The sequence below is a fragment of the Streptomyces sp. NPDC096105 genome, assembly GCF_044763335.1.
Classification (GTDB): Bacteria; Actinomycetota; Actinomycetes; order Streptomycetales; family Streptomycetaceae; genus Streptomyces.
The window spans coordinates 56,135-167,615 of record NZ_JBIWGC010000005.1 but is presented as its reverse complement, the minus strand read 5'-3'; the positions used below and the strand labels follow the sequence as shown (position 1 = coordinate 167,615).

The 111,481-nt window shown below is 72.7% G+C and carries 105 protein-coding genes, 1 tRNA gene and 3 pseudogenes (2 of these 109 cut by a window edge); 42 read left to right on the top strand and 67 right to left on the bottom strand.

The genetic code is table 11. The features are described from left to right. Both ACIQ8B_RS10795 and ACIQ8B_RS10790 read right to left on the bottom strand, forming a co-directional pair. Positions 1–522: the 5' portion of an aldehyde dehydrogenase family protein gene (locus tag ACIQ8B_RS10795; protein ID WP_403546474.1), read on the bottom strand. The gene continues 855 nt to the left of window position 1, outside the view; 522 of the gene's 1,377 nt are visible here — the first part of the coding sequence; it begins with the start codon at positions 520–522; its stop codon lies beyond the left edge, outside the window. Positions 523–530: 8 nt separating this feature from the next. Further along, positions 531–1,901 (bottom strand): glutamine synthetase family protein, encoded by a 1,371-nt coding sequence (locus ACIQ8B_RS10790; protein WP_403546473.1) that lies wholly within the window; start codon positions 1,899–1,901, stop codon positions 531–533. An 85-nt stretch (positions 1,902–1,986) separates the two neighbouring features. Between ACIQ8B_RS10790 and ACIQ8B_RS10785 the strand changes: the two genes are divergently transcribed. From ACIQ8B_RS10785 to ACIQ8B_RS10775, 3 genes are all read left to right on the top strand, one after another. Continuing rightward, the gene (locus tag ACIQ8B_RS10785) at positions 1,987–2,721 is read left to right on the top strand and encodes a FadR/GntR family transcriptional regulator (protein ID WP_290004448.1); all 735 of its coding nucleotides are present in this window, start codon (positions 1,987–1,989) and stop codon (positions 2,719–2,721) included. An 82-nt stretch (positions 2,722–2,803) separates the two neighbouring features. Continuing rightward, the gene (eat, locus tag ACIQ8B_RS10780) at positions 2,804–4,321 is read left to right on the top strand and encodes an ethanolamine permease (protein ID WP_403546574.1); all 1,518 of its coding nucleotides are present in this window, start codon (positions 2,804–2,806) and stop codon (positions 4,319–4,321) included. A gap of 15 nt (positions 4,322–4,336) precedes the next feature. Next, positions 4,337–5,023 (top strand): gamma-glutamyl-gamma-aminobutyrate hydrolase family protein, encoded by a 687-nt coding sequence (locus ACIQ8B_RS10775; protein WP_403546472.1) that lies wholly within the window; start codon positions 4,337–4,339, stop codon positions 5,021–5,023. 38 nt (positions 5,024–5,061) lie between these two features. Here the strand turns inward: ACIQ8B_RS10775 and ACIQ8B_RS10770 are convergent, their stop codons facing one another. The 5 genes from ACIQ8B_RS10770 to ACIQ8B_RS10750 all read right to left on the bottom strand — a co-directional run bounded on the left by ACIQ8B_RS10770 (position 5,062) and on the right by ACIQ8B_RS10750 (position 11,562). Further along, positions 5,062–5,997, bottom strand: a complete 936-nt coding sequence (locus tag ACIQ8B_RS10770; protein ID WP_106415023.1) for a LysR substrate-binding domain-containing protein — start codon at positions 5,995–5,997, stop codon at positions 5,062–5,064. Positions 5,998–6,167: 170 nt separating this feature from the next. After that, positions 6,168–6,896: a helical backbone metal receptor gene (locus ACIQ8B_RS10765; RefSeq protein ID WP_403546471.1), complete on the bottom strand. Its 729-nt coding sequence runs from the start codon at positions 6,894–6,896 to the stop codon at positions 6,168–6,170. Further along, positions 6,893–7,465, bottom strand: a complete 573-nt coding sequence (locus ACIQ8B_RS10760) for a helix-turn-helix domain-containing protein (protein ID WP_290004453.1) — start codon at positions 7,463–7,465, stop codon at positions 6,893–6,895. Before ACIQ8B_RS10760 ends, ACIQ8B_RS10765 begins: the two co-directional genes overlap by 4 nt. Positions 7,466–7,862: 397 nt before the next feature. Continuing rightward, a complete protein-coding gene (locus ACIQ8B_RS10755) occupies positions 7,863–10,484 on the bottom strand; it encodes an ABC transporter permease/substrate binding protein (protein ID WP_403546470.1) in 2,622 nt (873 codons plus the stop codon). Beyond that, entirely contained in the window at positions 10,477–11,562 is a 1,086-nt protein-coding gene (locus tag ACIQ8B_RS10750; RefSeq protein WP_403546469.1) for a glycine betaine/L-proline ABC transporter ATP-binding protein, read from the bottom strand. Before ACIQ8B_RS10750 ends, ACIQ8B_RS10755 begins: the two co-directional genes overlap by 8 nt. A 225-nt stretch (positions 11,563–11,787) precedes the next feature. Here ACIQ8B_RS10750 and ACIQ8B_RS10745 point away from each other — a divergent pair, with 225 nt between their 5' ends. The 3 genes from ACIQ8B_RS10745 to ACIQ8B_RS10735 all read left to right on the top strand — a co-directional run bounded on the left by ACIQ8B_RS10745 (position 11,788) and on the right by ACIQ8B_RS10735 (position 14,667). Beyond that, entirely contained in the window at positions 11,788–12,717 is a 930-nt protein-coding gene (locus tag ACIQ8B_RS10745) for a 5'-3' exonuclease (protein ID WP_241911463.1), read from the top strand. 42 nt (positions 12,718–12,759) lie between these two features. Next, complete coding sequence (locus ACIQ8B_RS10740; protein WP_403546468.1) at positions 12,760–13,605, top strand: siderophore-interacting protein; 846 nt, start codon at positions 12,760–12,762, stop codon at positions 13,603–13,605. Positions 13,606–13,716: 111 nt separating this feature from the next. After that, a complete protein-coding gene (locus tag ACIQ8B_RS10735) occupies positions 13,717–14,667 on the top strand; it encodes a pseudouridine synthase (RefSeq protein ID WP_290004456.1) in 951 nt (316 codons plus the stop codon). Here ACIQ8B_RS10735 and ACIQ8B_RS10730 read toward each other — a convergent pair. From ACIQ8B_RS10730 to ACIQ8B_RS10650, 17 genes are all read right to left on the bottom strand, one after another. After that, complete coding sequence (locus tag ACIQ8B_RS10730) at positions 14,661–16,262, bottom strand: cytochrome P450 (protein WP_403546467.1); 1,602 nt, start codon at positions 16,260–16,262, stop codon at positions 14,661–14,663. The two genes, ACIQ8B_RS10735 and ACIQ8B_RS10730, sit on opposite strands and share 7 nt — an antisense overlap. A gap of 53 nt (positions 16,263–16,315) precedes the next feature. After that, positions 16,316–16,936 (bottom strand): ATP/GTP-binding protein, encoded by a 621-nt coding sequence (locus ACIQ8B_RS10725; RefSeq protein ID WP_106415015.1) that lies wholly within the window; start codon positions 16,934–16,936, stop codon positions 16,316–16,318. Then, positions 16,917–17,312: a DUF742 domain-containing protein gene (locus tag ACIQ8B_RS10720; protein ID WP_106415014.1), complete on the bottom strand. Its 396-nt coding sequence runs from the start codon at positions 17,310–17,312 to the stop codon at positions 16,917–16,919. The genes ACIQ8B_RS10725 and ACIQ8B_RS10720 overlap by 20 nt, the downstream gene beginning before the upstream one ends. Continuing rightward, entirely contained in the window at positions 17,309–17,716 is a 408-nt protein-coding gene (locus tag ACIQ8B_RS10715; protein WP_290004458.1) for a roadblock/LC7 domain-containing protein, read from the bottom strand. Before ACIQ8B_RS10715 ends, ACIQ8B_RS10720 begins: the two co-directional genes overlap by 4 nt. Beyond that, complete coding sequence (locus tag ACIQ8B_RS10710; RefSeq protein WP_403546466.1) at positions 17,713–19,323, bottom strand: ATP-binding protein; 1,611 nt, start codon at positions 19,321–19,323, stop codon at positions 17,713–17,715. Before ACIQ8B_RS10710 ends, ACIQ8B_RS10715 begins: the two co-directional genes overlap by 4 nt. A gap of 409 nt (positions 19,324–19,732) precedes the next feature. Beyond that, a complete protein-coding gene (locus tag ACIQ8B_RS10705) occupies positions 19,733–22,591 on the bottom strand; it encodes a DEAD/DEAH box helicase (RefSeq protein WP_403546465.1) in 2,859 nt (952 codons plus the stop codon). Between the two features lie 46 nt (positions 22,592–22,637). After that, a complete protein-coding gene (locus ACIQ8B_RS10700; RefSeq protein WP_403546464.1) occupies positions 22,638–23,528 on the bottom strand; it encodes a diacylglycerol kinase in 891 nt (296 codons plus the stop codon). Between the two features lie 31 nt (positions 23,529–23,559). Beyond that, a complete protein-coding gene (gene tatC, locus ACIQ8B_RS10695; RefSeq protein ID WP_403546463.1) occupies positions 23,560–24,429 on the bottom strand; it encodes a twin-arginine translocase subunit TatC in 870 nt (289 codons plus the stop codon). Positions 24,430–24,521: 92 nt separating this feature from the next. Then, on the bottom strand, positions 24,522–24,803 hold the full coding sequence (gene tatA, locus ACIQ8B_RS10690; RefSeq protein WP_403546462.1) for a Sec-independent protein translocase subunit TatA: 282 nt from the start codon (positions 24,801–24,803) through the stop codon (positions 24,522–24,524). Positions 24,804–25,056: 253 nt separating this feature from the next. Further along, the gene (locus tag ACIQ8B_RS10685; protein WP_048460021.1) at positions 25,057–25,251 is read right to left on the bottom strand and encodes a hypothetical protein; all 195 of its coding nucleotides are present in this window, start codon (positions 25,249–25,251) and stop codon (positions 25,057–25,059) included. Positions 25,252–25,261: 10 nt separating this feature from the next. Then, complete coding sequence (locus ACIQ8B_RS10680) at positions 25,262–25,522, bottom strand: hypothetical protein (protein WP_033274974.1); 261 nt, start codon at positions 25,520–25,522, stop codon at positions 25,262–25,264. Positions 25,523–25,586: 64 nt separating this feature from the next. Continuing rightward, on the bottom strand, positions 25,587–26,582 hold the full coding sequence (locus tag ACIQ8B_RS10675) for a helix-turn-helix transcriptional regulator (RefSeq protein WP_403546461.1): 996 nt from the start codon (positions 26,580–26,582) through the stop codon (positions 25,587–25,589). Between the two features lie 18 nt (positions 26,583–26,600). Continuing rightward, positions 26,601–27,554 (bottom strand): YafY family protein, encoded by a 954-nt coding sequence (locus ACIQ8B_RS10670; RefSeq protein WP_106415006.1) that lies wholly within the window; start codon positions 27,552–27,554, stop codon positions 26,601–26,603. Positions 27,555–27,677: 123 nt separating this feature from the next. Beyond that, positions 27,678–28,049: an FKBP-type peptidyl-prolyl cis-trans isomerase gene (locus ACIQ8B_RS10665; protein WP_006132299.1), complete on the bottom strand. Its 372-nt coding sequence runs from the start codon at positions 28,047–28,049 to the stop codon at positions 27,678–27,680. A gap of 63 nt (positions 28,050–28,112) precedes the next feature. Next, positions 28,113–29,114, bottom strand: coding sequence for an FKBP-type peptidyl-prolyl cis-trans isomerase (locus ACIQ8B_RS10660; protein ID WP_403546460.1), 1,002 nt, complete (start codon positions 29,112–29,114; stop codon positions 28,113–28,115). A gap of 139 nt (positions 29,115–29,253) precedes the next feature. Then, on the bottom strand, positions 29,254–30,615 hold the full coding sequence (pafA, locus tag ACIQ8B_RS10655) for a Pup--protein ligase (RefSeq protein ID WP_106415004.1): 1,362 nt from the start codon (positions 30,613–30,615) through the stop codon (positions 29,254–29,256). A 9-nt stretch (positions 30,616–30,624) separates the two neighbouring features. Beyond that, complete coding sequence (locus ACIQ8B_RS10650; protein ID WP_290004464.1) at positions 30,625–31,884, bottom strand: MFS transporter; 1,260 nt, start codon at positions 31,882–31,884, stop codon at positions 30,625–30,627. An 88-nt stretch (positions 31,885–31,972) separates the two neighbouring features. On the opposite strand from ACIQ8B_RS10650, the gene ACIQ8B_RS10645 reads away from it, so the two are divergent. After that, on the top strand, positions 31,973–32,974 hold the full coding sequence (locus tag ACIQ8B_RS10645; protein WP_403546459.1) for a LacI family DNA-binding transcriptional regulator: 1,002 nt from the start codon (positions 31,973–31,975) through the stop codon (positions 32,972–32,974). 151 nt (positions 32,975–33,125) lie between these two features. Here the strand turns inward: ACIQ8B_RS10645 and prcA are convergent, their stop codons facing one another. The 6 genes and pseudogenes from prcA to arc all read right to left on the bottom strand — a co-directional run bounded on the left by prcA (position 33,126) and on the right by arc (position 38,987). Further along, positions 33,126–33,860, bottom strand: coding sequence for a proteasome subunit alpha (gene prcA, locus ACIQ8B_RS10640; RefSeq protein WP_106415001.1), 735 nt, complete (start codon positions 33,858–33,860; stop codon positions 33,126–33,128). Between the two features lie 71 nt (positions 33,861–33,931). Then, positions 33,932–34,777, bottom strand: coding sequence for a proteasome subunit beta (gene prcB, locus ACIQ8B_RS10635; protein WP_106415000.1), 846 nt, complete (start codon positions 34,775–34,777; stop codon positions 33,932–33,934). Then, a pseudogene (locus ACIQ8B_RS10630) lies at positions 34,729–34,908 on the bottom strand (endonuclease domain-containing protein); the annotation flags it as partial. The gene prcB and the pseudogene ACIQ8B_RS10630, both read right to left, overlap by 49 nt. Before the next feature lie 152 nt (positions 34,909–35,060). Beyond that, positions 35,061–35,279 carry a ubiquitin-like protein Pup gene (locus tag ACIQ8B_RS10625; protein WP_006132292.1) on the bottom strand — a complete coding sequence of 73 codons (219 nt, stop codon included), beginning with the start codon at positions 35,277–35,279 and terminating at the stop codon, positions 35,061–35,063. 197 nt (positions 35,280–35,476) lie between these two features. After that, positions 35,477–36,988 (bottom strand): depupylase/deamidase Dop, encoded by a 1,512-nt coding sequence (dop, locus tag ACIQ8B_RS10620; RefSeq protein ID WP_403546458.1) that lies wholly within the window; start codon positions 36,986–36,988, stop codon positions 35,477–35,479. Positions 36,989–37,220: 232 nt separating this feature from the next. Continuing rightward, positions 37,221–38,987 (bottom strand): proteasome ATPase, encoded by a 1,767-nt coding sequence (arc, locus tag ACIQ8B_RS10615; RefSeq protein ID WP_403546457.1) that lies wholly within the window; start codon positions 38,985–38,987, stop codon positions 37,221–37,223. Positions 38,988–39,238: 251 nt separating this feature from the next. Between arc and ACIQ8B_RS10610 the strand changes: the two genes are divergently transcribed. Further along, complete coding sequence (locus ACIQ8B_RS10610; protein WP_093765789.1) at positions 39,239–39,538, top strand: ferredoxin; 300 nt, start codon at positions 39,239–39,241, stop codon at positions 39,536–39,538. Between the two features lie 80 nt (positions 39,539–39,618). On the opposite strand, the gene ACIQ8B_RS10605 is transcribed toward ACIQ8B_RS10610, so the two are convergent. The 3 genes from ACIQ8B_RS10605 to ACIQ8B_RS10595 all read right to left on the bottom strand — a co-directional run bounded on the left by ACIQ8B_RS10605 (position 39,619) and on the right by ACIQ8B_RS10595 (position 42,877). Continuing rightward, positions 39,619–40,197, bottom strand: coding sequence for a hypothetical protein (locus ACIQ8B_RS10605; protein WP_106414996.1), 579 nt, complete (start codon positions 40,195–40,197; stop codon positions 39,619–39,621). Positions 40,198–40,416: 219 nt separating this feature from the next. Further along, a complete protein-coding gene (locus tag ACIQ8B_RS10600) occupies positions 40,417–41,319 on the bottom strand; it encodes a tRNA (adenine-N1)-methyltransferase (protein ID WP_290004469.1) in 903 nt (300 codons plus the stop codon). A gap of 61 nt (positions 41,320–41,380) precedes the next feature. Continuing rightward, positions 41,381–42,877 carry a site-2 protease family protein gene (locus ACIQ8B_RS10595; protein WP_403546456.1) on the bottom strand — a complete coding sequence of 499 codons (1,497 nt, stop codon included), beginning with the start codon at positions 42,875–42,877 and terminating at the stop codon, positions 41,381–41,383. A gap of 243 nt (positions 42,878–43,120) precedes the next feature. On the opposite strand from ACIQ8B_RS10595, the gene ACIQ8B_RS10590 reads away from it, so the two are divergent. Both ACIQ8B_RS10590 and ACIQ8B_RS10585 read left to right on the top strand, forming a co-directional pair. Beyond that, positions 43,121–44,065: a RecB family exonuclease gene (locus tag ACIQ8B_RS10590; protein WP_403546455.1), complete on the top strand. Its 945-nt coding sequence runs from the start codon at positions 43,121–43,123 to the stop codon at positions 44,063–44,065. Positions 44,066–44,079: 14 nt separating this feature from the next. Then, complete coding sequence (locus tag ACIQ8B_RS10585) at positions 44,080–44,751, top strand: response regulator transcription factor (protein ID WP_024885186.1); 672 nt, start codon at positions 44,080–44,082, stop codon at positions 44,749–44,751. An 81-nt stretch (positions 44,752–44,832) separates the two neighbouring features. Here ACIQ8B_RS10585 and ACIQ8B_RS10580 read toward each other — a convergent pair whose 3' ends face one another. From ACIQ8B_RS10580 to metH, 3 genes are all read right to left on the bottom strand, one after another. Continuing rightward, on the bottom strand, positions 44,833–46,440 hold the full coding sequence (locus ACIQ8B_RS10580; RefSeq protein WP_290008373.1) for an ABC transporter substrate-binding protein: 1,608 nt from the start codon (positions 46,438–46,440) through the stop codon (positions 44,833–44,835). A 446-nt stretch (positions 46,441–46,886) separates the two neighbouring features. Next, entirely contained in the window at positions 46,887–47,588 is a 702-nt protein-coding gene (locus ACIQ8B_RS10575; protein WP_403546454.1) for an HAD family hydrolase, read from the bottom strand. 129 nt (positions 47,589–47,717) lie between these two features. Next, entirely contained in the window at positions 47,718–51,230 is a 3,513-nt protein-coding gene (gene metH / locus ACIQ8B_RS10570) for a methionine synthase (RefSeq protein ID WP_403546453.1), read from the bottom strand. Between the two features lie 299 nt (positions 51,231–51,529). Between metH and ACIQ8B_RS10565 the strand changes: the two genes are divergently transcribed. The 5 genes from ACIQ8B_RS10565 (at position 51,530) to ACIQ8B_RS10545 (ending at position 57,888) form a co-directional block, all read left to right on the top strand. Beyond that, positions 51,530–52,294: an IclR family transcriptional regulator gene (locus tag ACIQ8B_RS10565; RefSeq protein ID WP_106414990.1), complete on the top strand. Its 765-nt coding sequence runs from the start codon at positions 51,530–51,532 to the stop codon at positions 52,292–52,294. Between the two features lie 340 nt (positions 52,295–52,634). Then, positions 52,635–53,429: an MIP/aquaporin family protein gene (locus ACIQ8B_RS10560; RefSeq protein ID WP_290008366.1), complete on the top strand. Its 795-nt coding sequence runs from the start codon at positions 52,635–52,637 to the stop codon at positions 53,427–53,429. An 83-nt stretch (positions 53,430–53,512) separates the two neighbouring features. Further along, positions 53,513–55,051, top strand: coding sequence for a glycerol kinase GlpK (gene glpK / locus ACIQ8B_RS10555; RefSeq protein WP_106414988.1), 1,539 nt, complete (start codon positions 53,513–53,515; stop codon positions 55,049–55,051). A gap of 7 nt (positions 55,052–55,058) precedes the next feature. Continuing rightward, positions 55,059–56,675: a glycerol-3-phosphate dehydrogenase/oxidase gene (locus ACIQ8B_RS10550; RefSeq protein WP_106414987.1), complete on the top strand. Its 1,617-nt coding sequence runs from the start codon at positions 55,059–55,061 to the stop codon at positions 56,673–56,675. A 220-nt stretch (positions 56,676–56,895) separates the two neighbouring features. Beyond that, the gene (locus ACIQ8B_RS10545) at positions 56,896–57,888 is read left to right on the top strand and encodes a PAC2 family protein (protein ID WP_106414986.1); all 993 of its coding nucleotides are present in this window, start codon (positions 56,896–56,898) and stop codon (positions 57,886–57,888) included. Positions 57,889–57,955: 67 nt separating this feature from the next. Here the strand turns inward: ACIQ8B_RS10545 and mshC are convergent, their stop codons facing one another. The 4 genes from mshC to ACIQ8B_RS10525 all read right to left on the bottom strand — a co-directional run bounded on the left by mshC (position 57,956) and on the right by ACIQ8B_RS10525 (position 61,460). Continuing rightward, entirely contained in the window at positions 57,956–59,185 is a 1,230-nt protein-coding gene (gene mshC, locus ACIQ8B_RS10540; protein ID WP_403546452.1) for a cysteine--1-D-myo-inosityl 2-amino-2-deoxy-alpha-D-glucopyranoside ligase, read from the bottom strand. A gap of 113 nt (positions 59,186–59,298) precedes the next feature. Beyond that, positions 59,299–60,132, bottom strand: a complete 834-nt coding sequence (locus tag ACIQ8B_RS10535; RefSeq protein WP_403546451.1) for an SCO1664 family protein — start codon at positions 60,130–60,132, stop codon at positions 59,299–59,301. Continuing rightward, entirely contained in the window at positions 60,096–60,686 is a 591-nt protein-coding gene (locus ACIQ8B_RS10530; protein ID WP_106414983.1) for a DUF3090 domain-containing protein, read from the bottom strand. Before ACIQ8B_RS10530 ends, ACIQ8B_RS10535 begins: the two co-directional genes overlap by 37 nt. A gap of 87 nt (positions 60,687–60,773) precedes the next feature. Then, complete coding sequence (locus tag ACIQ8B_RS10525) at positions 60,774–61,460, bottom strand: histidine phosphatase family protein (RefSeq protein WP_106414982.1); 687 nt, start codon at positions 61,458–61,460, stop codon at positions 60,774–60,776. Between the two features lie 107 nt (positions 61,461–61,567). On the opposite strand from ACIQ8B_RS10525, the gene ACIQ8B_RS10520 reads away from it, so the two are divergent. Next, positions 61,568–62,563: a magnesium and cobalt transport protein CorA gene (locus ACIQ8B_RS10520; RefSeq protein ID WP_290008358.1), complete on the top strand. Its 996-nt coding sequence runs from the start codon at positions 61,568–61,570 to the stop codon at positions 62,561–62,563. A 12-nt stretch (positions 62,564–62,575) separates the two neighbouring features. On the opposite strand, the gene ACIQ8B_RS10515 is transcribed toward ACIQ8B_RS10520, so the two are convergent. Together ACIQ8B_RS10515 and ACIQ8B_RS10510 are read right to left on the bottom strand one after the other, a co-directional pair. Beyond that, complete coding sequence (locus ACIQ8B_RS10515) at positions 62,576–63,364, bottom strand: ferritin-like domain-containing protein (protein ID WP_403546450.1); 789 nt, start codon at positions 63,362–63,364, stop codon at positions 62,576–62,578. Positions 63,365–63,681: 317 nt separating this feature from the next. Then, positions 63,682–64,737, bottom strand: a complete 1,056-nt coding sequence (locus ACIQ8B_RS10510) for an LLM class F420-dependent oxidoreductase (protein ID WP_290008355.1) — start codon at positions 64,735–64,737, stop codon at positions 63,682–63,684. A gap of 186 nt (positions 64,738–64,923) precedes the next feature. On the opposite strand from ACIQ8B_RS10510, the gene ACIQ8B_RS10505 reads away from it, so the two are divergent. Together ACIQ8B_RS10505 and ACIQ8B_RS10500 are read left to right on the top strand one after the other, a co-directional pair. Continuing rightward, positions 64,924–65,910: an aldo/keto reductase gene (locus ACIQ8B_RS10505; RefSeq protein WP_366251840.1), complete on the top strand. Its 987-nt coding sequence runs from the start codon at positions 64,924–64,926 to the stop codon at positions 65,908–65,910. Next, positions 65,907–67,952, top strand: a complete 2,046-nt coding sequence (locus ACIQ8B_RS10500; protein WP_403546449.1) for a helix-hairpin-helix domain-containing protein — start codon at positions 65,907–65,909, stop codon at positions 67,950–67,952. The genes ACIQ8B_RS10505 and ACIQ8B_RS10500 overlap by 4 nt, the downstream gene beginning before the upstream one ends. Positions 67,953–68,157: 205 nt before the next feature. Here the strand turns inward: ACIQ8B_RS10500 and ACIQ8B_RS10495 are convergent, their stop codons facing one another. Further along, on the bottom strand, positions 68,158–68,838 hold the full coding sequence (locus ACIQ8B_RS10495; protein ID WP_403546448.1) for a hypothetical protein: 681 nt from the start codon (positions 68,836–68,838) through the stop codon (positions 68,158–68,160). Positions 68,839–68,885: 47 nt separating this feature from the next. Between ACIQ8B_RS10495 and ACIQ8B_RS10490 the strand changes: the two genes are divergently transcribed. Then, on the top strand, positions 68,886–69,074 hold the full coding sequence (locus ACIQ8B_RS10490) for a DUF5703 family protein (protein WP_004933366.1): 189 nt from the start codon (positions 68,886–68,888) through the stop codon (positions 69,072–69,074). A gap of 77 nt (positions 69,075–69,151) precedes the next feature. On the opposite strand, the gene ACIQ8B_RS10485 is transcribed toward ACIQ8B_RS10490, so the two are convergent. From ACIQ8B_RS10485 to ACIQ8B_RS10475, 3 genes are all read right to left on the bottom strand, one after another. Then, positions 69,152–69,886: a chaplin family protein gene (locus tag ACIQ8B_RS10485; protein ID WP_403546447.1), complete on the bottom strand. Its 735-nt coding sequence runs from the start codon at positions 69,884–69,886 to the stop codon at positions 69,152–69,154. Between the two features lie 164 nt (positions 69,887–70,050). After that, complete coding sequence (gene chpH / locus ACIQ8B_RS10480; RefSeq protein WP_106414974.1) at positions 70,051–70,284, bottom strand: chaplin ChpH; 234 nt, start codon at positions 70,282–70,284, stop codon at positions 70,051–70,053. A gap of 132 nt (positions 70,285–70,416) precedes the next feature. Next, positions 70,417–71,742 (bottom strand): M20/M25/M40 family metallo-hydrolase, encoded by a 1,326-nt coding sequence (locus tag ACIQ8B_RS10475; RefSeq protein WP_403546446.1) that lies wholly within the window; start codon positions 71,740–71,742, stop codon positions 70,417–70,419. A 202-nt stretch (positions 71,743–71,944) separates the two neighbouring features. Between ACIQ8B_RS10475 and ACIQ8B_RS10470 the strand changes: the two genes are divergently transcribed. Both ACIQ8B_RS10470 and ACIQ8B_RS10465 read left to right on the top strand, forming a co-directional pair. Further along, a tRNA-Leu gene (locus ACIQ8B_RS10470) sits at positions 71,945–72,029 on the top strand. A 64-nt stretch (positions 72,030–72,093) separates the two neighbouring features. Next, positions 72,094–72,504 carry a YchJ family protein gene (locus ACIQ8B_RS10465; protein ID WP_403546445.1) on the top strand — a complete coding sequence of 137 codons (411 nt, stop codon included), beginning with the start codon at positions 72,094–72,096 and terminating at the stop codon, positions 72,502–72,504. A 19-nt stretch (positions 72,505–72,523) separates the two neighbouring features. On the opposite strand, the gene ACIQ8B_RS10460 is transcribed toward ACIQ8B_RS10465, so the two are convergent. Further along, positions 72,524–72,925 carry a RidA family protein gene (locus ACIQ8B_RS10460; protein ID WP_403546444.1) on the bottom strand — a complete coding sequence of 134 codons (402 nt, stop codon included), beginning with the start codon at positions 72,923–72,925 and terminating at the stop codon, positions 72,524–72,526. A 103-nt stretch (positions 72,926–73,028) separates the two neighbouring features. Here ACIQ8B_RS10460 and ACIQ8B_RS10455 point away from each other — a divergent pair, with 103 nt between their 5' ends. Continuing rightward, a complete protein-coding gene (locus tag ACIQ8B_RS10455; protein WP_403546443.1) occupies positions 73,029–73,412 on the top strand; it encodes a winged helix-turn-helix transcriptional regulator in 384 nt (127 codons plus the stop codon). A gap of 19 nt (positions 73,413–73,431) precedes the next feature. On the opposite strand, the gene ACIQ8B_RS10450 is transcribed toward ACIQ8B_RS10455, so the two are convergent. Then, a complete protein-coding gene (locus ACIQ8B_RS10450; protein WP_403546442.1) occupies positions 73,432–74,133 on the bottom strand; it encodes a FadR/GntR family transcriptional regulator in 702 nt (233 codons plus the stop codon). Positions 74,134–74,277: 144 nt separating this feature from the next. Here ACIQ8B_RS10450 and ACIQ8B_RS10445 point away from each other — a divergent pair, with 144 nt between their 5' ends. Together ACIQ8B_RS10445 and ACIQ8B_RS10440 are read left to right on the top strand one after the other, a co-directional pair. After that, positions 74,278–74,796: a gluconokinase gene (locus tag ACIQ8B_RS10445; protein WP_403546441.1), complete on the top strand. Its 519-nt coding sequence runs from the start codon at positions 74,278–74,280 to the stop codon at positions 74,794–74,796. A 67-nt stretch (positions 74,797–74,863) separates the two neighbouring features. Then, on the top strand, positions 74,864–76,261 hold the full coding sequence (locus tag ACIQ8B_RS10440; protein WP_290008332.1) for a GntP family permease: 1,398 nt from the start codon (positions 74,864–74,866) through the stop codon (positions 76,259–76,261). A gap of 77 nt (positions 76,262–76,338) precedes the next feature. Here the strand turns inward: ACIQ8B_RS10440 and ACIQ8B_RS10435 are convergent, their stop codons facing one another. Both ACIQ8B_RS10435 and ACIQ8B_RS10430 read right to left on the bottom strand, forming a co-directional pair. Continuing rightward, a complete protein-coding gene (locus ACIQ8B_RS10435; protein WP_403546440.1) occupies positions 76,339–77,880 on the bottom strand; it encodes an APC family permease in 1,542 nt (513 codons plus the stop codon). Positions 77,881–77,931: 51 nt separating this feature from the next. Then, entirely contained in the window at positions 77,932–78,882 is a 951-nt protein-coding gene (locus ACIQ8B_RS10430; RefSeq protein ID WP_290008330.1) for a hypothetical protein, read from the bottom strand. Positions 78,883–79,148: 266 nt separating this feature from the next. Here ACIQ8B_RS10430 and ACIQ8B_RS10425 point away from each other — a divergent pair, with 266 nt between their 5' ends. Genes ACIQ8B_RS10425 through ACIQ8B_RS10415 form a run of 3 tightly spaced genes read left to right on the top strand, consistent with a single transcriptional unit; the run spans position 79,149 to position 80,432 of the window. Then, positions 79,149–79,694 carry an NUDIX domain-containing protein gene (locus ACIQ8B_RS10425; protein WP_290008327.1) on the top strand — a complete coding sequence of 182 codons (546 nt, stop codon included), beginning with the start codon at positions 79,149–79,151 and terminating at the stop codon, positions 79,692–79,694. A gap of 10 nt (positions 79,695–79,704) precedes the next feature. Beyond that, complete coding sequence (locus ACIQ8B_RS10420) at positions 79,705–80,097, top strand: YidH family protein (protein WP_106416490.1); 393 nt, start codon at positions 79,705–79,707, stop codon at positions 80,095–80,097. Between the two features lie 44 nt (positions 80,098–80,141). Then, positions 80,142–80,432, top strand: coding sequence for a DUF202 domain-containing protein (locus ACIQ8B_RS10415; protein ID WP_403546439.1), 291 nt, complete (start codon positions 80,142–80,144; stop codon positions 80,430–80,432). A 49-nt stretch (positions 80,433–80,481) separates the two neighbouring features. On the opposite strand, the gene ACIQ8B_RS10410 is transcribed toward ACIQ8B_RS10415, so the two are convergent. After that, positions 80,482–81,420, bottom strand: a complete 939-nt coding sequence (locus tag ACIQ8B_RS10410; protein ID WP_403546438.1) for an NADP-dependent oxidoreductase — start codon at positions 81,418–81,420, stop codon at positions 80,482–80,484. Between the two features lie 195 nt (positions 81,421–81,615). On the opposite strand from ACIQ8B_RS10410, the gene ACIQ8B_RS10405 reads away from it, so the two are divergent. Both ACIQ8B_RS10405 and ACIQ8B_RS10400 read left to right on the top strand, forming a co-directional pair. Next, complete coding sequence (locus ACIQ8B_RS10405) at positions 81,616–82,638, top strand: phosphotransferase family protein (protein WP_403546437.1); 1,023 nt, start codon at positions 81,616–81,618, stop codon at positions 82,636–82,638. Between the two features lie 6 nt (positions 82,639–82,644). Beyond that, entirely contained in the window at positions 82,645–83,859 is a 1,215-nt protein-coding gene (locus tag ACIQ8B_RS10400; protein ID WP_403546436.1) for an acyl-CoA dehydrogenase family protein, read from the top strand. 43 nt (positions 83,860–83,902) lie between these two features. Here ACIQ8B_RS10400 and ACIQ8B_RS10395 read toward each other — a convergent pair whose 3' ends face one another. Then, complete coding sequence (locus ACIQ8B_RS10395; protein ID WP_106414960.1) at positions 83,903–84,496, bottom strand: TetR/AcrR family transcriptional regulator; 594 nt, start codon at positions 84,494–84,496, stop codon at positions 83,903–83,905. Between the two features lie 200 nt (positions 84,497–84,696). Continuing rightward, entirely contained in the window at positions 84,697–85,470 is a 774-nt protein-coding gene (locus ACIQ8B_RS10390) for an SDR family oxidoreductase (RefSeq protein ID WP_290008312.1), read from the bottom strand. Positions 85,471–85,639: 169 nt separating this feature from the next. Here ACIQ8B_RS10390 and ACIQ8B_RS10385 point away from each other — a divergent pair, with 169 nt between their 5' ends. The 3 genes and pseudogenes from ACIQ8B_RS10385 to ACIQ8B_RS10375 form a co-directional block, all read left to right on the top strand. Beyond that, positions 85,640–86,893: an exo-beta-N-acetylmuramidase NamZ domain-containing protein gene (locus ACIQ8B_RS10385; RefSeq protein ID WP_403546435.1), complete on the top strand. Its 1,254-nt coding sequence runs from the start codon at positions 85,640–85,642 to the stop codon at positions 86,891–86,893. A gap of 460 nt (positions 86,894–87,353) precedes the next feature. Further along, positions 87,354–87,956, top strand: a complete 603-nt coding sequence (locus ACIQ8B_RS10380; protein ID WP_403546434.1) for a hypothetical protein — start codon at positions 87,354–87,356, stop codon at positions 87,954–87,956. 203 nt (positions 87,957–88,159) lie between these two features. Then, positions 88,160–88,682, top strand: a pseudogene (locus tag ACIQ8B_RS10375) (RNA ligase (ATP)); the annotation flags it as partial. 43 nt (positions 88,683–88,725) lie between these two features. Here ACIQ8B_RS10375 and soxR read toward each other — a convergent pair. Further along, positions 88,726–89,202 carry a redox-sensitive transcriptional activator SoxR gene (soxR, locus tag ACIQ8B_RS10370; protein ID WP_290008305.1) on the bottom strand — a complete coding sequence of 159 codons (477 nt, stop codon included), beginning with the start codon at positions 89,200–89,202 and terminating at the stop codon, positions 88,726–88,728. A 131-nt stretch (positions 89,203–89,333) separates the two neighbouring features. On the opposite strand from soxR, the gene ACIQ8B_RS10365 reads away from it, so the two are divergent. Next, positions 89,334–89,795, top strand: a complete 462-nt coding sequence (locus ACIQ8B_RS10365; protein WP_290008303.1) for a MaoC family dehydratase — start codon at positions 89,334–89,336, stop codon at positions 89,793–89,795. On the opposite strand, the gene ACIQ8B_RS10360 is transcribed toward ACIQ8B_RS10365, so the two are convergent. The 3 genes from ACIQ8B_RS10360 to ACIQ8B_RS10350 all read right to left on the bottom strand — a co-directional run bounded on the left by ACIQ8B_RS10360 (position 89,786) and on the right by ACIQ8B_RS10350 (position 92,175). Beyond that, entirely contained in the window at positions 89,786–90,430 is a 645-nt protein-coding gene (locus ACIQ8B_RS10360) for a TetR/AcrR family transcriptional regulator (protein ID WP_106414954.1), read from the bottom strand. The genes ACIQ8B_RS10365 and ACIQ8B_RS10360 overlap by 10 nt on opposite strands. A gap of 226 nt (positions 90,431–90,656) precedes the next feature. After that, complete coding sequence (locus ACIQ8B_RS10355; RefSeq protein ID WP_106416489.1) at positions 90,657–90,944, bottom strand: YiaA/YiaB family inner membrane protein; 288 nt, start codon at positions 90,942–90,944, stop codon at positions 90,657–90,659. A gap of 79 nt (positions 90,945–91,023) precedes the next feature. Further along, complete coding sequence (locus ACIQ8B_RS10350) at positions 91,024–92,175, bottom strand: acyl-CoA dehydrogenase family protein (protein WP_403546433.1); 1,152 nt, start codon at positions 92,173–92,175, stop codon at positions 91,024–91,026. Between the two features lie 87 nt (positions 92,176–92,262). On the opposite strand from ACIQ8B_RS10350, the gene ACIQ8B_RS10345 reads away from it, so the two are divergent. Together ACIQ8B_RS10345 and ACIQ8B_RS10340 are read left to right on the top strand one after the other, a co-directional pair. After that, positions 92,263–92,904: a TetR/AcrR family transcriptional regulator gene (locus ACIQ8B_RS10345; protein ID WP_106414952.1), complete on the top strand. Its 642-nt coding sequence runs from the start codon at positions 92,263–92,265 to the stop codon at positions 92,902–92,904. 58 nt (positions 92,905–92,962) lie between these two features. Then, a complete protein-coding gene (locus ACIQ8B_RS10340) occupies positions 92,963–93,673 on the top strand; it encodes an ArsR/SmtB family transcription factor (protein ID WP_403546432.1) in 711 nt (236 codons plus the stop codon). A 433-nt stretch (positions 93,674–94,106) separates the two neighbouring features. Here the strand turns inward: ACIQ8B_RS10340 and ACIQ8B_RS10335 are convergent, their stop codons facing one another. The 7 genes from ACIQ8B_RS10335 to ACIQ8B_RS10305 form a co-directional block, all read right to left on the bottom strand. Then, entirely contained in the window at positions 94,107–95,192 is a 1,086-nt protein-coding gene (locus ACIQ8B_RS10335) for a Zn-dependent alcohol dehydrogenase (protein ID WP_403546431.1), read from the bottom strand. Positions 95,193–95,208: 16 nt separating this feature from the next. After that, on the bottom strand, positions 95,209–96,597 hold the full coding sequence (locus ACIQ8B_RS10330; protein WP_403546430.1) for an aldehyde dehydrogenase family protein: 1,389 nt from the start codon (positions 96,595–96,597) through the stop codon (positions 95,209–95,211). A gap of 91 nt (positions 96,598–96,688) precedes the next feature. Beyond that, positions 96,689–98,062 (bottom strand): ABC transporter ATP-binding protein, encoded by a 1,374-nt coding sequence (locus tag ACIQ8B_RS10325; protein ID WP_403546429.1) that lies wholly within the window; start codon positions 98,060–98,062, stop codon positions 96,689–96,691. 422 nt (positions 98,063–98,484) lie between these two features. Beyond that, the gene (locus ACIQ8B_RS10320; RefSeq protein ID WP_403546428.1) at positions 98,485–98,688 is read right to left on the bottom strand and encodes a hypothetical protein; all 204 of its coding nucleotides are present in this window, start codon (positions 98,686–98,688) and stop codon (positions 98,485–98,487) included. 320 nt (positions 98,689–99,008) lie between these two features. Further along, on the bottom strand, positions 99,009–101,273 hold the full coding sequence (locus tag ACIQ8B_RS10315) for a molybdopterin oxidoreductase family protein (protein ID WP_403546427.1): 2,265 nt from the start codon (positions 101,271–101,273) through the stop codon (positions 99,009–99,011). Positions 101,274–101,363: 90 nt separating this feature from the next. Beyond that, positions 101,364–101,981 carry a TetR family transcriptional regulator gene (locus ACIQ8B_RS10310; RefSeq protein WP_403546426.1) on the bottom strand — a complete coding sequence of 206 codons (618 nt, stop codon included), beginning with the start codon at positions 101,979–101,981 and terminating at the stop codon, positions 101,364–101,366. Continuing rightward, on the bottom strand, positions 101,978–102,553 hold the full coding sequence (locus tag ACIQ8B_RS10305; protein WP_403546425.1) for a hypothetical protein: 576 nt from the start codon (positions 102,551–102,553) through the stop codon (positions 101,978–101,980). Before ACIQ8B_RS10305 ends, ACIQ8B_RS10310 begins: the two co-directional genes overlap by 4 nt. A gap of 181 nt (positions 102,554–102,734) precedes the next feature. On the opposite strand from ACIQ8B_RS10305, the gene hmgA reads away from it, so the two are divergent. From hmgA to ACIQ8B_RS10290, 3 genes are read left to right on the top strand one after another with little or no spacing between them, the layout of a single operon-like run. Further along, positions 102,735–104,087 carry a homogentisate 1,2-dioxygenase gene (gene hmgA / locus ACIQ8B_RS10300; RefSeq protein ID WP_290008276.1) on the top strand — a complete coding sequence of 451 codons (1,353 nt, stop codon included), beginning with the start codon at positions 102,735–102,737 and terminating at the stop codon, positions 104,085–104,087. A gap of 27 nt (positions 104,088–104,114) precedes the next feature. Next, positions 104,115–104,864 (top strand): GntR family transcriptional regulator, encoded by a 750-nt coding sequence (locus ACIQ8B_RS10295; RefSeq protein ID WP_106414943.1) that lies wholly within the window; start codon positions 104,115–104,117, stop codon positions 104,862–104,864. Positions 104,865–104,889: 25 nt separating this feature from the next. Then, positions 104,890–106,059, top strand: coding sequence for a type ISP restriction/modification enzyme (locus tag ACIQ8B_RS10290; protein WP_403546424.1), 1,170 nt, complete (start codon positions 104,890–104,892; stop codon positions 106,057–106,059). Between the two features lie 541 nt (positions 106,060–106,600). On the opposite strand, the gene ACIQ8B_RS10285 is transcribed toward ACIQ8B_RS10290, so the two are convergent. Together ACIQ8B_RS10285 and ACIQ8B_RS10280 are read right to left on the bottom strand one after the other, a co-directional pair. Beyond that, the gene (locus tag ACIQ8B_RS10285) at positions 106,601–106,870 is read right to left on the bottom strand and encodes a hypothetical protein (RefSeq protein ID WP_106416487.1); all 270 of its coding nucleotides are present in this window, start codon (positions 106,868–106,870) and stop codon (positions 106,601–106,603) included. Positions 106,871–107,437: 567 nt separating this feature from the next. After that, positions 107,438–108,244, bottom strand: a complete 807-nt coding sequence (locus tag ACIQ8B_RS10280; RefSeq protein ID WP_403546423.1) for an SGNH/GDSL hydrolase family protein — start codon at positions 108,242–108,244, stop codon at positions 107,438–107,440. Positions 108,245–108,480: 236 nt separating this feature from the next. Between ACIQ8B_RS10280 and ACIQ8B_RS10275 the strand changes: the two genes are divergently transcribed. Then, positions 108,481–109,575, top strand: coding sequence for a DUF5925 domain-containing protein (locus tag ACIQ8B_RS10275; protein WP_403546573.1), 1,095 nt, complete (start codon positions 108,481–108,483; stop codon positions 109,573–109,575). Positions 109,576–109,642: 67 nt separating this feature from the next. Next, positions 109,643–109,813 (top strand): annotated as a pseudogene (locus tag ACIQ8B_RS10270) (DUF72 domain-containing protein); the annotation flags it as partial. A gap of 144 nt (positions 109,814–109,957) precedes the next feature. On the opposite strand, the gene ACIQ8B_RS10265 reads toward ACIQ8B_RS10270, so the two are convergent. Continuing rightward, the gene (locus ACIQ8B_RS10265; protein ID WP_290008266.1) at positions 109,958–110,326 is read right to left on the bottom strand and encodes a GntR family transcriptional regulator; all 369 of its coding nucleotides are present in this window, start codon (positions 110,324–110,326) and stop codon (positions 109,958–109,960) included. Positions 110,327–110,451: 125 nt separating this feature from the next. Here ACIQ8B_RS10265 and ACIQ8B_RS10260 point away from each other — a divergent pair, with 125 nt between their 5' ends. Together ACIQ8B_RS10260 and ACIQ8B_RS10255 are read left to right on the top strand one after the other, a co-directional pair. Continuing rightward, complete coding sequence (locus ACIQ8B_RS10260; RefSeq protein WP_290008263.1) at positions 110,452–111,384, top strand: GNAT family N-acetyltransferase; 933 nt, start codon at positions 110,452–110,454, stop codon at positions 111,382–111,384. Then, positions 111,365–111,481: the 5' portion of a DUF402 domain-containing protein gene (locus ACIQ8B_RS10255; RefSeq protein ID WP_106414938.1), read on the top strand. It continues 384 nt past the right edge of the window; only the first 117 of its 501 coding nucleotides appear in the window; the start codon lies at positions 111,365–111,367; its stop codon lies off the right edge, out of view. The genes ACIQ8B_RS10260 and ACIQ8B_RS10255 overlap by 20 nt, the downstream gene beginning before the upstream one ends.

Genomic DNA, 111,481 nt, shown 5'->3' with positions numbered 1-111,481 from the left:
GGCGAGTCCGGCGAGGCGCAGGGCGGTGAGGGGGGTGGTCTCGGCGGGTTTGAGGAGGACCGCGTTGCCGGCGGCGAGGGCGGGCGCGGCGCCCCAGGCCGCGATGGGCATGGGGAAGTTCCAGGGGGCGATGACGCCGACGACGCCGAGGGGCTCGAGGAAGGTGACGTCGACGCCGCCCGGGACCGGGATCTGCCGGCCGGTGAGGCGTTCCACTCCGCCGGCCGCGTAGTCGAGCAGGTCGCGGACGTTGCCCGCCTCCCAGCGGGCGTTGCCGAGGGTGTGGCCGGCCTCGCGGACCTCCAGCCGGGCGAGTTCCTCGACGTGGTCGTCGACGACGGCGGCGAACCGGCGCAGCAGGCGGGCGCGTTCGCCGGGCGCGAGGGCGGCCCAGGCGGTCTGCGCACGAGTGGCGCGGGTGACGGCGGCGTCCACGTCGGCGGGGCTCGCGGCCGGGACGGCGGCGATGAACTCCTCGGTGGCGGGGTTGTGCACCTGGAGCTCGGCGGGCTGGTCGGACACGCGGGGCCTCACATGCGTTCGAAGGAGCGGCGCAGCTCCCAGTCGGTGACCGCGGCGTCGAAGGCGTCGATCTCGACGCGCGCCATGGTGCGGTAGTGGGCGACGACCTCCTCCCCGAAGGCCGCCTCGGCGATCTCGCTGCGCTCCCACAGCTCGGCGGCCTCACGCAGGGTGGTGGGGACGTGCTCGAAACCGGCGGTGTAGGCGTTGCCCGTGCAGGGCTCGGGCAGGTCCAGACGGTGCTCGATGCCGTACAGGCCTGCGGCGACCATGCCGGCCACGGCGAGGTAGGGGTTGACGTCGCCGCCGGGCAGCCGGTTCTCGAAGCGCAGGGAGCGGCCGTGGCCGACCACGCGGAGCGCGCAGGTGCGGTTGTCGTGGCCCCAGGCGACGGCGGTCGGGGCGAAGGAGCCGGGCTGGAACCGCTTGTAGCTGTTGATGTGCGGGGCGTAGAGCAGGGAGAACTCGCGGAGCGCGGCGAGCTGTCCGGCGAGGAAGTGCCGCATCACCTCGGACATGCTGTCCGGGTCCTCCGGGGAGTCCGGCATGGCGCTCCCCCCGCCGAGGCCGGCGAGCGAGAGGTGGATGTGGCAGGAGTTGCCCTCGCGTGCGTCGTACTTGGCCATGAAGGTGATCGAGACGCCCTCCTGGGCGGCGATCTCCTTGGCGCCGGTCTTGTAGACCGCGTGCTGGTCGCAGGTGACCAGGGCCTCGTCGTAGCGGAAGACGATCTCGTGCTGGCCGGGGCTGCACTCGCCCTTGGCGGACTCGACGGTGAGGCCGGCGCCTGCCATCTCGTTGCGGATGCGGCGCAGCAGGGGCTCGACGCGTCCGGTGCCGAGCACGGAGTAGTCGACGTTGTACTGGTTGGCCGGGGTGAGGCCGCGGTAGCCGGCGTCCCAGGCCTGCTCGTAGGTGTCCTTGAAGACGATGAACTCCAGCTCCGTGCCGGCCTGGGCGGTGTAGCCGAGGGCGGCGAGCCGGTCGAGCTGCCGGCGCAGTACCTGCCGGGGCGCGGCGGCCACCGGGGAACCGTCGGCCCAGGCCAGGTCGGCGACGACCATGGCGGTGCCCTCGTTCCAGGGGACGCGGCGCAGGGTGTCCAGGTCGGGGTACATGGCGAAGTCGCCGTAGCCGGTCTCCCAGGAGGACATCGCGTAGCCGTCGACGGTGTTCATGTCGGCGTCGACGGCGAGCAGGTAGGTGCAGCCCTCGGTGCCGTGGTGGAGGACCTCGTCGAGGAAGAAGCGGGCGGCGAACCGCTTGCCCTGGAGACGCCCTTGCATGTCGGGGAAGGCCAGGACGACAGTGTCGATCTCGCCGCCCGCGACGAGGGCGTGCAGTTCCTCGACGGGAAGCGGGGGTGTGCGGTCTGCCACGGGAGGGCCTCCTCGGGCTTCTTCGGTCAGCCGGGAGCCATAAGGTATTGCCGGGAACCATTGCTTGGGAAGGGGGCGCGACCAGATGCCGGAGGATGCGGTCGGCGCGGGCGGGGACCGGCTGGCGCCGGTGCTGCGGCAGGTCCGTGCGGGCAACGGCTTCGAGGAGGCGCTGGAGCAGATCCTCCAGGTGGTGCGGCTGGGCCTGGTGGCGGGCGGGGAGCGGCTGCCGGCCGAGCGGGAGCTGGCGGGGCGGCTGGGGATCAGCCGGGTGACGCTGCGCGAGGTGCTGAAGGTGCTCCAGGACCAGGGCCTGGTGGAGTCGCGGCGCGGCCGGTACGGCGGAACGTTCGTGCTGCCCCGCCCGACGGACGCCGGTGAGGAGGAGCTGCGGCGGCGGATCGCCGAGGTGGACATCGAGGACGTGCTGCGCTTCCGGGAGGTGCTGGAGGTGGGCGCGGCGGAACTGTGCGCGGCGCACGGGCCGGCCGGGGGGCGGGCGGGGCGGCTGCGGGAGGCGCTGGCGCGCACGCAGGAGGCGCCGCTGGGCGACTACCGGCGGGCGGACACGCTGTTCCACCTCACCCTGGCGGAGCTGTCCGGCTCGCCGACGTTGACCGCGCAGTACGCGGCGGTGCGGGCGACGGTGAACGACCTGCTGGACTGCATCCCGCTGCTGGTGCGCAACCTGGAGCACTCGCAGCGGCAGCACGCGGCGCTGGTCGAGGCGGTGCTGGAGGGGGACGCGGACGGGGCGCGCGAGGTGATGCGGGAGCACTGCGCGGGGACGGCGGCGCTGTTGCGGGGGTTCCTCGCCTGACGGCGTGGCGCGCGGATCCGGGCAGGGTTTGCCGCGGCTTGACGCACGGGGGTTGCGCTCGCGTCGGGTGCGCCGCGAAGGTATGGGCCCACAAAGGTCCGGATCCGTTCCTTTACCGCCTTCCGCGCCACACCGCCTCCTGGGGAGCCGTGCCGTGAGCCTTCCGTCCGCATCCCGTGAACCCGCCGGTGAGCCCGACGACTACCTGGAGCGCCGGAAGCTGCGCCGGGGCAGCGCCGGCTGGCTGCTGCTGACCGGCCTCGGCGTCGCCTACGTGGTGTCCGGCGACTACTCCGGCTGGAACTTCGGCCTGGCCGAGGGCGGCTTCGGCGGCCTGGCGATCGCCGTGGTCCTGATGGGCGCCATGTACACCTGCATGGTGTTCGCGCTCGCCGAGCTCTCGTCGATCCTGCCCACGGCGGGCGGCGGCTACGGCTTCGCCCGCCGGGCGCTCGGCCCGTGGGGCGGCTTCCTCACCGGCACCGCCATCCTCATCGAGTACGTCCTCGCGCCGGCCGCGATCTCCGTCTTCATCGGCGACTACGTCGAGTCGCTCGGCCTGTTCGGCCTGGAGTCGGGCTGGCCGGTGTACCTGGTCTGCTTCCTCGTCCTCACCGGCATCCACCTGTGGGGCGTGGGCGAGGCGCTGCGGTTCAGCTTCGTCGTCACCGGCATCGCGGTGGCCGCGCTGGTGGTGTTCGCGCTGGCGGCGCTGCCGGAGTTCGACGCGTCCTCGCTGGACGACATCCCGGTGGACTCGTCGGCGTTCGGCGCGAGTTCCTGGCTGCCGATGGGGCTGCTCGGGATCTGGGCGGCGTTCCCGTTCGGCATGTGGTTCTTCCTCGGCGTCGAGGGCGTGCCGCTGGCGGCCGAGGAGACCCGGGAGCCGGCCCGTACGCTGCCGCGCGCGATCCGCTGGTCGATGGGCGTCCTGGTGGTGCTGGCCCTGATGACCTTCCTCACGGCGGCCGGGGCGCGCGGCTCGTCCGCGATCCAGGACGCGGGCAACCCGCTGGTGGAGGCGCTCCAGCCGGACGGCGAGGCGACGGTGCTGAGCAGGATCGTGAACTACGCGGGACTCGCGGGTCTGATCGCGTCGTTCTTCTCCCTCGTCTACGCCGGTTCGCGGCAGCTGTTCGCGCTGTCCCGGGCGGGCTACCTGCCGCGGTTCCTGTCGCTGACCAGCAGCAGGCGCGCACCCTACCTCGGGCTGCTCGTGCCCGGGGCGATCGGGTTCGCGCTGGCCGCGAGCACGGGCGACGGGGCGCGGATGCTGAACATCGCCGTGTTCGGTGCGACGATCTCCTACGCGCTGATGTCGCTGTCGCACATCGTGCTGCGGCGCCGGGAGCCGGAGCTGCCGCGGCCGTACCGGACTCCGGGCGGGGTGCTGACCTCGTCGGTGGCGCTGGTGCTGGCCTGCGCGGCGCTGGTGGCGACGTTCCTGGTGGACGTGACGGCGGCGTTCATCGCGCTGGCGGTGTACGTCGTGGCGCTGGCCTACTTCGGGCTGTACAGCCGCAGGCGCCTGGTGGCGAAGGCGCCGGAGGAGGAGTTCGCGGCGCTGGCGGCGGCCGAGGCGGAGCTGGCGCGGGACTGAGGAGGAGGTGCCCGGGTGCCGGGCAGGCCGCTGATCGGCATCAGTACGTACGCGGAGTCGGGCGTGCGGTGGGGTGTGTGGCAGCTGGACGCCGCGCTGCTGCCGGCCGGCTATCCGCGGCTGGTGCAGCGGGCGGGCGGACTGGCGGCGATGCTCCCGCCGGACGCGCCGGAGCACGCGGCGGCCGCCGTGGCCCGGCTGGACGGCCTGGTCGTCGCGGGCGGTCCGGACGTGGAGCCCGTCCACTACGGCGCCGAGCCCGGCCCGCGCACCGGGCCGCCCGCCCGGGAACGGGACGCCTGGGAGCTGGCGCTGATCCGGGCCGCCCTGGAGCGGGGCGTGCCGCTGCTCGGCATCTGCCGCGGCATGCAACTGCTGAACGTCGCCCTGGGCGGCACCCTCGTCCAGCACATCGACGGCCACGCGGAGGTGCCGGGCGTCTTCGGCCGCCACCCGGTCAAGCCGGTCCCGGGCACGCGGTACGCCGACGCCGTCCCCGAGGAGACGGCGGTCCCGGCCTACCACCACCAGGCGGTCGACCGCCTCGGCACCGGCCTGATCCCGTCCGCGTACGCGGAGGACGGCACGGTGGAGGCCGTCGAACGGTTCGAGGGGCACTGGGTGATGGGGGTGCAGTGGCATCCGGAGATGGGTGAGGACGAGCGCGTCGTCCGTGCGCTGATCACGGCGGCGGCGGTCTGACAGCGGGGCGCCGTCCGCCCCTCGCCCCGTCCCGGCCGTCAGCCGCGGGTGAGGGAGAGGAGGTCGCGGGCCGGGCCCGTGGGGCGGTGGCCCGTCGGCCAGACCGCGCGCAGGTCGCGGGCCAGGGCGACCGCCTGGACCGGGATGCGTACCAGGCGCCGCATCCCCAGCTCCTCCCCCACCGCCAGCTCACTCAGCACCGCGGGGCCCGCGCCGCCGACCGCCGCCGCCTTCACCGCCGTCGTCGAGGACAGCTCGATCAGCGGGCGCGCCAGCCCGCCCAGCGCCGCGTCCAGCACCTGCCGGGTGCCGGAGCCCTCCTCGCGCAGCACCAGCGGGGTGGCCGCCAGTTCCTCCGCCGCGAGCGGGCGCCTGCGGCGGGCCCAGGGGTGCGAGGGGGCCGTGACCACGACCAGCCGGTCGTGGGCGATCACCGCGGAGTCCAGTCCGGCCGGCACCGTCAGCCCCTCCACGAACCCGAGGTCCGCCTCCCCCGCCAGCAGCCGCTCCGCGACCGCCGTCGAATTGCCGGCGAGCAGCGACACCGCCGTGTCCGGCCGCTGCGCGCGCAGGGCGACCAGCCACCCGGGCAGCAGGTACTCGGCGATCGTCATGCTCGCGGCGACCCGCAGCCGTGAGTCCCTGCGGTCCCGCAGCGCCTGCGCACCCGCGTCGAACGCCTCCGCCGCCTCGACGATCCGGCGGGCCCAGTCGGTGACCAGGGCGCCCGCGGCGGTGAGGCGGGACCCGCGCGGTGAGCGGTCGACGAGGGCGACGCCGAGCTGCCGTTCCATCGACCGGATCCGGCTGCTCGCGGCGGGCTGGGTGATCCCCAGCTCGCGCGCCGCCCGGCCCAGACTCCCCACCCGCGCCACGGCGAGCAGCAGCTCGAGCGCGCCGAGGTCGGGCACCCGGTGCGCCAGCGAACCGGCGCCCGCGGACCGTTCACCGCCGCGATCGTCCGTTCTGCTCATAAGCCCAGCTTATGCAACGACCGCCGCACGCCCGGACGAGCGCCCGCACGGGCCGGCCGGCCCGGCCGCCGGCCACGGACCCGGGCGACCGCCGTCCCCGCCGGCCCGGCGGATCCAGGGACACCCCGTCGGACGGCGACGGACCCGGCCCCGGGCACCGCGCCCGCGGATCAGGCGCACACCGCCCGCAACGCGCGGCCCAGCACCTCCGGGGCCTCCGTCAGGGACGGGCCGTACCAGGTCAGGTGGCGGCCGCTGAGGAGGGCGCAGGGGAGGCCGGGGAAGGCTTCCGGGCCGTCGTCCGCCGTGAAGCGGTACGGCTCGTCGGGGAGGACGACCAGGTCCGGGCGGGCCGCCCGCAGGTCGTCGAGCGGGACGCGCGGGTACCTCTCCGCATGGTCCGCGTACAGCGTGCGCACGCCGAGGCGGGCCAGCAGGTCGCCCGCGAAGGTGTCGCGGCCGAGGACCATCCACGGGCGGCGCCAGACGGGCACGATCGCCGTGCGGTGACCGTCGGACACCGGCGGCGCCTCCCACGCGGCCTCCGCCTCGTCCAGCCAGCCGGGACGGCTCCGCACCCCGCACGCGGACAGGACGCCGTCCAGCTCGGTGAAGGCCTGCGGCAGGGTCCGTACGCGCGTGACCAGCACGTCGAGGCCCGCCGCGCGCAGGGCGTCCAGGTCGGGCGGCCGGTTCTCCTCCTCGTTGGCGATCACGAGGTCGGGGGCGAGGGCGGTGATGCGGTCCACCGCCGGGTTCTTGGTGCCGCCGACGCGGACGACGTCGAGCCCGGCGGGGTGGGTGCACCAGTCGGTGGCCGCGACGAGCGCGCCCGGCGCGGACACGGCCACGGCCTCCGTCAGCGACGGGACGAGGGAGACGACCCGTACGGGACTCATCGGCGCGGCTTGGTGTCCCGCAGCGCCTCGATGTGCTCGGCGACGGCGACCACCAGCAGCCGGGTCTCCGGCACCGTGGCCCGCCAGCGGTGCCGGACGCCGCCGGTGAGGTACAGGGTGTCGCCACGCCCGAGCCGGTAGGCGCGCCCCTCCGCCTCGATCTCCACGGCGCCTTCCGCGACGTACATCAACTGATCGTTGCGGAACTGCAGTTCACGTCCGGCGTCGTGGTCGCCGGTGAACTCGGAGGCGTGCATCTGGTGGTGGCCGCGGACCAGGGACCGCACCCGTGGCTCGGTCCACGGCCCGGCGCCCTCCGCGCGGACGACGTCCACGCTGCACGCCGGGTCGGCGGCGGCGAGCAGTTCCACCGCGGTCGTGCGCAGCGCGTCGGCGAGCTTCTCCAGGGAGGTCTGGCTGGGACGCGCGCGCTCGTTCTCGATCTGGCTGAGGAACGGGACCGACAGACCGCTGCGCTCGGCCACGACGGCGAGGGTGAGATCCAGCGCGCGGCGTCGCCGCCGCACGGCCGCGCCCACCCGCAGGGGCTGTTCCTTGTGGTCGCCCATCGCTCCGGCTCCCTCCTTCGCCGCTCGTCCCGCACCCGACCGCCGGGGTTCCGGCGCTCTTCCCTTGCCGAGTTGTGTGCACCCTACGCATGTTCGGCGAACCGTTTCAGGCGCCTGTCACGTCGCCGTCACGTGCGGCCGGTGCGGACCTCACAGTTCGCGCCAGCCGCCCGCCGGGCCCCTCGGCACACCTCGGATGCGAAAAGGCGTGTTCCCGCCATTGTTCACCGTCTCCGCCGGAAGGTCACGGGGAGGCCCGGGAAGCGGATCGCGCTCTGTGGTTGTCCGGATTCCTGCGGTGGCGGCGGGGCGGCTCCGCACGGCGCGAGGGGCGGGCCCGGACGCCCCCGAGGGACGCTCCGGGACCCGCCCCTCGGGGACGCGGCCGGTACGGCGGCTACTGCGGCGTCATCCGCTCCACCATGTCCGGGTGCTCCTCGAGCCAGGCGGCGACGGCCTCCTCCTCGTTCCCCTGGCCGCGGTTCTTGATCTCCGCCTCCAGGGAGCCGAGCTCGTCCTCACTCATGTGGAAACCCTTGATCCACTCGGTGAGCCGGGGGTACTGCTCGGGGAACTTCTTGCTGGCGATGGTGTGGATGGTGTTGGTCTCGCCCCAGGCGCGCTTCGGGTCCGCGAGCTTGGTCAGCTCGTAGTCGTTGTACGCCCAGTGCGGCGACCAGAGCGTGACCGCGACCGGCTGCTTCTTGGCGTAGGCGCGCTTGAGCTCGGCCAGCATCGCCGGCGAGGAGCCGTCGACGACCTCGTACTCGTCCTCCAGGCCGTAGGCGGGCAGCACCTTGTTCTTCAGGATGTCCATCTGGCCGGTGCCCGGCTCGATGCCGACGATCCGCCCGCCGAACAGGTCGGACTTGCCCTTCAGGTCGGCCAGGGACGTGACGTCCTTGACGTAGGAGGGCACGGAGATCTCCAGGGAGACCGGTTCGTACCAGGTGCCGAGGTCGGTCAGTCTGTCCTTGTTCGGCTCGTAGAAGTTCTTCTGCGAGTGCGGCAGCCACGCGTCGAAGTTGAGGTCGATGTCCCCGGACGCGAGGCCGGTGTAGACCGGGCCGACGTCCATCTGCTTGAGGTTCAGCTTGTAGCCGCGCCGCTCCAGGACGTTCTTCCACAGGTAGGTGACGGCGATGTCCTCCTCCCACGGGAACCACGCCACGTCCAGGGTGCGCTTCGCCTCGGCGGGAGTCTCGCCGCCCGCGCCGGAGCCCACCGGGGCCAGCTTGTCGACGACGCCCGGGTTGTCCTTCAGCCAGGCGCGCACGGCGTCCTGCTGGCGGCCCTTGCCGGCCTTGTTGATCTCGGCCTCCAGGCTGGTGAGTTCCTCCTCGCTCATCGAGAAGTCCTTCAGCCACTGCCCGACGACCGGGTTCTCGGCGGCGAATCCCTTGCGGGACACCAGGTGCACGGCGTCGCCCTCGCCCCAGGAGCCCTTGGGGTCCTCCAGCTTCTTCAGGTCGTAGTCGCTGTACGCCCAGTGCGGCGACCAGAGCGTGACGACGACCGGTTCCTTCTTGCTGTAGGCGCGCTTGAGCTCGGCCAGCATCGCCGGGGTGGAGCTGTCGACGACCTCGTACTCCTTGTCGAGGCCGTAGTCGCCGAGCACCTTGCTCTTCAGCAGGCCCATCATGCCGGCGCTGGACTCGATGCCGGTGATCTTCCCGCCGAAGGCGGCGGCCCTGCCCTTCAGGTCCTCCAGGGAGTCGATGTCCTCCATGTACGCGGGGACGGTCAGCTCCAGGGTCGTCTCCTCGTACCAGGTGCCGAGGTCCTCGAGCCGGTCGCCGTACTTCTTCCAGTACTCCGCGTGCGTGGTGGGCAGCCAGGCGTCGGTCTGGAAGTCGACGTCGCCCTGCGCCAGCGCGGTGTAGAGGGGCCCGGCGTCCAGCTGCTCGGCCTCGACCTCGAAGCCGCGCCGCTCGAGGATCTCCTTCCACAGGTACGTGGAGGCCACCCCCTCGTCCCACGGGATGTAGCCGATGCTGATCCTCTTGCCGTCGCCGACGTTCTTGTCGTCCGCCGCGGTGCCGCCGGACCCGGCGGTGCCGCCGAACAGGCCCATGCCGCCGGCCACCAGGGCCAGGACGACGATGCCGATCACGGCGACCTGCGGCCGGGGCCGGTAGGACCAGATCTTCAGCCCCTGCGCGGCGCGCGCCTTGGCGGCCGCGCGGCGGCCCAGCGGGGACACCTGGGTGCCCAGGGCGCTGGTCATGCGGTCCAGGTAGATCGCGAGGATGACGATGGCCAGGCCGGACTCGGCGCCGAGGCCGATGTTCAGCTGGCCGATGGCCTCGATGACGGCGCCGCCGAGTCCGCCGGTGCCGACCATGCCGGCGATCGCCGCCATGGACAGACCGAGCATGATCACCTGGTTGACGCCCGCCATCACCGTGGGGAGCGCGAGCGGGAGCTGGACGCGCAGCAGGGTGTTGCGGGGCGTGGTGCCGAACGCCTCGGCCGCCTCGACGAGTTCCTTGTCGACCTGCCGGATGCCCAGCTCGGTCATGCGGACGCCGGGGGCGAGCGCGAAGATCAGGGTGGCGACGATGCCCGGGGCGGAGCCGGTCCCGAAGAACAGGATCGCCGGGATGAGGTAGATCATCGCCGGGAGCGTCTGCATGAAGTCGAGGACCGGCCGGACGAGGGCGCTGACCCGGTCGGAGCGGGCCGCCCAGATGCCCACCGGCACCGAGATCGCCAGGGCGATCACGGTGGCGACGATCACCAGCGCCAGCGTCACCATCGAGTCCTCCCACAACTCCATGGAGTCGAGGAAGGCGAAACCGACGAAGGTGAGGACACCGGCGAGGGTGCCGCGCAACCAGAAGGCGATGACCGCGAAGATGCCGCAGAGGAGCAGCGGCTCGGGGGCCTGGAGGACGGCGTTGACACCGTCGTAGGCGCCGGTGAAGACGGCCTTGAAGAAGTCGAACAGCCAGGTCAGGTTGGCGAGCAGCCAGTCGACCGAGCTGTTGACCCAGTCGCCGAGCGGAATCCTAGGCACGGGCCATCACCTTCCCGCCCTTGTCCCTGGGGCTGTCGCAGACCCCGGGGTCCGCCTCCTCGTCGCCGAGGAAGCCGAGCAGGCGCTGCCGGGGCACGACGCCGACGAGGACGCCGTCGTCGACCACGGCCACCGGGTGCGGGACGCGCGCGCTGATGGCGCACAGGTCGGTGAACGCCGTCCCGGGCGTGGCGGTCTCGCAGTCGCAGTCGGCCTCGTCGCCGCGCACCTCGGGATCCATCACGGACTGGGCGGTGAGCACGCGCGAGCGGTCGACGTCCTGGGTGAAGGAGGCCACGTAGTCGTTGGCCGGCCGGATCAGGATGTCCTGCGCGGTGCCGATCTGCACGATGCGGCCGTCCCGCATGACGGCGATGCGGTCACCGAGACGCATGGCCTCGTTGAGGTCATGGGTGATGAAGACGATGGTCTTCTTCAGCTTCTTCTGCAGCTCGATCAGCTGGTCCTGCATGTCGCGGCGGATCAGCGGGTCGAGGGCGCTGAAGGACTCGTCCATCAGCAGCAGGTCGGCGTCGGTGGCGAGCGCGCGGGCGAGGCCGACGCGCTGCTGCATGCCGCCGGACAGCTCGTCGGGCCACGAGTCCTCCCAGCCGGCCAGGCCGCACAGGGCGAGCGCCTCGTCGGCGCGGCGTTCGCGCTCGGCGCGGGGCACGCCCTGCACTTCAAGACCGTAGGCAGCGTTGTCACGGACGCTGCGGTGCGGGAAGAGCGCGAAGTGCTGGAAGACCATGCTGATCTTCCGGGACCTGACGTCCCGCAGCTCGCGGTCGGACAGGGCGGTGAGGTCCTGCCCGTCGAAGCGGACGTGTCCGGCGGTCGGTTCCAGCAGACCGTTCAGCATCCGCAGCAGGGTGGACTTGCCGGAGCCCGAGAGGCCCATGACGACGAAGATCTCGCCCGGCTCCACGGAGAAGGACGCGTCGATGACGGCGGCGGTGACGCCGTCGGCCCGCAGTCCCTCGCGGTCCGCCGTGTTGGTGCGCAGTCGTTCGACTGCCTGGTCCGGTCGTCTGCCGAACACCTTGAACAGGTGCTCGGCCTCAAGCCTTGATGACACACGTACCTCTCGTCTCGGCGACAGATGCCGGAGCGATGCGCGGCGGGCCGGGGCCCGCGACCGGTTGAAAGCGCAACCGGCATCGTTCCGCGGCCGCGCCTCCCCTGTTTCGAACGGCGCAAACTTTTCGTGTGCCGCCTCACAGATGTGGCGCATCACGCAACAGGTTGTGCGAAGACGTACGCGCGTGCCGTCAGGACGGTGCTGTCGGCGGGGTGGGGCATGATGCGGGGCGTGACCGGACTGATGCTTCTCGACACCGCCTCCCTCTACTTCCGCGCCTACTTCGGCGTCCCGGAGTCCGTCAAGGCGCCGGACGGCACGCCGGTGAACGCCGTGCGCGGGCTGCTGGACTTCATCGACCGCCTGGTCAGGGACCACCGGCCGGAGCACCTGGTGGCCTGTATGGACGCCGACTGGCGTCCGCAGTGGCGGGTGGACCTGATCCCGTCCTACAAGGCGCACCGGGTGGCCGAGGAGCGGGCGTCTGGGCCGGACGCGGAGGAGGTTCCGGACACGCTGTCGCCGCAGGTGCCGGTGATCGAGGAGGTGCTCGACGCGCTGGGCATCGCACGGGTGGGCGTCGCCGGGTACGAGGCGGACGACGTGATCGGCACCTTCACGGCGCGGGCGGACGGCCCGGTCGACATCGTCACCGGCGACCGCGACCTGTACCAGCTGGTGGACGACGCGCGCGGGGTGCGGGTGCTGTACCCCGTCAAGGGCGTCGGAACGCTGCACGTCACCGACGAGGCCGCGCTGCGCGGGAAGTATGGGGTGGACGGCAAGGGGTACGCGGATCTGGCGCTGCTGCGCGGCGACCCGAGCGACGGTCTGCCGGGCGTGCCCGGCATCGGGGAGAAGACGGCGGCCAAGCTGCTGGACCAGTTCACCGACCTGGCCGGGATCCTGGCGGCCGTGGACGACCCGCGGTCGAAGCTCACACCGGCGCAGCGCAGACGTCTGGACGAGGCGCGGCCGTACCTCGCGGTGGCGCCGAAGGTCGTCCGGGTCGCGGACGACGTCCCGCTCCCGGACGTCGACACGGCCCTGCCGCGCGCTCCGCGCGACCCGGCCGCCGTCGAGTCCCTGGCGGCGCGCTGGGGCCTGGGCGGGTCGGTCACCCGCCTGCTGGGAACCCTCGCGGAGCGGTAGGTGCTAACTTAGGTATACCTAACTGCGACAGGGAGGCCTCTCATGGCAGAGCGACCGGCACGCGCGCCGCGCACCCCGCACACCGGCGTGGTCGTCCGCACGGAGCGGCTGACCCCGCACATGCAGCGCGTGGTGCTGGGCGGTGAGGGCCTCGCGGCCGTCTCGGCGGACACCTGCACCGACCATTACGTCAAGCTGCTGTTCGCGGCACCGGGCGTGGTCTACCCCGAGCCCTTCGACCTGGAGCGGATCCGCGCCGAGTTCCCGCGCGACCAGTGGCCGGTGACCCGGACGTACACGATCCGCCACTGGGACGCCGAGCACCGGGAGCTGACCCTCGACTTCGTGATCCACGGCGACGAGGGTCTGGCCGGTCCGTGGGCGACGAACGCGCGGCCCGGCGACGTCGTCCGGTTCCTCGGTCCCGGCGGCGCCTACGCCCCCGACCCCGCCGCCGACTGGCACCTGCTGGCCGGCGACGAGAGCGCGCTTCCGGCCATCGCCCGCGCCCTGGAGTCGCTGCCGCAGGGCGCCCGTGCGTTCGCGTTCCTCGAGATCGCGGGCCCGGAGGAGGAGCAGAAGATCGACTCCGACGTGGAGATCCGCTGGCTGCACCGCGGGGACCGCAGGGTCGGCGAGGCACTGGTGGAGGCCGTGCGCGGGCTGGACTGGCCCGGGGGCCGGGTGCACGCCTTCGTCCACGGCGAGGCGCATTTCGTGAAGGAACTGCGCCGTCTGCTGCGGGTGGAGCGCGGCATCCCGCGCGAGGACCTGTCCGTCTCCGGCTACTGGCGCCAGGGCCACAACGAGGACGGCTGGCAGGCCTCGAAGAAGGAGTGGAACGCCCGCATCGAGGCGGAGCAGGAAGGCGCCCACGCGTCGGCCTGACCGTCCGCCCCCTCAGCGGCAGCCCACCAGGGGCGCGGAGGACCGCGCGTTCGGCCTCCACCGCCCCGCACCGGCAGGTGAACCGCACCCCACCCCGTACGCTTGCCCCACGTGAGACGCAGACGCCCCGCCCCGCCCCCTCCCCTGCCGCAGCGCGACGGAGTGGACCCGGTACGGGTGCGTCTGCCGGCCGGCGGACCGGGAGCGACCGTCCGGGAGCACCTGGTGCTGCGTCTGGCCGCGAACCCCGCGCAGATCGACGCCCTGTTCACCGCGGGCGGGATCGTCGGCGCCGACGGCCGTCCCGTCCCGCCCGACACCCCCTACGCCCCGGGCCTGTGCGTGTGGTTCCACCGCGAGATGCCCGCCGAGACCCCGGTGCCCTTCCCCCTGCGCGTGGTGCACCAGGACGAGCACCTCGTGGTCGTCGACAAGCCGCACTTCCTGGCCACCACCCCACGCGGCGGCCACGTCCGGCAGACCGCGCTCGCCCGGCTCCGCCACGAGCTGGGCCTGCCGCGGCTGACCGCGGCGCACCGCCTCGACCGGCTCACCGCCGGGCTGGTGCTCTTCACCGTGCGGCCCGAGGAGCGCGGCGCCTACCAGACGCTGTTCCGCGACCGGCGGGTGCACAAGGAGTACGAGGCCGTCGCCCCCTACGACCCGGCCCTGGGCCTCCCCCGCACCGTGCGCAGCCGGATCGTGAAGGAGCGCGGGACGCTGACCGCGAGGGAGGTCGAGGGCGAGCCGAACGCGGTGACCCGGGTGGAACTGCTCGCGCACCGGGCGGACGGCCTGGGCCGGTACCGGCTGGTGCCCGGTACCGGCCAGACCCATCAGCTCCGGGTCCACATGAACGCCCTCCGGGTGCCGATCCTCGGCGACCCCCTCTACCCCGAGGTGACCGCCCCCGTCCCGGCCGGCGACTTCCGGCGGCCGCTGCAACTGCTGGCGCGGGAACTGGCGTTCACCGATCCGGTGACGGGGGCGGAACGCCGGTTCACCAGCGGCCGGGTGCTCGGGGCGTGGGCCTCGTACGAGGAGTGGGCGGCGGGTCAGTAGCCGCGCCACCACCGCAGGAAGCGCTGCCAGGCGCCCTTCGGCGGCTCCGGCTGCGTGAGCGGCGGGGGCGGCACGGACCGCGGCGGCGCGGGCGCCCCGGCCGGCGCCGCACCCGAGGCCGGCACCGGAACCGGACCGGCGGCCGGAGCCCCGCCGGCGCCCGCACCCCCGCCCGCGTCCCCGCTCCCCACGGCAACCGCGGCCGGAACAGTCCCAGCCGTCGGCGCCGCCTGCCGCGGAACCCCCCCGATCTGCCAGTCGTACGCCGCCGGCGCGTCGTTCTCGTGCGTCGGCGGCTGGGTGACCTCCTGCTGCGGCCGGGGCGTGAAGTGCACCGGCAACGACACCAGATGGCGTGAGGCGATGGACTCGGTGAAGGCCAGTTCCTCCTCGGCGCAGCTCAGCTCCACGTCCGGCAGCCGCATGAGCAGGGCGTCGACGCCGACCTCGGCGATGACACGGCCGATGTCCTGGCCGGGGCACTCGTGGCTGCCGCCGCCGAACGCGAGGTGGGAGCGGTTGCCCTGCATGTCGGCGGTCGGGTCGGGGCGGACCCGGGGGTCGACGTTGGCCGGCGCGGGCGCGAACAGCAGGGCATCGCCCTTGCGGACGCGCTGCCCGCCCAGCTCGGTGTCCTGCTTGGCGTAGTAGGCGAAGATGGTGCTGAACGGCGGTTCGTCCCACAGCAGTTGTTCCACCGCTTGGGGCACGGTCATCTGGCCGCCGTTGAGCTGGGAGCGGAAGCGCGGGTCGATCAGCACCTGGCGCAGCACGTTGGCGAGAAGGTTGGCGGTGGCCTCGTAGGCGGCGATCAGCACCACCCGCAGGTGCTGGCTGACCTCCTCGTCGTTCAGTCCGGCCGGGTGGCTGACGAGGTGGCCCGCGAAGTCGTTCCGCGGTTCCTCGCGGCGGCGGGCGGTGAGGCGTTCCAGCGCCGCCATCACGTGGGCGTTGCTCGCGATGGCGGTCTCGGTGCCGCGGATCATGTCGCGGGCGGCCTGCACCATGCGGTCGTCGTACTCGTCGGGCATGCCGAGGACGTGGCACATCACGGCCATCGGCAGGTGCTCGGCGTACTGGCCGACCAGATCGGCCTCGCCGTCCTCGCAGAACCGGTTGACGACGCGCTGGACGCTGCGGTTGACGTACCGGCGCAGGCTGCGGAAGTCGGTGGCGGCGACGGCGGCGTCGAGGGCGCCGCGCCAGCGCCGGTGCTGCTCGCCCTCGGTGTGGGCGCACGTGGGCTGCCAGGCGATGTGCGGCATCAGCGGGTGCTCGGGCTTGACCAGTCCGTCGCGGAGCGCGGACCAGACGCGGCTGTCCTTGGTGAACTGCGTGGGGCTGCGCACCAGTTGCTGGCTCTCGGCGTGGCCGAGCACCACCCACAGCGGTACGTCGTCGTGGACGAGCACGGGCGCCACCGGGCCGTGCTCCTCGCGCAGTTGCTCGTAGAGCTTCTTGAGGTCGTCCGACGCGTGGAGGCGGGCGAGTCCGCCGGGGCCGCGGCCGTGCGCGGGGCATCCGGGGGGCGGCTCCGGCCGGGCGTCGTCACCGGCCGGGCGGTCCGGCGTCAGAGGATGGGACTCAGGCGTCACTGTGGTCGCTCCGAAAGGGGAAAGGCAAAAGGTCCGGGGAGAGGGCTCGCGCGTCAGGCGAGCGATCCCGTCATGGCGAGCGAGTGCAGGAAGCGCATCAGGGTCATCAGGACGTCGCGGCTGGAGGCGCGGCGCCGCACGTCGCATTCCACGATGGGGATCTGCTCGGTCAGGTCGAGCGCGGCCCGCAGGTCGGAGAGGGGATAGCGGGGCGCGTCCGGGAAGGAGTTGACGGCGACGACGAAGGGCACACCGCGTTCCTCGAGGCGGCCCATGACATCGAAGCTGACCTCCAGGCGGCGGGTGTCGACCAGCACGACCGCGCCGAGCGCGCCCTCGAACAGGCCGTTCCACAGGAACCAGAAGCGCTCCTGGCCCGGCGTGCCGAACAGGTACAGCACCAGCTCGTCGGTGATCTTGATGCGGCCGAAGTCCATGGCGACGGTGGTGGCCGTCTTGGACGCGGAGCCGTAGTTGTCGTCGACCCCGATGCCGGCCTGCGTCATGGTCTCCTCGGTGGTCAGCGGTTTGATCTCGCTGACCGAGCCGACCATGGTGGTCTTGCCGACCCCGAACCCACCGACGATCACGATCTTCACCGCGGACTGCGCCGTGTGGGGCAACTGGTCCTCGGCGCGTGGGCCCGGGATGGTGTCAGAGCCGTTGAAGTCCATGCATCACCGCTTCGAGAAGGGAACGGTCCGGGAGCGTCTTGCGGACGATGGAGGAGCGCGCCTGGACCAGTTCCGCCGTCAGCAGTTCGGTGACCAGCACGGTCACCACGCTGAACGGCAGACTGAGATAGGCCGACAGCTCGGCCACGGACAGGGGGGCGACGCAGAGCCGGAGCAGCGCCGCCTGCTCGGGGGTCGCGGAGGGCGGGGGGTCCGGGGAGCGCGCCACGATCAGGGTGACCAGGTCGATGTCGGCGCGCTCGCCGTCCGGTCCGGCCACGACGTACAGCCGCTCCGGGTTGCCGCCCGCGCCCTCCTTCGGGGCCGGGGCGGCCGGCTGTGCGGGGGTGCGCCTCTGGCGTTGCGGAGGAGTCATACGGTCTGCCCGTTCCGTCGGGGCGGACTGGTCAGATGGGCGCCGATGCGGACGACGAGGTCGCGCATCATGCCGCCCATGCGGCCGGGTTCGCAGGTCATGTCGGAGAGGACCGCGAGGTAGGCGTTGGCGCCGGCCGCCATGAGATAGAAGTAGCCCTCGTCGATCTCGATGAGCACCATCTTCATCTCACCGTCGCCGTACGGGAGTTCCTGCGCGACGGCGGAGGCGAGGCTCTGCACGCCGGCGCAGGCTGCGGCGACCCGGTCGGCCGCGTCCGGCTCGCCGCCGTAGCGGGCGATGCGCAGGCCGTCGGCGGAGAGCACCACGATCATCTCGACGCCGGGCACGCCGTCGGCGAGCTCCTTGAGCATCCAGTCGAAGTTGGCTCGTTGCTGGATCACTTGAGGTCCCCCTCGTCCTCGGCCTCGGTGCGGGCCGGTTCGTTGATGAGATGCAGGTAGGCGGTCGGGTTCCGGGTGAAGTCGGTGGGGTGGACGCCCGGGTCGAGGTCCTTCTTCAGGCCCTCCCAGAAGGCGTCGACCCACAGCCCGGGTTCGCGATCGTTCCGCTTCTTCTTTTCGGGCTCGGCCGCCGCCCAGATGTCGTGGTACTCCTCGCCGCGCTCCTTGGCCTCGCGTTCGGCGCGCTCGGCGGCGGCCTGCTCGGCGTAGCGCTGGGCGAGCGGGGTCTTCACGCGGCTGCGGCGCTGCGGCAGTCCGCCCGCGGTCCACTCGGTGACCTCGGGGACGTCGTCCTCGAGGGCGGCCGTGGCGGGGATGCGCGGGCTGGTGGGACGGCGCTTCTTGGGAGGGCGCTGCGGGCCGGGGAGGGCGTCGACGGGGCGGGGCACGGCGGTGGCGCCGATGCCGTGGGCGAGGCCGACGCCGGGCTCGTCGGTGATCATCTCGCTGGGGACGACGAGGATGGCGCGGACGCCGCCGTAGGCGGAGGCGCGCAGCGACACCTGCATGCTGAACTGGGTGCACAGGCGGCCGACGACGGCGAGGCCGAGGCGCGGGTTGGCGCCGATCTCCTGGAGGTCGACGCCGCGCTGGGCGCGGTCGAGGATGTCCTCGATGCGGGCGCGGGCCTGCTCGTCGAGGCTGACGCCGGCGTCCTCGATCTCGATGGCGACGCCGGTCTGCACCTCGGTCGCGGTGACGCCGACCTTGCTGGTGGGCGGCGAGTAGCGGGTGGCGTTGTCGAGGAGTTCGGCGGCGGCGTGGATGACCGGCTCGACGTAGATGCCCTTGATGTTGATCTTGGCGATCGACTTCAGGTCGATGCGGCGGTACTCGAGGATGCGGGACATGGCGCCGCGCAGCACGCTGTAGAGCGCGACCGGCTTGGGCCACTGGCGTCCGGGGCGGCCGCCGCCGAGGACGGAGATGGAGTCGGCGAGGCGGCCGATCAGCGCGGTGCCGTGGTCGATGCGCAGCAGGTCGTCGAAGACCTCGGGGTTGCGGCCGTGGTCCTCCTCCATCTCCCGCAGTTCCTTGGCCTGCTGGTGGACGATGGCCTGGACGCGGCGGGCGATGGAGACGAAGGAGCGCAGCGAGGAGTCACGCAGGTTCTCCTCGTCGTCGATGATCTGGAGGACCTTGCGCAGCAGCACCTGCTGGTACTTGGGCAGGTCCCGCCAGGACGGGTTGAGCCGCGGCAGGTCGCGCATCACCTCGTCCGGCTCGTTGCCGGCGTGCAGGTGGCCCAGGCAGGTGGGGAAGACCTTCTGGATGAAGTACTCGGTCTCCGTGTCGTGGGCGGCGATCCGCGCCTCCAGATACGCACGGTGACGCTCGTGTTCGGCGCGCGCCTCCCGCAGCACCCGGCCGCGGCGCACCGCCTCGGCCGCGGTGGCGGCCACCAGCAGGGTCGCCACGGCGCCGCACACGCCGACGGCGATCCGGGCGGGCTCCGTCACCAGGGCGACGGCGGCTCCGGTCGCCGCGGCCATCACTATGGCCGGCAGCACCAGCGCGCGTGCGTAGGGAAGGTGGACACTCGCCATGTGAGCCCTCTGAAGCGTGTCGGCCGACGGTCGGGAACGTGCATATAAGGGAACAAGCGCACGAATTCATCTCAACTCGGTGCGCTGCGGGCGAGCTTAGCCCGACGGGATCATCGCCAAGTCATATTCAGCAAGTGCCGGAAACGGCCCCTGAGGCAGGAGTACGCTCAGAGTCATTTACACGGCCCGACACCGTTCGAACACACCACGTCACGGCGTACAGGCGTACGACGGCCACTCACCGTCACGGATGAACCGGACCCTCGGAACGGCGGTCATCGGCCTCTCGGAGGCGCTCTCGAGCCTTCCCGCCCGGACCGCCGGTGATGCGGCCGCACGAGGGCGCGCACAACGCGGAAGCCCGGCGCGCGGGGGCGCACCGGGCTTCCGGGGACGGCGGCGAGGACGGTCAGCCCACGGAGGAGTAGGCCACCACCCCGCGCAGCAGGCCGTCCACGGCCTTGCGGGCGTTCTTCGCGACCGTGGAGTCCTCGGCGACCGGGGCCGCCGCGGAGATCTGCCCGAGCACGTCGATGACCTGCTTGCACCAGCGCACGAAGTCGCCGGCCGGCATCTCCACCTCGCGCAGCACCTCGTCCAGGCCCTTGCCGGAGGCCCACATGTAGGCGGCCCAGGCGAAGCCCAGGTCGGGCTCGCGCTGGCCCACGCCCTCGGTCTGGCTGATCCGGAAGTCCTCCTCCAGCGCGTCCAGCCGCCCCCAGATGCGGACCATCTCGCCGAGCGCCGCCTTCGCCCTGCCCGCGGGCAGCTTGGGCGCCATCGCGTCGTCGGCGACCCGCGACTCGTACACCAGCGCCGAGACGCACGCGGCGAGTTCGGCGGGGCCGAGGCCCTCCCAGACCCGCTCGCGCAGGCATTCGCTGGCCAGCAGATCGAGTTCGCCGTACAGCCGGGCCAGCCGCCTGCCGTGCTCGGTGACCTCGTCGCCGCGCAGGTAGTCCATCTCCGTCAGCAGCGCCACGATGCGGTCGAAGGTGCGGGCGATGGTGTTCGTCCGGCCCTCGATGCGCCGCTCCAGCTGCGAGGTGTCCCGCAGCAGCCGGTGGTAGCGCTCGGCCCAGCGGGCGTGGTCCTCGCGGTCCTGGCAGCCGTGGCACGGGTGCGCCCGCAGCGCCTTGCGCAGCCGCGCGATCTCCCGGTCGTCGGCCGCCGGGGCGCGCTTCTTGCGGTGCCGGTCGGGCACTATGTGGCCGGCCTTGGTGCGCAGTGCGGAGGCGAGGTCCCGGCGGGACTGCGGGGAGCGCGGGTTGAAGGACTTCGGGATCCGCATCCGCTCCAGCGCCTCCACGGGCACCGGGAAGTCGATCGACGCCAGCCGCTTCACCTGCCGCTCGGCGGTCAGCACCAGCGGGCGCGGACCGTCGTGGTACTCCACGCTCCGGTGGCCGTCGGTCCGCCCCGCGGGCAGCCCCGGGTCGAGCACCAGCGCCAGCCCCGCGTACTTGCCGGTGGGCACGTGGATGACGTCCCCGGGCTTCAGCTTCTCCAGCGCGACGGCGGCCTCCGCGCGCCGCTGCGTCTGGCCCTGCCGGGCCAGTTCGTTCTCCCGGTCCTTCAGCTCCCGGCGCAGCCGCGCGTACTCCTCGAAGTCGCCGAGGTGGCAGGTCATCGAGGCCTTGTAGCCCTCCAGACCCTCCTCGTTGCGCTGCACCTGGCGCGAGATGCCGACGACCGACTTGTCCGCCTGGAACTGCGCGAACGACGTCTCCAGCAGCTCCCGCGAGCGGTGCCGCCCGAACTGCTCGACCAGGTTGACCGCCATGTTGTACGACGGCTTGAAGCTGGAGCGCAGCGGATAGGTGCGCGTGCCGGCCAGTCCCGCGAGGTGCTCGGGGTTCATCCCGCGCTGCCACAGCACCACGGCGTGGCCCTCGACGTCGATGCCGCGGCGGCCCGCCCGGCCGGTGAGCTGGGTGTACTCGCCGGGGGTGATGTCGGCGTGCTGCTCGCCGTTCCACTTGACCAGCTTCTCCAGCACCACCGAGCGCGCGGGCATGTTGATGCCGAGCGCCAGCGTCTCGGTCGCGAACACGGCCTTCACCAGCCCGCGCACGAACAGCTCCTCGACGACCTCCTTGAAGGTCGGCAGCATGCCCGCGTGGTGGGCGGCGATACCGCGCTCGAGGCCCTCCAGCCACTCGTAGTAGCCGAGGACGTGCAGATCCTCGGGCGGGATGGAGGCGGTGCGCTCCTCCACCAGGGAGCGGACGCGGGCCCGCGCCTCCTCGTCGTTGAGCCGCAGCCCCGCGTACAGGCACTGCTGCACCGCGGCCTCGCAGGCGGCCCTGCTGAAGATGAAGGTGATGGCGGGCAGCAGGCCCTCGGCGTCGAGCCGCTCGATCACCTCCGGCCGGCTCGGCGTCCACACGCGTGAGCGCTGTCTGCGCTCCCGTTCGCGGTCCGCCTCCCGCATGCCGTTGCGGCCCCGCCGGCGGTCGCCCCAGGACGGGCGGCTCGCCTCCAGCCGGGCCATGCGCGTCAGGTCGGGGTTGACGGCCTTCTTGTGGCCCTCCCCCTCCTCGAACAGGTCGTACATCCGGCGGCCGGCCAGCACGTGCTGGAACAGCGGCACGGGCCGGTGCTCGGAGACGATCACCTCGGTGTCCCCGCGGACGGTGTCCAGCCAGTCGCCGAACTCCTCGGCGTTGGACACCGTCGCCGAGAGGGAGACCAGGGTCACCGACTCGGGGAGGTGGATGATCACTTCCTCCCAGACGGCGCCCCGGAAGCGGTCGGAGAGGTAGTGCACCTCGTCCATGACCACGTAGCCGAGGCCGAGGAGGGTCTGCGACCCGGCGTACAGCATGTTCCGCAGCACCTCGGTGGTCATCACGACCACGGGCGCCTCGGAGTTGACACTGTTGTCACCGGTGAGCAGGCCCACCTTGTCGCTGCCGTAGCGGCGGCACAGGTCGGCGTACTTCTGGTTCGACAGCGCCTTGATGGGAGTCGTGTAGAAGCACTTCCTGCCCTGCTGGAGGGCGAGGTGGACGGCGAACTCGCCGACGATCGTCTTGCCGGATCCGGTGGGGGCGGCGACCAGCACGCCCTTCCCGGCCTCCAGGGCCCGGCAGGCCTCCACCTGGAAGGGGTCGAGGCCGAAGTCGTACATCTCGCGGAAGGAGGCGAGCGAGGTGGCCTGCTCGGCAGCGCGCCTGCGTGCTGCCGCGTACCGCTCGGCCGGTGAGAGGTCCTCTGTCATCGTACTTTCGAGCGTACCGGGCCACACCGACAACAGGACGATCATTATCCGGATCGTCCGCGTGAAGGAGGGGGCGCCGGGGACCGCCCCTTCAGGGGCCGACGACCCGGACCGCTCCCGGCACGCAGTGGGCGGTCAGCGGCAGCGGCCCCACGAGTTCGCCGTCCGCGTAACCGGTGACGTCCGCGGCGGCCAGCTCCACGCTCGCCGCCCGCAGCACGGTCACCGCGGGGTGGCCGACGTGCGTCCCCCGGTAGACCCGTGGGAACACCCGCAGCAGCGTGGCCCGGCTGCACGCGCCCACCACCGTGATGTCGAACAGCCCGTCGGTGAGGTCAGCCCCGGGGCATATCCGCATGCCCCCGCCGTACGACGGCCCGTTCCCGACGGCCACCAGCGTCGCCTCGACCTCGCGGACGTCCCCGCCGTCCAGGGCGATCCGGTACGGCAGCGGCCGGAAGGCGGCCAGCTCGGCGACCATCGCCAGGTCGTACGTGAAGCGTCCGAGGGGGACGCGCATCCGGTTGCCCCGGTCGTTGACCCGGGAGTCGAAGCCGGAGGCGAGCACGGCGCCGAACCAGCGGTCCCCGATCCGGCCGAGGTCGACGTCACGGGGCCGCCCGCTCCTGAGGGCGTCGGCGATCATCCGGCCGGCCGTGGCGGGTTCGCGCAGGGGCATGCCGAGCGCCCGGGCGAAGTCGTTGCCCGTGCCCGCGGCCACCAGGCCGAAAGGGGTGCCCGTGCCGACGACGGCCTGCAGGGCGAGGTTCGCCGTGCCGTCACCGCCGACGGCGATCAGCGCGCCGGTGCCCTCCTCGACGGCGGTACGCGCCCGGGACAGCGCGTCTTCGGGACCGTCGCCCGTCACGGTACCGACGTGGAAGCCGGCGTCCCGCAGCGCGGAGGCAGCGGACCGCGCCGCGCGGACGCCCCGGCCGCCGCCCGCGGCGGGGTTCACGAAGAGGGTGATCTCGCTGGTCACGGGAGTGACCCTATGAGGTGCCGGCCCGTCCTCAGGTCACGTCGTCATAACCGTTGACGCGGTCCCGGGAGGTCTGCTCGGGCAGCGTGGTGACCGGTTCGGCCGGTTCGACGGCCTCAGGCGTGAGGTCGAGCTCGGACGCCTCGTCGTCGGAAAGCCCCTCGGCCTCCTTGCGGGCGCGCCGTCTGTCGTTCAGCAGCGAGAAGCCCACGGCGGCGAAGTACAGGACGACGATCGGCCCGGACAGCGCCAGCATGCCCACCGGGTCGGTGGTGGGCGTGGCGACCGCGCCGAAGACGAAGACGCCCATGACGACACCGCGCCACCAGCCCGCCATCCGGCGGCCGGACACGATGCCCACCATGTTCAGCATGATCAGGAGCAGCGGCAGCTCGAAGGCCAGGCCGAAGACGAGCACCATGCGGATGGTGAAGTCGAGGACCTCGTCGAGCGACAGGATGTTCGCCGATCCCCCGGGCGTGAGACTGAGCAGCACCTTGATGCTGACCGGGAGGATGACGTACGAGAGGAGGGCGCCGCCGGCGAACAGCGGCACCGCGGCCACGGTGAAGACGTAGGTGTACTTCTTCTCGTGCCGGTGCAGTCCGGGCGCGACGAAGGCCCACAGCTGGTAGAGCCAGACCGGGCTGGAGATCACCAGGCCCGCCATGAGGCTCACCTTGATCGTCGTGGTGAACGGCGAGGTCAGTGTGTTGAACGACACGATGGCGCAGTTGCCGCCGTCGCTGTTCGTCAGGTCGTCGCACTTGGGCACCGGCTCGGCCAGGAACTGCATGAGCTGTTCGCTGTAGAACGCGGCGACGACCGACACCACGACGATCGCGAGCACGGCCTTGGCCAGGCGGTTGCGCAGCTCGCGCAGGTGTTCCACAAGAGGCATCCGCCCCTCGGGATCCCTCTGCTGTTTGCGGGCAGACTTGAGCAACCCACGTTCCCATCTCGTGCGGCGGGCCGGAGGTCACCGGCCCTGCGTCAGCGCTTGGTCGTGTCCGTCGGCTCCGTGACCGGGCGGGAGCTGGTCACGTCGCCGGGGGCGGCCTGGATGGTGCGCTGCGCCGGGGGCTGCTCGCCGTCGGCCGGCGGGTCGGCCGGAGCGGAGGACTTGTTGTCCTCCTTCATCGCCTTCGCCTCGCTCTTCAGGATGCGGGCCGACTTGCCGAGCGACCGCGCCATGTCGGGGAGCTTCTTCGCACCGAACAGCAGGATGATGACGACGAGGATCAGAATGATCTCGGTAGGTCCGAGCCGTCCCATAAGTCTTTACCTTCTCACCGAGGCGGGTGGGTGGGGGGCTGTCCGACCGGTCGGACATGCGTCCGAAGGACGGTGCAGACAGCGATCGTAACGCCCAGGGGTGAACGTCCGGCAATCCCTGTGCGTACTCCCGTCCGCGGGCCGGGCCTCGTTCTCCGGGCCGCGATCAGCAGCGTACCCGCCGGAACCCGGCCAGTGACAGGGCGGCGGCGGCCCGTCCGGACGGCGGACCCGCCGGTGCGGCGCCTCGCCGTCACAGGGCCTCCGCCGAGCGGGCCGTGCTCGTGGCCGCGCGCTCCAGGTCCTCGGCGGCGCGGCCGATGCGCCGGGCCGAGTCCGCGACCTGCCTGCCGAGGCGCTCGGCCTCGACGAAGACCCGGACGGCGAGCACTGCGAGCACCATCAGCCCGAGGAACCCCAGGGCTACGGCGAACATCGGCCAGAACATGGGGTCGAGCCTAGACGGTCGAGTGCAGCCGCAGGGTGCGCACCCCGCCGCCGGTCAGCAGCTCGACGATCCGCTCCCCCGCCGGCTTGCGGACGGCGGCGCCGCACTCGGGGCAGGTGAAGGAGTAGAACGTGGTACGGCTGCTGGCGCCGATCGCCAGCCGCAGCGCGCTCGCGGAGAGTTCGAAACGCTCCCGGCAGTCCGGGCAGCCCGCCCGGAACATCACCGGGGCCACGTTCCTCATCCCGGCGAACGCGGACGCCGCCGTCATGCCCCGTGCCCCTGTGGTCGCCGACTCGCTCAAAGCCCTCGCTCCTGCCTGTCGTCCTGCCCGGTCATCCGGCCGCCTCGGCCCCGTCGTACGCCGCCAGCGCCTCACGGGCCGCCCGGCGGGCGCTCTCGGCCAGTTCCTGCGGCTCCACGATGCGCCCGTCGCGGCCGAGCCGCAGCGCCAGCCGCCGCAGCGACGCGGGGTCGGGGGTGCGCAGGGTGATGCGGAGTCCGCCGTCGGGAAGCTCGTCCGCGCTGTCGTGCGGGTAGTACTCGGCGACCCAGCGCCCGCCCGGCCCGACCTCGACGACCACCTCCGGGTCCTCGGCCGCGGGCTGCACCAGCCCCTCGGACAGGTCGCGCAGCTCCACCTCGGGCGGCGCGGACGACTCGTCGAGGATCTTGATCTCGGCGACCCGGTCCAGCCGGAAGGTGCGGCGCGCCTCGGAGCGGCGGCACCACGCCTCGACGTAGGTGTGTCCGACGCTGACCAGGCGAATGGGGTCGATCTCGCGCTCGGTGACCTCGTCGCGGGCGGGCGAGTAGTAGCGGATCCACAGCCGGCGGCGCTCGGCGATGGCCCGGTCGACGTCCGCGAAGACGCCGCCCTCGGACTCGAAGGTCACCGAGAGCCGGGAGCTGGCGCCCGCCGCCTCCCCGGCCGCGGTCTCCACCTTGGCGGTGGCCCGCAGCAGCGCCTGCCGGTCGCCCTCGCGCAGTCCCGGCAGGGTGGCCACGGCACGGGCGGCGACGAGCAGCGCGGTGGCCTCGTCGGCGGCCAGGCGCAGCGGCTCGGCCGCGTCGGCGCCCAGGGCGGCCGGGTTGTGCCACCAGATGCGCTCGCCGTCGGTGTCGATGTCCAGCAGGTCACCGCCGCGGAAGCTGGTGCCGCACATGGGCAGCACGTCGAGGTCGGAGACCAGTTCGTCCTCGGTGATGCCGAAGGCGCGCGCGACGTCCTCGATGCGGGCGCCGGGCCGCTCGCGCAGATACGTCACCAGGGACAGCATCCGCCGGGTCTGGTCGATGGCGTTCACGGGCCTGACCGGTTTGCCTGCCACGTTCTCGTCCGCTCCCCCTCAGCCCTTGGCCACGGCACGCAGCCGGTCCACCACGTCGGCCCGCAGTTCCTCGGGCTCCAGCACCACCACGTCCGGTCCGAACTCCACCAGCCAGGCGTCCAGTCCGTGCCCGTACGGGATCTCCAACTCGTCCCAGCCGTTCCCGAGTTCCCGGACCGAGGTGGCCTTGGCCCGGAGCGGGAAGCCGGCATCGGAGCGCAGCCGGATCCGCGCCGAGCGGTCGGCGGTCTCCCCCGCCCAGCTCGCCACGGTCTCCCGCACGGTGACGACGTCCGGCACCGGCACGGTGAACCGGCCGGCGCGCGAGCGCACCTTGCCGGTGATCCGGGACAGCCGGAAGACCCGCTCGGCGCCGCGGTCGCGGTCCCAGCCGGCCAGGTACCAGTGGCCGCGCCAGCACTCCAGCGCCCACGGCTCGACGTGCCGCTGCTCGGGCTGGGCGGCGTTGGCCTTGCGGTAGTCGAAGACGACCGGGCGGCGGTCGCGGCAGGCGAGCATCAGCGGCTCGAACGCGGCCTCGTGCACCGGGATGCGCGGCTCCAGCGCGCCGTGCGCGCCGTACGGGTCGACGTCCTCGGGGAGTCCCGCGGCGCGCAGCTTCTGCAGGGCGCCGCTGGCCGCGCCGGCCAGCCTGGCCTGCTGCCACACCTTCGCGGCGAGTCCGAGGGCGGCGGCCTCCTCGGCGTCCAGGGTGATGGGCGGGAGCCGGTTGCTGTCGCGGCGGGCGAGGTAGCCCGTCTCGCCCTCGAGGTTCTCGACGGTCTCGATGACCAGTCCGAGTTCGCGCAGGTCGTCCTTGTCGCGCTCGAACATGCGGTTGAAGGAGTCGTCGGAGCCCGCCTCGAGGTACGCCTCGATGGACTCGCGCAGTTCGCGCTTGGTGAGCGGCCGCCGCGTCCCGAGCAGACACAGCGCGAGGTTCATCAGCCGCTCCGCCTTGGCAATGGCCATCGACGCGCTTCGCCTCCCTATGGTGCTTACGACCGATGACCGTACCGCCCCGGGGTGGCGTGGTGAAAGCCGAGGGCCCGCGCCCGGACAGGCACGGGCCCTCGGCGATCGGCTCCGGTCGGATCAGACGCCGAGCAGGTCGACCACGAAGATCAGGGTCTCACCGGGCTTGATCGCCGGGGTGGGGCTCTGGTTGCCGTAGGCGAGGTGGGCCGGGATGGTCAGCTGGCGGCGGCCGCCGACCTTCATGCCCTGCACGCCCTGGTCCCAGCCCTTGATGACCCGGCCGCCGCCCAGCGGGAACCGGAAGGGGGTGCCACGGTTCCAGCTGGCGTCGAACTCCTCGCCCGTGCTGAAGGCGACGCCCACGTAGTGGACGGTGACGGTCTGACCCGCCTTCGCCACCTCGCCGTCGCCCTCCCAGATGTCCTTGATCTCGAGGTCCGCCGGGGGCTCGCCGCCCGGGAAGTCGATCTCGGGCTTGTCGATGCTCACGTCTTCATGCTCCTGCTTGTCTGCGGAAAGGCGAACACGCACAGTCTTACATCCCGGCGGGGGTCACAGCTTCGCGAGAATGTCCACGGAGAAGACCAGCGTGGAGTCCTTCTTGATCTCGCTGCCCTGCGGCGGGTTGTCGCCGTAGCCCAGCTCCGGCGGGATGACGATGAGGACGCGGCTGCCGACCTTCTTGCCGGTCAGGCCCTGCGCCCAGCCCTTGACGACCTGCTGGAGCGAGAAGGACGTCAGCTGGCCGCGGCCGTACGTGGAGTCGAACTCCTTGCCGCCGTCCCACAGCACGCCCTTGTACTGCACCAGGACGCTGTCCTCGGCGCCGACCTTCTCGCCGTCGCCCTCGATGACGTAGTTCGCCACGAGCTTCTTCGGCGCGTCGGAGTCGGGCACCTCGATGGAGGGGGCCTTGCCGTCGGTGTTGGTGCCGACCTTCGGCAGGTCGACGTCGTCCTGGGCGACGTCGGTGCCCTTGGCGGAGCTCCTGGCGTTGAACGTGTCCCGCACGTCGATCACGAACACCAGCGTGTCGGTGCCCTTGATGCCCGCCTGCTCGTTGCCCTGCTCGCCGTAGCCCCAGGTGGGCGGGATGGCCATCTGGACGCGGCTGCCGGCCTTCCTGCCGACCAGTCCGTAGCGCCAGCCGTCGATGATCGTGCCCTGGGCGAGCTGGATGGCCAGCGGCTCCTTGCGGTCGTACGAGTTGTCGAACACCTTCGCGGTGCTCCACACCTGGCCCAGGTAGTGGGCCACGACGAAGTCGTTCTCGGCGATCGTGCGGCCGCCGCCCGCGATGACCGTCTTCACCGCGAGGTCCTCGGAGGGGTCCCCGCTGCCCTTGGCGACGGTCGGCTTCTCGCCGAACCCGGTCCCGGCCGTGATCGCCGGCAGCGGGCCCTCGACGATCTTCGGCGACGGCGCCGCCGACGTCTCGGGCTCCGAGGGTGAGGCCGTCTCGCTGGCCTTGCCGGAATCGGACTTGTCGTCGCCGCACGCGGCGAGGGTGGCCAGTCCAGCGGGGACGGCGATGAGAAGTGAGCGTCGGCGCACGGTGGGGGCCTCGTAATCGTCGATCTTGTGGGGTGGCGTCCGCGCAACTCTACGGCGTGAGGAGGGCGCCGCACGGTGTAACGTACGGCGCCCGTGTGACGTTCCGGGTGTTTCGTCTACTCCCGGGGGACACGTCCTCTCACATGCCGGCGATCAGCTTCTCCACCCGCTCGTCCACCGAACGGAACGGGTCCTTGCACAACACGGTGCGCTGGGCCTGGTCGTTGAGCTTGAGGTGCACCCAGTCGACGGTGAAGTCCCGCCGCTGCTCCTGGGCACGCCGGATGAAGTCGCCGCGCAGCCGGGCCCGAGTGGTCTGCGGCGGCACGGACTTGCCCTCGAAGATCTTCAGGTCGTTGCAGATCCGGGCGGCCTGTCCCTTCTTCTCGAGCAGGTAGTACAGGCCACGACGGCGGTGGATGTCGTGGTACGCGAGGTCTATCTGCGCGACCCGCGGGTGCGACATGGTCATGTTGTGCTTGGCGCGGTAGCGCTCGAGCAGCTTGTACTTCATGACCCAGTCGATCTCGGTGCCGATGCGGTCGAGGTCCTCGGACTCGATCGCGTCCAGTGTGCGGCCCCACAGCTCCAGCACCTGGTCGACGGTGCCGGTGCGGATGCCGCGGCGCTCGCAGAAGTCCAGCGCCTTCTCGTAGTACTCGCGCTGCACCTCCAGCGCGGACGCCTCCCGTCCGCTGGCCAGGCGCACCTTGCGGCGCCCCGTGATGTCGTGGCTGACCTCGCGGATCGCCCGGATCGGGTTCTCCAGGGTGAGGTCGCGCATGACGGTGCCCGCCTCGATCATGCGCAGCACCAGGTCGGTGGCGCCGACCTTGAGCAGCATGGTCGTCTCGGACATGTTCGAGTCGCCGACGATGACGTGCAGCCGGCGGTAGCGCTCGGCGTCCGCGTGCGGTTCGTCGCGCGTGTTGATGATCGGCCGGGAGCGGGTCGTCGCCGAGGAGACGCCCTCCCAGATGTGCTCGGCGCGCTGGCTGACGCAGTAGACGGCGCCCCGCGGCGTCTGCAGCACCTTGCCGGCTCCGCACAGCAGCTGCCTCGTCACCAGGAACGGGATGAGGATGTCCGCGAGCCGGGAGAACTCCCCGTGCCGGGCGACGAGGTAGTTCTCGTGGCACCCGTAGGAGTTGCCCGCCGAGTCGGTGTTGTTCTTGAAGAGGTAGACGTCGCCCGCGATTCCCTCCTCGTGCAGGCGTCGTTCGGCGTCCACCAGGAGTCCTTCGAGAATGCGCTCGCCGGCCTTGTCGTGGGTGACCAGCTCGGTCACGTCGTCACATTCCGGCGTTGCGTATTCCGGATGTGACCCCACGTCGAGATAGAGGCGGGCGCCGTTCCGCAGAAAGACGTTGCTGCTTCGGCCCCATGACACGACACGGCGGAAAAGGTACCGCGCCACCTCGTCAGGCGACAGGCGGCGCTGTCCCCTGAACGTGCACGTGACGCCGTACTCGTTCTCCAGCCCGAAAATGCGGCGGTCCATGAGGGAACATTACGCCCGATCCTTCGAGCTGAAACGGGGATCGACGGCACGGTTCGGATCATTTTCCGAACCGGCCGCGACAACCGCCGTCCTGGCCGGAACCGCCAATACCCGTCCGGTGGCGATCAAAACCAGCAGCGACACGCCGCCCGCGGCCCCCGGTACGGCGAATCCCCACAGCGCCCCGCCCGCCTCGACCACCGGACCGGTCACACCGGTCCCGAACGACGCGCCGACGGTGAACGTGGTCACCAGCCAGGAGAACGCCTCGGTGACCGTCCCGCGCGGGGCGTGCCGGTCCACCAGGACGAACGCACAGGCGATGGCCGGGGCCAGGAAGAGACCGGCGACCGCGGCGAGCAGCGTCATGGCCACCGGGGCCGGCCTCAGCATCAGCGGCAGGTAGCAGAGGGCCAGCAGCGCCACGATCACCTGGAGCCGCCGCGCGGGTTCCCCGGCCCACTGCCGCGCCCCGTACGCCATGCCGCCGATCAGCGCGCCGAGCCCGAGCGCCGCCATCAGCCAGCCGTAGACGGTGTCGCCACCGTGATCGTCGGCGTACGTCACGGCGGCGACCGTGATGGACCCCATCGCCATCCCGACGGTCAGGAAGGCCCCGAGCAGCGCGATGAGCCCCGGCGACCGCAGCGCCCCCAGCCAGTGCGCCTCACGCGGCGCGGACCGCCAGGCCCGCGAGGGCGGCGAGACGACCACGGACAGGGCCCCCAGCACCCCGATGACGTTCAGCACGAGCAGCGCGGCCTGGGCCGACCACAGGGAGACGCACACCGTCACGAGCAGCGGCCCGACGGTGAACATCACCTCCTGGGCCACGGCGTCCAGGGCGTACGCCCGGTGCACGTGCTCCTCCCTGGAGAGCACCGAGGACCACAGCGCCCGCAGCCCGCCCTCCAGCGGCGGCGTGAACAGCCCCGCCAGCGCGACGGCGCCGTACGCCACGACCAGCGGGCCGGTACCCACGAAGGCGAACACGCCCATCGCCACCGCCGACAGCAGCGCCGCCGGCAACTGCACCCGGGGCTGGCCCTTCAGGTCGACCAGCCGCCCGAGCACCGGCTGCCCCACCGCGTTGGCCACGCCGTACACCGCGGCGAGCACGCCGGCCAGGCTGTACGACCCGCCCTCGGCGCGCACGAACAGCACGATGGCGATCGGGGCGGTCGCGTTGGGGAGCCGCCCCACCAGCGTGCCCACGAGCAGCCGGGCGGCGTGCCGCGCCCGGAGAATCTCCAGGTATCCCGTCGCCATACCGGCCCTCCCGTGGAAGTGTTACGTATAACTAAGCTCTCTATACGTACCATGACCGCTGTTCACCGGTCCAGACGAAGGAGCGACGGTGCCCAGAGCCAGCGTCCGCCCCACGAGCCGGGACGTCGCCCGGGAAGCAGGCGTCTCCCAGGCCGCGGTGTCCCTGGTGCTGGGCGACAAGTGGCGCGGCCGGGTCTCCGAGGCCACGGCGGAACGCGTCCGCGAGGCCGCCCGCGCCCTCGGCTACCGCCCCAACCTCGCGGCCCGCAATCTGCGGCTGGGCCGCACGCGTACGGTGCTGCTGGTCGTGCCCGCCCTGACCACGGAGTTCTTCGCGGGCGTCTACACCGGAGCGGCGCGGGTGGCCTCCCGACACGGCTTCGGCGTGGTCCTCTACCCCTCCCCCGAGGGCATCGGCCCGGCCCGCGACCCGTTCGCCAGCGCCCAAGCCGCACTGGACGGCGTCATCGCCTCCTCCATGGCGGCGGAGGCCCTGACCGCCATCCGCGGCGACCAGCTGCCGCTCGTCATGCTGGACAGCGACCCCTCCGTCGGCGGGACCACGGTGAACCTGGACATCGCCGACGGTGTCCGGCAGATCACGGAGCACCTGCTCGGCCTGGGCCACCGCCACTTCCTGCACCTGGGGGCGGACGTACCGTCCTGGACCTTCGAGGTCCGCGCGCGGGAGCTGGAGGCACGGCTGCGGCAGGTGCCCGGTACATCTCTGCGGACGGCCCGCTCACCGATCTCCATCAAGGGGGCGGAAGCCGCCGCCGGGGCCGCACTGGCTGCCGGAGACCGGCCGACAGCGGTCGTCTGCGACGACGACCAGCTCGCTGCGGGCACGTACAAGGCCGCCCGCCGTCTGGGACTGCGCGTCCCGGCGGACCTTTCGGTCACGGGCATGGACGACCTGGCCCTGGCCACGGCCATCGACCCGGAGCTGACGACCGTCCGTCTGGACGCGGAACTCTTCGGCGAACGGGGTATGCAGGCGCTGCTGGCCGTCCTGGACGGCCAGCAGCCTCCCGGCACGGACATCCCGGTCCACCTGGAGGTCCGGGGCTCGACGACCCGGGTGCCGTGAACCACGGGCACGGGCACGGGTGCGGGAGGGGGTGGCGCAACCCGGCACCAGCGAGGCGCCGCCGCGCCCGCCCACCGTGGGCGCTGCACCGGCCCCCGCCGGACAGAAGCTCCGCGCCGCAGGCATCCGCACCCGCATCCGCCGACGCGGACTACTCCTCGTCCCCGCCGGAGGCCGTCCCCTCCGCGCCCGCCTCCAGAAGACGCACCAACTGCCGACCCTCGATCCGCTTGAACTTCCGCTTCTGCGGCCGCGTCCGGTCCAGCACCGCCACCTCCAGCCGCTCCGCGGGGATCTCCCGCTCGCTGCCGTTGGTGTCCCGCGACAACGCCTGAACCGCCAGCTTCAGCGCCTCCGCCAGCGTCATCCCGTCCCGGTGCCGCTGGTCGAGGTACCCGCTGATCTGCTCCGCGTTGCCCCCCACCGCCACCGAGCCGTGCTCGTCCACGATCGACCCGTCGTGCGGCAGCCGGTAGATCTGGTCGTGCTCCGGGGTCTCCCCGACCTCGGCCACCACCAGCTCCACCTCGTACGGCTTCTCCCCCACGCTGGAGAAGATCGTGCCGAGCGTCTGGGCGTACACGTTCGCCAGACCCCGCGCGGTCACGTCGTTCCGGTCATAGGTGTAGCCCCGCAGATCGGCGTACCGCACACCGCCGATCCGCAGATTCTCGTACTCGTTGTACTTGCCGGCGGCGGCGAACCCGATCCGGTCGTAGATCTCGCTGAACTTGTGCAGCGCGCGGGACGGGTTCTCGCCGACGAACACGATCCCGTCGGCGTACTGCAGCACGACCAGGCTGCGGCCACGGGCGATGCCCTTGCGGGCGTACTCCGCCCGGTCGGCCATCGCCTGCTGAGGTGAGACATAGAACGGCGTCGACACCGGTTACCCGTCCCTTTCTGTCGAAGTCACTGGACCACCCTGAACCAACCGAACCATCCGGCCCGCACGCACTACAGCAACGAGGCCCGCGGGCCGTCCGGCCGCTCCAGCCTGCGCTCCAGCACGGACCGGGCGATGTCGGACGCCTCGTCCTCGGAGAGCCGGCGGTAGCCGTCCTCGGTGATCACGGTGACGATCGGATAGATCCGGCGGGCGACATCGGGACCGCCGGTCGCCGAGTCGTCGTCTGCCGCGTCGTAGAGCGCCTGCACCACCAGCGTGGTGGCCTCGGCCTCGCTCAGATCCTCCCGGAACAGCTTCTTCATCGCACCACGCGCGAAGATCGATCCGGATCCGGTGGCGGCGTACCCGTGCTCCTCGGACCGCCCGCCGGTGACGTCGTAGGAGAAGATCCGCCCTTTCTCGCGGTCCACGTCGTACCCGGCGAAGAGAGGCACCACGGCCAGGCCCTGCATGGCCATGCCCAGGTTCGAGCGGATCATCGTCGACAGCCGGTTCGCCTTGCCCTCCAGCGACAGCTGCTCGCCCTCGACCTTCTCGAAGTGCTCGAGCTCGAGCTGGAACAGCTTGACCATCTCCACGGCCAGGCCCGCCGTGCCGGCGATGCCGACCGCCGAGTACTCGTCGGCCGGGAACACCTTCTCGATGTCCCGCTGCGCGATGACGTTCCCCATGGTGGCTCGCCGGTCACCGGCGAGGACCACACCGCCGGGGAAGGTGACGGCGACGATGGTCGTGCCGTGCGGCGCCTCGATCACGCCCTGTACGGGCGGCAACGTCCTCTTTCCCGGCAGCAGCTCCGGCTGGTGCTCGGAGAGGAAGTCCATGAAGGAGGAGGAGCCCGGCGTCAGGAAGGCAGCCGGCAGACGCCCGGTGCCAGGAGTGTTGGCTTCCACGAAGTTCCTTCCAGGTAGGCAGCTGCCCGACGAACAGCGTCGGGATCATCTCCCAACTTGCCGATGGCCGAATTGCAGTTGAAGCACATTACGCCACGGACCCTACCCGCCCCACAGCAATGATCCACATTTCCGACAACAGCATCTGGAACGGCCGGCCGCACGCTCCGGAGCCGAGCGGACGCCGCCCGCGGCGGCCCATCGGGGCCGGCCGCGGGCAGCGCCCTCTCCTCACCGCTCGCCCACCACCGCCGTGACTGCCGGACCGGCGAAGCCGGTGAGGCTACTCGCCGCCCTTCTGCACGAAGGACCGCACGAAGTCCTCGGCATTGGCCTCGAGCACGTCGTCGATCTCGTCCAGGACGTCGTCCACGTCGTCGCTGAGCTTCTCGTGACGCTCCTTGAGGTCCTCCGAAGCCTGCGCCTCTGCCGCCTGCTCCTCGACCTCCTCGGTGGACCGCGTGGCCTTCTGCTGTCCGCCGCCGGTGTCCTTGGTCGCCATCACCCTCACCCCGCTCGGTTCGCCCGACACAGTTGCTCGGTCAAGATCAGACCCTACAAGCCGGGTCCGACAATGCCCCCGCAGTTGCTCCAACCCACGGGGACCACCTCGATGATTCCCGGACGGGCCGCTTTCCACCCCGTCCGGCCGGTCCGTCCGGGTACCCGCAGGTACCCGCCCGGGCGCGGCTCACCCGCTCACCCGCCGGAAAGCACCCTGACCAGGTCTTCCGCCGTACGGCAGCGGTCCAGGAGCGCCTTGACGTGATTACGCGTTCCGCGAAGCGGTTCCAGGGTTGGGACCCGCTGCAGCGAGTCCCGGCCCGGCAGATCGAAGATCACCGAGTCCCAGGAGGCCGCCGCGACGTCGTCCGCGTACTGCTCCAGGCACCGCCCGCGGAAGTAGGCGCGGGTGTCCTCCGGAGGCTCCGTACGGGCGCGCTCGACCTCGGCCTCGTCCAGCAGCCGCTTCATGCGTCCGCGGGCCACCAGACGGTTGTAGAGGCCCTTCTCGGGACGCACGTCGGCGTACTGCAGGTCGACCAGGTGCAGCCGGGCCGCGTCCCAGTCGAGGCTGTCACGGCGCCGGTAACCCTCCATGAGCTCCCGCTTGGCGACCCAGTCCAGCTCGCCGGCGAGGCTCATCGGGTCGTTCTCCAGCCGGGTGAGCGTGTCCTCCCAACGGGCGAGGACGTCCTTGGTCTGCTCGTCGGCGTCGTCCCCGAAGCGCTCCTCGACGTACTTGCGGCCCAGCTCGTAGTACTCCATCTGGAGCTGCACCGCGGTCAGGGTCCGGCCGCTGCGCAGCGTGACCAAGTACTTCAGCGAAGGATCGTGCGACACCTGGTGCAGCGTCCGCACCGGCTGGTCCACGGCCAGGTCCACCGCGATGAACCCGTCCTCGATCATCGACAGGACCAGCGCGGTCGTCCCGAGCTTGAGGTAGGTCGAGATCTCGGAAAGGTTCGCGTCACCGATGATCACGTGCAGCCGCCGGTACTTCTCGGCGTCCGCGTGCGGCTCGTCGCGCGTGTTGATGATCGGGCGCTTCAGCGTGGTCTCGAGGCCCACCTCGACCTCGAAGTAGTCCGCCCGCTGGCTGATCTGGAAGCCGTGCTCGTGGCCGTCCTGGCCGATGCCGACCCGGCCGGCGCCGGTGAAGACCTGCCGGGAGACGAAGAACGGCGTCAGATGGCGCACGATGTCCGAGAAGGGGGTCTCCCGCTTCATCAGGTAGTTCTCGTGCGTGCCGTAGGACGCGCCCTTGTTGTCGGTGTTGTTCTTGTACAGGTGGATCGGCTGGGCGCCGGGAAGCTGCGCGGCCCGCTCCGCCGCCTCCGCCATGATCCGCTCGCCGGCCTTGTCCCAGAGGACGGCGTCCCGCGGGTTGGTGACCTCGGGGGCGCTGTACTCCGGATGGGCGTGGTCGACGTAGAGCCGCGCGCCGTTGGTCAGGATGACGTTCGCCAGACCGATGTCCTCGTCGGTGAGCTGGCTCGCGTCGGCGGCTTCGCGGGCGAGGTCGAAGCCTCGCGCGTCCCGCAGCGGATTCTCCTCCTCGAAGTCCCAGCGGGCCCGGCGGGCCCGGTGCATCGCCGCCGCGTAGGCGTTCACGATCTGGGACGAGGTGAGCATGGCATTGGCGTTGGGGTGGCCGGGGACGGAGATTCCGTACTCCGTCTCGATGCCCATTACTCGCCGTACGGTCATGCGGCCCTCCTTGCCCGGCGGCGTCCCCGGTCGGGGGCGCCGCAGTACCGCTGGCTCTCCGGTGCGTGTGCGGTGCCCGTCCCCGCACTGCGCGACTCGGCGGTACGGAAGAGCCTAGAACGCCTTTGCGCTGGTGGGGAGATCAATTGCGTCATTGCTGTGCTCCAGCCGTGGCCCCGAAAAGCAGTCGGCTGCGGGTACCCGTCGCGGGCACCCGCAGCCGCCCTCGCTTTTACAGGTACTGACCGGTGTTGGCCACCGTGTCGATGGAGCGTCCGGTGTCCGCGCCCTGCTTTCCGGTGATGAGGGTGCGGATGTAAACAATCCGCTCGCCCTTCTTTCCGGAGATCCGGGCCCAGTCGTCCGGGTTGGTGGTGTTGGGCAGGTCCTCGTTCTCCTTGAACTCGTCCACGCAGGCCTGGAGGAGGTGGGAGACGCGGAGGCCCTTCTGGTTCTTCTCCAGGAAGTCCTTGATCGCCATCTTCTTGGCGCGGCCCACGATGTTCTCGATCATGGCGCCGGAATTGAAGTCCTTGAAGTACAGGACTTCCTTGTCGCCGTTGGCGTAGGTGACTTCCAGGAAGCGGTTCTCCTCGGACTCGGCGTACATCTGTTCCACGGCGGTCTGGATCATGCTCTGGACCGTCATGGACTTGTCGCCGCCGTGCTCGGCGAGGTCGTCGGCGTGCAGCGGGAGGCGCTCGGTCAGATACTTGCCGAAGATGTCCTTGGCCGCCTCGGCGTCCGGACGCTCGATCTTGATCTTCACGTCCAGCCGGCCGGGACGCAGGATGGCCGGGTCGATCATGTCCTCGCGGTTGGAGGCGCCGATCACGACCACGTTCTGCAGGCCCTCGACACCGTCGATCTCGGCGAGCAGCTGCGGGACGATGGTGTTCTCCACGTCCGAGCTGACGCCGGAGCCGCGGGTGCGGAAGAGGGACTCCATCTCGTCGAAGAAGACGATGACGGGGGTGCCCTCGCTGGCCTTCTCCCGGGCCCGCTGGAAGACCAGGCGGATCTGCCGCTCGGTCTCGCCGACGTACTTGTTCAGCAGCTCGGGGCCCTTGATGTTGAGGAAGAAGCTCTTGCCCGCGGCCTGGCCGGTGACCTCGGCGACCTTCTTGGCCAGCGAGTTCGCCACGGCCTTGGCGATGAGCGTCTTGCCGCAGCCGGGGGGGCCGTAGAGCAGCACGCCCTTGGGCGGCCGCAGCTCGTGCTCCTTGAACAGGTCCGGGTAGAGGTACGGCAGCTCGACCGCGTCGCGGATGGCCTCGATCTGGTTGCCGAGGCCGCCGATCTGCTCGTAGCCGATGTCGGGGACTTCCTCGAGGACGAGCTCCTCGACCTCGCTCTTGGGCACGACCTCGTAGACGTACCCGGAGCGGGGCTCCAGCAGCAGGGCGTCGCCGGCGCGGATGGTGACGTCCAGCAGCGGCTCGGCGAGCCGCACCACCCTCTCCTCGTCGGTGTGGCCCAGCACCAGGGCCCGCTCGCCGTCCTCCAGGATCTCCTTGAGGGTGACGATCTCGCCCACGCGCTCGAATTCCATGGCCTCGACCACGTTGAGCGCTTCGTTGAGCATCACTTCCTGGCCGCGCCGGAGCTCCTCCAGCTCGACGTTCGGGCTGACGTTCACCCGCAGCTTGCGGCCGCCGGTGAAGATGTCGGCCGTGCCGTCCTCGTTCGCCACGAGGAAGACTCCGAAGCCGGCCGGGGGCTGGGCGAGCCGGTCGACCTCCTCCTTGAGGGCCACGATCTGGTCGCGGGCCTCACGGAGGGTGCTCGCCAGCCGTTCGTTCTGGGCGGACACGCCGGCCAGATTGGTCTGCAACTCGACGATCCGCTCTTCGAGAATTCTCGTGTGCCGCGGAGAGTCGGCGAGCTTGCGTCGCAGGACGGCGATCTCCTGCTCAAGGTAGGCGATCTGCCCGGCCGGGTCGTCGGACCCGCGTCCCGGGCGGATGCCGCGGTTCATGTCGTCGTCGTGGGCTGCCACGGTCCTCACCTCCTCCAAGGGGAGCTGGACGCTTCCAGACCCTACCTGGGCGGGTGTCGATTGAAACCCCTAGATCACAAAGACGGTCGGGGTGTGTCCGATCTTCACCCTTGCGCTCTCCCTCACGCCAGGGGAATACCCACCGAGAATGATCGGAACCCAGTCGGCGTTAGGGTCGACGTGTTCAACACCCGTCAGAGCTGGCCGGATTCCCGCACGGCTCGGCGAACCACACGGCAGGAGAGACGATCGTGCAGCAGGAGGCCGCAACCGGCGCCGAGGCCCTGGAGGTCTGGATCGACCAGGATCTGTGTACCGGCGACGGCATCTGCGCCCAGTACGCGCCCGAGGTGTTCGAGCTGGACATCGACGGTCTGGCGTACGTGAAGAACGAGCAGGACGAGCTGCTCCAGGACAAGGGCGCGGCAACGCCCGTCCCGCTGCCGCTCCTCACCGACGTCGTCGACTCCGCGAAGGAGTGCCCCGGCGAGTGCATCCACGTCCGACGGGTTTCGGACAGCGTCGAGGTGTACGGACCGGACGCCGGGTGACCGCCGCCGCACGGCCGGTCACGTCTGCCTGATGTCACGCGTCCGGCAGCGCGCCGACCTGGCGCGCGCCCGTCACGGGGTCACACGCTCCGCGCGTCGGACGGCGTGGACCGGACGAACGCACCGTCGTCCCAGCGCCACTTCACGGTCTCGCGCACATCGGGGCAGCAACGGGGCACGTCGGAGGACGAGTAGCCGAGCAGCGCGGCGACGACGTCCCCGCCGCGTACGGCGAAGTCCTCGACGTTGGCGCGGTCCTCGGGGTCGAGGAGGGTGGCCACCAGGCGCGGCTTCGAGGCGCCGGCCGCCTGCGTGAGGACGTAGACGCCGTCGGGCGGGGTGCCCATCGGGGCGTCGCAGTGCACCGCCGCCACGGTCTCGGGACGGCCGTCGCCGTCGAGGTCGCCGGACGCCTGCTTCTTGACCACCAGCCTCACGGGACCGCAGTCGAGCGGGAACTCCACGTCGGCCGGGTCGGGCGGCAGCGCCCGCGCGGGAGCCTGCCCGGTCTGCGGGGCGCCCGGCGCGGCGGCGGTCGCGTGGTCGGGCTGCAGGACGGAGGAGAGCGCCACGACACCGGCGACGGCCGTGGCGGTGGCGACCCAGTGGATGGGCCGGGCGTGCGTGTGGGCGAGCTCCGGAACGGCGGAAGGCTGCACGAGGAGTGTCTCCTGTGAGGGCTGTGCCGGTGAGGGTGGCCAGCATCGTGCCACACGTCACAGTACGGAGGGAACGGCGGGGTCCGCAGACGTCGCGTGGAGCCGCCGTGCGGGTCGGTGCGGGACCCCGGCGTCAACGCGTCGGCGCCGTGGCGCAGTTCCCGGTGACGTACCGGAACCGCCCCACGACGCCGGAGCGTTGGGAGGGCGCGGACCGCGTCAGCGGCCGGTGCCTCCGTCGGCGTTGGGGCCGGAGTAGTCCTCGCCGTAGGCGCCCTTGGCCGGGCGGCGGCGGCGCATGGGCGGCTCGACGCCGTCGGCGAGCCGGCGGGCGGTGAGCAGGAAGCCGGTGTGGCCGATCATCCGGTGGTCGGGGCGGACGGCCAGGCCCTCGATGTGCCAGTTGCGGATCATCGTCTCCCAGGCGGTCGGCTCGTTGAAGCAGCCGATCTCCCGGATGGACTCGACGGTCCGGGCGAGCTGGGTGGTGGTGGCCACGTAGCAGCAGAGGATGCCGCCGGGCACGAGCGCCTTGGAGACGGCCTCCAGGCACTCCCAGGGGGCCAGCATGTCGAGGATGACGCGGTCGACGTCGGTGTCGGACAGGTTGTCCTGGAGGTCGCCGACGGTGAGCTGCCAGGCGGGGTGCGGGCCGCCGAAGTAGCGCTCCACGTTCTGCTGGGCGATCTCCGCGAAGTCCTGGCGGCGCTCGTAGGAGTGCAGCATGCCCTGGTCGCCGATGGCGCGCAGCAGGAAGCTGCTGAGCGAGCCGGAGCCCACGCCCGCCTCGACGACGCGCGCGCCGGGGAAGATGTCGGCGAAGGCGAGGATCTGCCCCGCGTCCTTCGGGTAGACGACGGCTGCCCCTCGGGGCATGGACAGGACGTAGTCGGGGAGCAGGGGGCGCAGCGCGAGATAGGCGACGTTCCCGGTGGTGCGGACAACGCTGCCCTCGGGAGCGCCGATCAGTTCGTCGTGGGGGAAGGAACCCTTGTGGGTGTGGAAGTTCTTCCCGGCCTCGAGCGTGAACGTGTAGTGGCGGCCCTTGGGGTCGGTCAGCTGTACCTGGTCCCCGACCTTGAAGGGCCCGCGCCTGCGGGCGGCACCGGTCGGTTCGGACATGTGACCAGCCTACCGGTCCCCGGAGGGCCCGCCGACCACGGACGGCGGCCGGGACGACGGGTCAGGAGGGGCGCGCCATGGCCTTCACGAAGGCCCGTTCCACGTCGGCGGCGGACAGCACGCCGTAGATCTCGCCGGTCTCCTCGACCACCAGGTACTCGGTGGCGGGCGTCGCGCGCAGCGCGTCCAGCAGGTCTTCCCCGGCCAGTTCCGCGGAGACGCGCATGCCGTCGGTGAGGTCCTGGGCGAGCCCGCTGACCGGCACCCAGGGCCGCCGGTGCTCCGGGACGCCGACGATCGCGGCCTCGCGGACCAGGGAGATCGGCACGCCGTCGGGGTCGACCACGACCAGGGCGCGGGCGCCGGCCGCGTTGGCGCGGCGCAGGGCCTCGGAGAGCGGGGTGTCGGTCTCCACGGGGACCGCGCGGCGGGTGAGGGTGCGGGCCCGCAGCTCGGGCAGGTGCTCGCGCAGGCGTGCCATGCGCAGGCTGTTGCCGGCTCCGGTCCAGATGATCGCGGCCAGGATGGCGGCGAGCAGGGCGTCGAGGACGGTGTCCATGCCGACGTTGTCCACCGCGTCGGAGCCGAGCGCCCCGGACTGGGTGAGCAGCGGCAGGCCGATCAGCACGGAGACGGCGAGGGCGCGGCCCACCCAGGCGGCGGCGACCGTGCCGGTCATGGGCCTGCCGGTGATCGCCCAGACGACCGCGCGCAGCATCCGGCCGCCGTCCAGCGGCAGGCCGGGCAGCAGGTTGAAGACGGCCACGATGAGGTTGGACACCATCAGGCCGGCCAGCAGCACACCGGCGACGCTGCTGGGGTCGACGACGAGCAGTCCGAGGTAGAACAGCCCGGCCAGCACCAGGGAGAGCAGGGGGCCGACGAACGCCAGTACGAACTCTCTGCCGGGTGTCTCGGCCTCCTTCTCGATCTCGGAGACGCCGCCGAAGAACTGGAGCTGGATGCGGCGCACCGGGAGCTTGAAGCGCAGGGCGGCGAGGGTGTGGGCGAGCTCGTGCACCAGCACGGAGGCGTAGAAGGCCACCGCGAAGAACAGGGAGACCAGATAGCTGGCCGCGCCCAGCTCGGGCAGGATGCGGTCGATCTGGCCGCCGAACACCCAGGTGATCAGGATCGCCACGAGGAACCAGCTGGGCGCCACGTACACGGGCACGCCGAAGGGGCGGCCCATCAGCAGCCCGCCGCGCCGCCGCTCCTCGGGGCGCTGCGGGGCGGGGCCCTTGCCGGTGCCGGAGTGGGCGAACGGCCGGTCGGCGTGCTCCGGCTGCGGCCCGGCCCCGCCGGACGCGGTGCCGTGAGGGTCCTCGCCCCGCGGCCCCTCGGAGCCGGACGCGGCGTTCGCGGCGTCCTGTCCGCCGTCGCCCTCGGCCGGCGGGGCCGAGCCGCCCGTGACGTCGGGGTCGGCGGGGGCCGCCGAGGCCGGGGCGGGCTCACCGGTGCCGTGGGCGCCGCCGGGGGCCGGGGCCTCGGACCCCGTGTGCTCGGCCGACTCGTCGTTGCCGGGCCGCGGCCGTCCGCGCCCGCCGCTTACGTCCACCGGTGTCCCCTCGTTCGCTGCGTCTCCCGCGCCTGCCGGACGGGAGGGTCCTGGGTCGATGGTATGCGGCGTCCGCCGCCCTTTCCGCCCCGCACCCCTGTCCCTACCCCCTCGTTCCCCTCCCTCCCCACCCTCCTCCCCGGTTCCTTCCCACCCTCCTCCCCGGTTCCTTCCCGCCCTCCTCCTCCGCCTTTGTCCACAGGGTCGCTGTGTTGTCGGCGCCGGGCCGTAAGGTCTGGGGTCATGGAGACGAGCACCAAGGGCGCGACGCGGCCCGACATCAGCCCCGCCGTGTCCGGGGAGGCAGCGGACACCGCCGTGGTGGCCGGGCCCCCCGCCGCGCCGCCCGCCTCGCTGTCGCCGTCCCGTGCGAGTGACTTCATGCAGTGCCCGCTGCTGTACCGGTTCCGGGTGATCGACCGGCTGCCGGAGAAGCCGAGCGAGGCGGCGACCCGGGGCACGCTGGTGCACGCGGTGCTGGAGCGGCTGTTCGACGCCCCGGCCGCCGACCGCACCGTGCCGCGCGCGAAGTCGCTGGTCCCCGGCCAGTGGGACCGGCTGCGCGAGAGCCGGCCGGAGGTCGCGGAGCTGTTCGCGGACGACCCGGAGGGCGAGCGGCTGGCCCGTTGGCTCACGGAGGCGGAGGCGCTGGTCGAGCGGTGGTTCACGCTGGAGGACCCGAGCCGGCTCGAGCCCGCCGAGCGGGAGCTGTTCGTGGAGGCGGAGCTCGACTCCGGGCTGCGGCTGCGCGGGATCATCGACCGGGTGGACGTGGCGCCCACCGGCGAGGTGCGGATCGTCGACTACAAGACGGGCAAGGCGCCCCGCCCGGAGTACGCGGAGGGCGCGCTGTTCCAGATGAAGTTCTACGCCCTCGTGGTGTGGCGGCTGAGGAAGGTCGTCCCGCGCCGCCTCCAGCTGGTGTACCTGGGCAGCGGGGACGTGCTGACGTACGACCCGGTGCCCGCCGATCTGGAGCGGGTGGAGCGCAAGCTGCTCGCGCTGTGGGAGGCGATCCGGCGGGCGACCGAGACGGGCGACTGGCGGCCGCGCCCGACGAAGCTCTGCGGCTGGTGCGACCACCAGGCACATTGTCCGGAGTTCGGCGGCACTCCCCCGCCGTACCCCCTGCCCTTGAGGGCGCCTGAGTCCGGCGGGGCCGAGCAGGGCAGAATGGGGCCGGACTAGCGAAGGAGACTTACGTGGCCATCCGCGTCCTACTGGTCGACGACCAGCCGCTGCTGCGCACCGGATTCCGGATGATCCTGGAGGCCGAACAGGACCTCGCGGTCGTCGGCGAGGCAGGGGACGGCCTCCAGGCCCTGGACCAGGTGCGGGCGCTGCAGCCCGACGTGGTGCTGATGGACATCCGCATGCCGCGGATGGACGGGGTGGAGGCCACCCGCCAGATCACCGGCCCGGAGCGGAACGGCCCGGCGAAGGTGCTGGTGCTGACCACGTTCGATCTCGACGAGTACGTGGTGGAGGCGCTGAAGGCGGGAGCCAGCGGCTTCCTGCTGAAGGACGCCCCGGCCAACGAGCTGGTACAGGCGATCCGTGTGGTGGCCGCCGGTGAGGCGATGCTCGCGCCGAGCATCACGCGCCGGCTGCTGGACAAGTACGCCACGCACCTGCCGTCCGGCGAGGAGCCGGTGCCGGACACGCTGCACACGCTGACCGACCGCGAGGTCGAGGTGCTGAAGCTGGTGGCGCGCGGGCTGTCCAACGCGGAGATCGCCGCCGACCTGTTCGTCAGCGAGACCACCGTGAAGACACATGTCGGTCATGTGCTGACCAAGCTGGGACTGCGCGACCGCGTGCAGGCCGCGGTGTACGCGTACGAGAGCGGGCTGGTGCGCCCCGGCGCGCAGTAGCTCACGAGAGCGCACACGACGTGGGGGTGCCCTCCCGGCCGGGAGGGCACCCCCACGTCGTGTGCGGGGCGGCTGGATCCGTCAGCCGCTGACGCCGCGTCCGAGCTCCCACAGCTGGAGCGTGGAGGAGGAGTTGAGCGCGTAGGCGGTGCCGGTGATGTTGTCACGGGCGGCGAGGTACTGCTTGCCCTGCCACAGCGGCAGTACGGGGACCTCGTCGGCGACGATGTTCTGGATCCTCGTGAAGCTCTCCGAGGCGTTGAGGCGGTCGGCCTGGCGGCGCGACTCGGGGATCAGCTCCTTGCGGATCTCGGTGTTGACGTAGGGCGAGTTGAGGAAGTTGTCCTCGGCGAGGAAGGGCGCGACGAAGGCGTCGGCGTCCGGGTAGTCCGGGAACCAGCCCATGCCGTAGACGTCGTACTTGCCCTTCTGCCCGGCCGGCCGGAACTTGTTCCAGGAGGTGCCCTGGATGTCCGTCTCGAACAGGCCGCTGTCGTTGAGCTGCTTGCTGAGCTGCTCGAACTCGGCCTTGGTGGCCGGACCGTAGTGGTCGGTCGTGTAGTGCAGCGTGAGCTTCACCGGCGTGTCGACGCCGGCATCCTCGAGCAGCTCGCGGGCCTTGGCGACGTCCGGGTCGCCGTACGTGTTGAAGAAGGCGTTGGAGTGGCCGGTGACGCCGGCGGGCACCAGCGAGAACAGCGGCTCGGCCTGGCTGCCGTAGACCTTGGCGACGAGCTCGTCGCGGTTGATCAGCTGGGCCATCGCCTGGCGGACGGCCTTGTCCTTCACCGACTCGGCCTTGGTGTTGAAGGCCAGGTAGCGGATCTCCAGACCCGGGGACTCCACCAGCTCGACCTCGCCGTCGGTGGCGTTGGCCAGCTTCTGGATCTGCTCCGGCGACATGCTGCGGGTCATGACGTCGATCTCGCCGTCGTCCAGCGCGTCGCCCATGGCGTCGGCGCTGTCGTAGTTGACCAGCTCGACCTTGTCGTTGTTGACCTGGAGCGCGCCCTTGTACGAGGGGTTCTTGGTGAAGGTGGCGCGGACCAGGGTGCCGTCCTTGACCTCGCTCTCCATCGTGTACGGGCCGGAGCCGTCGATGTCGAAGCCCTCGCGCAGCTTGTCCCGGGCGTAGTCGTCCTTGCTGACGATGCCCGCGACCGGGGTGGACAGCTTGTACGGGAAGGTGGCGTCGGCCGCCTTGAGGTGGAAGATCACCTCGCGGTCGCCCTGCGTCTCGACGGTGTCGATGGTGGACAGCAGCGCGAAGACACCGCTGTCGCCCTTGAGGGAGAGGGCGCGCTCGATGGAGTACTTCACGTCCTGCGCGGTGATCGGGTCGCCGTTGGAGAACTTCAGGCCCTCGCGCAGGGTGCAGGTGTACCGCTCGTTGCCGGCGTCGGTGAAGCCGCACGACTCGGCGGCCTCGGGAACCGGCTCGCCGTCGCCGCGGGGCTGGACCATGAGGGTCTGGACGGTCTGCCGCAGGATGTTCCAGGTGCCGACGTCGTAGGCCCAGGCGGGGTCGAGGGGAGCGAGTCCCTCTTCCTCGGAGGCGGTGAACCGGTCGGTGGTGCCCACGACGATCGCATCGCCGCCGCCGCTCCCGCTCTCGCTGTCACCACAGGCGGCGAGCACCGGCGCGAGCAGTCCCATTGCGGCCGCCAGCACCAAAGTCTTGCGGTTCATGCTCGAGTTTCTCCAGGACGTTGTCGGCTCCGTGTCATCCGCGGGCAGGGGTCACCAGGGCGGAGGGCAAGGAGGGGTGTGGTTCTCGCGACGACATTAGTCCGCGTCCGCGGGGGCGTTCGCGGCGCCCGGAGCCGGGGCCTCATCACGCAGTGGAACCAGGTGTGAACGGACCGACAGAGATGGCCGGGGAAGGATTGGTGCAGCTTCTCACCAACCGGGACACATGGGCGCGCCGGTGATCTCCTGAATCGGGCGGGATGCACGCCCGGACATCGTTGTCGGCACGTGAAGCCGTGATCAAGATCACATGTGAAAAGGGGTCCGGCGGCTCTGCGGAATCGGCCGCCGGCGGCCGGAACGCGGGCGCGCGGCTCGGACGGAACGGCCCCTGGACGGAGCGCCGCGCATGCCGGTTCCGGCGGCGGTGCACACCGCGTGAGCGGCTAGCGCAGGTCCGTCATCAGACCGCGCAGGAACGGCAGGTCCACCACGTCGAGCGAGGGGACGATCGTGCGCCGGGCGGCCGGGGTGATCGGGCCCACGGACGGCACCGCGACGACCTGGCAGCCGGCGGCCTCGGCGGCGGTGACGCCGGTGACCGTGTCCTCGACGGCCGCGCAGCGCACGGGATCGGCGCCGAGCCCGGCGGCCGCCGCGAGGTAGGGGTCGGGGTGCGGCTTGGTGCGCGGCACCTCGTCGCCGGCGACGGACAGGGCGAAGTGCTCGGGGCCCAGGACGGGCAGCACCCGGTCGATGATGCGCCGGTGGGAGGCGGAGACGAGCGCCGTCGGGATCTCGTGCTCGGCCAGCTCGGCGAGCAGGCGCGCGGCCCCCGGCATCAGCGGCAGGTTGTGGTCGATGCGGCTCTCGAAGGCGTCGTTGAGCAGCACCGTGAGTTCGTCGAGGCCGATGTCGGCCCCGGTCGCCTCGATGAGGAACCCCGCGCTGCGGGTCATGGGGCCGCCGACCACGATGTGGCGCCAGGCGTCGTCGAGGGTGTGTCCGAGGGAGGCGAAGACCTCCGTCTCGACGTCCCACCAGAAGCCCTCGGTGTCCACCAGGGTGCCGTCCATGTCGAGGAGCACGGCCTGGAGGGCCGAGCCTTCGGCCGTACGGGTTCCGAGCGCGGGGACCGTACTGGTCATCCACATACCTCCTATAGGGACGATCAGGCCGGTTCCCACGAGGGGAACCGGCCTGCAATGGACCGACCAGTGTACGTCGTGCGCGCCGGAAGTGCCTGATGCGACCGCCGGAGCCGGCGGCCGGACCGCTCAGCGGGCGTTGAAGTACTTCGCCTCCGGGTGGTGGATCACGATGGCGTCCGTGGACTGCTCGGGGTGGAGCTGGAACTCCTCGGAGAGCTGGACGCCGATGCGTTTCGGCTGGAGCAGGTCCGCGATCTTGGCGCGGTCCTCCAGGTCGGGGCAGGCGCCGTAGCCGAGGGAGAAGCGGGCGCCCCGGTACTTCAGGGCGAACATGTCCTCCATGGCGGCGGGGTCCTCGCCGGCGAAGCCGAGCTCGGAGCGGACGCGGGCGTGCCAGTACTCGGCGAGGGCTTCGGCGAGCTGGACGGACAGGCCGTGGAGTTCGAGGTAGTCGCGGTAGGCGTCGGCCTCGAACAGCCGGGCGGTCTCCTCGCCGATGCGGGAGCCGACGGTGACGACCTGGAAGCCGACGACGTCCTTCTCGCCGGACTCCTCCGGGCGGAAGAAGTCGGCCAGGCACAGCCGGCGGCCGCGGCGCTGGCGGGGGAAGGTGAAGCGGGTGCGCTCGTTGCCCTCCTCGTCCAGGACGATCAGGTCGTCGTCCTTGGAGACGCAGGGGAAGTAGCCGTAGACCACGGCCGCCTCCAGCAGGTTCTCCGTCTGGAGCCGGTCCAGCAGACCGCGCAGTCGCGGCCGGCCCTCGGTCTCCACCAGCTCCTCGTAGGTGGGGCCCTCACCGGTGCGCGCCTGCTTCAGACCCCACTGGCCCTTGAACAGCGCGCCCTCGTCGAGCCAGGACGCGTACTCCTTGAGCTGGATGCCCTTGATCACACGGGTGCCCCAGAACGGCGGCTCCGGGACCGGGTTGTCGGTGGCCACGTCGGAGCGCACGCTGCCCTGTTCGGGCCGCTCGTCGATCTCGACGGCGGCCGCGCGGACCCGGCGCTGCCTCAGCTCGGGCAGCTTCGCGCCGGGCACGCCGCGCTTGATGCCGATGAGGGCGTCCATCAGGCGCAGGCCCTCGAAGGCGTCGCGGGCGTAGCGGACCTCGCCCTGGTAGATCTCGTGCAGGTCCTGCTCGACGTAGGCGCGGGTGAGGGCGGCGCCGCCCAGGATGACCGGGTAGTCGGCGGCCAGACCCCGCTGGTTGAGCTCCTCCAGGTTCTCCTTCATGATCACCGTGGACTTCACCAGCAGACCCGACATGCCGATCACGTCGGCCTTGTGCTCGTCGGCGGCCTCCAGGATCGCGGAGACGGGCTGCTTGATGCCGAGGTTGACGACGTTGTAGCCGTTGTTCGACAGGATGATGTCGACCAGGTTCTTGCCGATGTCGTGGACGTCGCCGCGCACCGTGGCCAGCACGATCGTGCCCTTGCCGGCCTCGTCGGTCTTCTCCATGTGCGGCTCGAGGTGGGCGACCGCGTTCTTCATGACCTCGGCGGACTGGAGCACGAACGGCAGCTGCATCTGCCCGGAGCCGAACAGCTCGCCGACCACCTTCATGCCGTCCAGCAGGGTGTCGTTGACGATGTCGAGGGCCTTGCGCGTCTGCAGCGCCTCGTCGAGATCGGCCTCCAGACCGTTGCGTTCGCCGTCGATGATGCGGCGCTTGAGACGCTCGTCCAGCGGCAGCGCGGCCAGCTCCTCGGCCTTGCCCGCCTTGAGCGACTTCGCCGTCGCGCCCTCGAAGAGCTGCATGAGCTTCTGCAGCGGGTCGTAGCCCTCACGGCGGCGGTCGTAGATCAGGTCGAGGGCGGTCCGCACCTCTTCCTCACTGAACCGGGCGATGGGGAGGATCTTGCTCGCGTGCACGATCGCCGAGTCCAGGCCCGCCTTCACGCACTCGTCGAGGAAGACGGAGTTCAGCAGGATGCGGGCGGCCGGGTTCAGACCGAAGGAGATGTTCGACAGACCGAGGGTGGTCTGCACGTCCGGGTGGCGGCGCTTCAGCTCGCGGATGCCCTCGATCGTGGCCATGCCGTCCTTGCGGGACTCCTCCTGCCCCGTGCAGATCGTGAACGTCAGGCAGTCGACGAGGATGTCCTCCTCGTGAATGCCCCAGTTCCCGGTCAGGTCCGCGATCAGGCGTTCAGCGATCTCGACCTTCTTCTCCGCCGTGCGCGCCTGCCCCTCCTCGTCGATCGTCAGCGCGATCAGCGCCGCGCCGTGCTCCCGCGCCAGCTCGGTCACCCGCGCGAAGCGGGACTCGGGACCGTCGCCGTCCTCGTAGTTCACCGAGTTGATCACCGCACGGCCGCCGAGCTTCTCCAGGCCCGCCCGGATCACGTCCACCTCGGTGGAGTCCAGCACGATCGGCAGCGTGGAGGCGGTCGCGAACCGGCCCGCCAGCTCCTCCATGTCGGCCACGCCGTCCCGGCCGACGTAGTCCACGCACAGGTCGAGCATGTGCGCGCCCTCGCGGATCTGGTCCCGGGCCATCTCCACGCAGTCGTCCCAGCGGCCCTCCAGCATGGCCTCACGGAACTTCTTCGACCCGTTGGCGTTCGTCCGCTCACCGATCGCCAGGTAGGAGGTGTCCTGACGGAACGGCACCGACTGGTACAGCGACGCCGCACCCGGCTCGGGACGGGGGTCGCGCTCCGCGGGGGCCAGGTCCCGCACGCGCTCCACCAGCTGCCGCAGGTGCTCAGGGGTGGTGCCGCAGCAGCCGCCCACCAGCGACAGCCCGTACTCCTGCACGAACGTCTCCTGCGCGTCCGCCAGCTCGGGCGCCGCCAGCGGGTAGTGGGCGCCGTCCTTGGTCAGCTCGGGCAGGCCCGCGTTCGGCATGCACGACAGCGGGACGCGGGAGTGCCGGGCGAGGTAGCGCAGGTGCTCGCTCATCTCGGCGGGGCCGGTCGCGCAGTTCAGGCCGACCATGTCGATGCCGAGCGGCTCCAGCGCGGTCAGGGCCGCGCCGATCTCGGAGCCGAGCAGCATCGTGCCGGTGGTCTCCACCGTGACCGACACGATCAGCGGGACCTCGAGGCCGACGGCCTTCATGGCGCGGCGGGCGGCGATGACGGAGGCCTTGGTCTGCAGCAGGTCCTGGGTGGTCTCCACCAGCAGCGCGTCGGCGCCGCCGGCGAGCAGGCCCTCGGCGTTCTGCTGGTAGGCGTCGCGGATGGCGGCGAAGGTGGTGTGGCCGAGGGTGGGCAGCTTGGTGCCCGGACCCATGGAGCCCAGCACCCAGCGCGGCCGGCCGTCGCGGCCGGTGAACTCGTCCGCCGTCTCGCGGGCGATGCGGGCGCCCGCCTCGGACAGCTCGAGGACGCGCTCGGGGATGTCGTACTCGCCCAAAGCGGTGAGGTTGGCGCCGAACGTGTTGGTCTCCACGCAGTCCACGCCCGCGCCGAAGTACTCGGAATGGACCGACCGGACGATGTCGGGGCGGGTCAGGTTCAGGATCTCGTTGCAGCCCTCGAGGTTCTGGAAGTCCTCGAGAGTCGGGTCCTGGGCCTGGAGCATGGTGCCCATCGCTCCGTCGGCGACCACCACACGGGTGGCCAGGGCCTCACGGAGCGCGGACACGCGGGTCCGGCTGTCGGCGGAAGGGGTCAGCGGCGACGAGGCCATGAAAGGGGCTCCCTCAGGTGCGACGGCTGTCGGCTTTGCGGCTGCCCGGAAAAGCCACCTGTTCGAGCTTCCCCGGCAGGGCGCACGCCGTCAGGGTATCCGGGACCGCTCCCTGGCGTCGGGGGCGTCCACGGGCCGGACGAAGATGGCCGGAGGGCGACGGTCGGGGCGGGGAGAACCCGGCCGATCTTGACCGACCATTAGCGAGAGGTCGGCATCGACCGGTAGTGTTCGGCATTGCCGAACAGCGGCAGCGACGTCGCGAGTCGGCGCTCGTAGGGGACGGAGGCAGTACGGCGATGGCACGGAACATCCAGTCGCTCGAACGGGCGGCAGCGATGCTGCGCCTGCTCGCGGGCGGCGAGCGACGGCTCGGCCTCTCGGACATCGCCTCCTCGCTGGGCCTGGCCAAGGGCACCGCCCACGGCATCCTGCGCACCCTCCAGCAGGAGGGGTTCGTCGAGCAGGACGAGGCGTCCGGCCGCTACCAGCTGGGGGCCGAGCTGCTGCGCCTGGGCACCACCTACCTGGACGTCCACGAGCTGCGGGCCCGCGCCCTGGTGTGGACGGACGACCTGGCCCGCTCCAGCGGCGAGAGCGTCTACCTCGGGGTGCTGCACCAGCAGGGCGTGCTCATCGTGCACCACGTCTTCCGGCCCGACGACAGCCGGCAGGTGCTGGAGATCGGCGCGATGCAGCCGCTGCACTCCACGGCCCTCGGCAAGGTCCTGTCTGCCTACGACCCGGTCGCGCACAGCGAGGCCCTGGAGGCCGACCGCAAGGCGTTCACCGACCGCACGGTGTGCGACGTCGGCGCCTTCGAGCAGATCCTCGACCTCACCCGCGCGCGGGGTTACGCCGCGGACGTGGAGGAGACCTGGGAGGGCGTGGCCTCGCTCGCCGCGCCCATCCACGACCGGCGGCGCATGCCGGTCGGGGCGGTCGGCATCACGGGGGCGGTGGAGCGGCTGCGCAAGGACGGTGAGCTGCGGCCCGAGCTGATCGCGGCGGTGCGGGACTGCGCCCGCGCGGTGTCGCGGGACCTGGGCGCCGGACGCTTCTGAGCGGGCGGGCGCGCACCGGACACGGAACCGCACAGCACCCGGACGCCCCGCGGGCGGGCCGGGGCACAGGCATGCGCGCGGACAGGGACACACCGCCACCGGTCCGCCCCGGCCGCCCCGGCGATCAGTAACGATCGCATTTTCGGCAACCCAGACTCTTGACGCATCTCCGGTGCCGGGCAAGACTCCCGTCCATCGGTCGGCATTGTCGAACACCTACCGGCAATACGCGCTAGAGTGGGACAACGCCAAGGGCCGGCAACGCTCTCACCCCTGAGGGCGCCCATCCCCGGAGGGACCCGGGGGTCGGCACCCTGGACGAAGGACAAAGGAGTCGCGGGTGTCCAGCTCCGACATCTTCATCGGCGAGACCATAGGGACCGCCATACTCATCCTGCTCGGCGGCGGTGTGTGCGCCGCCGTGACGCTCAAGGCCTCCAAGGCCCGTAACGCCGGCTGGCTCGCCATCGCCTTCGGCTGGGGCTTCGCCGTCATGACGGCGGTCTACATATCGGGCCCGCTCTCCGGCGCCCACCTGAATCCGGCCGTGACCCTGGCGCTCGCCATCAAGGACGGCGCGTGGGCGGACGTCCCGAACTACTTCGCCGCGCAGATGCTCGGCGCGATGATCGGCGCCACGCTGGTGTGGCTCGCCTACTACGGCCAGTTCCAGGCCCACCTCACCGACAAGGAGATCGTCGGCGGGCCGGGCGCCCAGACGACCGCCGCCAAGGCCGTCGAGGCCCAGGAGAAGGGCGCGGGCCCGGTGCTCGGCGTCTTCTCCACCGGCCCGGAGATCCGTCACACGGTGCAGAACCTCACCACGGAGATCATCGGCACCTTCGTGCTGCTGCTCGCCATCCTCACCCAGGGCCTGAACGACGCGGGCGACGGCCTCGGCGTGCTCGGCGGCCTGATCACGGCGCTCGTGGTGGTCTCGATCGGCCTGTCGCTGGGCGGCCCGACCGGTTACGCCATCAACCCCGCCCGCGACCTCGGCCCCCGTATCGTCCACGCCCTGCTGCCGCTGCCCAACAAGGGCGGCTCCGACTGGTCGTACGCCTGGGTCCCGGTGGCCGGTCCGCTGATCGGCGGCGCCCTCGCGGCCGGCGTCTACAACATCGCCTTCGCATAGGTGACCCAATCGCCTTTCCCCGCGATCGTTGTAGAAGCGCCGTACTCCCTGCCCCGTAACCAAGGAACTCCCAGGAGCACACCGTGACCGACGCCCACACCGCCGGCCCGTTCATCGCCGCCATCGACCAGGGCACCACCTCCTCCCGCTGCATCGTCTTCGACCGCGACGGGCGCATCGTCTCCGTCGACCAGAAGGAGCACGAGCAGATCTTCCCCAAGCCCGGCTGGGTGGAGCACGACGCCACCGAGATCTGGGCCAACGTCCAGGAGGTGGTCGCCGGCGCCGTCGCCAAGGCCGGCATCACCCGGGACGACATCAAGGCCATCGGCATCACCAACCAGCGCGAGACCACCGTGCTGTGGGACAGGAACACCGGCGAGCCCGTCCACAACGCCATCGTCTGGCAGGACACCCGCACCGACGCCCTGTGCAAGGAACTCGGCCGCAACGTCGGCCAGGACCGCTTCCGCCGCGAGACCGGCCTGCCCCTGGCCTCCTACTTCGCCGGTCCCAAGGCGCGCTGGCTGCTCGACAACGTCGAGGGGCTGAAGGAGCGCGCGGAGGCGGGCGACATTCTTTTCGGCACCATGGACACATGGGTCATCTGGAACCTCACGGGCGGAGTGGACGGCGGCCGGCACGTCACCGACGTGACCAATGCCTCCCGCACCATGCTGATGAACCTGCACACCATGCAGTGGGACCAGCGGATCGCCGAGTCGATCGGCGTCCCGACCCCGATGCTGCCGGAGATCCGCTCCTCCGCCGAGGTGTACGGCGAGATCAAGGGCGGCAAGCTGGGCGAGTTGCTCGGCGGCATCCCGGTGGCCTCCGCCCTGGGCGACCAGCAGGCGGCGCTGTTCGGCCAGACCTGCTTCGCCGAGGGCGAGACCAAGTCGACGTACGGCACCGGCACCTTCATGGTGATGAACACCGGCGACAAGCTCATCAACTCCTACAGCGGCCTGCTGACCACGGTCGGCTACCAGATCGGCGACCAGAAGCCGGTCTACGCCCTGGAGGGCTCGATCGCCGTCACCGGTTCGCTGGTGCAGTGGATGCGCGACCAGATGGGCCTGATCTCCACCGCCGCCGAGATCGAGACCCTGGCGCTGTCCGTCGAGGACAACGGCGGCGCCTACTTCGTGCCGGCCTTCTCCGGCCTGTTCGCCCCGTACTGGCGCTCCGACGCACGCGGTGTGATCGCCGGCCTCACCCGGTACGTGACCAAGGCGCACCTCGCGCGCGCCGTCCTGGAGGCCACCGCCTGGCAGACGCGGGAGATCGCCGACGCCATGACGAAGGACTCCGGCGTGGAGCTCACCGCCCTCAAGGTCGACGGCGGCATGACCTCCAACAACCTGCTGATGCAGACCCTCGCCGACTTCGTGGACGCCCCCGTGGTGCGCCCGATGGTCGCCGAGACCACCTGCCTCGGCGCCGCCTACGCCGCCGGCCTGGCCGTCGGCTTCTGGAACAGCACCGACGACCTGCGCGCCAACTGGCGGCGGGCCGCCGAGTGGACCCCCCGCATGGACGCGGACACCCGCGACCGTGAGTACAAGAGCTGGCTCAAGGCCGTCGAGCGGACCATGGGCTGGCTCGAGGACGAGGAGTAGAACCGCCATGACCACCCAAGCCACCCAGCAGTCCGTGCCTGCCCTGGGGACGCACCCGGCGTCCGGCCCGAACCCGAGCCGCGCCGAGACCCGGGAGCAGCTCTCCAAGGCGTCGTACGACCTTCTCGTCATCGGCGGCGGCATCCTGGGCATCTCCACCGCCTGGCACGCCGCGCAGTCCGGTCTCAGGGTGGCTCTGGTGGACGCCGGCGACTTCGCCGGGGCCACCTCCTCCGCCTCGTCCAAGCTGCTCCACGGCGGTCTGCGCTACCTGCAGACCGGTGCGGTGAAGCTGGTGGCGGAGAACCACTTCGAGCGCCGTGCGGTCTCCCGCCAGGTGGCCCCCCACCTGGCGAACCCGCTCACGTTCTACCTCCCCGTGTACAAGGGCGGGCCGCACGGCGCGGCGAAGCTCGGGGCCGGCGTGTTCGCCTACTCGGCGCTGTCGGCCTTCGGTGACGGCGTCGGCCACCTGCTGTCGCCGGCGAAGGCCGCGCAGGACGTGCCGGAGCTGCGCACCGAGAACCTGAAGGCCGTGGCCGTGTACGGCGACGACCAGATGAACGACGCGCGCATGGCGCTGATGACGGTCCGCGCGGCGGCCGATTCGGGCGCGGTCGTCCTCAACCACGCCGAGGTGACGGGCCTGCGCTTCACCAAGGGCCGGGTCACCGGCGCCGAGCTGCGCGACCGGCTCTCCGGCGAGGAGTTCGGCGTCAACGCCCGGCTGGTGCTGAACGCCACCGGCCCGTGGGTGGACCACCTGCGGCGCATGGAGGACCCGGACGCCGCCCCGTCGATCCGGCTGTCGAAGGGCGCGCACCTGGTCCTGAAGCGGACCTCCCCGTGGAAGGCGGCGCTGGCCACGCCGATCGACAAGTACCGGATCACCTTCGCCCTCCCCTGGGAGGACATGCTGCTGCTCGGCACCACCGACGAGGAGTACGAGGGCGACCCGGCGGACGTCGCGGTCGACGAGAAGGACGTCGCGCAGATACTCGACGAGGCCGCGTTCTCCATCCGCGACCAGCAGCTCGACCGCGACCTGATCACGTACTCCTTCGCCGGTCTGCGGGTGCTGCCGGGCGGCCCCGGCGACACGGCCAAGGCCAAGCGGGAGACGGTGGTCACCGAGGGCCGGGGCGGGATGCTGTCCGTCGCCGGCGGCAAGTGGACCACGTTCCGCCACATCGGCCGCACGGTGATGCGCAAGCTGCAGGAGCTGCCCGGCCACCCGCTGGGCGAGGACTTCGAGCCGGTCGGCGCGCTGCCGAAGAAGGTGCCGCTGCCGGGCGTGGCCAACCCGCGTGCCGTCGCCCACCGCCTGCTGGTGGACGGCCCGGCACCCGGTCCGCGCATGGCGGCGGACACCGCCCGGCACCTGGCCACCCACTACGGGTCGCTGGCGTTCGACATCGCCCGGCTGGCGAACGAGGACCCGGCGCTGGCCCGCCGGATCCACCCGGACGCCCCGGAGATCTGGGCGCAGGTCGTGTGGGCCCGGGACCACGAGTGGGCCGAGACGGTGGACGACGTGCTGCGCCGCCGGACCACGCTGACGATCCGCGGCCTGGCCACGGACGAGGTCCGGGCGGACGTGCAGGAGCTGCTCGGCAAGAAGTGACCGTGCCCGCGCCGGCTCAGCCCGCGTGAGGCGAGGGGGGGGCGGTCCCGCGTCGGCGGGGCCGCCCCTCGCCGCGTTCCGCGGTCCGCCGTACGGGTGTTTCCCGGGGCGGTGCGGGGCAGTGATGGGGCACTCCCCTTGTACGGGGAGCTGCGGGCGCCCCCGTGGGCACGCCGTAAGGTTGGTGCGTACATGAGGGCACGTCGGAAGGAGGCGCTGGGTGATCGAGCTCGAGGGGGTTCCCGAGCTGATCGACCCGGTCATGGTGGCCGCGTTCGAGGGCTGGAACGACGCCGGTGACGCCGCCTCCACCGCGGTCGCGCATCTGGACAGGGAGTGGAAGGGCGAGGTGTTCGCGGCGCTCGACGCCGAGGACTACTACGACTTCCAGGTCAACCGCCCCACGGTGTTCATGGAGAACGGCGTGCGGAAGATCACCTGGCCGACGACGCGGCTGTCGGTGGTGCGGGTGGGCGGCGAGAAACCGCGCGACCTGGTACTGGTGCGCGGCATCGAACCGTCCATGCGCTGGCGCTCGTTCTGCAACGAGATCCTCGGCTTCGCGCACGAGCTGGGCGTGGAGCTGGTGGTGGTGCTGGGCGCGCTGCTCGGTGACACCCCGCACACCCGTCCGGTCCCGATCAGCGGGACCACGTCCGACCCGGACCTGGCCCGCCGCATGGATCTCGAGGAGACCAAGTACGAGGGGCCGACGGGCATCGTCGGCATCCTCCAGGAGGCGTGCACGCACGCGGGCGTCCCCGCGGTGTCGCTGTGGGCGGCGGTCCCGCACTACGTGTCGCAGCCGCCCAACCCGAAGGCCACGCTGGCCCTGTTGAACCGGCTCGAGGACCTGATCGACGTGCGGATCCCGCTGGGCGAGCTGCCCGAGGACGCGCGTGCCTGGCAGGTGGGCGTGGACCAGCTGGCCGCGGAGGACAGCGAGGTCGCCGAGTACGTGCAGACGCTGGAGGAGGCACGGGACACCGCCGAGCTGCCGGAGGCGTCCGGCGAGGCCATCGCCCGCGAGTTCGAGCGGTATCTGCGGCGTCGTGACGGTGCGTCGGGTCCGCCCGGCGGACACGCCACCGCCGAGGGTCCGGACGGGCCGCCCTACCGGCGCGACGGGCCGGGCGGCCGGTCCCGTCCGCCGAAGCCGCCCCGGCAGGAGACCGACACCGATCAGGACGGCGACGAGTCGTCGGAGGACTGACGGCCGGCACGAAGGGGGCGCCCCGGGACGGGGCGCCCCCTTCGTGCCGTCTCGTGCCGGCCCGGCCCTAGAGCGCGACGCCGAGCAGGGCGTCCACGGCGCGGGAGACCACACCGGGCGCGCCCGCGTCGGTGCCGCCTCTCTGCTCCTGGAGGACGGTCCAGCGGTCGACGGCGGCGAGCGCGGACGGTGCGTTCAGGTCGTCCGCGAGGGCGTCGCGGATCTCCTCGACGAGCGCCTCGGCGGGCGGACCGTCGGGGCGGGAGACCGCGGCGCGCCAGTGGGCGAGGCGGGTCACGGCGTCCTGGAGGACCCGGTCGGTCCACTCCCAGTCGGAGCGGTAGTGGTGGGCCAGCAGCGCCAGCCGGATCGCCGCCGGGTCCACGCCGTCGCGCCGCAGCCGGGACACGAAGACCAGATTGCCCTTGGACTTGGACATCTTCTCGCCGTCCAGGGCGACCATGCCGGCGTGCACATAGGCCTTGGCCATCGGGTGCTCGCCGGTGAGCACCTGGGCGTGCGAGGCGCCCATCTCATGGTGCGGGAAGACCAGGTCGGAGCCGCCGCCCTGGATGTCGAAGGTCATGCCCAGGTGGTCGAGGGCGATGGCCACGCACTCGATGTGCCAGCCGGGGCGGCCCCGGCCGAGCGAACCGCCGTCCCAGCTCGGCTCGCCCTCGCGGGCGGCCATCCAGAGCATCGGGTCGACGGGGTTCTTCTTGCCCGGGCGGTCCGGGTCGCCGCCGCGTTCGGCGGACAGCAGTCGCATGGCGGCGGCGTCCAGGTGCGAGACCTGGCCGAAGTGCGGGTCGGACTCGACGGAGAAGTAGATGTCGCCGTCGATCTCGTAGGTGGCGCCGAGCTCACGGAGCCGCTCGACGATCGGGACGATGCCGGGTATGGCCTCGACCGCGCCTACGTACTGCCGGGGCGGCAGCATCCGCAGGGCCGTCATGTCCTCGCGGAACAGGGCGGTCTCGCGCTCGGCGAGCGCGGTCCAGTCGACGCCGTCGCGCTCGGCCCGCTCCAGCAGCGGGTCGTCGACGTCGGTGACGTTCTGGACGTAGTGAACCTGCCGCTTGTTGTCGAGCCACACGCGCTGCACCAGGTCGAACGCGTTGTAGGTCGCCGCGTGTCCGATGTGGGTGGCGTCGTAGGGCGTGATGCCGCAGACGTAGAGACGGGCGACGGGACCGGGGTCGAGGGTGACCGGACCGCCGGTCGCGGTGTCGTGGATCCTCAGGTCGCGGCCCTGACCGGGCAGGGCGGGGACTTCGGAAGCGGGCCAGGCATGCATGTCACGAGCCTAACCGGACCCGAGTTCCGGATACGAACCGGAACGGGCCGTATGGCCGGGAGGGCGTTCTTGCGCGTGGCCGCGCCGTGTGCCGCACCGGCCACGCGCCCGGGTCAGACGGGGGGCCAGGGGATCGCCGGCCAGCCGGTGCCCGGTTCCGGGTGGGTGCCGGTGGTGAGCAGGGACTGCACGCGGGCGCGGGTCGCGTCGATCTCCGCGGGCGTGATCAGCGGGGTCAGGGCCGCGGTGAGGGGGCCGGAGGCGGCGAGGGCGTCCCGGAGGGTCTTGAGGACGTCCAGGGCCTCCCCGGGCAGCGGCTCCCCCGCCCAGCCCCACAGCAGCGTGCGCAGCTTGTTCTCGGTGTTGAAGGTGACCCCGTGGTCGATGCCGTAGAGCCGGCCGTCCGCCGTGGGCAGCAGGTGCCCGCCCTTGCGGTCGGCGTTGTTGATCACCGCGTCCAGCACGGAGAGGCGGCGCAGGCGGTCGTCGTCGGCGTGCACCAGCAGCGCGGTGCGGCCCTCGCCGACCTCGGCGGACCCGATCGCCTTCCAGCCCGGCTCGGGCTCCTCGCCGTCCACCAGGGCGAGCAGTTCGGCTCCGGGCGCGGTCTCGATCCACAGCTGGCACATGCCCTCGCCGTAGGGGCCGTCGCGCAGCACGGTGGGCGGCACGAGGTCCCAGCCGGTCGCCCGGGACACCTCGTACGCGGCCGCCTCGCGGCCGGCCAGGGTGCCGTCGGGGAAGTCCCACAGCGGCCGCTCCCCCGCGACCGGCTTGTAGACGCAGGCGGCTTCCCGGCCCTCGTGCGCGACGGTGCAGTACAGCGCGGCGTTCGACGCCTCACGGAGGCGTCCGCGCACGGTCAGCTCGCCGCGGGCGAGCAGTTCGGCCGCGGCCGGGTCGGTGGCGGTCACGCTCCGCGGCGGTATCCGTTCTGGCGCGGACATACGTGTCCTTCCGGGTCGAGCGGGAGACTGCACAGCGGGCACGGCGGGCGGCCCGCGTTGACGACGTCCAGGGCGCGCTTGGCGAAGGCCCGCGCCTGCGCCCCGGTGAGCCGGACGCGCAGCATCGGCGGGCCGTTCTCCTCGTCCTGGAGCAGCCGCTCCTCCGCCTCGGCGAGGTCCTCGTCGGAGTCGGCGTCCAGTTCGACGAGCGCCTGCGCCTCCACGATCATGCGCTGCTCCTCGCCGTCCCAGGCGAGCGCCATGGTGCCGACGCGGAACTCCTCCTCCACGGGGGTGTCCAGCGGGGCCGTGTCGGTGATCTCGGCCGGCGCCATCGCGGGCACCGCCGCGCTGCCACCGCTGCGGCGCACCACCTCGTCGAGCAGTTCGTCCATCCGCTCGGCGAGCGCCGCGACCTGGGTCTTCTCCAGGGCCACGCTGGTCACCCGGGAGCCGGCGGAGGCCTGGAGGAAGAACGTACGGCGCCCTGGCAGTCCGACCGTGCCGGCCACGAAACGTTCCGGTTGGTCGTAGAGGAACACCTGACGGGACACGTCCTGTCTCCATGGGAAGTCGGGGAACGGGCGGTGGGTGGATCGGAACGCAACGGTGCGGTCGCTTCACCCTACTGCGGGGAACGATCACGGTGCGCCCGCGTCGCCCCCCACCGTGGCGTCGCCGGCGGGCGGCTCCTCGCGCGGCGCCAGGGACGCGAAGTCGCCGGTGTCGCCGAGCCGGAGCAGAAAGGGGCGCAGCCGGGTGTAACGGATCGCGGTGATGGAACACGGTTCCACGGAGATCCGCTGGAAGAGGTCGAGATGAAGTCCGAGGGCGTCCGCCACCAGAGACTTGATGATGTCGCCGTGCGAGCACATCAGGTACACGGCGTCGGGTCCGTGGTCGCGCTCCACGCGCGCGTTCCATTCGCGCACCGCTTCGGCGGCGCGCGCCTGCATGGCGCGCAGGGACTCCCCGCCGGGGAAGGCCGCGGCCGACGGGTGCGCCTGTACGACCTCCATGAGCGGCTCGTCCTTGAGTTCGGCGAGCTTGCGTCCGGTCCAGTCGCCGTAGTGGCACTCGCCGATGCGCTCGTCGATGTGGTGGGTGAGGCCGGGGCGGGCCCGGAGCAGCGGTGCGACGGTCTCCCGGCAGCGGTCGAGCGGGCTGGTGACGACCTCGGCCGGCGTCAGCGGGGCGAGCCGCCCGGGCAGGGCGGCGGCCTGCGCGGTCCCGCGGTCGTCGAGGTGCACGCCGGGCGTCCAGCCGGCGAGCAGTCCCTCGGTGTTGGCGGTGGAGCGTCCGTGCCGGACCAGGAGCAACGTGGGCATGCCGCCCAGGGTAGGCGTACGGCCGCCCGGGGGAACCGGGACGGGAACACGACGGCGGGACGGGAACGGGACGGCGGACCGGCTGCCGGGACGGGAGGACATGCTTCGTGATCGTCGACTGTGGCGTCTACCGGGAGGGGCACCGGTCGGAGGGCCCCCAGGACTTCTCCGACGCGCTGGACGAGGCGCGGTCGGCGGGAGGCTTCGTCTGGATCGGGCTGCACGAGCCGACGGCCGAGGAGTTCGACCTGGTCACGCGGGAGTTCGGGCTGCACCCGCTGGCGGTGGAGGACGCCCTCAAGGCCCATCAGCGGCCCAAGCTGGAGGTGTACGACGACTCGGTCTTCGTCGTCCTCAAGCCGGTGGTGTACGAGCCGGACAGCGACGCCGTCTCCTCCGGCGAGATCATGATCTTCCTCGGCGACTCGTTCGCGGTGAGCGTACGGCACGGCGAGGGCGCCCCGCTGGCCGCGGTGCGGGACCGGCTGGAGCGGGAGCCGGAGCTGCAGCGGGAGGGGGCGACGTCGGTGCTGTACGCGGTCGCCGACGCCGTGGTCGACCACTACCTGGAGGTGGCGACCGAGCTGCAGACGGACCTGGAGGAGCTGGAGACGCAGGTCTTCACCCCCGACGCGGGCGACTCGCGGCACACCGCGTCCCGGATCTACGGGTTCAAGCGGCAGATCCTGGAGTTCCGCCGGGCGACGGTGCCGCTGACCGCGCCCATGGCCCGGCTCGCCGGGACCGGCGCGTCGGGGCCGGCGGTGCCGTTCGTGGAGGAGGGGGCGCGGCCGTACTTCCGCGACGTCCACGACCACCTCACGCGCGTCAACGAGTCGGTGGAGGGTCTGGACCGGCTGGTGTCGGACGTGCTGTCGGCGCACCTGGCGCAGGTCGGCGTGCAGCAGAACGACGACATGCGCAAGATCTCCGCGTGGGCGGCGATGGCCGTGGTCCCCACGATGATCGCGGGAATCTACGGCATGAACTTCGAGCACATGCCCGAGCTGCGGTGGACGTGGTCGTACCCGGTGGTGATCGCGGCGATGGCCGCGCTGGAGGTGGCGCTGTTCGGCACGTTCAAACGCCGGGGCTGGCTGTAGCCGGCGGGGCGGTCAGGCCGCTTCGGGTTCCGGGGTCGCGGGGCCGCCCAGCGCGTTGCGCCGCTCGGGCATTCGCAGCGAGACCATCCGGCGCCAGCCGCCGAGGCGTTCGTACAGGTGGACGGCGTGGATGCCGGCCGCGAGGAGCGCCGCCCTGGGCTTCGGCCAGCCGAGGATGCGGCCCATGTGGGCCATCACGGCGAGGCTGACGTCGCGGTGGACGCGGATCTCGGCGAGCGCGCACGTGCGCAGGGCGCGCTGGATGGCGCGGCCGTGTCCGGCGCGGGCGAGGCGCAGCAGTTCCTCGTGGCAGTAGGCGAGGTGGTTGTCCTCGTCCTCGGAGATCATCTTCACCGCGCGGCCCAGGTCGGGGTGGTCGGCGAAGTGTTTGCGCAGCAGCTTCATCTGCTCGGAGGCGCGCTGCTCGGTGACCCGGCTGTGGGCGAGGTAGGTGACGATGTCCTGGACGGTGAGCGGCTCGTCGCGCTTGAGCTTGTCGTGGGCCAGGCCGATGCCGGTGCGCTCCAGCAGCATCGTGTAGTCGGTCTCCGGGGGCACCGGGACGGGCTCCAGGCCGCGCTTCCTCAGCAGGGCGTCGAAGATCCGGCCGTGCTTGTCCTCGTCGGCGCCGTGGCGGGTGATCCTGGGGGCGAGGTCGCGCTGGGTGTCGGGCACGAGCGCCGCGATGCGGGCGTTCTCCCAGCCGCCCTGGGACTCCCCGCTCGCGGCGATCGAGCAGAACAGCGCGAAGGACTCGTCGTGGCCGAGGATCTCCTGGAACAGGCTCTTCGCCGACAGCATGGGGCCCACCTCTCCGCGGCGTCCGCCGTTGCGCGGTCCGCATGTCCACAGCTCGCAAAGAAGCAGTCAAGTGCGACGGCGGGGGCGCGGCAACAGGTGGGGCGGGCGACTCCGCCGGTCGGCGTACGTGCCGGGCGCCGGGAGGGCGGGGGCGGGCACACGGCGAGGCGGGCGATCCGGGGCGCGCAGGCGCGTGACCCCCGGGGGCCGGGGGGCGTTGTCGTGGGTGACGGCCGCGGCGGGGTCGACCCCCGAGCCCCCACCACGGCCGCGGGACCTGGCCGCCGCCGCGGGGGACGCGGCGGCGGCCGGACGGATCAGGCCAGGCCCGCGCGCTCCAGGGCCTCGACGCCGGCGCGCAGCGAGGCCAGCCGCTCGTCGAGGGTGAAGCCGGCCGGGGCGAGGGTGAGGGTGGTGACCCCGGCGGCCGCGTAGGCCTTCATGCGGTCGGCGATGCGGTCGACCGAGCCGAGCAGGGTGGTGCTGTCGATCAGGTCGTGCGGGACGGCGGCGGCCGCGCCCTGCTTGTCGCCGGACAGGTACTTGTCCTGGATCTCGGCGGCCTCCCGCTCGTAGCCCATCCGCTGGGCGAGCTGGTTGTAGAAGTTCTGCTTGCGGCTGCCCATGCCGCCGACGTACAGCGCCGTGTAGGGGCGGAAGGTGTCGGCGAGGGTGGCCACGTCCTTGTCGTCGCCCACGGCGAGCGGGACGGTCGGGCAGATGTCGAAGCCCTCGAGGGTCCTGCCGGCCTTCTCGCGGCCCGCGCGCAGATGGCGGACGGCGGTCTCCTCCAGGTGGTCGGCGGAGGGGAAGATCAGCAGGGCGCCGTCGGCGATCTCACCGGTCTGCTCGAGGTTCTTCGGGCCGATCGCGGCGATGTACAGCGGGATGTGCTCGCGCTGCGGGTGCACGGTGAGCTTGAGGGGCTTGCCCGGGCCGCCGGGGAGGGGCAGGGTCCAGTGCTCGCCCTCGAAGGACAGGCGCTCGCGGGTCATCGCCTTGCGGATGATCTCGACGTACTCGCGGGTGCGGGCGAGCGGCTTGTCGAACTTGACGCCGTACCACCCCTCGGAGACCTGGGGGCCGGAGACGCCCAGACCCAGGCGGAAGCGGCCCTCGGACAGCGAGTCGAGGGTGGCCGCGGTCATCGCGGTCATGGCCGGCTGGCGGGCCGGGATCTGGAAGATGGCGGAGCCGACGTCGATGCGCTCGGTGCGGGCGGCGACATAGGCGAGGACGGTGGCGGCGTCGGAGCCGTAGGCCTCGGCGGCCCAGCAGACCGCGTAGCCGAGGCGGTCCGCCTCCTGGGCCACGGCGAGGTTGTCCGCGTCCATTCCGGCGCCCCAGTAGCCGAGGTTGATCCCTAGCTGCATGGCCGTCTCCCCTTACCGATCAGTAACGTGACTTGCGCAGACCTTATACCTCCGCGCCCGCGAGAGAGGGGCGCGCGGGGCCCGCGGTGCGGGCCCGGCCGGCCGCCGGCGCCGTCGCGCGACGCCCGGAGGACGGTTGTCCACAGGTCCCCGTGCGCACAGCTCCGGCCAGTAATCTCGGCGTTCATGGAGCAGAGGCATCTCGGCCGTACCGGCCTGCGTGTGTCCCGGATCGGGCTCGGGACCCTCACCTGGGGCCGTGACACCGACGAGCACGACGCGGCGGAGCTCTTGAAGACGTTCTGGGACGCGGGCGGGACGCTGGTCGACACGGCGGACGTGTACGGCGACGGGGAGGCCGAGTACCTGCTCGGACGGCTGATGGACGGGCTGGTGCCGCGCCGGGACCTGGTGATCTCGACGAAGGCCGGCAGCGTGCCCGGCCCGGACCGCCGGTTCGACGGCTCACGCGGCCATCTGCTGTCCGCCCTGGACGCCTCCCTGACCCGCCTCGGCACCGATCACGTCGACGTCTGGCACGTCCACGCCTACGACCCGGCCACGCCGCTGGAGGAGACGCTCCAGGCGCTGGACATCGCTGTCGCCAGCGGCCGGACGCGGTACGCGGGCGTGTCCAACTTCTGCGGCTGGCAGCTCGCCAAGGCCGCGACCTGGCAGCTCGCCGCGCCGGGCGCGCGCACCCGGCTGGCGAGCACCCAGATGGAGTACTCACTGCTGCAGCGCGGGGTGGAGCGGGAGGTGCTGCCCGCCGCGATCGACCTCGGGATCGGCATGCTGCCGTCCTCCCCGCTCGGGCGGGGCGTCCTCACCGGCAAGTACCGCGGGGACGCCACGCCGGCGGGATCGCGCGGCGCCTCGGAGCATCTCGCGCCGTTCGTCGCCCCGTACCTGGACGACACGGCGAGCCGGATCGTGGACGCGGTGACGACCGCGGCGGACGGGCTCGCGGTGACCGCGCTCCAGGTGGCGCTGGCCTGGGTCCGCGACCGGCCCGGGGTGACCGCGCCGATCGTCGGCGCGCGCACGGCGCAGCAGCTCACGGCGGCGTTGTCAGTGGAGGCGCTTAGTCTGCCTGATGAGATCTGCCGGGCGCTCGACGACGTGTCGGCTCCCGTGCACCGCTATCCCGATCACGACTGGAGCACGCTGTGAGCACGCCCGAGACCCCTGAGGAGCCGAGGAGCGCGGACGACGGCACGCCCGCCGAGGGCGCGCAGGTGTCCGAGGCCGAGGCGGAGCTGACCGCGCAGCGTCTGGAGCGGGAACGGATCGAGCGGCGCAAGGCGGAGCGGCAGGGCCCGATCGAGGCGGGCGCCAAGCTGAGCGGCACGGCGGCCGAACTGCTCGCCGCCGTGCGGGCCGTGGAGAGCGGTGAGAAACCGCCGGCCACCGTGTCCGAGGAGGTGCGGCCCGCCCCGCGGCGTCCCGCGCCCGAGCCGGTGCGGCGGGCCCCGGTGGTTCCCGAGGGGCCGGCCGCACCGGCCGAGGGCACCCTGGGCGAGGTGCGGGAGGTGCTGACGCGGGGCGGTGCGCCCGCCGCGCTCGCCGTGCCGGCCGCCGCGGCCCTGGGCGAGGACGCGGCGGGCGTGCTGCGGGAGGACCCCTGGCAGCTCCTGCGCGTGCCGGGCGTACGGCCCGAGCAGGCGGACGGGTTCGCCCGCGCGCTGCTCGGCGGGGAGGCCGGGCCGGGCGACGGGCGGCGGGGCCGCGCGGTCACCGTCTGGCTGCTGGAGCAGGCCGCGCCGGCCGGGCACACGGTGCTGGAGATGGCCGCGCTGACCGAGGCGCTGGGCCGCCAGGGCGTGCCCGAACCCGAGGACGCGGTGCGCGACGCCATCGCCGAGGGGGACGTCCTCGTGTTCCAGGACGCCCTCGGTGAGGCCGGCGAGGAGGGCGAGGACGGCGAGCAGCCGGTCCGTGTCCTGGTCGGGCTGGAGCGCTGCGCCCTGGCCGAGGAGAGCCTCGCCGACGGACTGGCCCGGCTGGTCAACGCGGTGCCCGAGCAGGACGGGACGGCCGAGGAGTGGGAGCGGGCGGCCGCCGCGGCGGGGGGCTCGGCGGGCGACCTGATCCGCGCGGCCGCGCGGCACGGACTGGTGCTGCACACCGGCGGGGAGGCCGCGCTGGCCGAGCCGGCGGCGCTGCTGGACGTGGCGCACGGCATGGGGCTGCGCGCCTGGGCCGTCACGCACAGCCCCGTCGGGCGCGAGCGGTTCGCGGCGCGCGTCGACGGCCCGGGGGTCGCCACGGTCGCCGGGCTGCTGTCCGGCGCCGAGGGTCCGGGACGGGACGCGGAGGGCGCGCTGGCCGTGGACCTGCTGGTGGTACTGGACGCGCCGCAGCTGGACGTGGAGGCCGCCGCGCTGCTCACGGAGTCGCTGCCGGACGGGGCGCGGCTCGTGCTGTCCGGCGACCCCGCGGTGCTCTGGTCGGTCGGCCCCGGACGGGTCTTCGCGGACCTGCTGGCGGTGCGGGCCTGCCCGCAGATCGCCTCCCGGCGGCCGGACCCGGGGCCGCTGGGTGAGCTGGTCTCGGGGATCGGCGTCGGCGAGCTGCTCCAGGTGGAGGCCCCCGGCAAGGAGGTCGTCGTCGTACCCGTGCGGGACGCGGGCGAGGCGGTGCACCGGACCGTGCAGCTGGTGGTGGACTCGGTGCCGCGCGCCATCGGGGTGCCCGCCGAGGAGACGCAGGTGATCACCCCGGGCCACGGCGGCGCGGTCGGCACGCGCGTGCTGAACGCGGCGCTGAAGGAGCGGCTGAATCCGGGTCCGGGCCGCTTCGCGGGCTTCGACCCCGGCGACCGGGTGGCGTACTCCCCCGCCCCGGGGCGCACCCTGCCGGGCCGCGTGCTCGGAGCGGACGGCGAGGGCCTGCGCCTGGAGTGCGCGGGCGAGCAGGTCGTGGTGCCGAGGGACCGCGTGGAGCAGTCGGTCCGGCACGGCTGGGCGCTGACCGCGCACCAGGCGGTGGGCTGCCGCTGGCCGGCGGCGGTCGTGGTCCTCCCCGGCGACGCGGTCCCCGCCCTGAGCCGCCCCTGGGTCTACACGGCCTTCAGCCGCGCCGACCGCCACCTGTCGGTGGTCCACGGAGTGGACCAGGCCCTCCCGCGAGCGGTCGCCGAGGTCCCGGCGAAGCCGCGCACGACCCGGCTGCCGGTGCTGTTGGCACCGCAGTTGCCTGCGGGGGGCGAGTGAGGGGCGGGGGCCCCGCTCCGAGGCGTCCTTGAGCTGCACGGGGCGCCGTGGGCGCACCGTGCGCGGTGGCCGGGGTGCGGCGTCGCCGCACGTGGCGTGCCGTTGACGGGGACGTCCGGTGTCGTGGTGACCGCGGTGGGGCACCGCCGGGCCGCGTGCGACGGCGGCGGCACCCGGGGAGGGTGTCGCCGCCGTCGCCGTGAGGTCAGCGGTCCGCGTCCAGCGGCTCCAGGTCCTCGTCCGCGTGGGGGTCCAGGACGACCTCCAGGTCGTCGTCCTCGTCGTCCCCGTCGTCGTCGAAGACGGCGCTGACGTCGAAGCGGCACACCACGGTCTCGGGATCCACCTGGTCGAAGGGCGCCTCGAGCCATTCGCCGGGGTCCGGGATCTCGTCCGATGCCGTCACCCAGAGCGTGGAGTCGCCCTCCTCCAGGCCGAACTCCTTGTGCCGGGAGGCGATCTCGTCCGGCTCGTACTCGCCGAACAGCAGGCCCAGCGCGCCGTGGACGGTGCTGAAAACCTCCGCGCTCCCGTCGTCCGCCTCCTCGATCCGCTGGGCGTGCGCGAGCAGCCGCTGCGGCTCGACGACGGCGTAGTCACGGCGGATCAGCACGCTGAGGGCGTTCGGTTCCTCGGGGCCGGCGTAGGGCGGCAGGGCCTCCTCGGAACCGGGGATCTCGAAGGGCGTGACCTCGTCGTAGCGGTCGTAGAGCAGTTCGTCGTACGTCTCCGCGGCCGCGGCCAGCTGGTTGAAGGCCTCGTAGACGGCCGGGTCGTCGTCCCCGGACCGGCTCTCGACCGCGGCCAGGTGGCGGTCGAGCGCGGTCTTCACCGCCTCGGCGGCGGCGCGTACCTCGGCAGCAGTGGGCTGCGCAGCATCAGACATAGTGCAGACGCTATCCGTACCGGGGCCCGGCCCGCACAATAGATGCGATGCCGGAATACGAATTTGTCGACGTGTACGTGCCTCGCGGGGTCTCCCGCAAGGAGACGGCGCGTCTGCTGACGGACCATGCCGAGTACGGTCACTGGGAGTTGTACCGCCTGACGCTGATGCGTGACGGCAGCCGCAGAGTGCGGCTGCGGCGGCGGATCATCCGCCAGGTGCGCGCCACCTGGTGAGCCGGTCGCGCCCGACCCGAGTCACCAGGCGGAGCGGACCCCGCGTCGGCCGCGGGGTCCGCTCCGTGTGTCCGAGATCACACCGCGGCGCGCGCCCTGCGGTACAGGATGCCGCCGGCGAGCAGCGCACCGGCACCGGCCGGCAGCACGAGGCCCAGCGGCAGCTCGCTGCCGGTCTCGGCGAGCTCCCCTTCGGCCTGCGGGCCGGAGTGGGGGCCCGGCTGGTTGCCGGTGGACGGGGTGTCCGGGGTGGCGGGCGTGTCCGGGGTGGCGGGCTCGTCCGGGTTCCCCGGCTCATCGGGAGTGCCGGGCTCACCCGGGTCGCCGGGGTCACCGGGGTCACCGGGCTCACCCGGATTGCCGGGGTTCCCCGGCTCCCCGCCGTCGCCCTCCGTGTTGGCGCAGCCGTTGCCGGCCGCCCCGTTGCCCACGCCGATGACGTCGACGCTGTTGCCGCAGACGTTCACCGGCACGTGCACCGGCGCCTCCACGACGTTGCCGGAGGCCACGCCGGGCGAGTCGCCGGCCTTGCCGTGGGCGTGCGCGCCGTCGTGGTGGCCGGAGCCGCCCTCGTTGACGCAGGCGTTGCCGACCGCCGGGTTGAGGACCCCGACGACGTTGACCGTGTTGCCGCACGCGTTGACCGGCACGTGCACCGGGGCCTGCACGACGTTGCCGGAGAGCACGCCCGGCGAGCCCTTGGCCCCGCCCGTCGCCCCGGAGTCGGCGTGGGCGGCGGCCCCGCCCACGGCGGCGAGCACACCGGTGGCGGCGGCCATGGTCATCAAGCCCTTGCGGGTGACCTGTCGCATTGCTGAATTCCCTGTCCTCGGACCTGCTGCCGGGAGGCGGCGTCCGCCGCGTCCCGGATTCTCGACGAATGAGGAACCGATCGGCCCCGGAGCGCATGGCGCGCGCTCCGGGGCCGACGGGCTCGAGCCCTCAGCGGGCGTTGCCTAGAGGGCGAGACACGACATCACGCGTTGACGCAGGTGTTGCCGAAGGCGGGGTTCAGCAGCCCGATCACGGAGATCGTGTTGCCGCAGACGTTCACGGGGACGTGAACCGGCACCTGCACGACGTTGCCGGACGCGACGCCCGGGGAGTGCACGGCGGCACCCTGGGCACCCGAGTCGGCGGCGGCCATGCCCGCGCCCGCGAGAACCAGACCACCCGTGGCGGCCGCGACGGCGACGACCTTCTTCAGCATGTATTCCTCCTTGTTGGCAAAGTGATCCAAAGTCGCGGATCACATCACGGGTAACGAGGAGGAAGTAATGAGGCTACGAGCTTATGGTCGCATTCACTCTTCCCGGTCAACTCCGCACGTCTGCCCGATTCTTCAGGACGCGTCCAGGAACCGGTCGAGCACACGGACGCCGAACTTGAGACCGTCCACCGGCACCCGCTCGTCGACGCCGTGGAACATGCCCGCGAAGTCCAGCTCCGGGGGCAGCTTGAGCGGCGCGAAGCCGAAGCAGCGGATGCCGAGGTCGTCGAAGGACTTTGCGTCGGTGCCGCCGGAGAGCATGTAGGGCACGGCGCGCGCGATCGGGTCCTCGGCGGCGAGCGCGGTCTGCATGGCGTCGACGAGCCGGCCGTCGAAGCCGGTCTCCAGGGCCTTGTCGGCGTGCACGTCCTCACGCCGCACGCGCGGGCCGAGGACGCGGTCCAGGTCGGCGAGGAACTCCTCCTCGTAGCCGGGCAGGAAGCGGCCGTCGACGTGCGCGGTGGCCTGGCCGGGGATGACGTTGACCTTGTAGCCGGCGCCGAGCTGGGTGGGGGCCGCCGAGTTGCGCAGCGTGGTGCCGATCATGCGGGCGATGCCGCCGAGCTTGGCGAGGGTCTCGTCCATGTTCTCCGGGTCGAGCTCGGTGCCGAGCGCGTCGGAGAGCTCGTCCAGGAAGGCGCGGACGGTCTTGGTGACCCTGACCGGCCACGTGTGGCGGCCGAGGCGGGCGACGGCCTCGCACAGCTCGGTGATGGCGTTGTCGTCGTTGGTCATCGAGCCGTGCCCGGCGGTGCCGTCGACGGTGAGCCGCATCCAGTGCATGCCCTTCTCGGCGGTCTCGACGAGGTAGAGGCGCAGCTTCTCGTTGACGGTGAAGGAGAAGCCGCCGACCTCGCCGATCGCCTCGGTGACGCCCTCGAACAGCTCGGGGTGCCGGTGCACCAGGTGCTTGGCGCCGTACGTGCCGCCGGCCTCCTCGTCGGCGAGGAAGGCGAGGACGACGTCCCGCGGGGGCTTGCGGCCGCTGCGCATGCGCTCGCGGACGACCGCGAGGGTCATGGCGTCCATGTCCTTCATGTCGACGGCCCCGCGGCCCCAGACGCAGCCGTCGGCGATCTCGCCGGAGAACGGGTGGTGGGTCCAGTCGTCGGCGTTGGCGGGCACGACGTCGGTGTGGCCGTGGATGAGCAGGGCGGGCCGCGACGGGTCCTCGCCCTCGATCCGGGCGATGGTGGAGGCGCGTCCCGGGTGGGACTCGAAGATCCGCGGTTCCAGGCCGACTTCGGCGAGCTTCTCGGCGACGTACTCGGCCGCCTTGCGCTCGCCGGGGCCCGAGTGATCGCCGTAGTTGCTGGTGTCGATCCGGATCAGCTCGCGGCAGAGGTCCACGACCTCGTCCTCACCGGTGACGCCCTTGACCGGGTCCGTCTCGCTCACGTGCTACCTCCCGCTGCTGGTGTTCCCGCTGGTGGGTTCCCCCTCATCCTCCCTCCCCGGGGGGCCGGTCCCAAGCCCCGGCCCGGCCCGGCCCGTCACACGCCGTTCCCGCGACGGCGCGGCGGGGGTGATCGGCCACCCCGGAACACCTGGTAATGTTTATGTCGTCGCCGCGGGGGGAAACCCGCGCGACAGACACCTTGTCCGGGTGGCGGAATGGCAGACGCGCTAGCTTGAGGTGCTAGTGCCCTTTATCGGGCGTGGGGGTTCAAGTCCCCCCTCGGACACTTGGAACGCGAGGGCCGCGACCGCGAGGTCGCGGCCCTCGGGCGTTGTCACGGAAGGTGCCCCATGACGTCCCCCACGCCCTGTCCCTGCGGCCTCCCCGAGGACTTCGAGGAGTGCTGCGGCCGCTTCCTCTCCCGGTCCCGGCTCCGCTTTGCCGGGGGGACCCCCGGCAAAGCCGCCGCGCCCACCGCCGAGCGGCTGATGCGGTCGCGGTACGCGGCGTTCGTCCTGCGGGACGGGGCGTACCTGCTGCGGACCTGGCACCCGCGGACCCGGCCGGCCCGGCTCGACCTCGATCCGGTGATGCGGTGGACCGGTCTGGAGATCCTGGCCACGGAGGACGGCTCCGCCTTCCACTCCACCGGCACGGTGACCTTCCGCGCCTCCTACCAGGGCGGCTCCCTGCACGAACGCAGCCGCTTCGAGCGGGTCGACGGCGCCTGGGTGTACGTCGACGGGGACTTCCTGAGCTGAGGGCCGGAAGGGGGCCGCCTCAGGCCGGCAGCCGGGTGTCGGCGACGAAGGCGACCTCCACGAGCTGGCCCGGCAGCGTCAGCTCGGTGACACCGAGCACCGTGCCGGCCGGGCGGTGGTCGCCGAAGTACGCCAGGTTCGCCTCGGCCGTCGCCGCGGCGTGGCGTCCGAGGTCCACCACGTAGAGGGTCTGCGAGACGATCTGGCTGCGGGTGACCCCGTAGTGGGCGAGGACCCGGTCCATGTTCGCGTGGGTCCGCCGCAGCTGGGCGGCGAAGTCGCCGGGGTGGGGGAACGCGCCCGTCTCGTCGAACGCGAGCTGTCCGGAGACGTGGATCAGGTCGCCCGACCGGATCGCCTGCGCGTACCCGAAGTCGCTCTCGGCCGGGATTCCGTAGGAGAAGACATCACTGGTGGCCATGGCTGGGCCGCCTTTCCTGGTCGGTCTCTTGTGGTTACTCGGTAACCGTAGGAGAGTGGACCTCGATCCGGAAGAAGGCACTTTTCAGTGACGGAGGAACCCGATGGTGACCAGGCGTGCGCTCGCGGGGCTGCCGGAGGACGCCGACCTGCGGCGCGCGGACTCCCTGGCGCGGGAGATCTTCTCGGACGTCGCCAACAAGTGGGCGCTGCTGATCATCGAGGCGCTCGGCGAGGGCACCCTGCGGTTCAGCGAGCTGCGGGACGAGGTCGAGGGAGTGAGCCACAAGATGCTCACCCAGAACCTGCGCATGCTGGAGCGCAACGGCCTGGTCGAGCGGACGGTGCATCCCACCGTGCCGCCGCGGGTCGAGTACACCCTCACCGGTCCGGGCCGGGCCCTGCGCACCGCGGTCGACGCGATCTGCGGCTGGACGCACGAGCACCTGGGACACATCGAGCGGGCGCGGGAGCGCTTCAGCGGCTGAGGGACGGCCGGCGGGCGGGTCAGGGCGCCAGGATGTCCAGTTCCTGGAGGGCGCCCTCGGTGATCTCGCGGGTGAGCCTCTCCGCGCGGGCCGCGTCGCGGGCGCGGACGGCTTCGGCGAGCTGGACGTGGAGGGTGACGGCGGCCGGGTCGGGATCCTCGAACATCACGTCGTGGTGGGTGCGGCCGGCCAGCACCTCGGCGACGACGTCGCCGAGGCGGGCGAACATCTCGTTGCCGGAGGCGGTCAGGATCACGCGGTGGAACGCCACGTCGTGGAAGAGGTAGCCCTCCAGCTTGTGGCCGCGCGCGTGGGCGACCATCCCGAGGGCGCACTCGGTGAGTTCGGCGCACTGCTCGGCCGTGGCGTTGCGCGCGGCCAGGCCCGCCGCGACCGGTTCGATCGCGGAGCGCAGCACGGTGAGGGAGCGCAGTTGGCGGGGGCGGTCGGCGCCGGCCAGGCGCCAGCGGATGACCTGCGGGTCGTAGACGTTCCACTCGCGGGACGGCAGGACGGTGACGCCGACGCGGCGCCGGGACTCCACCAGGTGCATGGACTCCAGGACGCGGACCACCTCGCGCATCACGGAGCGCGACACGTCGAAACGCTGGGCGAGCTCGTCGGTGCGCAGGACGCTGCCGGGCGGGTATTCGCCCGCCGTGATCTCGGGGCCGAGGGTGTCCAGTACGCGGCCGTGCAGCCCCCGGCCCGTGGTGCTCATGCACTCAGAGTACGGGGCGCATCACTCCGATAAAAAGTCAGACTTATTCGTCACAGACTCTTGAAGTCGTCTTACTTATGAGTTTCAGTTGCCGTCGACATCATCGGCAAGGTGTCGACGAGGACATCAGACAGTGAGGCAGCGATGAACACCCCCCGCGTGCTCGTGGTCATGGGCGTCGCCGGAACGGGCAAGACCACCATCGGTCCCCTGCTCGCGGCCCGCCTCGGCGTTCCGTACGCCGAGGGCGACGACTTCCACCCGCAGAGCAACATCGCCAAGATGTCGGCCGGCACCCCGCTCACCGACGACGACCGGTGGCCCTGGCTGGACGCCATCGGCGACTGGGCGCAGGGGCGCGCGGGGCTGGGCGGCGTGGTGAGCTGCTCGGCGCTGAAACGGTCGTACCGCGACCGGCTGCGGGCCGCCGCGCCCGGCGTGGTCTTCGTGCACCTCACCGGCGACCGCGCGCTCGTCGAGGACCGGATGTCGCAGCGGCAGGGGCATTTCATGCCCACGGCACTGCTCGACTCCCAGTTCGCCACGCTCCAGCCGCTGGAGCCGGACGAGACCGGGATCGCCGTGGACGTGGCGGGCAGCCCCGAGGAGATCGCCGAACGGGCGGCCACCGCCCTGACGTCGCTCCCTGAGCCCACCCCGTAGGCCCCGCCGGCCCCTGTCCCCCGGGGCCGCCCCCTCCTCCCCACCCCCGTACTCCCTAGGATCCACCGTGACCAGACTCAGCGTAGAGATGCTGGCAGCGGACGCACCCGAGCCGATCACCTCGGCCGGCCACGCTCAGCTGGGCATCGCCGTCCTGGCGGGCATAGCCGTCATCGTCCTGCTCATCACCAAGTTCAAGCTGCACGCCTTCCTGTCGCTGACCATCGGGTCACTGGCGCTCGGCGCCTTCGCCGGGGCACCGCTGGACGAGGTCATCACCAGCTTCAGCTCCGGGCTCGGTTCCACCGTCGCCGGTGTGGGCGTCCTGATCGCCCTCGGCGCGATCCTCGGCAAGATGCTCGCCGACTCCGGCGGCGCCGACCAGATCGTCGACACCATCCTCGCGAGGGCCAAGGGCCGCACCATGCCGTGGGCGATGGTGCTGATCGCCTCGGTCATCGGGCTGCCGCTGTTCTTCGAGGTCGGCGTGGTGCTGCTGATCCCGGTGGTGCTGATGGTCGCCAAGCGCGGCAACTACTCGCTCATGCGCATCGGCATCCCGGCGCTCGCCGGTCTGTCCGTGATGCACGGTCTGGTCCCGCCGCACCCCGGCCCGCTGGTCGCCATCGACGCCGTCGGCGCCAACCTGGGCGTGACGCTGGCCCTCGGCGTGCTCATCGCCATTCCGACCGTGGTGATCGCCGGTCCGGTGTTCTCCAAGTACGCCGCCCGCTGGGTGGACGTCCCGGCCCCCGAGCGGATGATCCCGCAGCGTCCCTCCGAGGACCTGGAGCGGCGCCCCGGCTTCGGCGCGACGCTGGCCACGATCCTGCTGCCGGTCGTGCTGATGCTGGCCAAGGCACTGGTCGACATCGTGATCGACGACCCCGAGCACCACGTGCAGCGCGTCTTCGACGTGGTCGGCTCCCCGCTGATCGCGCTGCTCGCGGCCGTGCTGGTCGGCATCTTCACGCTCGGCGTGCCCGCCGGCTTCAGCCGGGAGCGGATCTCCTCCCTGGTGGAGAAGAGCCTGGCGCCGATCGCGGGCATCCTGCTGATCGTCGGCGCGGGCGGCGGCTTCAAGCAGACCCTGATCGACACCGGTGTGGGCCGGATGATCCTGGACATCTCCGAGGACTGGTCGATCCCGGCGCTGCTGCTGGCCTGGCTGATCGCGGTGGCGATCCGGCTGGCGACGGGCTCGGCGACCGTGGCGACCGTCTCGGCGGCCGGTCTGGTCGCGCCGCTCGCGGCCGACATGTCGACGACGCACGCCGCGCTGCTGGTGCTGGCCATCGGCGCCGGTTCGCTGTTCTTCAGCCACGTCAACGACGCCGGCTTCTGGCTGGTGAAGGAGTACTTCGGGCTGGACGTCGGCCAGACGATCAAGACCTGGTCGATCATGGAGACGATCATCTCGGTGGTCGCGGGGGCGCTGGTGCTCCTGCTGTCCCTGATCGTCTAGCCGGGTCCGGACCCGCGGAGGCCCGTCCGCCCCCTCGCAGGAGGGGGCGGACGGGCCTCCGTCGTGCCGTGCGCGGCCTACGGGGTGCGCCCGGCCTCCTTCTCCAGCTGGAACGCCTCGTTGCCCAGGCCGATGCGAGCGTGGGTCTCGGGAGCGCGGGCGCGCAGGATCGCGCCCTGGACCAGCCCGACGACGAGGGCGAGTCCGATGACGCCGGGCAGGATCCAGCGCAGGGCGGAGTCGGGGCCGGCGCCGACCAGCACGTCGAAGTCCTTGACCGTGTAGCCCGCGATCACCACGAGGGCGAGTCCGGCCACCGCCGAGGTGACCAGGCGCCAGGCCTGCGCGCCCGCGGCGCCGCGCCGTACGAAGAAGACCACGACGGACAGTGAGGCGATGGCCATCAGGACGATGACGCCGAGCGCGCCGATGTTGCCGCCCCAGGTGAACAGGCGCAGCACGGGCGCGGTGGGGTCGCCGGCCGGCTTGTCGTCGGTGAGGGCGAAGGCCAGCACCAGGACGACGGCGACGCCGGTCTGCAGCAGGGAGCCGGTGCCGGGGGCGCCGCTGGCGCCCGTGGTGCGGCCGAAGGCGGCGGGCAGCAGGCCCTCGCGGCCCATGGCGAAGGCGTACCGGGCGACGACGTTGTGGAAGCTGAGCATGGCCGCGAACATGCCGGTCACGAACAGCACGTGCAGGACGTCCGTGAAGGTGGAGCCGAGGCGGTCCTCGGTGAGGAAGAACAGCAGGCCCGCGCTCTGCTCCTGCGAGGTGGGAACGATCGAGGCGGGGCCGGTGGCCACGGTGAGCGCCCAGCTGCTGAGGGCGAAGAAGACGGCGACGCCGGTGACGGCGAGGAACATCACGCGCGGCACCAGCACGTGCGGCCTGCTGGTCTCCTCCGCGTACACCGGCGCCTGCTCGAAGCCGAGGAAGGCCGCGATGCAGAAGCACAGGGCGGTGCCGACGCCGGCGCCGGTCAGGGTGTCCGGGTCGAAGGCGTGCAGCGACAGACCTTCCTTGCCGGGGTCGGCGACGGCGGCGATGTCGAAGACGACGACCAGCAGCACCTCGATGAGCAGCAGGACGCCGAGCACCTTCGCGTTGACGTCGATCTTCAGCAGGCCCAGCACGCCCACGGCGACGGCGGCGGCGAGCGCCGGTGTCCACCAGGCGACCTCGAGGCCGGCGTAGGTGGCGAGGAGGCCGGAGACCTCGAAGCCGAAGATGCCGTAGATGCCGACCTGGAGGGAGTTGTAGGCGACGAGCGCGACCAGGGCGGCGCCCGCGCCGGCGGTGCCGCCGAGTCCGCGGGAGATGTACGCGTAGAAGGCGCCCGCGTTGTGCACGTGCCGGCTCATCTCGGCGTAGCCGAGGCTGAACAGCACCAGCACGGTGCCGAGGACCACGAAGAGCAGCGGCTGGCCGACGATGCCCATCACCGCGAATGTGGTGGGCATGACACCCGCGACGACCATGAGCGGGGCGGTCGCGGCCAGCACGGAGAGCAGCAGGCCTCCCGTGCCGAGGCGGTCGGCCCGCAGGGCGCGCTCCTGCCCCTTGAAGGTGCTGATCCCGTCGGCCGGGGCTCTGTTGGCGCTCGAACTGTCCGTCGTCATCTCGAGACCGTCCTTGGTCGGTGGTGGGTGCGGAGGGCGGAGGCGTGGGGGTCAGGCCGTGCCCAGGGCGGCGGCGCGGGCGGTGCGGAAGACGGTGAGCCCGTCCCGGTCGGGATAGGACCAGGGGGCGGGCGTGGCGTGGTCGCCGATGCGGTGGAACAGCGCGGCGGCCTCGGCTCCCCGGCCCTCGCAGATCTTGGCGTGGGCGAGGAAGTTCAGGTCGACCAGCCGGCGGGGGTGGTCCTCGTGCTCCCACTCCAGCCACCAGTCGAAGGCAGCCTTCATCACCTGCCGGGCGCGGCGTCCGACCCAGTGGCCGGAGGCGACCGGGTCGGCGGGTTCGTGCCCGGCGGCGGCGAGGGAGCGGTAGCGCTCGGCGTGCGCGATGACCGGCAGGATGGCCAGCGGCGAGTCGGCGGGAGCCTGTTCGGCGGCCCAGTTGGCGAAGTCGTACACCTCGTGCAGCGGGTCGGGGCCCGCCTCGACGCGGCGCTCCGCGAGCCAGCCGACGACCAGGTGGTGGGCGTGGTGGTGGTCGGTGTAGCGGGTGCGGACCTGCTCGAAGACGCGGACCACGTCGCCCTCCGCGCCCAGGGAGCACTCCAGCATCAGCGACCCGAGCCAGGGCGTCGGGTCGTGGGGCATCAGCTCGGCGGCCTTGCGGCAGGCCTCGCGGACCCGGTCCGGCTTCTCCTTGCCGCGCAGGGCGCGCCGCACCTCGGCCAGCGCCAGGAGCACGGCCGCGTCACCGGAGTCGGGCTCGGCGAGCAGCCACTCGCGGGCCCACGCGGCGCAGTACGGCTCCCTCGCGAGCACCGTGATCCGGTGCCCGCGGCGGTCCCAGTCGTCCCCCGTCCTGACCAGCAGCGAGCGGGTGCTCTGCCACCGCCCCTGTGCCAGTGCGGCCCGCGCGGCGACGAGTTCGGCGTCGTCGAGGGCCTCGTCGAAGGCCGGTGCCGCTCGTTTGCGGGCACGGCCGAGGGGAGGCGGGGGTGGGGACACCGCGGAACTTCCTCACGCGCATCTCTTGTCAACGGCTCACGGCGGGTGGTCGGTGGCAGTGGTCGGCTGCCGAGTGCCATGAGCTGATCACGGACAGCAAACCGCCAGCCAACGGATCACGTCAAGGGCGTTTGAGGTGTTACACGCGTCAACTGCGTTCACAACTGGGCAACTTGTGGCCCCGGAGAGCGGTGTGCATGCCGTGGTCCCCTGGGTGCCGGAGGGGCGCGCTTGGCCGGCGGGACGAGCCGGAGTTCCATGGCGGTATGAACGAGAGCGGCAGGAGCGCCGACGAGATCCTCGACGTCGTCGACGAGCACGACCGGGTGGTCGGGCGGGCCCCGCGCGGCGAGGTGTACGCACGGGGGCTGCGCCACCGCTGCGTCTTCGTCCTGGCGCGGGACGCGGAGGGCCGGATCTTCGTCCACCGGCGCACGCCGGTGAAGCTCGTCTTCCCGTCGCTGTACGACATGTTCGTCGGCGGGGTGGTCGGCGCGGGCGAGGCGTACGACGAGGCGGCCCTGCGGGAGGCCGAGGAGGAGCTGGGGGTGAGCGGCCTGCCGCGCCCCTCACACCTGTTCACCTTCCTGTACGACGACGGCGCGGACCGGACCTGGTGGTCGGCGGTGTACGAGGTGCGCTGCGAGCTGCCGGTGCGGCCGCAGGCCGAGGAGGTGGCCTGGCACGCCTTCCTGACGGAGGAGGAGGTGGAGCGGCGGCTCGGGGAGTGGCAGTGGGTGCCGGACGGGCTCGCGGCGTACGAGCGGCTGCGGGCGTACCGGCGGGGATCACCTGCCGGGCGTGACCGGTAGGGTCACCCAGGTGATCGACTTCGTGCGGAACGTCCGGTTGTGGTTCGCCCCCGCCGAGGTGCGGGAGGACGGGGAGACGCCCGACTACCGCTTCTCGCTGGCGAACGAGCGGACGTTCCTCGCCTGGCTGCGGACCGCGCTCGCGCTGATCGGCGGCGGGTTCGCGGTGGACCAGTTCCTGCCCGGTCTGCGGTGGGGGTGGCGGGTCGGGCTGGCCCTGGCGCTGCTGGCGGCCGGTGCGCTGTGCGCGCTGCGGGCGGTCAACCACTGGGTGCGGTGCGAGCGGGCGATGCGGCGGGGGGAGGACCTGCCGGTGTCGCGGTTCCCGGCGCTGCTGAGCGTGGTGGTGGCGGGGGTGGCCGCCGTGATGGTCGTGGTGGTGCTGGTGGGGTGGGAGGCGTGAGGCCCGGGGCGCCGTCGCGGGCGCGGGGCGAGCGGGATCCGGGGTTGCAGCCCGAGCGGACCCGGCTCGCGTGGCGGCGGACGACCTTGGCCGGCACGGTGGTGGCCGTGCTGGCGGGGAAAGCCGGGCTGATGGGCGGGGCGCCGGCGGGGATGCCGGCGGCGGGGGTCGTGTGCTGCGCGGGGTGGGCGGGGGTGCTGCTGGTCGCCCACCGGCGGATCCGGGGGCTGGCGGCGGGCGGGGAGCCCGAGCGGCTGGCGCCTCGGTACGCCGCGGGGGTCGTGGTGTGCGTGCTGGTGACGGCGGGGGGCGGGGTGGGGGTGGTGCTGGGGTGAGGTTCTCCTCCCTCAGCACCACCCCGTTCCGGCCCTCCGGGCCTCGTCCTCAGGCGCCGGACGGACCGACGGTGATCACGACCTTGCCGCGGATGTGGCCCTCCTCGCTGCGGCGGTGGGCGTCCGCCGTCCTGTCGAGGGGGAAGGTCTCCTCGACGTGGACGGTGAGGACGCCCTGGTCGGCCAGGTCGGAGAGGGCGCGCAGGTCCGCGGGGTCGGGGCGGACGAACCAATAGGCGCCGCCGTAGTCGGTCACGCCGGGGTCGACGACCGACGCCAGGCGGCCCTCCGGGCCCAGGAGGTTCGCGGAGGCCCTGAGGGTGTCTCCGCCGACCGTGTCGACGACGGCGTCCACGCCTTCGGGGGCGAGGCCGCGGACGCGTTCGGCCAGGCCCTCGCCGTAGCTCACCGGCTCGGCGCCCAGCTCGCGGACGAAGTCGTGGTTGCGTTCGCTCGCGGTGCCGATGACCCGGGCGCCGAGGTGGGCGGCGAGCTGGACGGCGACGGAGCCGACTCCGCCGGCCGCCGCGTGCACCAGCACGGTCTCGCCCCGCCGCACGCGGAGGACGCGGTGCAGCACCTGGTACGCGGTGAGCCCGGCGAGGGGGATGCCGGCCGCCTGCTCGAAGGTGAGGCTGCGCGGCTTGGGGGCGAGGGCGCGTACGGGGGCGGCCACGTACTCGGCGCAGGTGCCGAAGGAGAGGACGTCCTCGCGGACGTAGCCGATCACCTCGTCGCCCTCGGCGAACTCGGGGACCGCCGGGCCCGGCCGGACGACCACGCCCGCGAGGTCCCAGCCGGGGATCACCGGGAAGACGGCCGGGAGGACCGCGTCGAGATGGCCCTGGCGGGCCTTCCAGTCGACCGGGTTGACGGACACCGCCCGGACCTGGACGAGCACCGAGTCGGGGCCGAGCTTGGGTTCGTCGGCCTCGCCGTACTCGAGGACCTCGGGGCCGCCGTACCGCGCGTAGCTGATCGCCTTCATGCGTCGACCTTCCGGGGCCGGCCCGCGTCCCGCAAGCCGAACGGTCCGATGTACGCCGTTCGGGCCGCCGGCGGGACCGGCGGCCCGGGGTGCTCCCCTATCGTGGACCCGATCACGTTTCGCTCCCGGTCTGGACGGCATACCGACCGGTCGGCATCATGGGCGGGTACTGCCCGCCTGCCCACAGGAGCGACGATGAGCCCCGACCACCCGCCAGGACTGGATCTCGACCGGCTGCGCGAGCTGCTCGAACGTGAGCGGCCCGGTCTGCTCGGCGGCCCGCTCTCCGGCCGGCTGATCGAGGGCGGCAGGTCGAACCTCACCTACACGGTCACCGACGGCGCGGCGACCTGGGTGGTGCGGCGCCCGCCGCTCGGCCATGTCCTGGCCACCGCGCACGACATGAAGCGCGAGCACCGGGTGATCAGCGCGCTGCACCCGACCGAGGTGCCGGTGCCGCGTCCGGTGCTGCTGTGCGAGGACGAGGAGGTGCTCGGCGCGCCGTTCTACGTCATGGAGTACGTCGAGGGCACCCCGTACCGCACGGCCGGACAGCTCGCGCCCCTGGGCCCCGAGCGCACCCGCAGGGCCGTGCTGAACCTGGTGGACACGCTGGTCGACCTGCACGCCGTCGACCCCGCCGAGGCCGGGCTCGCGGACTTCGGCCGTCCCGAGGGCTTCCTGGACCGGCAGCTGCGGCGCTGGGGCAAGCAGCTGGACGCCTCCCGCAGCCGGGAGCTGGCCGGCATCGACGAGCTGCACGCCGCGCTCGGCCGCGAGCTGCCCGTCTCCCCCGCGCCGACGGTGGTGCACGGCGACTACCGCCTCGACAACGCGCTGATCAGCGACGACGAGTCGGTCCGCGCCGTCCTGGACTGGGAGATGTCCACGCTGGGCGACCCGCTGACGGACCTCGGGCTGCTGGTGATGTACAGCAGCCCGCTGGGGATGCCGGACTCCCCCGTCTCCACCACCGCGGAGGCCCCCGGCCATCCGACGCCGGCCGAGCTGATCGAGCGGTACGCCGCGCGGTCGGGCCGGGACGTGTCGGCGGTGTCCTGGTACACGGCGTTCGCCTGGTTCAAGCTCGCCGTGATCCTGGAGGGCATCCACTACCGGTACACGCTGGGCCGGACGGTCGGGGCCGGCTTCGACCGCATCGGCGATCTGGTCCCGGTCTTCATCGAGCACGGTCTGACCACCCTTCAGGAAGGCTGACGAGACATGGACTTCGCGTTCGACGCGCGCACCGAGGAGCTGCGCGCCCGGCTCCTCGCCTTCATGGACGAGCACGTGTACCCCGCCGAGCGGGTCGTGGACGAGCAGCGGGAGCGGCTGTCCTCGCCGTGGGAGAACCCGCCGGTGGTGGAGGAGCTGAAGGCGGAGGCGCGCAGGCAGGGCCTGTGGAACCTGTTCCTGCCCGACGCCGAGTACGGCGCGGGACTCACCAACCTGCAGTACGCCCCGCTCGCCGAGATCACCGGCCGGTCCCCGCAGCTCGCCCCGACCGCCACCAACTGCGCCGCGCCCGACACCGGGAACATGGAGGTGCTGGCGCAGTTCGGGGACGGGCGGCAGAAGAAGCAGTGGCTGGAGCCGCTGCTCGCGGGCGAGATCCGCTCGGCGTTCGCGATGACCGAGCCGGACGTGGCCTCCTCGGACGCCACCAACATCACCACCCGCATCCGGCGCGAGGGCGACGAGTACGTCATCACGGGCCGCAAGTGGTACATCTCCGGGGCCATGCACCCGGACTGCAGGATCTTCATCGTGATGGGCAAGACCGACCCGGACGGGCCGGACATCCGCCGCCAGCAGTCCATGGTCCTGGTCCCGCGCGACACCCCCGGCGTCACCGTGAAGCGGGCGATGCGGGTCTTCGGCTACGAGGACCACTACCACGGCGGCCACGCCGAGGTGGTCTTCGACGAGGCGCGGGTGCCGGTGTCGAACCTGATCGGCGAGGAGGGCGGCGGGTTCGCCATCGCCCAGGCGCGGCTCGGCCCGGGCCGGATCCACCACTGCATGCGGCTGATCGGCATGGCCGAGCGTGCCATCGAGCTGATGTGCCGGCGGGCGGTGTCCCGGGACGCCTTCGGCAAGGCACTCGCCCAGCAGGGCGTGGTGCAGAACTGGATCGCGGACGCGCGGGTCGCGGTCGAGCAGCTGCGGCTGCTGGTGCTGAAGACGGCCTGGATGATGGACACCGTCGGCAACCGCGGCGCCCACACCGAGATCCAGGCCATCAAGATCGCCACACCGCGCACGGTCGTCGGCATCCTCGACCGGGCGATCCAGCTGTACGGCGCGGGAGGGGTGAGCCAGGACTTCCCGCTGGCCGAGCTGTACGCGGGCGCGCGCACGCTGATGATCGCGGACGGCCCGGACGAGGTGCACCAGCGGTCGCTGGCCCGCCGGGAGATCAAGAAGTACCTGTAGGCGGGGACCGGCTCGTCGGGTGCGCCCGGCGAGCCGGTGGCCGCTACGGGCGCAGGGCGCGCAGCAGGAGGTCGGCGAGGTGGTCGGCGACCTGCTGGGGGCTGAGCGGTCCGTCGGGGCGGTACCAGGTGGACAGGTGGTGCACCGAGCCGAAGTGGTAGTCGACGACCAGGTCGGCCGGGGTCGCCGTGGAGAAGACCCCCTCGCGCTGGCCCTCCTCGATCAGCGCGCGGAACCGCTCGTGGTAGCGGCGGCGCTCGGCGCGGACCTGCTTGTTCTTCTCCGCGCTGAGGTGGTGCATGGAGCGGAAGAAGATCGACGCGTCGTCGAGGTTCTCGATGGTGGTGACGACGACGTCCGCCGCCGCGCCGCGCAGTCGCTCCTCGACGGGCTCGTCGGCGTCGGCGAACCGGTCCAGGCGCTCCTGCTGGAGGCGCAGCACGCGCGCGTACACCTCGTGCAGCAGGTCGTCCTTGGACCCGAAGTAGTGGTACAGCGCCCCTTTGGTGACGCCGGCCGCCTCGACGATCTCCTGCACCGAGGTGCGGTCGTACCCCTGCTCGGCGAAGAGCCGGGTGGCGGCGGCCAGCAGCCGCTGCGGCACGGGGGTCCCGTCACCGTCCGTCGTTCTGGGCACTGTCGCCACCCGCCTTTCCGTGTCGCTGTCGGTCGTCGTGCGTCGGGGAACCCCGTCCCCGCCGGAGGATCTTCCCACTTCGCGGCCCCTCCTCCGTGAGGCACCACCCCCCGCCCGGTTTCTCCGCCGGTGCGGCGGAGGGCGCGGGCGGGTCCGCGCCGGAACCCGCCCGGTGGACGGGCGGGCGCCGGGGGCGTCGGTCAGCGGGTGGCTTCCCACTGCTGCTGGACCCGGTTCATGCCGGAGAGCCAGCGTTCGGGGTCGCCGGCGCGGGCGCGGTAGTACTCGGCGACCTCGGGGTGCGGCAGGATCAGGAAGCGGTCCTGCTCGATGCCGTCGAACAGGGCGTCGGCCACGTCCTCCGGCTCGATCGCGGTCGGCTTCAGCACCAGGTCGCCGGCGCTGCCGCTCGCGTCGAGCATGTCGGTGCGCACGCCCTGCGGGCAGATCGCGTGCACCTTCACCCCGCGGTGCCGGTACGTCAGCGACAGCCACTCGGCGAAGGCGTAGGCGCCGTGCTTGGTGACGCTGTACGGGGCGGTGCCGATCATGGTGAGCAGTCCGGCGGCGGAGACGGTGGAGACGAAACGCCCGCTGCCGCGCTCCAGCCACCCGGGGAGCAGCGCGTGCGCCGCGCGGACGTGTGCCATCACGTTGACGTCCCAGGACAGGGCCCAGTCCGCCTCGCGCAGCGGCTCGCCCGGCTCCCCGCCGTCGCGGCCGACGCCGGCGTTGGCGCAGTAGACGTCGACCGTCCCGCCGAGCGCGTCGCGGGCCTCCGCGACGACCGAGGAGGCGTCGCCCGCCACCGCGAGGCCGCCGATCTCCTCGGCGACGGCCTCGGCGCGGCCGGCGTCCAGGTCGTTGACCACGACGTGCGCCCCCTGCGCGGCGAAACGGCGGGCCAGCGCCGCTCCGATGCCGCCCCCGGCTCCCGTGACGACCACCTTCGCACCCTGCACGGCTTGCACCATCGGTCTCCTCCGACGCGGCTGGCAAACGGCTGACCGCGCCAGACTAACCGGTCGGTATGCCGGGAGGAAGGGGCGTTGCGCGTGGCGTCGGTCCGGCTCGTTCCCCGGGGCGGTCCGGCGCGCTAGCGTGCGTGGGCATGACATGTACCGCGATCACGGAGGTCACCGCATGAGGCTGTCCCGGCGAGGCCTGCTCGCCACCACCACGGCCGCGGTCGCGGCCTCCGCCGCGCCGGCCGCCGCCTCCGGCCCGGGGTCCGCGCACGGCGGCGGCCGGACCCTGCGCACCGGGTTCGAACGGCTCGCGGCGGACGGCTACGCGCTGCTCGACGGCCGCCGGGTGGGCGTGGTCACCAACCCCACCGGCATCACCCGCGACGTGCGGCACATCGTCGACGTCATGCACGCCGACGACCGGGTGAACCTGACCGCGGTCTTCGGCCCCGAGCACGGCTTCCGGGGGACCGCGCAGGCGGGCGGCTCCGAGGGCCGCTACGACGACCCGGCGACCGGCCTGCCCGTGTACGACACGTACCTGAAGAGCGGTCAGGAGCTCGCCGGCGTCTTCACGGCGTCCGGCGTGGACACGGTGGTCTTCGACATCCAGGACGTCGGCGCCCGCTTCTACACCTACATCTGGACGCTCTTCGACTGCATGGAGGCGGCGCGGCTCGCGGGTCTGCCGTTCGTGGTCCTGGACCGGCCGAACCCGGTGACCGGGCGGGCGGCGCTGGGTCCGGTGCTGCACAAGGAGTTCGCGACCTTCGTGGGCCGGCAGCCGATCGCGCAGGCGCACGGGATGACGGTGGCGGAGCTGGCGCTGCTGTTCAACGAGGAGTTCCTGACGGCGCCCGTCGCCCTGGAGACCGTACGGATGTCGGGCTGGAAGCGGTCGGACTTCCACGACGCGTCCGGGATGCCGTGGGTGCCGCCGAGCCCGAACATGCCGACGCCGGAGACGGCGCTGGTGTACTCGGGGACCTGCCTGTTCGAGGGCACGAACCTGTCGGAGGGGCGCGGCACCACCCGGCCGTTCGAGCTGCTGGGCGCGGAGGGCGTCGACGGGCGCTGGGCGGCCGCGGCGAACGAGCTGGACCTGCCGGGCGTGCGCTTCCGCGAGGCGTACTTCGCGCCGACCTTCTCCAAGTTCCAGGGCAGGACCATCGGGGGCGTGCAGCTGCATGTGCACGACCGCGAGCGGTTCGACCCGGTGCGGACGGGCATCGGCCTGCTGATCACGGCGAAGCGGTCGTGGGACGGCTTCGCCTGGCGTGCGGACAACTGGATCGACAAGCTCACCGGTTCGGCCCAGGTGCGCACGATGATCGACGCGGGCGCGGACACGGACGAGGTGGTGGGCGGCTGGCAGCGGGAGCTGGCGGCGTTCCGCCGGAAGCGGCGGGACCACCTGCTCTACCGCTAGGCGGCTGCCGGGCGGGCACGGAACGGCGGCGGGTCGCGGACGGCGGTCCGCCGCCGTCGCGTTCGCGCCCGCGGTCTCCGCGCGTCCACCCCTGTGACCTGCGCTTCCACTCCCCCGCATGCCGGTGCGCCGCGTTTCCCTGCCGGCGGACTCGCGATCGGTGTGCATATCGGCGTGGGGTTCAGGAACCCGTGGAAGCCGCGGGGAGTTCTCAGAGCGTCGGGGAAGGGCTGTTCCCCTGCCGGGAGGGGCGACGGGGCCCGTCACCGCCGGCACCCCGCGGACGACGACAACTGAAGTACGGGCCGAGGGAGTTGGTTCGGCGTTCCCGCGGCCGGCCGAGGGGGCCGTCGGAAAAGGATGGAGCCGAATCGCGTGCCGGCACGTCTACTCGGCGACGTCCGTTCGCGACGCCGAAGTGACCGGATTACAGGTGCAGGTGTGACGGAGGTGCAGGACGATGGCCGGTTTCCGAAGTCTGGCGAGACAGGTCCGAGATCCCCGGTGCGATCTGGCGCTGCGGCGCTACTCGCTGCGCAAGTGCCTGGAGCGGTTCGCCCCGTACGGGCACCGGGCGACCTGGGACCATCTGTGCTCGCGGGCCGGGTTCGATCCCGAGGACCGCTCCGTCGACCCGGTGCGGCTCGTGGCCGCACTGGACGAACTGGAGGAGGCCCGGGCGGTCTGGCTGGCCTACGAGGTGGAGTTCGCCGAGCGCCGCAGGAAGGAGAAGCACGACGGTCTGCGCAGGCCGGGCAGTGTGGACGACTGGCACCGGATGACCTGGGGAGGTTTCGGGGTCGCCTGGTGCGACGACCCGCGGGTGCACCCGACGGAGCCCCTGGCCGAGGTGCTGCGGCGACTGATCGCCGCACTGGAGCGTGAGCCGGGCTCGTCCTGCCCCGTGTGCCGGGGGGAACGGCTCGTGTGGCGCCACGACCTGGATCACGAACCCTCGGCGGGCCCGGTGTGCACGGACTGCGGCATCCTGGTCCCGCGCCCCGTGCTCACCCCTGCGGCCCTCGCGGAGTCCCGCCGCGCGAGGCTGCTGGTCTCCGCCTGACCCGGCGGAGACGGCGGACGACGGCGAGATCGACGAGCGCGACGGGTGACCGGCGACGGCAGTGACGAGCGGCCGGGGCGACGGGGGCACGGGGGTGCGCGCCGGGGAGGCCGCACCCCCCGCGCTCCGGGACGGCGGCGGGCGGTGAACCGGCCGTTCCAGGGCTTCGTCCTCAGGACAGCCCGTGGTGCTCGCCGAGAAGCGGCACGGCCCGCCTGCTGACGTACTGCGCCGAGCAGGGCCGGGTGCACGTCTCCTCCGGGGTTTCGGAGCGAAGTCCCTCGCACTGAGGGAGGACCCGCGCACCCTCCACTGGCGCGGTGCGCGGTCACCGCGTCGCCGCCCGGCTGGGCGTCCGGCGGGTCGGCGTCTTCGGCGAGGTGCACGGCGAGGGCGCGCCGGACCTGTCGTACGGCGCGGACGGGCGGCGCGACACGCTCGGGTGCGCCGTGTCCGCGGGGACCGGCGGCCGGGTGCGGTGGCTGAACGCGGCGGGACTCCTCGAGGGCCGCCTGCCGCCGGCGCCCCGCCCGTCCGCCGGCCCGTACGGCAGCGGACGGGTGCTGGAGCCGGCCGGGAGACGGCGTCGGGCGGGGAGCCGCAGATCCGGAAGGGCGTGCTGATCCGCCCGGTGACCGAGCGGCACAGCCCGGTGACCGGGGGCGTGCCGTCGCCGAGGCCGTGAGCCCGGCGCGCCTGACCCGCAGGGGCGGCACGAAGGACGAGTGCGCGACGGGGGCCGGGGCGGGGGGCGGGAGGCCTCGCGCCCTCAGTCCCCGGACGGCTTCCCGCGGTTCTCCGCCATCAGCCGGGAACCGGTGAGACGCTCGCCGAAGACGTCGTCGGGGTTGGACAGCACGCAGCCGTCCAGCGACAGACAGCCGCAGCCGATGCAGTCGGTGAGGTGGTCGCGCAGCCGGTTCAGCTGCCGGATGCGTTCGTCCAGTTCGGAGCGCCACGCCTCGGAGAGCCGCGCCCAGTCGTCGCGGGTGGGCGTGCGTTCCTCGGGCAGCTCGGCGAGCGCCTCGCGGATCGTGGCGAGCGGGATGCCGACGCGCTGGGCGGCGCGGATGAAGGCGACCCGGCGCAGGGTGTCACGGGTGTAGCGGCGCTGGTTGCCGGGGGTGCGCCGACTGCTGATCAGCCCTTTGGACTCGTAGAAGTGCAGGGCCGACACGGCGGCCCCGCTGCGGGCGGAGAGCTGGCCGACCGTGAGCTCGTGGATCTTCTCTGGAATCCGGTGCACTCCTCGGAGCCTACCCACCCCGCACGGCGGCCGGTCCGTTGACAGGGGCCGCACGGCCGACCATGCTAAGCAGTTGCTTAGGCATGCGCACGCGGATGCGCCTGCGACTACGTGACGCGAGAGGCCGGGACATGGCAGAGCCGAGGATCTTCACGTCCGTCGACGACCTGAAGGCGGCGGTGGGCGAACAGCTGGGGTACACCGACTGGCTGGAGATCGACCAGAAGCGGATCGACCTGTTCGCCGAGGCCACCGGTGACCACCAGTGGATCCACGTGGACCCGGAGAAGGCCGCGGCGGGACCGTTCGGCACGACCATCGCGCACGGCTATCTGACGCTGTCGCTGCTGCCGCTGTTCGGCCCGCAGCTGCTGTCGGTCGAGGGCGTGAAGATGGGCGTCAACTACGGCACCAACAAGGTGCGCTTCCCCGCCCCCGTCCCGGTCGGCTCGCGGCTGCGCGCCACCGCGACGATCAGCGCCGTGGACGAGGTGCCGGGCGGGGTGCAGGTGGCCACCGCGTTCACCGTGGAGCGCGAGGGCGGCGACAAGCCGGTGTGCGTGGCCGAGTCGGTGGCGCGCTACTACCTCTGAGCGGACCCGGTGTCCTTCGCCCCCACCATCCGGAGCACGAGGTCGGCGTAGAGCGCGCCGACCTGCTCCGGGGTGCGGGGCCCGTCGACGTTGAACCAGCGGGCCACGTCGATGCACAGGGAGAGCACGGCGAGGGTGGTGCCCGGCACGTCGGGGACGTCGAACTCGCCGGAGCGGACACCGTCCTCGATGATGCCGCGCACCTCGGCGTCGACCTGACGGCGCAGGCCGACGATCTCCGCGCGGGCGTCGGGGCCCAGCGAGTCCAGTTCGTACTGCACGACCCTGGCGGTGGTGCGGCCGCGTGCGTGCCAGCGGACGAAGGAGCTGACCGCGTCGGCGAGCCGCTCGGTCGCGGTGCCCTCCGCGTGGGCCGCGGTGCGCAGGATGTCCAGCGCCTTCTCGTGCCCGATGCGGCTGATGCGGTGGAGCAGCTCTTCCTTGGTCTTGTAGTGGATGTAGAGCGCGGCCGGGCTCATGCCGGCGCGGCCCGCGATGTCGCGGGTCGTCGTGGCGTGGTAGCCGCGCTCCGCGAAGGCCTCCACGGCGGCGAGCAGCAGTCGCCGGGCCGCGTCGGGCGTGACCTCACCCCACGGCTGCGCCTCACCGCCGGCCGTCTCCTCCGCCGTACTCATCGCTCACCCCATTCGCTGACAGGGTCGCCATCCTACCGGCAAGGGTGAGCGGGCGCTTAGACGCGTCCGCCGAGCGGGGGGTGCTGCTCCTGGGCGCCTCTGGGCGACGCGCCCCCGGTGCGGCGGGGCGGGGGTGTCCGCGCAGCCCGGCGCCTACGGGGCGCCTCCCCCGGAGGGGGTGTCCCCAGCGCCCACCCCCCGTAGGCGCGACCGGCCGACCGCGGCCTCAGAGCTTCTGCAGCGGGTCGTGCTCGGCCAGCAGCTTCTCCAGGCGGGCCTGGTCGACCCGGTTGACGATCTGCCCGGCCTCCTGGCGGTCGCGGATCACCTTGGCGAGGGTGAAGGCGGAGGTGACCAGGTAGAGGACCGCGATGCCGAGGAAGGCGCGGACCCACGCGTCCGTCTGCAGGTTGTAGATGCCGACGGCGGTGGCGCCGAGGGCGACGGCGAAGGATGCGACGGCCTGACCGTAGAAGGCGGCCGTGCTCTGCTGCTTGACCGGTGTCTCGCTCATGCGGAACAGGATCGGCGGATGTGGCCGCGGCCACATCCGCCCCGGTACTCAGGCCGTACTCAGTCCGACGGCCCCGCCCTCAGAACGCCGAGACCCCCGTCAGCGCTCGCCCGACGACCAGCTTCTGTATCTGGCTGGTGCCCTCGTACAGCGTCATCACCCGCGCGTCGCGCAGGAGTTTGCCCGCCGGGTACTCGTCGATGTAGCCGTACCCGCCGAACACCTGGAGCGCGTTGTTCGCGGCGCGGACGGCCGCCTCCGAGGCGAACAGCTTCGCCTTGGAGGACTCCACGGCGAACGGCTTCCCCCGGTCGATCAGATCGGCGACCCGCCAGGTCAGCAGCCGGGCCGCGTCCACGTCGACGGCGATGTCGCTGATCAGCTCCTGGACCAGCTGATGGCCCGCGATCGGCTTGCCGAACTGCTCCCGCTCCCCCGCGTAGCCCACGGCCGCGTCCAGCGCGGCCTGGGCGATGCCGACGCAGCCGGCCGCGACCGACATCCGCCCCTTGGCCAGGGCGGACATGGCGACCGAGAAGCCCTTGCCCTCCTCGCCGAGCATCGCGGACGCGGGCACCCGCACCCCGTCGAGGATCAGCTCGGCCGTGGCCTGCCCGCGCAGCCCCAGCTTGCCGTGCACGGCGCGGCGGGTCAGGCCGGGGGTGCCGGCGGGGACGAGGAAGGCGGAGACGCCCTTGTGGCCGGGGGCGTCGGTGGAGCGCGCGAAGAGCAGCACCACGTCCGCCCAGGTGCCGTTGGTGATGAACATCTTGGCGCCGTCGATGACGTACTCGTCGCCCTCCCGCACCGCCCGCGTGGCGAGACTGCCGGCGTCGGAGCCGGTGCCCGGCTCGGTCAGGCCGAAGCAGCCGACGTACGCACCGGAGGTCAGGCCCGGCAGCCAGGTCCGCTTCTGCTCCTCGGTGCCGTACGCGGCGATCGTCTTGGCAACCAGGCCGAGGGAGACGGAGACGATGCCGCGCACGGAGGAGTCGCCGCGCCCCAGCTCCTCGGTGACCAGGCAGTACGCGAGGTGGTCACCGCCCGAGCCGCCGTACTCCTCGTCGATCGTCAGCCCGAGGAAGCCGACCTCGCCGAGCTTCTTCACGATGCCCCGGTCGACCTCCTCCGCGCGGTCCCAGGCGGCGGCGTGCGGCGTGACCTCGCGCCGCACGAAGTCCCGGGCGAGCCGGCGCACGGCCTCCTGCTCGTCACTCAGCTCCAGGTTCATCCCGAGTCACCCCATGTGAGACGCGCGTGATCGTGTACGGATAAATTAGCACTGCTAGTTTAGTGCCGCAGCCCTACTATGTGCGCCATGGCCCGACCGCGCAAGCCCTTGCTCAGCACCGACCGGATCGTCGAGACGGCGCGTGCGCTGGTGGACGCGGAGGGGCTGGCCGCGGTCTCCACCCGCCGTCTGGCCGCCGAACTGGGAGTGAGCGGGCCGTCGCTCTACAACCACTTCCGCACCAAGGACGAGATCCTGGAGGCGGTGGCGGACTCGGTGAGCGCGCAGGTCGACCTGTCGATGTTCGAGGACGGCCGGGACTGGCGGACGGCGCTGCACGACTGGGCGGTGTCCTACCGCGACGCGCTGCGCGACCACCCCAACATCGTCCCGGTGCTGGCCCGCGGCCCCGGCCGTCGCCCGGCGGCGCTGCGGCTGGCCGACGCGGCCTACGGCGCGATGGTCGAGGCGGGCTGGCCGCCCGCGCAGGCCACGTCCATCGGCGCGCTGATGCGGTACTTCATCATGGGCTCGGCGCTCGGCTCGTTCGCCGGCGGCTTCGTGGACGACGCGAGCGCCTACGACCCCGCCGACTATCCGCACCTCGGGCAGGCGCACCTGCTGGCCGAGCAGCAGGAGAAGATCGACGAGCGCGCCTTCGAAACGGGCCTGACGGCCCTGCTGGACGGCCTGGCCCTCCAGTACGAGCAGGTACGGCAACGCACCTGACGGCGCCGCCCGGACACGTCGGCGAGCGCCGAACCGTCCCTGCCGCATGCTGGAGGGCATGACCTCCAAGGACCCCAGGGCGGGCGCGCTGGCACGGCTCGCCGGGCTGGTCGCGGACGAGACGCGGGCCGCCTGTCTGCTGGCGCTGCTGGACGGGCGGGCCTGGACGGCGGGTGAGCTCGCCCGGCACTGCGGGGTCGCCGCGTCCACGATCAGCGAGCACCTGGGCAAGCTGGTCGGCGGCGGGCTGCTGACCGAGGAGCGGCAGGGACGGCACCGGTACGTGCGGCTGGCCGGCGTCCGGGTCGCGCAGCTCGTGGAGGACCTCACCGCGCAGCTCGCCCCGGACGCCGCCGAACCGCCGCGCGGTCTGCGGCAGTCGGGCGCGGACTCCGCGACGGCGCGCGGCCGCACCTGCTACGACCATCTCGCCGGACGCCTCGGCATCACCGTCACCGACGCCCTCACCGCACGCGGACTGCTGCGCCAGGACACGGGGTTCGCGCTCACCGACGCGGGGCTGGACTGGTTCGGCGCGCTGGGCGTGGACCTCGGCCGGCGCGGACGGCGCCCGCTGGCCCGCGCCTGCCTGGACTGGACGGAGCGGCGCCCTCATCTCGCGGGAGCGGCGGGCGCGGCCCTGTGCCGGCACGCCCTGGACCAGGGCTGGTGCGTGCGGATCGGCTCCGGGCGAGCCGTGAAGGTGACCGGGGCCGGGGAGCGGGCGCTCGCCGGCCTGCTCGGGATCGACGCGGCCGTGCTCCGCTGAGGCGGAGGCCGACGCCCGGGCGTCCCACCTCGTCGCCCGGTTCCTCGACCGGCGCACCGACGCCTGCGGCGGCGACGCCGGCCGGACCGGCGTGAAGCTCTCCGCACACCGGCGGCGCGAGCGCCTTCACCGCGGACGCCGAACCGCCGGCCGGCCACGGCCAGTCGCCCGAGCGGCCCGGTGACGGCGACCTGGCGTGTCCCCTTCCGGCCGGCCCGGAAGCCGGCGCGGGCGCCGAGGACACCCTCGCCGCGTTCACCCGCTTCCGCGCGTACGACCGGGGCTCCGTCGTCGCCGGCCACGGGTTCACGCGGGAGAGCGGCGACGGCCTGATCGAGCGCGGACCGGCCGGCGCGGGAGCCTTCGGGGCGCCCTGCATCGCCGCCCCGGACCCGAGGGAGCGCTTCGCCCACGGCCTCCCGCCCGTGGCGCGTCAGAAGATCACCAGGGCGCGGCCTCCCTTGCCGGCGAGCATGGTGTCGAAGGCGGCCGGGATGCCGTCCAGGGTGATCCGCTCGGTCACCAGGGCACCCAGGTCGAAGGCGCCGGAGCGGATGTGCCCGGCGAGGACCGGGAGGTCGCGGGCGGGGTCGGAGTTGCCGTAGACGCAGCCGGCGAGGGTGCGGCCCCAGTGGAAGATCTCCAGGGCGTGGAAGGAGACCTTCTCCTCCTTGCCGCCGATGCCGACGACCGTGGTGCGTCCGCCGCGCCGGGTGGACTCCCAGGCGGTGCGGATGGTGGTCGCCCGGCCGACGCACTCCACCGCCACGTCCACGCCCTGCTTCCCGGTGAGGGCGCGGATCTGCCGGGCGGTGGCGTCGGAGGCGACGACGTAGTCGGTGGCGCCCGCCGCGCGGGCCAGTTCCTCCTTCTCGGGGGAGACGTCCACGGCGACGATCGTCCCGGCGCCCGCGATCCTGGCCGCCTGGAGCGCGGCGAGACCCACTCCCCCGACGCCGAACACGGCGACGGTCTCGCCGGCGCGGACCCGGGCGGCGTGGTGGACCGCGCCGTAGCCGGTGAGGACGGCGCAGCCCAGCAGGGCGGCGTCGGCGAGGGGGACGCCGTCCGGGGCGGGCAGCACGCAGGGGCCGGGCACCACGGTCTCCTCGGCGAACGCGGCCACGTTCAGGCCCGGGTGCAGGTCGGTGCCGTCGTCGGCGCGCCGGGCGTGCACCCGGGCGGCGCCGTCCAGGGCGTGCGCGCACAGCCACACCTCGCCGCGCCCGCAGGCGGGGCAGGCGCCGCAGGAGGGCGCCCAGTTGAGGACGACGCCGTCTCCGGGTGCGACATGGGTGACGCCTTCGCCGACGGCGACGACGGTGCCGGCGCCCTCGTGGCCGAGGACGGCCGGGACGGGCAGGCGCATGGTGCCGTCGGACAGGGAGAGGTCGGAGTGGCACACCCCGGCGGCGGCGAGGCGGACGCGCACCTCGCCGGGTCCGGGGTCGGGCAGGTCGACGCCGGTGATCTCCAGCGGGGCGCCGACGGCGGGCAGAACGGCGGCTCGTACGGCCATGGCGGTCACGACTCCCCTAGAACTGGAGGGACTTGGTCTGCAGGTACTCGGTCAGACCGTGGACGCCGAGTTCGCGGCCCACGCCCGACTGCTTGTATCCCCCGAAGGGGGCCAGCGGGTTGAACCGGCCTCCGTTGATGTCGACCTGGCCGGTGTCCATGCGGCGGGCGAAGGCGACGGCCTCCGCCTCGTCGCCGGCCCAGACGGCTCCGGCCAGGCCGTAGACGGTGCCGTTGGCGATGCGCAGGGCGTCCTCCTCGTCCTCGTAGCGCAGCACGCACAGCACGGGGCCGAAGATCTCCTCCTGGGCGATCGTCATCTCCGGGGTGACGTCCGCGAAGACGGTGGGGCTGACGTAGTAGCCCTGCGGGCGCGGCGCCTCGGGACCGCCCGCGGCCAGGCGGGCGCCCTCGGCGACGCCCTTCTCGATGTAGCCGCGCACCCGGTCCCGCTGCCGGGCGCTGACCAGGGGGCCGATGCGGTCGCCGTACTTGGCGGCGGCCGCCGCGGCCAGCTCCACGGCCTCGTCGTACCGGTCGCGGTGGACCAGCATGCGGGTCCACGCGCTGCACGTCTGGCCGGAGTTGGACATCACGTTGGCGACACCGACGTTGACCGCGCGGGCCAGGTCGGCGCCGGGCAGGACGACGTTGGCGGACTTGCCGCCGAGCTCCAGGGCGACCCGCTTCACCATGCCGGTGGCGATCGCGCCGATCCGGCGGCCGACGGCGGTGGAGCCGGTGAAGGAGAGCAGGTCGACGTCCGGGTGCTCGGCGAGCGCCTGCCCTGCCACCGGGCCCAGGCCGGTGACCAGGTTGAACACGCCCGCCGGGATCCCGGCCTCGTGCACGCACTCGGCGAAGAGCCGGGCGACCAGCGGGGTGTTCTCGGCGGGCTTGACCACGATGGTGCAGCCGGCCGCGAGGGCGGGGGCGGCCTTGGCGACGATCTGGTGCAGCGGGTAGTTCCACGGGGTGATCGCGCCGACCACGCCGACCGGTTCGTGGAACACGGTCGAGTTGCCCGTCCTCTCCTCGAAGGAGTACGTCGCGGCCAGTTCGGCGTACGTGCCGGCGACCGCGACCGGCACGCCGGCGTGGACGGTCCGGGCGAGCTTCTCGGGCGCGCCGAGTTCGGCGGTGACCGTCGCGGCGATCTCGTCCCGGCGGGCGTGCAGCTGGTCCCGCAGCGCGGTGAGGCGGGCCGCGCGCTCGGCGGGCGGGGTGGCCGCCCAGGCGGAGAGGGCCGCGCGGGCGGCGCGCACGGCGGCGTCGACGTCCTCCACGGTGCCCGCGGGGACGGTGGCGATCACCTGTTCGTCGGCCGGGTCGACGACCTCGATCACGTCGGGGCCGGCGGCGGGGCGCCAGGCGCCGTCGATGTACATGCCGTCGTATGCCTTCATCGCGCTTCCTCCGGGGCGGGGGCGTCCTGTGCGGACACCTAAACTAGCGATGTTAGTTTTTCCGCGCCAGGGGGGCGGCCGTGCGCCGCGCTCACTCCTCCAGGCCGGGCAGCCGGTCCGGGCTGGGGCAGATCCGCTGGCCGTGCTGGTCGAAGACGAACAGGTGGGCGAGATCGACCAGGAGCGGCACCTGCATGCCGTGCCGCAGCCGGATGTCGGGGGTGGTGCGGACGATGAGGTCGCCGGGGACCCGGGGCTCGGCCGAAGCGGGGACGGGCGGCACCGCGGCGGGGTCCGGCCGTCCGGGCCCGTCCAGCGTGGCCACGGCGCTCGTACGCGCGGCGCCCGCGCGGCGGCCGCCGGCGCGCTCCCGGAGGCGCTCCAGCACCGTGCCGCCCTCGCGGCGGCGGCGCCGGGCGGGGCGGCCGGGGCTCGGCCGCGGGGCCTCCAGTTCGGGGATGACGGCGGGGCGGGAGCCGGTGTCGAAGTGCACCAGCACCTCGTGCCCCTGGAACTCCAGGTGCTCCACCAGGCCGGTGAGCGCCACCTCGCCGGGGCGCGCGGCGGACGGCTTGGCGATCCGCACGGCCTCGGAACGCAGGCCCACGATCACCTCGCGGCCCTGCTGCACCCGCAGCAACTGGTGGTCCAGGGACAGCGGTTCGGGCATCCGCAGGAACTGCTTGCCGAGGCGGACGGTCATCGCCCCGTCCAGCGGGGCGCGGACCAGCCCGCGCAGCAGGTTGATGCGCGGGGTGCCGATGAACGCGGCGACGAAGACGTTCTCGGGCAACGAGTACACCGCGCGGGGCGTGCCGACCTGCTGGAGGACGCCGCCGCGCAGCACGGCGACCCGGTCGCCGAGCGACATCGCCTCGGACTGGTCGTGGGTGACGTAGACGGTGGTGACGCCCAACCGCCGGGTGAGCTGGGAGATCTCCGCGCGTACGTGGTTGCGGAGCTTGGCGTCGAGGTTGGACAGCGGCTCGTCCATCAGGAACGCGGAGGGGCGGCGGGCGATGGCCCGGCCCATCGCGACCCGTTGGCGTTCGCCGCCGGACAGCTGGGCGGGGAAGCGGTCGAGGAGGTCCTCGATGCCCAGCATCCGGGCGGTGGCGTCCACCTTGGGCGCCGGGTCGTCGCCGGGCGCCTCGATGCGCAGGGGGAAGCCGATGTTGTCCCGGCTGGTCATGCTCGGGTAGAGGGCGAAATTCTGGAACACCATCGCCATGTCCCGCTCGGACGGGGGCCGGTCGTTGGCGTACTCGCCGTCGAGGAACAGGCTGCCCTCGTCGATCTCCTCCAGCCCCGCGATCATCCGCAGCACGGTGGACTTCCCGCAGCCGGACGGGCCGAGCAGCACCAGGAACTCGCCGGGGGCGACGGCCAGGGACAACCGGTCCACCACGCGAACACCTCGCGTGTAGGACTTGCTCACGTCGTGCAGGGTGATGGCGCGTGTCATGAAAGTGCCCCCGGGGGCTCATCAGGGCGCTGCTGCTCCGCGGTCGGACGCCTCGTGCGGGTCGTACGGGGCGTTTGAGTCACGGAAGTTAACGGAAAGTAGGCGGCCGGGGAAGACGGCGGACGCGATCGGGACGTTCCGTCCGCGGGCAGAGAAAGCGGACGGAGGTATTCGGCACGGGGTGTGCCGGGCGGCGGGGACGGGGTGCGCTCCGACGCCGAGGCCGGTCGCGTGCGGCGGGACGGATCGCGTGCCCCGAAGCCGGTCGCGTGCGGCGGGGCCGTGTGTCTTCGGCGCCGGGTGCGCCTGCGGGGTGGCGGCGCTCCGACGCGGGGGGCGGTCGGGGACGTCCGCGGCACGGGGCGCGACGTGGACCTGGGCGCGTGGGCGCGGGGATGGCCGGGTCCCTCGGGGCCCGCCCCTCAGTCCGATCCGCCGTCGGTGTCCGGGCCGCCCCGGGCGGCCGAGCGGCGGGAGCGGAGAAGCGCGGTCGTCACGTGGCCGGCGGCCAGGGTCGCCCTCGCCGCTCCGTGGGTCCAGCGGGGGCCGCCCCTGGCGGCCCAGACGACGCAGGCGCAGCCGCCGACGGTGAGGATCAGGACGACGGACAGGACGGTCAGGATCATGCGGGCCCCCTCGTGTGCGCGGGACCATGTGGAGCCCGGCTGCGACGGGGGCCGTCCTGTCGGAGCCGGCCCGCGCGTCTCACCGCGGCCGCCGGGCCCCGCACCGGCCGCGTTCGTGCCCGCCGTGCCGCCCGGCCGCCGGAGGGCGCGGCGCGGCTCCCGCCGGCGTCGGCAGCAGCGAGGGCGGTGGACCGGGCGGCGGGCGCGACCTGGACGACCGTCGTCAGGGACAGCGGCGGCCCGGGGCCCGGGCAGAAGCCGAGTGCGGCGAGGACGCCCCCTGACCACGAACCGGGTGTCACCCCGGCTCAGACGTCCGCTCAGGTCAGCGCGGTGAGCGCCTCCGGCTCGTCGGCCCGCTCCGGGGACACCTCGACGGGGACGCCGTTGAGCACCGCGTTGCCCGACAGCGGGTCGAGGAGGCTGCCGTCGAGGAGCTGGTTGACGTTGGCGCCGGGGTGGGCGGAGGCGTGCCGGGTGCGGGTGCCGGGCCGGTCGTGGCCCCAGCCGTGCGGCAGGCTCACCACCCCGGGGCGCACGGTGTCGGTGACCTCGGCGGGGGCGGTCACCTCTCCCCCGGCGCCCTTGATCCGCACCGGCTGCCCGTCCCGTACGCCGAGGCGTTCGGCGTCGTCGGGGTGCAGGTGCAGGGTGCAGCGGTTGGAGCCGCCGGTGAGGGCGGGCACGTTGTGCAGCCAGCTGTTGTTGGAACGCAGATGGCGGCGGCCGACCAGGACGAGGCCGGCGGGGCGCTCGCGGAGGGCGGCCCGCAGCCGGGGCAGGTCGGCGGCGATCGGGGCGGGCAGCAGTTCCACCTTGCCGCTGCGGGTCTTCAGCGGCTGGGGCAGGCGGGGGCGCAGCGGCCCGAGGTCGATGCCGTGCGGGTGGGCGAGCAGTTTCTCCAGGGTGAGCCCGTCCGGGTCGGCGCCGAAGCCGTCGCCGTAGGGACCGAGGCGCAGCATCATGTCGAGGCGCCGTTCGGGGCCGTCGTCGCCGGTGAGCAGTCCGGCGAGTTCCTTCGGGTCGCGGCCGTGCACCGGGGAGTGCGGCTCGCGGACGGCCTTGCCGAGGGTCTGCCGGATCACCAGGTCGTCCACGGCGGACGGGTCGGCGCCATGGGTGCCGGTGGCGGCGAGGACGAGCCGGGCGAGGATCTCGGTCTCGGCCATGCGGCCGGGTTCGAGGGGCACGGCGGGGCGGGTGTAGCGGACCTGGTTGCGCACGGCGAGGGTGTTGAACGCGAAGTCGTGGTGCGGGCTCTGGGCCGGCGGGGGCGGCGGCAGGACGACGTGGGCGTGCCGGGAGGTCTCGTTGAGGTAGGGGTCGACGCTCACCATGAAGTCGAGGGAGGCGAGCGCCCGGTCCAGCCGGTTGCCGTCGGGGGCGGAGAGCACCGGGTTGGCGCCGACGGCGATGACGGCGCGGACCGGCGTCCCCTCCTCGGTGGGGGTGTCGATCTCCTCGGCGAGGGCGGACAGCGGCAGTTCGCCCTTGGCCTCGGGGTGGCGGCTCACCCGCGAGTGCCAGCGGCCGAGGGCGAAGCCGTGGCCGGGTCCGGCAGGGCGCGGGGTCCTGTCGGTGGCGGCCTGGGGGAAGAGCGCGCCGCCCGGCCGGTCGAGGTTGCCGGTGAGGGCGTTGAGGACGTCGACGAGCCAGCTGGCGAGGGTGCCGTGCGGGACGGTGCAGCTGCCGATGCGGGCGTAGACGGCGGCGGTGGGGGCGGCGGCGAGTTCCCGGGCGAGGCCGCGGATGGCGGCGGCGTCGACGTCGCAGGCGCCGGCGACCGCCTCGGGTGTGAAGTCGGCGAGGGCGTCGGAGAGTTCGGCGACGTCCTGGAGGTGCGGGGCGGCGTCGCCCAGGTCGACGAGGTCCTCGTCGAAGAGGGTGCGGGCGATCGCGGCGAGCAGCAGCGCGTCGGTGCCGGGGCGGACGGCGAGGTGCCGGTCGGCGAGGCGGGCGGTGCGGGTGCGGCGCGGGTCGACGACGGTGAGGGTGCCGCCGCGCGCCCGCAGCGCCCTGAGCCGTCCGGGGAAGTCGGGCGCGGTGCACAGGCTGCCGTTGGACTCGAGCGGGTTGGCGCCGATCAGGAGCAGGTGGTCGGTGCGGTCCAGGTCGGGTACGGGGATGCGGTTGGCGTCGCCGAAGAGGAGCCCGCTGGAGACGTGCTTGGGCATCTGGTCGACGGTGGAGGCGGTGAACACGCTGTGGGTGCCGAGCCCGCCGATGAGCAGCGGCGGGTAGAGGGCGCCGGCCGTCGTGTGCACGTTGGGGTTGCCGAGGACGACGCCGACGGCGTGCGGGCCGTACCGTTCGACGGCCGTGCGCAGTCCGGCGGCGACGGCGTCGAAGGCCTCCTCCCAGGTGGCCTCGCGCAGTGCGCCGTCCACCCGGACGAGCGGGGTGCGCAGCCGGTCGGGGTCGGAGTCCAGCTCCGCGAAGGCGGCGCCCTTGGGGCAGATGAACCCCTTGCTGAACACGTCGTCGCGGTCACCGCGGGCGCCGGTGACCTTGCCGTTGTCGACGGTGAGGACCAGGCCGCAGGTGGCCTCGCACAGGGGGCAGATACGTAGGGCGGTGCGGGACACGGGTCCTCCCCGGGACGGCGGCGGTGGCGCACGGACGGGCCGAGCATACCGACCGGTACGCACGGAGGGGAGGGCGTGCGGGGGAACGGGTCAGTCGAGCACCCGGGCCAGGTACGCCCTCAGCAGCGCGCGCAGTTCGGCGATGATCTTCTCGTCCCCCTCGGGCGCCGTCCGGAACGCCAGGCCGACCAGGGTGTCGGCGGTCTCCACGGCGACCAGGAAGGTGCGGCGCAGGTCGTCGTCGGCCGGGCGGCCCAGGTAGCCGGAGAGCAGCGCGGCGAGCCGGTCGGCGACCCGGTGGTTGGGTTCGGCGCGGCGCGCCCCGACCGGGATCTGGTTGCCGAACTCGACGAGGGAGAAGCCGGGGGCGGTACGCTTCATGTCCAGGTACGTGTCGAGCACGACGTCCACGGCGTGCCGCCAGCCGCGGTCGCCGGCGGCGGCCAGCCGTTCGGTGACGCGTTCGGTGAAGCGCTCCAGGTTGCGCCGGGCGAGCGCGTCGGCCATCTGGCGTTTGCCGGTGAAGAAGCGGTAGACGGAACCGATGGGCACGCCGGCGCGTTCGGCGACCGCGCGGGTGCTCAGGCCGTCGTAGCCGACCTCGTCGAGGAGGCCGGCGCAGGCGTCGAGGATCCTGGCCAGCCGTTCGGCGCTGCGCCGCTGCACGGGCGCCCGGCGGAACGATGCCGTGGAGGACACGGGCCTCACCCCGCCCGCCCGGGGCCGTCCGGTGCGCCGGGCCCCTCCGCGACCGGTTCCGCGCTCGGCCCGGTGGCCGGCTCCCGGTCCGAGACGGTGATGTCGGCGGTGCTCTCCACGGGCTCTCCGTCGACGGCCCACACCGAGCCGTCGTCGGCGTACAGGCGCGCGGTGACCTGGTGGGTGCCGCGCGGGAAGGCGCCGGGGGCGAGGTGGTACTCGGGGGTGCGCAGCACGGCGACGCGGCGGCCGTTCACCTCCAGGTGCGCCACGCCCCGGCCGGCCCGGGCGCGGCGGCCCGTCCCGTCGGGCGAGAAGCGGAAGCCGCGCACCCGCAGTCGTACGTCCCAGCCGCCCCCGGCGTCGGGCGTGACCTCCACGCCGACCTGGGGCGCGTCCTGCTCGTCCACCTCCCGGTAGGGGCGGCCCTCCGCGTCGCGCTCGTCGAGGAGCCGGCCCACGGGTGAGGACGGCGCCCCGCCCCTCCCCTGGCCGCCCGGGGTGCCGCAGCCCGCGGGTCCGGCCAGCACGACGACACAGACCGCGAGCGCGGGGATGATCGGCTTCCGCGTCCACGTCATGCCGGGGAGCGTAGAACAGCGCTTCGAACGTGCGAATCCCCCTGGAGAATGGTTCCGGACACTCCGTGGAGGGGACGGGAGGGCCGGCCGGGGAACGGGACCGCGCGGCGCCCTTGCGCCGGGGTAACCGCAATCCTACGGTGTCCCATAGGAATCGGCTCGGTGCAAGGGAGCAGCGGACATGAGCGACGGGGCCACCGCCCGCGGGAGCGCGACGGAGCGCGAGCAGGCGCGCAAGATCGCCGAGGGCCTGGAGCACCTCTCCGGCTTCGGCAACGAGCACAGCTCGGAGGCGGTGCCGGGCGCCCTGCCCGTCGGCCGCAACTCCCCGCAGCGCGCGCCGCTCGGGCTGTACGCGGAGCAGCTGAGCGGGTCGGCCTTCACCGAGCCGCGGGCGGTCAACCGCCGCTCGTGGCTGTACCGGATCCGCCCGTCCGCCGCGCACCCGGCATTCACCCGCACGGGCAACGGGGCGCTGCGCTCGGCGCCGTTCGCCCAGACGGTGCCCGACCCCAACCGGCTGCGCTGGAACCCGCTGCCGGAGCCGGCGGAGGGCACCGACTTCCTGGCCGGCCTGTGGACCCTGGGCGGCAACGGCGACGTGACCCGGCGCAGCGGTATGGCGGTGCACCTGTACCACGCCAACGCCTCCATGCAGCGGGTGTTCAGCGACGCCGACGGCGAGCTGCTGATCGTGCCGGAGCGCGGCGGGCTGCTGCTGCGCACGGAGTTCGGTCTGCTGCATGTGGAGCCCGGACACATCGCGCTGATCCCCCGTGGGGTGCGGTTCCGTGTGGAGCTGCTGGACGAGACGGCCCGCGGTTATGTATGCGAGAACTATGGGGCGCCGTTCCGGCTGCCCGACCTCGGCCCGATCGGCGCCAACGGCCTGGCGAACGCCCGTGACTTCCGCGCCCCGGTCGCCGCGTACGAGGACGTGGAGGGCCCGGTGGAGGTGGTGAACAAGTTCTGCGGCAACCTGTGGGCCGCCACCTACGACCACTCCCCGCTGGACGTCGTCGCCTGGCACGGCAACCATGTGCCGTACGCCTACGACCTGCGCCGCTTCAATGTGATGGGCACCATCTCGTACGACCACCCGGACCCGTCGATCTTCACGGTGCTGACCTCGCCGAGCGACACGCCCGGCCTGGCGGGCGTGGACTTCGTGGTGTTCGCCCCGCGCTGGCTGGTCGGCGAGGACACCTTCCGGCCGCCGTACTTCCACCGGAACGTGATGAGCGAGTACATGGGCCTGATCGAGGGCGCGTACGACGCGAAGGCGGAAGGGTTCGTGCCGGGCGGCGGCTCGCTGCACAACATGATGTCGGCGCACGGCCCGGACCGGGAGACGTTCGACCGCGCCAGTGCGGCGGAGCTGCGCCCGCAGAAGGTCGACGACGGCCTCGCCTTCATGTTCGAGACCCGCTGGCCGGTGTCCCTCACCCCCCAGGCGGCGCGGGCGGAGCACCTGCAGCAGGGGTACGACGACGTGTGGCAGGGACTCGAGCGTCACTTCCGGCCATTGCACTGACCGTTCTCCGACCGGTACGGATAGCGCGTGACCTCCTTCGCCCCGGACTCGATCGTCCTCAACCGCAAGTTGCCGCTCTGGTACCAGGTGTCGCAGTCGCTGCGCGCCTCGATCCTCGGCCGCTCGCCCCACGACCCGCTGCGCCTGCCCACCGAGGAGCAGCTGGCCGGGCACTACGGGGTGAGCGTGCTGACCATGCGGCAGGCGCTGAAGGAGCTGGAGGACGAGGGGCTGATCACCCGGCACCGGCGGCGCGGCACGTTCATCGAGCCGGACGCTCGGCGGGGCGCGCCGGTGCGGCTGCTGGGCTCGGTCGACGCGATCGTGGCCCAGCAGTCCGGCATGACGACGGACCTGCTGGAGCACGGAGCCGCGCCGGTGCCGGCCGAACTGGCCGAGCACTTCCCGGACCTGGCGGAGACGGCCGCCTACCACCGGCTGCGCAGCGACGAGAAGACCGGCGAGCCGACCAACCACGCCCGCAACTACGTGCGTCCGGAGCTGGCCGAGCGGATCGATCCGCAGGACCTGGTGCGCTGGCCGATGACGAAGGTGCTGCGGGACGTCGTCGGCGCGGACATCAGCCGCATCACGGACACCGTGGAGGCACGGCTCGCGGCCCCGGAGACGGCGCGGCTGCTCCGGGTCCCGCTGCTCAGCCCGATCCTGCACTACACCGGCGTCACCTACGACTCCGCCGGACGGGTCCTGGACGTGGCCGTGATCCACTACCGGGGCGACCGCTTCTCCTTCACGGTGACCCTGGACGCCACCTGATCCGGCCCCGCCGGCACGTCGTACGATGCCCGGCGTGACGCATGACGACGCTCCGCTGCTGGCGGACCTCATGCCGTGGTCCGTCGCACCGCCGCGGCTCGGCCGGGGGTGGCCGGCGGCCCCCGACGCGGCGTCCCTGAAGGCCCGTTGGAACGCCCTGGTGAAAGCCGAGGGCCCGGACCGCGAGGCCCTCTTCCGGTCCACCCGGTCCCGCACCCCGCACACGGCGGTCGGGCAGCTCCCCGGGCGGGACGGCGGCACGGAGCGGCTGGCCCGTGCCACGGGGCCGTGCCCGGAGCCGGTACGGGTGCTGCGCGGCCCGTTCGACGAGCAGTGGCTGATCCCCGACACACGGCTGATCGACGCCCCTCGGCCGGAGTTGTGGCGGGTGGCGGACGAGCACCAGATCTTCGCCGTCGAGACGGCCGGCGGCATCCCGCCGCTGCTCGTCACGTCCCTCTTCCCCGTCCTGCGCACGGGCCGGATCCGCCCGCTGTACCGCCGGCCGGGCGCCGTCGAGCCCAACCTGGCCCCGGGGCTGACGGACCACCTCGCCGCCCGGCTGGGGCTGGAGGTCTCCGCCGTCGACGTCCTCGCCTGGGCGGCGGCCGTGGCCCGTCCCGCGCCGGGCGGGCTCGCGGTGCCGCTCACCGGCGACCCGGACGCCTGGCGGCAGGGCGTGGCGCTGGGCCGCCGGACGCTGTGGCTCATGCACCGGGACGGTGAGCGCCCCAGACTGCCGGGCGGCCGCCGCCCGTACGTCCGCGCCCCGCTGCCGTCCCGGCCGCCCGCCCCGGCCTACGACCGGGGCGAGGAGGCGCTGCTGCTCGGTGACGGCCGTATTTCCCCGGTGCCGCCGCAGGCGTGGGAGTTCGAGGCCGGCGGGGTGCGGGTGCTGGAGGAGTGGTGCGCGTCCCGCACGCGCCCGGCCGAACCGGGCACCCTGGAGGCGATCCGCCCGGCCGCCTGGCCGCAGACCTGGACCTCGGAACTGCTGGAACTGGTCACGGTCCTCACCCTCCTCGCCGAACTGCGCCCGCTCCGTGAGGACTCGACGGGCTCCCTGCCCGCACCGATCACCCCCGCCGACCTGCACACGGCAGGTGTCCTGCCCGTGCCCGCGTCCGCCCGGCGACCGGCCTCGGTGCTGGACGCACGCGAGGAGGGGCCGGGGGGCCAGCTCGCGCTGATCTGAGAGGGCGCGGGGCGGAGCGGCCCGGCGGGGGGCGGTGCGACGCGGGACGGGCGCCGTCCCGTACACGGGTGAGAAGCCGCTCGGACCACGCTTCGAAGTCGATCGGGCCGGGTCCCCCCACGAACGCCGCCGCCGTCCTCGGGCACCCGCCGGTCGCGACGCCACCGGAGGCAGGCGGTGCGGACCGCGTTCTCCTGCTTCCGCGGCCAGGGCAGCGAACGGGTGCGCCAGGCGGTGGCCGGTTCGTCGCTGTCGAGCGTCGTCACGATGCCGTTCAGCGTCGCGGTCGGCTCCGGCTTGCGCAGAGGGCGGGGCTGGAGCCGTAGGCGGGTGACAGCGGCAGGCGGGTGACGTCAAGCGGCAGCCACACGTGCGCGTGGACGGACCGCGGACGGTGGACGAGTCCTGCGGTCGCCGCCGGGTGGGATCGGGGTCGGCAGGATGAAGGCCGGTGTCGTGCGGCCGGCGGAGTGGGGCCGTGTGCCGTGGGGACAGCGGGCGAGCGCCGCGCCGGGACGGGTGGGACCGTCCGGCGCGGACGCTACCGGCTGCCGAACAGGGAGCGGCGCAGTCGGCGCAGCGGGGCGAAGAGCGAGACGCGGCTCGCGCGGGCCCGTGCGCCCTTGGTGCCGCGGGTGCTGTCACGCGCGGTCAGCTCACGCATGAGCGACGTCGCCTCGGCCGTCTCCCGCTGCGGGACGGCCGGTCCCGCGAGGACCGAGAGATGGCGGTCGAGACGCGTACTGCTCGCGCCGCTGCCGCAGGTGATCGCAGGGATCCTGGCCCTGCTGCGCACTGTTATCTGTTCCATGTCACTCCCCACCCGTACGACTCCACCCGGCCCGGGCAGGGTAACCCTATCGTCCCGTACGGGCACCCGTGTATCGAGGTCACAGGATTCACCTTCCCCATAAGGGTGTTGACGAACACTCGGCAATTACTCTCCGAATCCGACCGTTTTCAGGGCGAGTTGGACGATGGGCTGGTAGGCGGGTTGCGGAAAGCCGCCGTCCGGTTCGACGGTCACCGCGAGTGACGCCGCCGCGGGGTGGAGACCGGACGCGGCCAAGGGCGTGTCGCGTTCGAGGGGCCCGAGAGAGCGGGCCGGCCGTCCCGGTCCGTGAGCCGGAGCCGGCGCACCCGGCCGTCCGGGGGCCGTCATGTCCGCCCAGGGTGACGGCCGCCCCGCCGGCCGGTACGGAGGCGATCACTCCGATCCCGCGGCCGCGGACGGCCCGGCCGCTGCTCGCGCGGGCGTCCGGGACGGCGAGAACGCGGGCGGTCCCACGTACCCGGTCGCGCGCGGCGGAGACCCCGTCGGGCGGGGCCTCCGCTTCGGCGTCCGGCGGGGACGACGACGGCTACCGGGCCACGGGGGTCAGGCCGCCGAGGTGAGCACCGGGAGGTAGCCGCCCGACTGTCCGGCGGCCTTCGGGTGGTACGAGTTGCCGATGTTCAGCCAGTCCACGCTGTGCAGCCAGGGGTTTCCGGAGCAGATCTCGTGGCCGCTGAACGTGGTGCGGACGTCGCCGAACGTGTAGCCGTACGCCCGGGCGCGCTGGGCGATGGCGTTGTTGAGGTGGTCGGAGGCGTCGTTGATGGCCTTCCGCTTGGTCTCGGAGAGGCCGATGCAGCTGGTGCCGAGCTGGTAGAAGCGGGGGTAACCGAGCACCACCACATGGGCGTTGGGCGCCCGGTCCCGGATCGCGGTGTAGACGCCGTCGAGCCTGCCGGGCAGCGTCGAGTCGACGAAGGCGCGGGCGGTGGCGATGCGGGAGAGGCAGGAGCTGTCGGACTGGAGCACACAGGTCGTCATGACGTCGGCGAACCCCGCGTCGTTGCCGCCGACGCTGACCGAGACGAGGGCGGTGCTCGCGGAGAGCGGGCCGAGCTGCCCGGAGAGGACATCACCCGTACGGGCGCCCGAGCAGGCCGTGAAGGAGAAGGAGGACGGTGAGTTCGCGGCCGCCCAGAGGTACGGGTGGGCCTTCGTGCTGCGCTTGCAGTCGCCGCTGGAGGAGATGTAGCTGCCGGCGCCGACGCCCGAGGAGTAGGAGTCGCCCAGGGCCACGTACGGGCCGAGGGCCGCCTGTGAGGACGCGTGCGCCGCGGTCGCACCGGTGAGGGCGGCGGTGACGGCGAGGAAGAAGGCGGTGAGGAAGAGGACGAGTCGGGAACGTCTCATGGAACCTCCCTTTAGCAGGATCTCTGCCTCAACCGTCGTACCAATGACGCGTGTTGAATGGAAGTGTTCATGCCAGAACTATTACCGTCGGGCACCGGACGAACACCGGGACGGCGCGGCTTTCCGGCCCCGCACGGTGAGAAGTCCGTCGCCGGCGGACCGGGAGCGACGCGCCACGCACGGGCGCACCCGGCAATCCAGGTGCACGGGGAGCCCCCGTGACCGATCATGGCGGCATGTCCGCGCACCCGCACGACGCCCTGCCCATCCGGCTCAACGTCGACGACAACGACTCCCCGTCCGACGTCGTCGACGCGCTGTTCCTCGGCCGTTTCGCGACGGGCGAGCAGCCCTACTCGCACGCCGCCACCCTCGAACGCGTCCGGTCCGGCGCGACCCTCCTGCCCGCGGACGCGCGGCTGCTGCGGCTCGCCAAGGACGACGACCGCAGCGCCACCCTGGCCGAGGGGGACGGCTGGACGCTGCTGATCTCCCGCTGGAGCCGGGGCGCCGACGTCACGGTGACCGCGACCAGCGCCGACCTGGCGGAGCGGATCCTGGAGGAGGCCACCGACGGCGCGGCCGACGAGCCGGAACCGCAGCCGGAGCACGTCGCCATGGGGTTCTGGTACGTCTCCCCGCGGCGCGGTCCGCACCGCACCACCCGGCAGATCACGGCCGGCACGTGGGAGGAGATCCGGCCCAACTACACCGCCCCGGTGGCGAACGCGATGGACCGGCTGATGAAGACCACCCCCGAGGACATCTCGGGGCGGCTGCTCCTGCTGCACGGCCCGCCGGGCACCGGCAAGACGTCCGCGCTGCGCACCCTCGCCCGGTCCTGGCGGGACTGGTGCCAGGTGGACTGCGTCCTGGACCCCGAGCGGCTGTTCTCCGACGTCGGCTACCTGATGGACATCGCCATCGGCGAGGAGGACGCGTCCGGCAGGAACCGCTGGCGGCTGCTGCTCCTGGAGGACTGCGACGAACTGATCCGCGGCGAGGCCAAGCACACGGCGGGCCAGGCGCTGTCCCGGCTGCTGAACCTCACCGACGGTCTGCTCGGCCAGGGCCGCAACGTCCTGGTGGGCGTCACCACCAACGAGGACCTGGAGCGGCTGCACCCGGCCGTGGTGCGTCCGGGCCGCTGCCTGGCCCGGATCGAGGTGGGGCCGCTGACCCGCACGGAGGCGGTGAACTGGCTGGGCCGCGAGGAGGGCGTCGGACGCGAGGGGGCGACCCTGGCCGAGTTGTACGCCCTGCGCCGGGGCGCCTCCCCGACCGCCCTGCCGGAGCCGCGCGGCGACGCGGACGCGGGCCTGTACCTGTAGGAGCGGTGAGGGCCGCACGCCGCTGCCGGTCGGGAGTTCGGGACAGCAGCGCAAGGACCGGCGCGGGGTGCTGTGCCCGCCCGGCCTGCCGGTACGGCTGCGGCTGCCGCTGCGGCTGGAGGAGTACGCGGCCGTCTCCCCCACCGCCGAGGTGGACAACGCCTTCTGCCGGCTGCCGTCCCGGGAGACCTTCGCCTCCTGCCTGGAGCGCACGCCACCGGACTCCGCCGTCACGGTCAGCAGCCCGCGACGCCACGACCTCGACCGCCCTGCGGCCCCTGCGGAAGCCTCGCCCGACACCCTGGGGGACGCGGGGAACCGCGCACCCGCCCCCCACCCACACGCGTCCGCAGTGGCCGCCGGCCCCCAACCCCCGCGGCGCCTACGCCCGGTAGACCGCCCGCAGCGCGTCCCGGACCGCGGCCATCGCCGCCTCCTCCCCCAACCCCAGTCGCCGGACCCTCTCGGCGAACGCCTGCGCCGCGGCCGCAGCCTCCCTCTCCGCCGCCGCCCCCGCGGCAGCGATCACCGTTCCGTTCCGCCCCCGCGTCTCGATCACCCCGTCCGCCTCGAGCGCCCGGTACGCCTTGGCGACCGTGTTCGCCGCGAGCCCGAGCGTCTCGGCCAGCCCCCGCACCGTCGGCAGCCGGTACCCCACCGGCAGTTCCCCCGACCGCGCCTGCTCGGCGATCCGCGCCCGCACCTGCTCGTACGGCGGTGTTCCGTCCTGGATATGGATCCGTACACTCACGCCGCGATTCTCGCGCACCCCCGGACGCCCCACACCCCCGCCCGGCCGGTGCCCCGGCACACCCACGCGGCGCCCCGGGAAAATAAGAGGCACCCCCGCCTCATCACCTCGTAGCGTGCGCTCACATGACAGTGACCGTCCGCGATCTGCGCCCCGACGCCCCGGCCGACCTGGAGGGCTTCGCCCGCGTACGGCAGGCCGCGCTGCCGTTCGTCCTCGTCACCCCGGAGTCCCTGGCCCACGAGCTCGCCCATCTGCACCCCGACGCCCGCTACCGCCCGCTCGTCGCGGTGGACGACGACGGGGAGGTGATCGGCACGGCCCAGGTGCACCTCAGCCACGACAGCGCCGTGCCCGGCCAGGGCAACCTCAACGTCTACGTGCACCCCCGGCACACGCGCCGGGGCGCGGGGACGCTGCTGGTGCGCGCCGCCGAGGAGCATCTGACCGCGCACGGGGCGACCCGGTTGCTGGCCTGGGTGCTGGACGAGCCCGGCAACCGCGCCTTCGCCGAACTGCACGGTTACCGGGCGAGCCGCTCCGCGCACTTCCTCCGCCTGGACCTGGCGCACCGCGAGCTGCCCCCGCCGCAGGACCCGCCGCCCGGCGTGGAACTGCGCCCGGGCTCCGCGTACGCCGACGACCCGCGCCCGCTGTTCGAGCTGGACGCGGAGACCACGGCGGACGAGCCGAGCGACGTGGACACGGAGCTCACCGACTACGAGGCGTGGCTGAGGGAGACCTGGCAGCACCCGCTGTTCGACGCCGGGCTGACCACGGTGGCCGTGGTCGACGGCCGGCCCGCCGCGTTCTCCGCGGCCCGCACGGACGGCGGCACCCGGTACGCGACCGGTATGACCGGCACGGCGCGCGCCCACCGCGGCCGGGGCCTGGCGAAGCTCGCGAAGAACGACTCGCTGCACCGGGCCCGCGCGGCCGGGTACACAGAAGCCTTCACCGGCAACGACACCGGGAACGGTCCGATGATCGCGATCAACGAGTGGTTCGGCTACGAGCTGTGCGGAACGGAGGTGCGGTATGTCCGCGAACTCGGCTGACGGACCCGCGACCGTCGAGGTGGTCCTGGTCAAGGCGGGCCGTACGAAGATCCGTTACCCGGCGGAGCTGCTCGCCGACGACGGCGCCCGGGTCAGC

Excerpts from the sequence above, each read along its gene's own strand:
- pafA (WP_106415004.1), bottom strand. The coding sequence starts at position 30,615 with ATGGACCGCCGCATTTTCGGGCTGGAGAACGAGTACGGCGTCACGTGC.
- ACIQ8B_RS10490 (WP_004933366.1), top strand. The coding sequence starts at position 68,886 with ATGCCGGAATACGAATTTGTCGACGTGTACGTGCCTCGCGGGGTCTCC.
- tatA (WP_403546462.1), bottom strand. The coding sequence starts at position 24,803 with ATGGGACGGCTCGGACCTACCGAGATCATTCTGATCCTCGTCGTCATC.
- ACIQ8B_RS10380 (WP_403546434.1), top strand. The coding sequence starts at position 87,354 with ATGGCCGGTTTCCGAAGTCTGGCGAGACAGGTCCGAGATCCCCGGTGC.
- ACIQ8B_RS10575 (WP_403546454.1), bottom strand. The coding sequence starts at position 47,588 with ATGACCAGTACGGTCCCCGCGCTCGGAACCCGTACGGCCGAAGGCTCG.
- ACIQ8B_RS10355 (WP_106416489.1), bottom strand. The coding sequence starts at position 90,944 with ATGAGCGAGACACCGGTCAAGCAGCAGAGCACGGCCGCCTTCTACGGT.
- ACIQ8B_RS10485 (WP_403546447.1), bottom strand. The coding sequence starts at position 69,886 with ATGCGACAGGTCACCCGCAAGGGCTTGATGACCATGGCCGCCGCCACC.
- ACIQ8B_RS10510 (WP_290008355.1), bottom strand. The coding sequence starts at position 64,737 with ATGCAGCTAGGGATCAACCTCGGCTACTGGGGCGCCGGAATGGACGCG.
- ACIQ8B_RS10680 (WP_033274974.1), bottom strand. The coding sequence starts at position 25,522 with ATGACGGCGGCGTCCGCGTTCGCCGGGATGAGGAACGTGGCCCCGGTG.
- ACIQ8B_RS10345 (WP_106414952.1), top strand. The coding sequence starts at position 92,263 with ATGGCCCGACCGCGCAAGCCCTTGCTCAGCACCGACCGGATCGTCGAG.
- dop (WP_403546458.1), bottom strand. The coding sequence starts at position 36,988 with ATGACCGTACGGCGAGTAATGGGCATCGAGACGGAGTACGGAATCTCC.
- ACIQ8B_RS10600 (WP_290004469.1), bottom strand. The coding sequence starts at position 41,319 with ATGTCCGAACCGACCGGTGCCGCCCGCAGGCGCGGGCCCTTCAAGGTC.
- ACIQ8B_RS10390 (WP_290008312.1), bottom strand. The coding sequence starts at position 85,470 with ATGGTGCAAGCCGTGCAGGGTGCGAAGGTGGTCGTCACGGGAGCCGGG.
- ACIQ8B_RS10385 (WP_403546435.1), top strand. The coding sequence starts at position 85,640 with ATGAGGCTGTCCCGGCGAGGCCTGCTCGCCACCACCACGGCCGCGGTC.
- ACIQ8B_RS10460 (WP_403546444.1), bottom strand. The coding sequence starts at position 72,925 with ATGGCCACCAGTGATGTCTTCTCCTACGGAATCCCGGCCGAGAGCGAC.
- ACIQ8B_RS10325 (WP_403546429.1), bottom strand. The coding sequence starts at position 98,062 with ATGACACGCGCCATCACCCTGCACGACGTGAGCAAGTCCTACACGCGA.
- ACIQ8B_RS10340 (WP_403546432.1), top strand. The coding sequence starts at position 92,963 with ATGACCTCCAAGGACCCCAGGGCGGGCGCGCTGGCACGGCTCGCCGGG.
- ACIQ8B_RS10550 (WP_106414987.1), top strand. The coding sequence starts at position 55,059 with ATGACCACCCAAGCCACCCAGCAGTCCGTGCCTGCCCTGGGGACGCAC.
- ACIQ8B_RS10290 (WP_403546424.1), top strand. The coding sequence starts at position 104,890 with ATGCCCGGCGTGACGCATGACGACGCTCCGCTGCTGGCGGACCTCATG.
- ACIQ8B_RS10320 (WP_403546428.1), bottom strand. The coding sequence starts at position 98,688 with ATGATCCTGACCGTCCTGTCCGTCGTCCTGATCCTCACCGTCGGCGGC.
- ACIQ8B_RS10505 (WP_366251840.1), top strand. The coding sequence starts at position 64,924 with ATGGAGCAGAGGCATCTCGGCCGTACCGGCCTGCGTGTGTCCCGGATC.
- ACIQ8B_RS10590 (WP_403546455.1), top strand. The coding sequence starts at position 43,121 with ATGGAGACGAGCACCAAGGGCGCGACGCGGCCCGACATCAGCCCCGCC.
- ACIQ8B_RS10720 (WP_106415014.1), bottom strand. The coding sequence starts at position 17,312 with ATGACTCCTCCGCAACGCCAGAGGCGCACCCCCGCACAGCCGGCCGCC.
- hmgA (WP_290008276.1), top strand. The coding sequence starts at position 102,735 with ATGAGCGACGGGGCCACCGCCCGCGGGAGCGCGACGGAGCGCGAGCAG.
- ACIQ8B_RS10435 (WP_403546440.1), bottom strand. The coding sequence starts at position 77,880 with ATGACGACGGACAGTTCGAGCGCCAACAGAGCCCCGGCCGACGGGATC.
- ACIQ8B_RS10455 (WP_403546443.1), top strand. The coding sequence starts at position 73,029 with ATGGTGACCAGGCGTGCGCTCGCGGGGCTGCCGGAGGACGCCGACCTG.
- ACIQ8B_RS10725 (WP_106415015.1), bottom strand. The coding sequence starts at position 16,936 with ATGGACTTCAACGGCTCTGACACCATCCCGGGCCCACGCGCCGAGGAC.
- ACIQ8B_RS10710 (WP_403546466.1), bottom strand. The coding sequence starts at position 19,323 with ATGGCGAGTGTCCACCTTCCCTACGCACGCGCGCTGGTGCTGCCGGCC.
- metH (WP_403546453.1), bottom strand. The coding sequence starts at position 51,230 with ATGGCCTCGTCGCCGCTGACCCCTTCCGCCGACAGCCGGACCCGCGTG.
- ACIQ8B_RS10740 (WP_403546468.1), top strand. The coding sequence starts at position 12,760 with ATGGCAGAGCGACCGGCACGCGCGCCGCGCACCCCGCACACCGGCGTG.
- ACIQ8B_RS10785 (WP_290004448.1), top strand. The coding sequence starts at position 1,987 with ATGCCGGAGGATGCGGTCGGCGCGGGCGGGGACCGGCTGGCGCCGGTG.
- ACIQ8B_RS10565 (WP_106414990.1), top strand. The coding sequence starts at position 51,530 with ATGGCACGGAACATCCAGTCGCTCGAACGGGCGGCAGCGATGCTGCGC.
- ACIQ8B_RS10580 (WP_290008373.1), bottom strand. The coding sequence starts at position 46,440 with ATGAACCGCAAGACTTTGGTGCTGGCGGCCGCAATGGGACTGCTCGCG.
- ACIQ8B_RS10260 (WP_290008263.1), top strand. The coding sequence starts at position 110,452 with ATGACAGTGACCGTCCGCGATCTGCGCCCCGACGCCCCGGCCGACCTG.
- ACIQ8B_RS10650 (WP_290004464.1), bottom strand. The coding sequence starts at position 31,884 with ATGGCGACGGGATACCTGGAGATTCTCCGGGCGCGGCACGCCGCCCGG.
- ACIQ8B_RS10535 (WP_403546451.1), bottom strand. The coding sequence starts at position 60,132 with ATGTCCGCGCCAGAACGGATACCGCCGCGGAGCGTGACCGCCACCGAC.
- ACIQ8B_RS10335 (WP_403546431.1), bottom strand. The coding sequence starts at position 95,192 with ATGGCCGTACGAGCCGCCGTTCTGCCCGCCGTCGGCGCCCCGCTGGAG.
- ACIQ8B_RS10625 (WP_006132292.1), bottom strand. The coding sequence starts at position 35,279 with ATGGCGACCAAGGACACCGGCGGCGGACAGCAGAAGGCCACGCGGTCC.
- ACIQ8B_RS10525 (WP_106414982.1), bottom strand. The coding sequence starts at position 61,460 with ATGCCCACGTTGCTCCTGGTCCGGCACGGACGCTCCACCGCCAACACC.
- ACIQ8B_RS10670 (WP_106415006.1), bottom strand. The coding sequence starts at position 27,554 with ATGGCCATTGCCAAGGCGGAGCGGCTGATGAACCTCGCGCTGTGTCTG.
- eat (WP_403546574.1), top strand. The coding sequence starts at position 2,804 with ATGGGCCCACAAAGGTCCGGATCCGTTCCTTTACCGCCTTCCGCGCCA.
- ACIQ8B_RS10425 (WP_290008327.1), top strand. The coding sequence starts at position 79,149 with ATGAACGAGAGCGGCAGGAGCGCCGACGAGATCCTCGACGTCGTCGAC.
- ACIQ8B_RS10365 (WP_290008303.1), top strand. The coding sequence starts at position 89,334 with ATGGCAGAGCCGAGGATCTTCACGTCCGTCGACGACCTGAAGGCGGCG.
- ACIQ8B_RS10745 (WP_241911463.1), top strand. The coding sequence starts at position 11,788 with ATGCGGGGCGTGACCGGACTGATGCTTCTCGACACCGCCTCCCTCTAC.
- ACIQ8B_RS10685 (WP_048460021.1), bottom strand. The coding sequence starts at position 25,251 with ATGTTCTGGCCGATGTTCGCCGTAGCCCTGGGGTTCCTCGGGCTGATG.
- ACIQ8B_RS10445 (WP_403546441.1), top strand. The coding sequence starts at position 74,278 with ATGAACACCCCCCGCGTGCTCGTGGTCATGGGCGTCGCCGGAACGGGC.
- ACIQ8B_RS10410 (WP_403546438.1), bottom strand. The coding sequence starts at position 81,420 with ATGAAGGCGATCAGCTACGCGCGGTACGGCGGCCCCGAGGTCCTCGAG.
- ACIQ8B_RS10285 (WP_106416487.1), bottom strand. The coding sequence starts at position 106,870 with ATGGAACAGATAACAGTGCGCAGCAGGGCCAGGATCCCTGCGATCACC.
- ACIQ8B_RS10350 (WP_403546433.1), bottom strand. The coding sequence starts at position 92,175 with ATGAACCTGGAGCTGAGTGACGAGCAGGAGGCCGTGCGCCGGCTCGCC.
- ACIQ8B_RS10495 (WP_403546448.1), bottom strand. The coding sequence starts at position 68,838 with ATGTCTGATGCTGCGCAGCCCACTGCTGCCGAGGTACGCGCCGCCGCC.
- ACIQ8B_RS10360 (WP_106414954.1), bottom strand. The coding sequence starts at position 90,430 with ATGAGTACGGCGGAGGAGACGGCCGGCGGTGAGGCGCAGCCGTGGGGT.
- ACIQ8B_RS10515 (WP_403546450.1), bottom strand. The coding sequence starts at position 63,364 with ATGCTGTCGGCGAAGAGCCTGTTCCAGGAGATCCTCGGCCACGACGAG.
- ACIQ8B_RS10305 (WP_403546425.1), bottom strand. The coding sequence starts at position 102,553 with ATGACGTGGACGCGGAAGCCGATCATCCCCGCGCTCGCGGTCTGTGTC.
- ACIQ8B_RS10765 (WP_403546471.1), bottom strand. The coding sequence starts at position 6,896 with ATGAGTCCCGTACGGGTCGTCTCCCTCGTCCCGTCGCTGACGGAGGCC.
- tatC (WP_403546463.1), bottom strand. The coding sequence starts at position 24,429 with ATGCCTCTTGTGGAACACCTGCGCGAGCTGCGCAACCGCCTGGCCAAG.
- ACIQ8B_RS10400 (WP_403546436.1), top strand. The coding sequence starts at position 82,645 with ATGGACTTCGCGTTCGACGCGCGCACCGAGGAGCTGCGCGCCCGGCTC.
- ACIQ8B_RS10770 (WP_106415023.1), bottom strand. The coding sequence starts at position 5,997 with ATGAGCAGAACGGACGATCGCGGCGGTGAACGGTCCGCGGGCGCCGGT.
- chpH (WP_106414974.1), bottom strand. The coding sequence starts at position 70,284 with ATGCTGAAGAAGGTCGTCGCCGTCGCGGCCGCCACGGGTGGTCTGGTT.
- ACIQ8B_RS10275 (WP_403546573.1), top strand. The coding sequence starts at position 108,481 with ATGTCCGCGCACCCGCACGACGCCCTGCCCATCCGGCTCAACGTCGAC.
- ACIQ8B_RS10330 (WP_403546430.1), bottom strand. The coding sequence starts at position 96,597 with ATGAAGGCATACGACGGCATGTACATCGACGGCGCCTGGCGCCCCGCC.
- ACIQ8B_RS10280 (WP_403546423.1), bottom strand. The coding sequence starts at position 108,244 with ATGAGACGTTCCCGACTCGTCCTCTTCCTCACCGCCTTCTTCCTCGCC.
- ACIQ8B_RS10405 (WP_403546437.1), top strand. The coding sequence starts at position 81,616 with ATGAGCCCCGACCACCCGCCAGGACTGGATCTCGACCGGCTGCGCGAG.
- ACIQ8B_RS10450 (WP_403546442.1), bottom strand. The coding sequence starts at position 74,133 with ATGAGCACCACGGGCCGGGGGCTGCACGGCCGCGTACTGGACACCCTC.
- mshC (WP_403546452.1), bottom strand. The coding sequence starts at position 59,185 with ATGCATGCCTGGCCCGCTTCCGAAGTCCCCGCCCTGCCCGGTCAGGGC.
- ACIQ8B_RS10465 (WP_403546445.1), top strand. The coding sequence starts at position 72,094 with ATGACGTCCCCCACGCCCTGTCCCTGCGGCCTCCCCGAGGACTTCGAG.
- ACIQ8B_RS10705 (WP_403546465.1), bottom strand. The coding sequence starts at position 22,591 with ATGATCGTCCTGTTGTCGGTGTGGCCCGGTACGCTCGAAAGTACGATG.
- ACIQ8B_RS10760 (WP_290004453.1), bottom strand. The coding sequence starts at position 7,465 with ATGGGCGACCACAAGGAACAGCCCCTGCGGGTGGGCGCGGCCGTGCGG.